Raw genomic sequence first — 111347 nt, forward strand, 5'->3', positions numbered from 1 at the left:
TAGGGGAAAAGCGTTGAAATACCTTTTTGGGTTTCCCCCCTCCCCCTATTCCCAAGTCCGGGAAGGGGGGGCCCGGGAAACACCCCAAAGAGCGCCCCGCGAAGCCGACGGCACCCGGAAGGGGCGGACCCATGCAGGACCACCACTCCTTCGCACGCGACGCACGGGCGGACACCCCGCCCGCCGCTCCCGAACGCCCCCGGCCGTCGCCCCCGGGCGAGCCGAGCGTCGAGTCGTTGCAGAGCGAGGTCGAGGGGCTGCGCACCGCGCTGGCGTCCAGGCCCGTCATCGACACCGCGCGCGGCATTCTCATGGCGCTGGGCAACTGCACCGGCGAGCAGGCGTGGCAGGCGCTCGTCCACGCGTCCCAGCACAGCAACATCAAGCTCCGCGACCTCGCCCACCAGCTCGTCGAGAGCTATCACGGGGTGCCCCTGCCACCGGCCACACACCGCCTCCTGCACACCGCGATCAGAAACAGCAGAACGGGCTGAGGAGACGGGACCGAGGAGGCTGGACCCGGGTGGACGGGGGCCGGGTCCGCGCCGTCGCCGCCCGCGTGCCACCCGCCGGATTCCAGCGATCATGATCGCACGTTTGGTCTATAATTCGACGGGTATAGGTGTTTTCGTGCTTCGGACAAGAGGTACGCCCGTGGGAGTCCGGCTCCGGGCGCCACCTGTCCGGGCCCGTGCGCTCCCGCGGTGACCGAAAGCATCACCGTCGAGGAGTGACCATCATGGCTGACGCATCCTCCGTAAAGGAGCGTTCGTACGCCGAGACCCCGTCGACCGACTCCGCCTTCCGCCGGCTGCGTACCCTGCCGCCCGGAACCGAACGGGACCAGCTGCGCCACGAGACGATCTGCGCCTGGCTCCCGATGGCACATCGGCTGGCGACCCGGTTCCGCAACCGGGGCGAGTCGATGGACGACCTCCGCCAAGTGGCGGCGATGGGGCTCGTGAAAGCCGTCGACCGCTACGACCCCCTGCGGGGCAAGGCGTTCGAGACGTACGCCGTGCCCACGGTCGTGGGCGAACTCAAACGCCACTTCCGGGATCACACCTGGGACGTCCATGTGCCGCGACGGATCCAGGATCTGCGCAACAGGGTCCGCGTCGCGCGGCGCGACCTCACCCAGACCTGCGAGGGACGCGTACCCACCTGCGCGGAGATCGCGGCGGAGACCGGTCTGAGCGAGGAGGACGTACTGCTGGGGCTGGAGGCCCTGGACAGTTACAGCACCCTGTCGCTGGACGCCGATCTCCCGGGCGCGGACGACGGGTACTCCCTGGGGGACACGCTCGGCTGCTGGGACAAGGCGCTGGAGGTCGCCGTCGACCGCGAAGCCGTGAAGCCGGGACTGCGCCGCCTTCCGGAGCGCGAGCGGACCATTCTGTATCTGCGGTACTTCCGCGACATGACGCAGGTCAGCATCGCGGAGGCGCTGGGCATCTCCCAGATGCACGTCTCCCGGCTGCTCAGCCAGTCCTGCGAACAACTGCGCCTGCAGGCCCTCCAGGGGGCCGGGTGAACGGGGCGCGGCCCGACGAACGCATCCGACCAGCCAGGAGGACCCATGGCCGTCCGGCATCACATCATCGACCGACCGCCGTCCGCCCTGTGGGCGGTGCTGGAAGAGGAGACCCTGTACGGGAAGTGGGTGGTCGGCACCTCCGAGTCGCGCCGTGAGTCGGGCAGCTGGCCGGAGACCGGGTCGTCGATCACGTACACCGTGCGCCTGGGCCCCAAGGAGTTCACGGGCCGGACCGTGGTCCGGCGCATCGACCGGCCGCACGCCCTCGAACTGGAGGCGGAGAGCGGGCCGTTGGGCAGCGCGCGCATCGCGTTCGACATCCGCCCCTGGGGCGACAAGACCCTGGTGCTCGTCGACGAGCATCCCCTGCGAGGCCCCGGCGGGATGCTCCACAACGCGCTGCTGGACGCCGCGATCCAGATCCGGCACCGCGCCATGCTGGCGCGGCTGGCCGAGGTGGTCGAAGCCTGGCCGGCCGAACCCGGCGCACAGGTCGGCGCCGGACCGGCCGAGTGATGCCCCGGCCCGAGCCCCTCCACCGAAGGGAGCCGCGATGGTCGACGCGGTGGTGATCGGAAGCGGCCCCAACGGCCTGGTCGCGGCCAACCTGCTGGCCGACGCCGGCTGGGGGGTCGAGGTGCTGGAGGCCGAGAGCGTGCCGGGCGGTGCGGTACGCAGCGATCAGGGCGTCCACCCCGACTACGTCAACGACGTGTTCAGCTCCTTCTATCCCCTCGCCGCCGCCTCCCCCGTCCTGGCACGGCTGGATCTGGGGCGGGAGGGGCTGCGCTGGACGCATGCTCCGCGGGTGCTCGCCCATCCGTTGCTGGACGGCAGATGCGCCGTACTGGACCGCGACCGGGCGGTGACCGCCGCCGGGCTCGACGGCTTCGCGCCCGGCGACGGGCAGAGCTGGCTGGACCTCTGCCACATCTGGGACCGGCTGGGCGACGACGTGCTCAACGCCCTGTTCTCCCCCTTCCCGCCGATCCGCTCCACAGCGGTGCTGGCGGCGAGGCTCCGGGGAACGGGCGGCCTGAGGCTGGCCCGGAGCCTGATTCTTCCCGTACGCCGGCTCGGTGAGGAGGAGTTCGGCGGGGAAGGCGGCCGGCTCCTGCTCGCCGGCAACGCGCTGCACGCCGACCTGGCTCCCGAGGCGGCCGGAAGCGGGGGCTACGGCTGGCTCATGTCCATGCTGGGGCAGTTCTTCGGCTTTCCCGTGCCCGTCGGCGGCGCGGGCGCGCTCACCGCGGCCCTGGTGAGGCGTCTGCGGGCGCGCGGTGGACACGTCCGGTGCGGGCAGCGCGTGAGCGAGATCGTCGTACAGCGGGGCCGCGCCGTGGGAGTCCGCACGGCGTCCCGGGAGGCCATTCCCGTACGCAGGGCCGTTCTCGCCGATGTGTCGGCGCCCTCCCTGTACGGGGAGCTGATCGCCCCGGAGCATCTGCCGTCGCGCGTCCTCGACGACCTGCGACGGTTCCAGTGGGACTTCGCCACCTTCAAGGTCGACTGGGCGCTGGACGGGCCGATTCCGTGGAGCTGTGCCGATGCCGCGACGGCCGGCACGGTTCATCTGGCCGACGGCGTCGACGAGTTGACCCGGTTCGCCTCGCAGGTGGCCCGGGGCCTGATCCCCGACCGCCCGTTCCTGCTGGTGGGCCAGATGACCACGGCGGACGCCACGCGTTCACCGCTGGGTACGGAATCGGCGTGGGCCTACACCCACGTGCCCCACCGGGTGAAGGGTGACGCGGGTCCGGACGGTCTCTCCGGGGCGTGGGGCCCCCGGGAGCGGGAGGTCATGGCGGACCGGGTGGAGCAGCAGGTGGAGCGGTACGCCCCAGGGTTCCGCGACCGTGTCCGCAACCGGCGCATCCTGACACCGCCGGAGCTCCAGGCGGCCGACAGCAATCTGCGCGACGGGGCGATCAACGGTGGCACCGCGGCCCTGCACCAGCAGTTGTTCTTCCGGCCGCTGCCCGGGACGGGCCGGCCCGAGACCCCCGTGAAGGGGCTGTATCTGGCCTCGGCCTCGGCGCATCCGGGCGGCGGGGTCCACGGCGCTCCCGGCGCCAACGCCGCACGCGCCGCGATCCGTGCCACCCGGAGCACCGCGGCGGTACTGACCGGGGCACAGCGGCTGCTCGCCCGGCGCGGCAGGACGGGCGAGACCGCCTCCGGCTGAACGCGGCCGGCCGTGCCCACGGTTCCGCCGAGCTCGCCGTTCACCCGACCGGGGTGATTGGTCCGCCGCGTCCTGGGAACTCGGGCGGGACGCCACCTGTGCGCCGCCGGCCACCGAGGGAGAAGGACATCTCATGAGTGACAGCGAACAGCCCCAGGACCCGACGCAGCGGTTCCCCCAGCCGGAATTCCCGCAGCAGGACCAGGAGCACCCGGGCTGGACCGGGCCCATGGACCCGCCGCCGGACCACGGCGAGGACTCCTACCAGGGCCATGAGCTCCTCCTCGACCGCAAGACGGTCATCACCGGGGGTGACTCCGGTATCGGCCGCGCGGTCGCCCTGGCCTTCGCGCGGGAGGGTGCCGACGTCCTGTTCACGTACCTGCCCGCCGAGGAGGACGAGGCCCGGGAGACCGTCCGCCTGGTCGAGCAGGCGGGCCGCAAAGCGGTGTCCGTCGTCTGTGACATCCGGGACGAGAAGCAGTGCCGGTCCCTCATCGAGCGGGCCGTCTCCGAGTTCGGACGCATCGACGTCCTGGTGAACAACGCCGCATACCAGATGTCGCAGCCCGAGGGCATCGCCGCCATCTCGACCGAGCAGTTCGACCGTGTGGTGCGCACCAATCTGTACGGGATGTTCTGGCTGTGCAAGACGGCCCTGCCGCACATCCCCGCCGGTGGTTCGATCATCAACACCACCTCGGTGCAGGGGTACAAGCCGAGCCCGCACCTGCTCGACTACGCGATGACGAAGGGCGCCATCGTGACGTTCACGCAGGGGCTCGCCCAGATGCTGGCCTCCTCCGGTATCCGCGTCAACGCGGTGGCCCCGGGCCCCGTCTGGACGCCGCTGATCCCGGCGACGATGCCCGACACCACGAAGTTCGGGAAGCAGAGCCCGCTGGGCCGCCCGGCGCAGCCGGCCGAGATGGCGCCCGCCTATGTCTTCCTCGCCTCGGCGAACGCCTCGTTCATCACCGGCGAGATCATGAACGCCACCGGCGGCACCCCGCTCCCGTGACCGTGATTGACCTGAGGGAAGGCGGGAAGGCGTCCCGTATGCCAGCACACCATCATGAAGCTCCGGTTCTCGATGCTCTGGCCGCTTACAAGGAGAACGGAGAGCTGGGCTTCTCCCCTCCCGGGCACAAACAGGCGCGGGGCGCCGCACCTGCCGTACGGGCGGTGCTCGGCGACGCGGTCTTCTTCGGCGACGTACTCGCCACGGGCGGTCTCGACGACCGGCGCGGGAAGTCCCGGGTACTCCAGCGCGCCGAGGAACTGATGGCCGACGCCGTCCACGCGGAGCACACGTTCTTCTCCACCTGCGGCAGTTCCCTCTCGGTCAAGGCGGCCATGCTCAGCGTCGCCGTGCCGGGTCAGCGGCTCCTGGTGGGCCGGGACGCCCACAAGTCGGTCGTCGCCGGGCTGATCCTGTCCGGTGTCGAGCCGGTGTGGGTGGAGCCGCAGTGGGACACGGAGCGGCACCTGGCCCACCCGCCCTCGGCGGAGGCCTTCGAGCGGGCGTTCGCCGAGTACCCGGACGCCCGCGGCGCTCTGGTCACCAGCCCCACCCCGTACGGTTCGGCGGCCGATCTGCGGGCCATCGCGGAGGTGTGCCACCGGCGGGCCAGGCCCCTGATCGTCGACGAGGCGTGGGGTGCGCATCTGCCGTTCCACCCGGACCTGCCGTCCTGGGCCATGGACGCCGGCGCCGATGTCTGCGTCACGAGCATCCACAAGATGGGCAGCGGCCTCGAACAGGGGTCGGTGTTCCATCTTCAGGGCGATCTCGTCGACCACGACACGCTGGCCTCGCGCGCCGACCTGCTCGGCACGACCAGCCCGTCCGTCCTGCTGTACGCGGGCATCGACGGCTGGCGGCGGCAGATGATGCTGGAGGGGCACGCTCTGTTGTCCCGGGCGCTCGAACTGACCGCCGAGGTCCGGCAGCGGATCGAGGAGATCGACGGGATGCACGTCAACGGGCCCGCGGACTTCTGCGGGCCGGGCAGGGCGGCGGAGTTCGATCCGCTTCCCGTGATCATCGACATCAGCGGGCTCGACACCAACGGGTACCGCGCGGCCGACTGGCTGCGCACCCACCATCACGTCGACATGCACCTGGCCGATCACCGCCGGATCAGCGCGCAGTTCACCCACGCCGACGACGAGACCACCGCCGGCCGGCTGCTGGAAGCCCTGCGCGACCTGTCCGCGCACGCCCCCACCCTGCCTCCGGCACCCGAGGTACAGATCCCCGACGCCGATGAGCTGCGGCCGGACCAGGTGTGCCTGCCCCGCGACGCCTACTTCTCCGCCACCGAGGACGTACCGGTGGAGAAGGCCGTGGGCCGCGTCGCCGCGGAGATGATGACGCCGTATCCCCCGGGCATCCCGACCGTCCTGCCCGGCGAGCGGATCACGGAACCCCTGCTGCGCTATCTGCGCTCGGGGATCGAGGCGGGGATGAACGTCCCCGACCCCGCCGACCCCGCCCTGGACACCGTCCGCGTCTGCGCGGACGGTGAAGGCCCCTGAGCCAGTCCCTCTCCACACCTGCGTACAGAAGGAACGGACATGCCCATCGCCACCTACACCCTCGTCGCACTCGACTGCCCCGACCCGAAGGCGCTCGCGGACTTCTACCAGGCGGTGCTGGGGGGTGAGGTCAAGCACGACCACGAGGACTGGTACGAGCTCCACGTCCCCGAGGGGGCCCGGATCGCGTTCCAGCGGGCGCCCGACCACCGGCCGCCCGAGTGGCCGCGCGGGGACCGCAACTCCCAGCAGGAACACCTGGACTTCGAGGTGGCGGACATCGACCGGGCCCAGGAGGAGGTGCTCGCGCTCGGCGCGACACCGCTGGACGTGGACGACCGGGGCGGCGAGCGCGGTTTCCGGGTGTACGCGGACCCGGCGGGGCATCCGTTCTGTCTGTGCCGTCAGTAGGTCCCCGCACAGGACAGAGGGCCCGTGGCGACAGGCGCCACGGGCCCTCTCCCCCGTCTCAGCCCGGCCAGGTCCCCGTCAGCCGACGGACGAACGCCGCACCGCTCCTGTCGGTGGCCGCCTTGACCGCCGCGAAGATCGCGCCCTGCACCGCGGCCGCGAGCAGGATCTCGCGCCATCCCCGGTTCTCGTCGGTCGCGTCCGGTGCGTCCTCCTCGCTCTTCAGGTGCTTCCACACGGTCTTGAACAGGGCGCCGGCCACCACCCCGCTCACGGAACCGAGAATCAGGCCGACCGGCTTGTACGCCACTTTCGCCTTGTCCATCGCTACTCCCTTTCCGTCACACCACCCGGTCGGTCATCCCACTCGCTTGCCGGCCAGCGGAGCGGTGTCCTCGCCGGCCCCCTGACGTACACCGCGCAGGAAGGCGCTCAACGCCTCGGCGGCCGTGTGGGCGGGGCGCCACCCCAGTACCTGGTGGGCCCGTGTGCAGTCGAGTACCGGCAGCCGCAGCACTGCGTCGAACAGATGCGGGGACGCCGGTACGGCATGTGCCTGCCACGCGGCTGCCAGCGCGGTCCGCACCACGGCCCGGGGTACGCGGACGACGCGGGCGTCGAGCAGCTCGGCCAGCTCCCGGGCATCGGTCACCGTGTCGGCCGCCAGGTTGAACGGGCCGCGCACGTCCTGGAGCACGGCCAGCCGGTACGCCTCCGCCGCGTCGTCGGTATGCAGCACCTGGAAGCGCAGACCCTCCAGATCGGGCACGAAGGGCAGCAGATCGGGCCTGAGCAGGCTCCCGGGAACGTACCGGCCGGCGAAGATGCGGCGCTGTTCGCTCGCCGAAGTCTCCTTGAACAGGAAACCGGGCCGCATCCTGACCACCCTGATCTGCGGATGCCGCAGTTCGAAGGTGTCGAGTACGCGTTCCAGGTACGCCTTCTCCCGGCAGTAGGCCGCGTCCGGCCAGCCGTGGGTGGGCCACTGCTCGTCGACGCCGGGTTCCTCCTTCGGGCCGGGCGAGTAGGCGCCCACGGACGAGGCGTGTACCAGGGCCGGGACGCCGGCCTCCGCCACCGCATCGAAGACCCGCATGGACCCGAGCACGTTGCTCTGCCATGTGACCACGGGGTCGTGCGTCGGCTGGAAGCGCCAGGCGAGGTGGACGACCGCGTCGGCGCCGCGCACCAGATCCTCCAGCGGACCGGCGCTCTCGGGCTGCGAGAGGTCGACGGTCTCCCATTCCACCCCTTCGGTCCACAGCTTCGGCCTTCTGCGCGCCAGGCCCAGGACGGACCCGACCTCGGGGTCCCGGGCCAGCGCGGCAACCACACTGGTCCCCACATTGCCGGTGGCCCCCGTGACCACGACGCGTTTGCCGGGGGACGGATCGGTGACCATGAATCGCTCGCTCACTGCCGTCTGCCGGGCCGACGTCCCCGCAGCCCCGGTGGCTGCGGCTCCCCCGCCGGCACGGTCGTTTCGTGTCGGGTAACCAGTGATCAGAGGAAATAACCTGAAATCAGGCGGAAAAGGCGAAACGCGGCAACGCGAGGAGTGTGCCGACGACCGGACCGGGCACTCGCAGGGTTCGCCGTCCCGACCCGACACCGACCTGGGAGAACACGCCATGAAGAACCCGAGCCGACTGCCCGGACAGGACGAGTCCTTCTGGATGGAAAGCACCGGCAGCCCCGCCCATGCGCCGCTGACCGAGGACATCGAGGTGGACGTGGCCGTGGTGGGCGGCGGCATCGCCGGTCTGAGCACCGCGTGGGAACTGACCCGGGCCGGCCGGAGCGTCGCCGTCCTGGAAGCCGACCGCATCGCCGCCGGCGTCACCGGATACACGACCGCGAAGGTGTCCGCGCTGCACTCCCTGGTGTACGACCGGCTGCGCCGGACCCGGAACACGGAAGCGGCCCGCCTGTACGCGCTGTCGCAGAAGGACGCGGTGGAACGGGTGGCGGACATCGTGCGCGAGCTGGGGATCGCCTGTGACCTCGAACGGGTGAGCGCCTACTCGTACGCCGCCGATCCCTCGTCCCGTGCCGCGGTCGAGGCGGAGGCCGAAGCGGCCGCCGAGGCCGGTCTGCCGGTCTCGTACGTCACCGAGACCGAGCTGCCCTTCGACGTCAGCGGCGCGGTCCGGCTGGACGGGCAGATCCAGTTCCACCCGCGCAAATACCTGCTGGCACTGGCCGAGGACCTGCGGGAGCGGGGCGGTCTCGTCTTCGAACGCACTCGGGTCACCGGACTGTCCGAGGGGACCCCGTGCCGGGTCACCACCGAGTCGGGACGGACGGTGACCGCGCACGACGTGGTCGTGGCGACGCATTACCCCGTCTTCGACCGGGCGATGCTCTTCGCCCGGCTCTCCCCGCGCCGGGAGCTGGTGGTGGCCGCGCCCATCGATGCCGACCGGGCGCCCACGGGCATGTACATCACGGAGGACGAGGGCAAGCGTTCGGTGCGCTCCACGCCGCTGGGTGACGGGCAGCGGCTCCTGATCGTCACCGGTGAGAGCTTCACGCCGGGCACCGGCGACGCGCGCGAGGCGTTCCTCCGGCTGGACGCCTGGATGCACGCACGCTTCCCGGTGGGTCCCACCGCCTTCCGATGGGCGGCGCAGGACAACGATCCGAGCGATACGGTGCCGCTGGTCGGCCCGTTCCACGTCGGCGCCCGTCATACGTATGTGGCCACCGGGTTCGGCGGCTGGGGAATGACGGGCGGCGTGCTCTCCGGCCGCCTCCTGAGCGCGCTCGTCACGGGCACGGGTGACCGGTTGCCGTGGGCGGGCCTCTACGACCCGCGACGCCTGGGGAGCGCTCTGCGCGAGGCGCCCGCGCTGCTCGGCCAGCAGGCCGAGGTGGCCAAGCACTTCGCCGGTGACCGCCTGAAGGTCACCCACGTCGATTCGGTCGACGCCATCCGCCCGGGCACGGGTGCGGTGGTGCGTGTCAACGGCCGCCGCTGCGCGGTCTACCGCGACGAGGACGGCACGCCCCAGGTGGTGTCCGCCCGCTGTACGCATCTCGGGTGCCTGGTGGCCTTCAACGAGGCGGAGACCTCCTGGGAGTGCCCCTGCCACGGCTCGCGCTTCGCTGTGGACGGGGCGGTCCTCCAGGGCCCGGCGGTCCGGCCCCTGGAGAAGCTGGACATGGGCGAGGACGAGGTGCTCGACGACTGACGCGCCGGGGTGTGCGGCGCTCGTGCCTGCCGCGTCATGGCACGAGCAGGGTCTTGATCATGCCGTCGGCCTTCTTCTGGAACGTCTCGTACGCCTGCGGGCCCTCTTCGAGCGGCAGGTGATGCGTGGCGAAGGTGTCCACACCCAGCGGGTCCTCGTCGGTGAGCAGCGGCAGGATGTCGTCGACCCAGCGCTTGACGTTGGCCTGCCCCATGCGGAACTGGATCTGCTTGTCGAACATGGTCAGCAGAGGCATCGGGTCGGCGGCCCCGCCGTACACACCGGAGACGGAGATCGTGCCGCCCCTGCGCACCACGTCGATCGCCATGTGGAGTGCGGCGAGCCGGTCCACGCCCACCGTCTCCATCAGGCGCGTGGCGAGGGCGTCGGGCAGCATCCCGACTGCCGCGTGCGCCGCCTTGGCGACGGGTGCGCCGTGCGCCTCCATCCCGACCGCGTCGATCACCGCGTCGGTGCCCCGGCCGTCGGTGAGGTCCCGGATGGCGTCTCCGAGGTGTTTGCCGTGCCTGCGCAGGTCGAGGCAGGTGACTCCATACTCGCTCGCCCGGCTCAGCCGGTCGGGCACGAGGTCCACGCCCACGACCAGTTCCGCGCCCCGGTGGAGTGCGATCCGCGCGGCCATCGCGCCGATCGGGCCGAGGCCGAGCACGGTGAGCGAACCTCCGGGCGGGACGGCGGCGTACTCCACGGCCTGCCACGCGGTGGGCAGCACGTCCGAGAGGTAGACGAACCGGTCGTCCGGCGGCCCGTGCGGGACCTTGACGGGCAGGCTGTTGCCGAAGGGGACGCGCAGGAACTCCGCCTGGCCGCCCGGCACCTGGCCGTAGAGCTTGGTGTAGCCGAAGAGGGATGCGCCCGTGCCGTACTTGCGCACCTGGGTGGTCTCGCACTGGGAGTGCAGCCCCTGGGCGCACATGAAGCAGTGGCCGCACGAGATGTTGAAGGGGATCACCACCCTGTCCCCCGGCACCAGGGCGGTCACCTCCGGGCCGACCTCCTCCACCACGCCCATCGGCTCATGACCGAGGATGTCGCCGGGATCGAGATAGGGCCCGAGCACCTCGTAGAGATGCAGATCCGAGCCGCAGATTCCGGTGGAGGTGATTTTGACGATGACATCGGTCGGGTCCTGGATCCGAGGGTCGGGAACGGTCTCGACCCGGACGTCCCGCTTCCCCTGATAGGTCAATGCGCGCATGGTGCAGCTCGCTTTCCACGCTGTGTCGCCATTTCCTCCGCTACGGACGCGTGCTGGGTTCCCCCGAGGGTCTTCCCGAAACGTGGGCCCGGCGGACCGGGTGCCGACCGGAAAGGGGGACGGCGCGGTGGGAGCATGAAGCCATGGGAAACAGCGCTCTCATCGTCATCGACATGATCAACACATACGGCCATCCGGACGCGGAACTCCTGATCCCCTCCGTCCGTACCGCGCTGCCGCACCTGGCCCGCGTTCTCGAACGCGCCCGCGGGGAAAGCGTTCCCGTCATCTACGTCAACGACAATTTCGGCGAATGGCGGTCCCACCACGGTGAGATCGTCGAAACCGCGCTGGCGGGGACGTACGCGGAGCTGGTCGAGCCCGTCCTGCCGGACGACAACTCCTTGTTCGTCGTGAAGGCCAGACACTCCATCTTCTACGAAACACCGCTCACCTATCTGCTCTCGCAGCTGGACGTGGACCATGTCGTTCTCTGCGGCCAGGTCACCGAGCAGTGCGTGCTGTATTCCGCCCTCGACGCACACATCCGTCATCTGCGGGTCAGCGTTCCGGAGGATGCGGTGGCACATATCCACAAAGACCTGGCGGAGGCCTCGCTGCGCATGATGGAGCGCAATATGGGCGCCGCCATCCGGACCGCGGAGACGGTCGAATTCTAGGTGGGGGACGAGACCGTGCGGGCCGCCGAGCGCGTCCGCGCCGGCCCTCTCCGCCCGTGCGTGCGGGCCGCCCGGAATGCGCGTGGCCACGACCGCTGAAACCATGGGGGAGGGCGGGCGCCGGACCGAAGGGCAGACCGCGACCGGTCGGCCCACGCGCTCGACAGCGAGGAGTTCCGTTGACCGCTGGACAGCACGTTCTGAGGGGCCGTACTGCCGTCGTGACCGGCGCCGCACGCGGCGTGGGCGCGGCCGTCGCCGGAGCACTGGCCCAGCGGGGTGCCCGGGTGGCCCTGCTCGGACTGGAGGAGGAAGCCCTGGCCGCGGTGGCCTCCACGCTTCCCACTCCGTCGCTGTACCGGCACGTCGACGTCACGGACGACGGGGCGATGGCCGAGGCCGCGGAAGAGGTACGCCGCAGGCTGGGTGAGGCGTCCGTCGTGGTGGCCAACGCCGGGGTGGCCGAGGGCGGCCCCTTCATCGACTCCGACCCGGCCACCTGGCGCCGCGTGATCGAGGTCAACCTCGTGGGAAGCTCCGTCACTGCGCGCTCGTTCCTGCCCCACCTGCTCGACACCCGGGGCTACTACCTCCAGATCGCCTCCCTGGCGTCGATCGGGGCGGCGCCGATGATGAGCGCCTACTGCGCCTCGAAGGCCGGTGTGGAGTCCTTCGCGCACTCCCTGCGGGCCGAACTCGACCCGCGTGGGGTAGGTGTGGGCACGGCCTACATCAACTGGACCGACACGGACATGATCCGGGACGCCGACCAGTACGCGGTGCTGCGGGAACTGCGCGCCCACATGCCCCCGCCCGCCAGGAAGGTCTATCCCGTCCGGTACGTGGCCGACGCCCTGGTGAAGGGCGTGGAGCGGCGCGCGACCACCGTCTACGTACCCCGGTGGCTGCGTGGCGTGCAGGTGGTGCGCGCGGCCCTGCCCGGGCTGGTCGTCCGCTACTCGCGGCAGGAGCTGACGCGCTCGGAGTTCTCCCCGACGGGCCTGCTGGGGGCGGGCGGACGCGCGGCGACCGAGGAGCGCTGAAGGCTCAGCGCAGGAGGGTCAGCGCAGGGGCGCGCGAAGCGCCGTACGTCCGTCGCGCCAGCTCGCCAGAAGGTGGTCGGCCAGCCGGTCCTCCAGCAGCCCGGTGGCCTCGATGCCCAGGACGATGTCCGGGGCGAGCTCCGGCTCGTCCTCCAGCAGCCCCCCGATCACGTCCCGGCGGACCACCTGTTCGTGGACGGCGTCGGCTTCCACGTGCTCGTCGTAGAACCGCTGCGCGGCCGCTCCCGCCCCCGCCCGGCGCAGGGCCTTCGCCATGCGGCGGGAGCCCGGCGACGAGGTGATCTCCACGGCGGCGAAATGGCCCACCAGCGCACCGCGCAGCCGGCGGTGCAGTCCGAACAGGGACATCGAGTTCACCGTCGCCAGGGCGGCTGCGGGAGCGGCGTCCAGATAGCCGCCGTACGTCGTGTCCAGGCCGAGGTCGGCCATCAGATCGGCGAACAGCTGGGCGTGGATGTCCTCGGCCCGGCCGGCTCCGAACTCGTCGTACTCGACGGCCACCATGGCCGCCTTCGCCCGGCCCCGGAGCCTGGGCACCACCCAGAGGTGCGGGTCCGCTTCCTTGAGGTGGTACAGCGAGCGCAACGCCGCGTACTCACGGAGCTGTTCGAGCGTCCCCTCGCGCTGGAGGTGGTGGCTGACGCTGTGCCCGTCGTCGCCGACGGGTTCCAGCAGCAGGGCGCCGACGGCCTCCTCCACGTCCTTGCCGCCCGACGTGCCTTCACGCAGCGCACGCAGGAAGACGTCCTCGGCGGCGGCGCGGACGGCCAGCAGCGCGGGGTCCCACTCCAGCATCTCGTCCGACCCCGCGAAGCCCCGGTAGTGGAGTTCGTAGAGGACGTAGAGCAGGAGGTGCAGATCCTCGCCGTACGGGTCGGCGCGGCCGGTCTCGTCGCCGGAGGGCAGCACGCCTCGCCGCCCCGCCAACGCGGCGATGACCCGCTCCGAGAGGTCGCCCCGTGGCTGAGGAAGCGCGGGAGCCGCTGCGGAGCGGTGGGGGTCCGTGGGGGGCAACGGCGTCACGAGGGCTTGTCCTCACCTTCGGCTGCGGGTGTGCGAAGACGGTGGCTGGTGTCGCACCAGGGGTGGATACGGCTGCGTCGGCACGTGCAGAGGGCGACGACGAAGCGGTCGGAGACGACCGTCCGGCCGTCTCCGGTCGTCACTTCGACCGGTCCTTCCACGAGGATCGGACCGTCTCGTTCCGCCACCACGCGACGCGGCCGTTCACTGCTTTCGCGCACGGATGACCACCAGCTCTTCCCGGTTCGTGTGCGTCGGCAGCAGCCCTCGGGCGCGCAGCCAGGCGAGCCGCCCGCGCGTCACCGGCCCGAACGGAATGGCCACGCGGTCACAGACCGAGGCCTCCAGTCCGGCGCGGGAGAGCCGCCGTATGGTCTCGTCCGGACGGCTGAGGGCGGAATGGACCATCAGCATCAGTCCGCCGGGCCGCAGCGCGGCGGGGGCCGCGTCACAGATCCGGTCCACGAGTATCCGGCCGTCGAGCCCCGCGTCCCAGGCCCGGCTGACGCCCCGCCTCGGGAGCGACGCGTTCGGGGCGGGCACGTACGGGGGGTTGCTGATGAGCGCGTCGAACGTGCGGCCCCGCAGCCCCGTCAGCAGGTCTCCCCGGTGCACCGAGATGTCCAGCCGGGCGAGGGCGGCGTTCAGGCGCGCCGATGCCACGGCCCGGCGGCTGATGTCCACGGCGGTGACCCGCGCGCCCAGCCGGGCGGCGTGGAGCGCCAGCAGGCCGCTGCCGGTGCACAGGTCGAGCACCTCCATGCCCGGACGGATGCCCTCGCGGCGCATCGCGGCGGCGAGCAGCAGACTGTCGGCCTGCGGGCTGTACACACCGGGCAGCCGCACGATCCTGCCCGGCCACGGAGTGTCATGGACGGCCTTCACACCGGCGTCTGGAATGCTCACGGCGCCTCCCGAACTGGACGAATACCATTCCAGGCTCGGCCATGCGGCACACCACTGCCACTCGTGCGGCCCTGGGGCCGCCGTGATGGCCTTGGCTTTCCGAGCCCGGACAACTCAACCGATCTGATCGTTTCGGTATCCCCAACGGTCTCGGGCAAACCTGTGAGCATCCCTGCGCGGGCTGTCAGCCCGTGTACTCCATGGCCATGACCCCCCAGCTGAACCCGAGCGCACTCGTGGCGTGCAGGACCAGGTCGCCGGGCGCGAGCTTCTGTGCGTCGATGAGTTCCTGCATGGCGATGAAGGTGTCCGCGGAGCCCATGTGACCGAGCCGGTGGTAGTTCAGGACGCTCCTGCTCTCGGGCAGGCCGAGGTCCGTCAGCAGCCGTTCGTGGATGGGCCTGCTGCCGTGGGTGACCAGCAGATAGGCGACGTCGCCGAGGTCCTTTCCGATCGAGGCGAGGAGGTCCGTGGTGAGGGTGGTGAAGTTCTGCGCGTACGCCTCGGCCAGGCCGTCGCGGTCGCCGTGGCGCCGGATGATCATCCGGCCGTCCTCACGGACGCCGGTGTAGTAGTCGCACCAGCTCGGATCGGTGCGCAGTCGCGAGCCCAGGACCTCGACCGAGGCACCGGACGACGACAACAGGAACGCGCCGCCCGCGTCCCCCTGGTTGAACATCTCCTTGGCGGTGGGATCGCCGTAGTCGAGCAGTGTGCTCACCCGGTCGCCGATGAGCACGAGCACGTACTCGCCCTCCCGCCCGGCCAGCGTGTCGCTGCCGATCTGGAGCGCGGCGGTCACGGCGTTGCAGTAGTTCGCCAGTTCGAAGCAGTACGCGCCGGTGATACCCAGTTCGTGCGCCACTTTCGCCGCCGGCGACCAGAAGGCGTTGTCCCACTCGCCCGTACCGGCGTAGATCACGGTCCGTACGGACGAGGGCGGCACCTGGGTCCGCTTCATCACCTGCTGCGCGGCGCGCAGGGCGAGTTCCCACTCCGTCTCCCCCTCTCCGAGCACCGGGTAGCTGTCGCACGTCGTGATGACGCGCACGTCCGCCTCGGAGAGGCCCGATTGCGCCGCCATCTCACGGACGCTTCTGCGCGCCGAGGGGAAGGTGATCTCGAAGTCGGTTATTCCGGCCATGTTCTGCTCCGTCCGGTCGGTGTGACGATCTGCTGTCTAGGAGAAGAAGAGGGGCTTGCCCGTGTAGTAGGCGTCGATGGCCTCGCTCATGCTGGACCGCGAGGGCGGATGGAAGACCAGTGCCTGGGCGGCGGACGCGAGGTAGGCGATCTCCGGCGAGCGGATGTAGGCCATGCCGCCCAGGGTCTCGACCGCCAGGCCGACGACCTTGGTCAGCAGGTCCTGCACGGAGTACCGGGTGAACAGGGAGGCGGCCGCGCAGTCGTTGCCGAGGTCGCCGTCCATGATCCGGCGTGCGAGTCCCTCGACGAGCGAGGCGGCGGTCTCGACGAGGAGACACAGCTGAGCGCGTTCGGCGGCCGTGCCGCGCCGCCCTTCCATGGCCCGGGCCACCAGGGAGCTGGCGACGCCGGTGTAGGCGGCGGCGATGATCATCTGGAACCAGATGACGCCGGTCTCGTTGAGTTCGTCGAGCTTCTCGGCGGCGGCCGGGGGCGCCCGGAGCAGATCCTCGTCCGTGACGAACACATCGTCCAGACGGACTTCGTGACTCTCGGCCGCCACCAGCGGGAACGTCGACCAGAAGGGGTGGACGGAGATGCCCGGGGTGTCGGCGGGCAGCACCAGCAGCGCCATCTCGGGACTTCCGTCCCTGCCGCTCACGCCCACGCTGGCGGTGAGCAGGTCCATGGAGCGCGACAGGCTGCACGGCTTCTTCGAGCCGCTGACGAGGTAGCCGCCGGAGGTCTCACGGGCCTGGACGGCAGGGCTCAGGATGCCGCGGCCCGAGCGCCCCTCCGCGAAACCGGAGGCCAGGAGGGACCTCTTCTCCGCCATGACGTCGAGAACGGTCTTCCGGAGCTTGGAGTCGTCGCCGTAGAGAGGCGAGAGGGAGTAGAGCATGCCGACCGAGAAGTGGTGCATCGCGGTCGCCACCGCGAGGGAGGGGGCGAGCGACCCCAGAGCCCGGACGACCCGGACCGCGTCGAGAGCGGAGGCGCCGATGCCGTCGGCCTCCCCCGGGATCAGGAGGTTGGGGCCCCCGTACTGCTTGAACAGGGCGAGCGCGGGGCTCTCCGTGGACTCCAGCTCGTCGAACGGTACGTCGGCCAGCCGTCCGGCGAGACCCGGTAAGAGGGTCTCGCAGGCGGCGAGATCGTGGTGCAGGAACTTCACGCTTCCAAACCTTCCCGTAGGGGACGTGTGCGGGGTGACGCGGCGGCCGACGCACCGTGTACGGCGGTCAGTTGCCGACCAGCCCCATGAGGAACGGGGAGTACCGGTCGCCGTGGACGGCGTGCGCCGGCACGGCCGCCGCCACGGCGGCGAGCTCGTCGGCGGAGAGCTCGACCGAGGCTGCGGCGAGGTTCTCCGCCAGGTGGTCCCGTCGTGCGGTGCCCGGGATGGGGACGACGTCGTCGCCCTGCTGGTGGACCCACGCCAGGGCGAGTTGGGCGACGGTGATCCCGCGCGCCGCGGCCAGGGGCCGGAGCGCGTCCAGCACCGCGACGTTGCGGCGCAGGTGGGGCGGGGCGAACCTGGGCAGCGTGCGCCGGAAGTCCGTCGCGGGTCCGAGATCGGCGTCCGAGCGGATGTGCCCGGTCAGGAATCCCCGGCCCAGCGGACTGGACGCGATCAGGCCCACGCCGAGCTCCCGGCAGACCGGAAGGATGTCGTCCTCGACGTCCCGGCTCCAGAGCGACCACTCGCTCTGGACCGCGGTGACGGGGTGGACCGCGTGCGCACGGCGGAGGGTGGCGGCGGAGACCTCCGAAAGGCACACATGACGCACCGTGCCCTCGGCGACGAGCTCCGCCATCGCACCCATCGCCTCCTCGATGTCCTCGCCGGGAGCGGCCCAGTGCTTGACGTAGAGGTCGAGGTGGTCCACTCCGAGGCGGCGCAGCGAGGCGTGACAGCGCGCCCGGATGTAGTCCCGGTCACCGCGTACGCCCAGGAACGCCCCTTCCGCGTCACGTTCCAGACCGACCTTCGTGGACAGGAGCACCCGGTCCCGCCGCCCCGCGACGGCCCGGCCGAGCAGCCGTTCCCCCTCGCCGAGGCCCTGCACGTCGGCGGTGTCCAGCAGCGCGACACCGCGGTCGATCGCCTCGTGCACCGTGGCCAGTGCCTCGGCGGGGTCGGCGAGCCCGTAGAACGAGGTGGTGCTGAGGCAGCCCAGGCCCTGGGCGGGCAGCTTCAACGTGCCGAGGCGGCGGGCGGGGAGCGGCGGTGCGGTCGTCATCGGTGTCCTGTCCGTACGAGGAGGGGAGGGTCCCATCGGACCCGGGCGGCCATCCTTCACCAGGTGTCGAGGTGCATCACCGAGGCGAGCGGCTGACGGGCGGCGGGCCGGAAGTCCGTGCCGATGGAGAACGCGGTGGGGATCAGAGCCGCCTGCACGATGCCGTCCGGCATCCCGAGCAGCTCGGCGATCTCCTTCTCGTACATCAGGTGCAGGGTGGTCCAGGCGGTACCGAGACGGCGGGCGCGGGCGGCGAGCATGTAGCTCCACGCGGCCTGGATGACCGAGCCCCACATACCGGCCTGGTTGTACTCCGGCGCCTCCTTGGCGTCCAGGCACGGGATGACGAGGACGGGTACCTCCGCCATGTGCTCACCCAGGTAGGCGACGCTGTCGCCGACGCGCTGCTGCTCCGGATGGCGCACGGGGTGGTCCGCGTAGAGCGAGGCGCACGAACCCTCGGACGTCAGGTAGGTCTGCACCGCCCGCCGGTAGTACTCGCCGATGGCGGCCCGCTGGTCCTTGTCGGTGACGACCATCCAGTGCCAGGTCTGCCGGTTGCTGCCCGACGGTGCCTGCAACGCGATCTCCAGGCATTCCTTGACCAGGTCGAGCGGGACGGGGCGGGACAGATCGAGCCGTTTGCGCACGGAGCGCGTGGTGGTCAGCAGTTCGTCAGGAGTCAGGTCCAAGAGAGACACGGGGGTCCTTTTTTCGATGCGGACACGGAGACGAGCGGTGGTGCCTGCGCGGCCCGAGGGGGTGCGGGCCGTGCGGGGATCAGGTCCGCACGCTGCCGTCGGCGTTCACGCGCTGCAGCACCGCGTACAGCCCGTCGGCCAGCTCGTCGGCGTCCTCGCGGCTCAGCACCAGGGGCGGGTTGATGAGCAGCGCACGGGGGTTGCCGCGCAGGATGATCCCCGCGTCCTCGCGCAGGGCCGTCGCGACGGGCGCCGTCCCGGTGGGCAGCGGGGTCCGCGCCTGCTTGTCCGCCACCAGCTCGATGCCGAGCATCAGACCGAGTTGGCGGACTTCGCCGACCACGGGCAGATCCTGCAGGCCCTCCAGCCGCTGGGCCAGGTACGCCCCGGTCTTGGTCGCGTTCTCCAGCAGGTTCTCGCGGTCGATGAGGTCGATGTTGGCCAGGGCGACCGCGCAGGCCGTGGGGTGACCGGTGTAGGTGAAGCCGATGGGGAAGCCGTTCCGGCTGATCATCTCGGTCACCTCGTCGCTGACCAGCACGGCTCCGTGGGGTACGTACCCCGAGGTCAGACCCTTCGCGGTGACCATGAGGTCGGGGGTCACACCGAAGTGCTCCGCCGCGAACCAGTGCCCGGTGCGGCCGTATCCCGTCACCACTTCGTCGAAGATCAGCAGGATGCCGTGCTGCCGCAGCAGTTCGGCCACCCGCGGCCAGTAGTCCGCGGGAGGAATGACGGCGCCGCCGACGCTCATGACCGGTTCAGCGATCATCGCCGCGATCCGGCCCGGCCCGATCCGTTCGATCGTCTCGCGCAGCTCCCGCAGGCAGAAGTCCGTGACAGCCTCCTCCCCGTACTCCTGGAGCTGGTACGGGTCGGGCGCCGTGAGGTGGTGGACGTCGGGCAGGGTCGGGCCGAACCCCTCGTGGTAGACGGGGAGTCCGGACACGCTGCCACTGCCGTAGCCGATGCCGTGGTAGGCGGACTTGCGGGAGAGTATCCAGGTGCGTTCGGGCTGCCCGGCGCGGTAGTGGAAGTACCGCGCCATGCGCAGGGCGATCTCGTTGCCCTCGGCCCCACCGCTCGTGAAGAAGACGCGTTCGAGGCCAGGCGGCGCCAACTCGGCGAGGCGCACGGCAAGTTCGATCGCCTTGTCGTTGCTCATGAGCTCCCAGGTGTGGAAGCACTCCAGCGCGTTCATCTGCGCGGCGGCGACGTCGGCCAGTTCACTGCGCCCGTGGCCCACCTGCATCATGCCCAGCACCGCGGCGGCGTCGAGGTAGCTGCGTCCGGTGCTGTCGCGGACGTGGCAGCCGCTCCCCTCGACCATGACGATGCGGTCCCGCCTGTCGGCCGGCAGGTTCGGGTGGATCAGCCGGTCGCGGTCGGCCTGAATCCAGTCGGCCGTCCTGGACGCGGCGGATGCGGCGGATGCGGCGACCGGCGCGGTGGGGGACACGGACATGGGCGGGCTCCTTTGGACAGGCAGGCACGAGGGTGCCGCGGACTCGGGAGGGACGCGTGGGCGGCGGATGGGAACTGCCGCCGACCGGACGGGAGTCTGGCAGCGGACGCATGCGGTCGGCATGATCACGACGCACGCCGTTCGTCCAGTGATCCACAAGCACGGGACAAGGCAGGAGTGCCCCCACCCTCCCGCGACGGGGATTCCCGCGTCCTCCCGGAGCTGCCGACTTCCGCGCGTTCCCCGGAGTTTCCCGCCCGGACCCCTGATCACCCACCCCCGGCCGCCCTGCGCCCGGTTGCGATTGGCCGAACACACCCTGTGTTCGACGCATACCGCTTGGTACGTTATGACCGGTTCAGCGTCGGGTCGAAGTTCTCACCGCAGTCGGCACAGGCCTCCCGCCGACCGCATCCGCCGTCCCGCCCACGAGCCGTCCGCTTCGGAAACACAGAGGCAAGGGGCTTATGACAGAGGGATTGGTCCAGAGCGTCGACGGGGGCCTCCGGTCCGTGCACGCGCCGGAAAGCGCCGCCGCCCCCGCGGTGATCTCCGCGTTCGGCAGGATGACCGTGCGCACGCCCGAAGGGCCGGTGGAACTGGGGCCACCGCGCCGTCGTGCCGTACTGGCCCTCCTGCTGGTCAACGCCGGCCAGGTGGTGTCGCTCTCGTCCCTCGTCAACAACATCTGGGGTGCCAGACCTCCCGGTCAGGCGGTCACCACCCTCCAGTCGTACATCTCCCGGCTGCGGAAACTGGTGGCTGACCGGCCGCTGAGCGGCGGGGTGGAGCTCCAGCTCAGACACCGCTCGCCCGGCTACGTGCTGACGGTGCCCCCGGAACACGTGGACGTGATGCGGTTCGAGCAGGCGGTACGCCGGGGCATCGCCACCCGTCACCGGGGCGATGCGCGGCACGCCTACGATCTATTGTCCGAGGCCTTGCACGGCTGGGACGCACCGCCCTTCGAGGACCTGACGGACTACGAGTTCGCCTCCCAGGAGGCGTCCCGGCTGGGCGACCTGCGGCTGACCGCCCTGGAGGAGTGCGCCGACTGCGCCTTCGCGCTGGACCGCAGCCGGGAACTGCTTCCCGTACTGGAGCGGGAGGTCTACCTCCACCCGCTGCGCGAGCGCCTGGTGCACCAGCTGATGCGTGCCCAGTACCAGTGCGGCCGGCAGGCCGACGCGCTGTTCACCTTCGAGCGCACCCGGCAGTTCCTCGCGAAGGAGCTCGGGGTCGACGTCAGTCCCGAGTTACGGCAGGTGCACGAGAGCATCCTGCGGCACGACCCCGCGCTCCGGCATCCCCACCCCGCGCCCACTCCCCCCACCATCCTGCGCCCCGCGCCCCCGGCTCCCTCCCGGCACACACCCGGCTCCGCACCGGCCGGCCACATCGTCGTCGAAGGCCCAGGCCGGGCGGCGAAGCCGGCCTCCGTGCCGGTGTTCCCGCCGGCCGGCGCGGCAGCGGCGGCGGCTCGCGAGCCGAGGACGCCGTCGGCGCGGCGCCATGAGCTGGGGAAACTCTCGGCCGCACTGGACGCGGTGCACCGCGGCAGCGGGCGCGGCGTTCTGCTGGTGGGTGAGGCGGGCGTGGGGAAGACGTGGCTGCTCCAGCGGTTCGGGGAGCAATGCCGCGCGTCTGACATCGATGTCTTCACGGTCTACTGCCCTCCGGACGACGACATGCCGGCGTACTGGCCGTGGCTCCAGGTGCTGCGCCAGGCGGCCGCCCGGCGGCCCGAGGCGATCCGGGCGCTGCCGCCGGCCGTACGCCGGCACCTCGACCCTCTCCTGCCCGCCCCGGACAGCGACCCGGCTGCCGAACCGTCTTCCGTCCCGCACGCCGCCGGGACGTTCGCCTTCCAGGAAGCGGTGAGCCGGCTCCTGCTCGCCCTGGCCGACCGCCCGCTGGTCGTCGTCCTGGAGAACTTCCAGCGGGCCGACTTCCCCTCCCTCGCGCTGACGCGCTTCCTCATGGAGCAGACGGCCGAGTCCTCGCTGCTGCTCGTCGTCACCTCGCGTGCCTTCCGTATCTCCGACGATCCGGGCTGGCGGGCCACCCGCGCGCGCCTGCTGCAGATGCCGCACGCCGAGGAGATCCGGCTGGAGGGGCTGCCGCCCGAGGAGAGCCACAGCATCATGGCCGCCGCCCTCGGGGCTCGCGCCGATCCCGCCCTGTGCGCCGCACTGCAGAAGCGGTCCGGCGGCAACCCCTTCCTGCTGCTGGGGCTCCTCGACGCGGTGCGCGAGGGTACGACGCCCCGCCAGGTCAGCGAGCTGCTGCCGCCGCGACTGGCCGAAGTGATCACGGAAAGGCTGTCCGGCATTCCGGCCGGCGTACTCACCGTCCTGAACGCCTGTGCCGTACTGGGTCCGGAGAGCACCACGGACACCCTGCGCGAACTGGCCGTCGCCGCCGGGGCGTCCGCGCACGACGTGGCACGGGCGCTGCGCGCCGGACTGCTGCGCGCGAGACCGGACGGTTCCTCGCACATCGACTTCCTGCAACCGCTGGTACGCGACGCCGTGCGCCAGGAGATGCCCGGCGGGACCTGCGCGGAACCGCCCCTCCGCGCCACGGGCCCGCACCGGCTCCAGCCACGCGGCGGACCGGCCTCGCGGAAGCCGCTCGACTGGGTGTTCACCCAGCCCTCCGGCCGGTTGCAGCAGGCCGCAGCCCGGGTGTTGCAGTGGTATCTGACAGCCCTGTTCGACAGAGCACCGATATCGATGCCCGAGCTCGCCCGGGAAGCCGGCCTCCCGGACGACGCGGTCGCCCTGAGCCTGGGCGGCGAACGGGTCGCCTCGTGGCCGACGACCCATCTGCTCGTCACCATCCTGGGCGGGCACCCCCAGGCCCTGCGCCCTGTCTGGGACGCCGCCTCCGGCGAAACACCCCCGGACGCCCACTCCGAGGCGGAGGCGGGGCGCTTTCTGCGGCAGGTGCTGCACGTACTGCACCTGGCGGCGGGCGCACCCGCCGCGGGAGAACTGAGCGCGGAGGCACTCCTGACCTCCGGCGCCACCACCTCCTCGGTGCCGGACTGGCGCACGACCAAGCGGATCACCATCCTGCTCGGTGCCGACCCGAGCGTGACGAAGCCCTTCTGGGACGCCTGGTCCCACGCCCGCCACGAGGGCGCCGACCCCGCGGAGGGAGCGGCATGAGCTCGGACGGGCGCGAGCGCGGCCCAGGAACCTCAGGCGGACCTGGCGGTCCGTCCGGCGGCGTCGCGGAGGAGGTCCCGCAGCTTCAGCGCCGCCGGCAGTGGGGCGTCGGGCAGGGCTATGTGGACGGTCCGGTGCGGAGGGAGGTCGCCGAGGCGGCACAGGACGAGTTCGGCCGGGACCGCCTGGGTGGCCAGTGAGGGGACCAGGGCGACCCCCAGCCCGGCGGCGGCATAGCCGAATTTCCCCGCCCACTCCGCGATCCTGATGACCTTCCTGGGTTTGAAGCCCGCCCGTGCCCATGCGTCGGCGAGCATGGTGGGACTGTCCGCGGGCGCGTCCTGGAGCCAGACCTCGTCGCGCAGGTCACGCAGGTCGACAGTCCCGGCGCCTGCCAAAGAGTGCTCGCGGTGGAGCGCCACGAGCAACTCGTCCCCGAGAAGAGCCGTCGTCGTGACGCCTTCGGCGGGCGGGAGACCGGACGGGTAGTCGCTCACCACGGCGACGTCGAGCGCCCCTTCCGTGAGGCGTCGCATCAACGTGCTGCTCCGGCCCTCGACCGCGGTGACCTCCACATCCGGCCTGTCCTGCTTGAACGCCCGCAGAGCCGCGGGAACCAGGGAGATGTTGGCGGTGGCGAAGGCCCCGACGCGCAGCATCCCGCCACGGCCCGCGTGCAGCGCGGCGAGTTCGTGTTCGGCCCTGGCCAGACACTCCAGTACGTCCACGGCGTGGCGGTGCAGCGCGCGTCCGGCGGGGTTCAGCCGCACGCCCCGGGGGAGCCGCTCGAACAACGGTCCGCCCGCCTGCTGCTCCAACGACGCGATCCGCCGCGACACCGCGGACTGCGTGTAACTGAGCTGCCCGGCAGCCTTGGTGAACGACCCGGTGTCGGCCACGGCCACCAGCAGGCGCAGCGTTTCGGTCTCGAACACATTCCCTCCGGTCATGGCTGCGATGCAATCTAGTCGCTAGTGGAATGTCTGGCCACGCCATAGCGTCGTTCCGTCATCGCGTTTCCACATCGAGGGACAGCGGGGAAAGCATGCTGGAGTTACCGAACAGCGGTGCGGAGCAGGGCCGGTGACGGCGGGACACACGCTCACGCTCGCGGCGATGGTGGCCGATCTGGAGCAGCTCGTGGTCCGTGAGTCCTTCTCGGCCGACCACGCGGCGCTGGCCCGCAGCGCCGAGGCGGTCGGCGCCCTGGGCACGCGACTGCTCGGCGCGAGGCCGGAGGTGATCGTGATCGGCGGTGTCAGCCATCTGCGGTGGTCCTTCGGCATCCCACGGGTGCTCCTGCTGGGGCACCACGACACGGTGTGGCCGGTGGGTTCGCTGGAGACCCGTCCCTGGTCCGTGGCCGACGGCGTCGCCCGGGGACCGGGGGTGCTGGACATGAAGGCGGGGCTGGTCCAGATGTTCCACGCCCTGGCCTCCCAGCCGTCCCTGGACGGAGTGTGCGTGCTGGTCAACGGGGACGAGGAGGTCGGCTCCCCCACCTCGCGGACGTTGATCGAGGAGTCCGCGCGTGGTTGCGTGGCCGCCTTCGTACTCGAACCATCGGCGAACGGGCAGGGCGCGCTCAAGACGGCACGCAAGGGCACCTCGCGGTACGAGGTCGTGGTCCACGGCAGGGCCGCCCATGCCGGCCTGGAGCCGGAGAAAGGCGTCAACGCCGCGGTCGAGGCCGCCCATCAGGTGCTGGCCATCGCCGAACTCGCCACCTCGCTCGGCTTCACCGGAGCCGTTCCGGGAGCACCGACCGTCACACCCACCCTGCTGTCGGCAGGCAGCACCCTCAACACGGTGCCCGCGCTGGCCAAGGTCTCGGTGGACGTGCGCGTACCGAGCCTGGCGGCGCAGGACCGGATCGACGGCCTCCTCCGCGCACTGACCCCCCGGACGAGCGGAGCGCGTCTGAGCGTACGGGGAGGCATGCGGCGGCCACCCATGGAACCGGAGTCCTCCGCCGGGCTGTTCGCCCTGGCCACGGACATCGCTTCGGAGCTGGGCCATGCGCCCCTGCACGGCATGGCCGTCGGCGGCGCCTCCGACGGCAACTTCACCGCGGGCACCGGCTGCCCCACCCTGGACGGCTTGGGCGCCGTCGGCAGCGGTGCCCACACGGACACCGAGCATGTCGAACTCTCCCAGCTGATTCCGCGCACCCGCCTGCTGGCTCAGCTGATCGCGCGGACACGGCCGTGACCCGATCCCCCTCCCCCAGAGCGAAGAAGAGGCTCATGACCACGCAGAGACCCGCAGAGACACCGTCACCCCTGTCGCCCGAGGCCGCCGAACTGGCCGCCCGTCATCAGCTCGGCGAGCTCAGGGGCGTCTTCCGCCCGAAACGCCTCGGCTTCATGACGGTCGCCTTCCACCTCTTCACGCTCACGTATCTCCTGGTGCTCGTCATACCACCGGTGCTGTTCTTCCTGTGGCTGCGCCGGTATCCGAACTACAGCAGGAAAACGGCCTCCAAGCGCCTCTACCTGTTCGACGAGGGCATGATCGTGCACCCGCAGTCGGCGGACGGCATGGTCGCCCTGCGCTGGGATTCCGTGAAGGTCTTCCAGGACATCACCCAGAACATCATCAACGGGATTCCCGGCCCCGTCACCTACGTCTACACACTCATCTCCTCTCCGCTCGGAGGAAGCACCGCGACGCTCACGGAGTTCTACGAGCACCCCGCTACGTGGGGGCCGTGGATCCAGGAAGCCGTCGTCCAGGCGCAGGGCCCGGCGGTCCTGCGCGCGGTCCTGGAGGGCGAGACGGTCAGGTTCGGTGACTTCAAGGTGTCCCGGACCGGCGTGGCCGCCGACGGGAAGGAACACCTGCGCTGGACCGACCTCCAGAGGATCGACGTCCGCAACGGCCGGGTCCACATCATGAAGACCGGCGAAACGGTCCCCTGGGGCGGGGGCGACGTCAAGAACATCGCGAGTCTCCCGCTCCTTCTCACCGTCGCCGAGAGCCTTCGCGGGCATCCGCCGATCGAGTAGGTCGCACTCCGGTCGTGGAAACGGCTTCGGAGCCGGAGCCCGGCCGTGCCCCTGTGGACATCAGTCGAGGTAGGGGAACGAGTTCACCTGGGACGCGGTGAGGGCTCCGTCGAAGACGCGGACGGTGTCCGCGCCGCCGTGGAAGTACTCGCCCCAGTTGCCGCCGAGGGTGTGGGCGCGGCCGATCTGGAGCGGGCCGGGGGCGCTCCACAAGGCGTTGAACTCCGCGGTGGCGACGGCCTGGCCCTCAACGTACAGGGTGATGTGGCCCTCGGAGTCGTCGTACACGACGACTACTTCGTCGGAGTAGGACGTGGGAGCGCCGGGTCCGGCGACAACGGTCTCCGCGGCGCCCGGGCCGCTGCCCCCGGTGACGACCAGCTGCCACTCGGAGACGGCCGGGTCGTAACGGACCTTGAAGGCGTCGCTGTCGGCATCACCCTGGGACAGCACGGTCATCGGCCGGCCGGGGGTGGTGTCGGCGAAGCGGACCCGCAGGCCGACGCTGAAGCTGTCGGCGGTGTCGACGACGGGGCCGCTGGTGGCGGCGTAGTCGTCCGTGCCGTCCAGGGCCAGGTGGTCGTTGCCGTCGAGCGCGCCCGCCGGGAACTCGGAGCACTCCGGGTCTTCGAGGCATGCCTCGTAGTCGGGGGTGTAGAAGGCGGCGCCACCGTGCAGGGTGAGCGGCTTGTCACCCTCCCTGTCGGGGATCACACCGTCATCGGTGCGCTCGATGTCCCAGGCCGCGACCCGTTCGGCGGGGCGGAACCCGAGCCCCTCGATCTCCTCACGGGACACGACCCGGTCCCAGACACGGACGTCGCCGATCTCACCCTGCCAGCGCGCGCCGGAGTCACCGCGGGCCCGGCCGATCTGGAAGGCGCCCGGGGCTGCCACCGAGGCGACGCCGTTCTCGGAGGCGACCTGCTTGCCGTTGACGTACAGGCGCAGGGTGTTTGCCTCGGTGTCGTACAGGCCGGTCAGGTGGGCCCAGCCGCCGACGGAGGCACGGCCGCCGGTGAGGGTGGCGGCTCCGTAACGGAAGGCCCAGGTGGCCGGGCCTTCCGCGCTCGGGCGCAGGCCAAGGGTGAAGGCGGAGGTGCCGTCGGCGGCGTCCTGGCTGGCCACCGTCATCGGGTTGCCGGTGGCGGCAGGGCGGACCCAGGCGGAGAGGGCGAAGGTCCTGGCGGTGTCCGTCGCGGGGGCGTCCGGGGTGAGGTAGCTGTTGCCCCGGCCGTCGAGGGTCACGGTCGAGTTAAGGCCGGTGCGGGAGGGAGCGGGTGCTCCGAAGAGGACGCCGTCCTCGGCGCGGGCCACGAGGCCGGCCTCGGCTGCGGCATGGTCGGCTCCGGCCGGATCGGCGAGCGTCCAGTGGGCGACGGGGCTGCGTCCGGCGGCGACGCGCATCCAGTGCGTCGTCTCGGAGCTGGGCCGCCCGGCCCGGTCGACGGCGCGGACCTGGACGTAGTAGGGCCCGCTGTGCTCCGGCATCCACCGGATGGTGGCGGGCCCGCCCGGCTCCTCGGGCCGGACCCGCTCAGGTGCGGAGCCGAGGAAGGAGTAGACGTACTCGACGACGTCCTCGGAGGGAGAGTCGAACGTGAAGCTGCCGTAGACGCCGACGCCGTCGTGCCAGCCGCTGTCGTCATCCGGGTACTGCTCCGAGACAACCGTGGCCGGCTCGGGGCTGACCGTGTCGATGACGAACCGGCAGGTGATGCCGGGTGCTTCGTCGCTCCAGGCGGAGCTCGCGCCCTCGGCGTCGACGGCCCGGACGCGCCAGGAGACGACGGTGTCGGCCGGGAGGTCGGAGGGAGTCCGCCACAACTGGACGACGGGGGACTGCACCGTCCTGGACGTGTAGGTGCGGCGCTCCTGGACTCCGTCGGCGTCGGTCCACCAGGCCTCGAACTCGGCAGCGGCCCCGTTGCTCTCCCACTCCTCGTTGTCCTCCGTCGTGTCCTCGACGGTGGCCCGGAGTTCGGGCGCGCGGGGGACGTAAACAGGCTCGTCGGAGCAGGACTTGGACCAGTCGACGGTGAGGGTGTCGGCGCTCGGCCGAAGCGGAGGCAGATTCTCCCCGGCCGCCGTGGCGGTGCCGGGCGTGGCGGCGAGCAGCGCAGCTACCAGTCCGGTGACCGCGGCGGCCGTTCTGGTGCGCCGTGCGGAATGCGTGTTCATGCGGCGGAGTCCCCCTGATTCGGTCCTGCGCGGGGGCGGTTCGCCGCCTTCGGCGCGCGCAGGATGCCACACAGAGACCAACAGCTGTCATGTTCACCGTCAGTCTCGGGTCGCATGACTATAGAGCGCCCTTCGAACGCATTCAAAAGGGTTTCCGGCACCGCCAGAAGCGTGACGATCCCGGGCCACAACGCGCCCAGTGCCGCAGTTCATTGCGCACGGCCGGGCCCGGCGGGACAGGCCTGAGGAGGGGCGCTGTGGGCGGGCGTGATGGACGTACCAGGTGAGGTCGGCGAAACCCGGGGAATAAGGGGCCACAGACGATGGGAGGTTGCCATGGATGGCAGAGATCTGGAACTGGGCGAGCTTCTGGCCGCCGCGGAGTCCGCGCCGCCAGGGGAGTCCGTCGACGTACTCGCGCACGACCTGCGCAAGCGCTTCGGGGCGGAGCGTGTGTCGTTCCTGTTCGTCGACCTCATGGGGCAGCGGCTGCTGCGGCTGACCGCGCCCGCAGAGGGGGGAAGGGCGGACGCCGCGGAGCGGATCGACTTGCAAGGCACCGTCTACGACACGGTTCTCCGCAACCAGCGCCAGCATGTGGAATCGGATGGTCAGGGCGGACGTCGCGTGATCTCGCCGGTGACCAATCGCGGCGACTGCATCGGGGTGCTGGAGGTGACGTTGCAGTACGCCGACGACGCCGTGCTCCGACAAATCAGCGACGCGGCCCACGCGCTGGCTTACATCATCGTCACGGACCGCCGCTTCACCGACCTCTACCACGCGGGCAGACGCACCACCCGCACCAGCCTGGCCGCCGAGATCCAGCACCAGTTGCTCCCTTCGGCGTCCTGCTGCGAGGCCCCCCAGTTCACCCTCGCCGCAGGCCTTGTCCCTGCCGACGACATCGGTGGCGACACCTACGACTACACGCTCGACCGGGACACGCTGCACCTGTCCATCACCGATGCCATGGGCCACGACACCGACTCCGCGCTGCTGGCCACCTTGGTCACGGCTGCGCTGCGAGGCGCGCGCCGCACTGGTTGCGACGCGCTTCATCAGGCCCATCGTGCCCACGAGGCACTGCTGACCCACAGTCGTGGATTGGCCACCGGACAACTGCTGTGCGTCCGTCTTGAGACGGGGACCTGCGAACTGGTCAACGCGGGACACCCCTGGCCCCTGCGTCTGCGGGACGGCGCTGCCGAGGTCGAGGAGGTGGGGCTCGCGGTCAACCTGCCGTTCGGCGTGGCCGCGCCCACCTCCTACCACCTCCAGGAGCTTCAGCTGAGCCCCGGCGACCGTCTGGTCCTGCTCACCGACGGGATGCAGGAACGCGGTGCCGCGGCCGTCGATCTGGCGTCGCTGGTGCGCGACACCCGCAGCTCGCATCCCAGGGAGGCCGTCCGCACCCTGACCACAGCGGTACTGGATGCCTGCCGGGGCAACCTCAAGGACGACGCCACCGTCCTCATCCTGGACTGGCACGGTTCCGGTCCCGGTCGGCGCGATGACGGGCGTGAATCCGAACCACGCTGAAGTCACCGACCGCGGCCCGGACAGCAGACGGAAGCAACCGCCGCGCCGCCGAGCGGCCCCCGACCGCATCAGGCCGACACCCGCGGATGACGCGGGCAGTCCGCGCCGCGGGGCGGTGGGACGGTGGCCGGCAGGCCGCCGGTCGGCCCTTCCGGCAGCCGCCACGCGGTGCGGATCGAGCCGATCAAATGCCGCGCGCTGTACGGCGACACTTCCAGCTCCTGCCGGGCGCGGCCCAACAGGTCCAGGGCTCCGGCGGGGCCGCGCGCCGCCGCCTCGTCCCGGCGGCGGGCGAGGTCGCTCCTGCCGAAGATGTCGAGCAGGGTCATGGAGAACAGGGCGTAGGCCGAGGCCTCGTCGAGGAGCTCCCGCGCCTCGTCCGGGACCTCCGCGGCGGCCTCCTCGCCCAGATGGCCGCCGAGGTCGTGGAAGGCCACGTACTCCAGAGCCCACCGGAGCTCGACCGAGCCGCAGGGGCAGGCCGGGCGCAGATGGTCCATCAGGTTCCGGAAGGCGACGAGGATCGTGCTGGTCCGCGGCGTCCACCGCTGCTTGCCCAGGAGCGTGCGGAATCCGGCGAGCGTGTCGGCGAGCTCCTCGAGGATCAGTTGCCCCGCGATGTCGGTGAGTTCGACGAACCGGGTCCTGGCCTCGATCTCGTCCAGCCGCAGGCCATAGCGGATGAGGTCCCTGGGTACGCCGCCCGAGAGGGCGTGCGTGAGCGCCTTGTAGGGCTCGGAGAGGCCGGAGGCCCGGCGCTCCAAGATCTCCTCGGACTCCCGCAGCGTGCAGGGCGGAACGTGCACGATGTCGTCCAACGAGCTGTCGGTGACCCCGCGGTGGGGCAGCCCCCGGCGGACGAAGGAGGCGCCGACGTCCTCCGCGACCGAGATCAGGTAATGGACGTGGGGTACGCCGAGAATGGCCTTGATCTCGCTGAGGAAGGAAAGCGCCGCGGTGTCGGAGCCCAACCGGTCCACCTCGTCGATCGCGATCACGACCCGCTGCTCCAGCCGGTGCTGCTCAGCGGCGATCCCCGTCAGCAGCGTGCGGAAGTCGGAGACCAGTTCAGGGAAGTTCGGCGGCACGGTCGACAACGAGGTCGTCTGCCCGGTGAGCAGCTGCGGCGGTCCGGCGGTGACGGTGGAGGAGGCCGTCTGCACGGTCTGCAGCCGGTACAGCTCGTCGCGGCAGGCGGTGACGAGGGGCGGAACCGGGCTCGCCGGGCTCCATGTGGCCACCTTGATCAGCAGCAGGCCCGTGAGCGCGAGGGCGAGCCGAAGCGGGTTCTCCGGGTCGGCCGCCAGCGCCTGCGGTACGGGCTTGGTGAAGAGGAGCGCGAACGAGGTGAGGAAGACGGCGAGCCCGATCCGGCCCCGCAGACGGAGGGTGAGGAGGACGCGCCCCCCGACTTCCAATGCTCGTTCGGGAGCCAGGTTGGCGAGGCCGACGAACGAGACGAGCAGCAGGAGGAGGCCCGCCCCGTTGCCCCTGCCGTCGACCTTTCCCACGAGGGCGCGCATGTCGTCGTCGACGAACAGCGAGACGAAGGCAACGGCGATCAGCCCCGCGCCCGTGGCGACGAAGGCGTACCGGGCACCGCGGCGGACGGCAGGCCACCGCTTCCACCGCCGCAGGCTCCACACCAGGACCCCGGCGACCACGACGAGGACGGCCGCGCCGATCCGCTCGCCCTGCCAGATGTCCAGCACCACGTCCGTCACCCGGTGCCGTAGGTCCGCCGCCCGCGCCCCCAGGGACGGCCCATGCCGGGCCGTGAGGGAGCGCGCGGTCGCGGCCAGACCGAGGACGACGAGCGAGCCCGCCGCCAGCCCGAAGGCCAGCAGCGTCAGCCCCTTCCACAGAGCGGGCAGCAGTCGGCGCGCCGCTCTGCGGAAGGGCGAGAGCCGGAGGAAAGCGGGAGGCACGTGGCCCATGTGGACGAGGTAGCTCTCGCAGGTCCGGACGTAGAGCGACAACAGGAAGTCATACGGCGAATACGTGGCCGGGGCCTGCACGACGACCGCGAAACCGGCCTCCTCCGCGCACGTCTCCAGCAGGGTCGACTTACCCGCGCCCCGGGCACCGCTGACCGCGATCGTCCCGCCGCTTTCGAGCTGGGCGACCTTGCGGGCAAGACTCCGGGCGGCCAGGCTGTCGACCACGTACCGCGGATTGCGAGGCGAGCGCAGGCCGTCGTAGCTGTCCGCGAGGAGCAGCGAGTCGTGATCCTCGCCGAGCAGCGCCTCGACCACCCGGTCGACCAGGGGACGGACGCCGTTCTCCTGGAGGTCGCGGCTCCAGGCGGCCGCCGCCCACACGGTCCTCCTGTCCAGCAGGAGGACGCGCGGTCGCAGGGCCCACTCCCGCAGATTGAGCAGGACGTGCATGCGCCACACCGGGTGCCGCCAGATCGCGGCGGCGGTCAGTGGCGGGGCCAGGGCGACGGCGAGCGCCGTCGGCCAGGAGGCGAAGACCGCGACCAGCAGGGCCAGCACCGTGATCCCGCAGAGGACCGCGGTCGCGGGATGCGTGCGGTTGCGGAGGTATTGGAGCTGCCGACGCGGCCGCTCGCTCTGCTCCAGCAACGAGCGGAAGCGCTCCTGGGTGTTCCGGCAGGGCGCGACGGCCCGTTCGACGTTGGCTTCTGTGAGCAGGGCCGCACGGGCGTTCTCGGCGGTCGCCTGGGGGCGCATGCCGAGGCGCCGTGCCACGGCCGGCACGGCCAGGCAGGCGTCGACCGCCGCGAGGTACTCCTCCGCCTCTCGCTCCAGGGCGAAGAAGTCGGCGACCTGCCAGGCGGGGCGCGGGCGGCGTCGGGACATGGACGAGGGGCCTTTCGGGAGGGGCGGCGGGGTGCGGCACGGACCGGGACGCGGAGTCACGAGGCCGTGCGATCACTTCATGAGGTGGTGCCATCCGATCACTTCACGAGGTGGTGCGGTCAGGAGCGGTGCGGTCGTGCGGTCACGCGCCGGTGCGCGCGCGGACGAGGTCCCGGCGCGACAGGCGCGTGCCCCGCTTGTGCTTGATCCGGAAGTACGCCCCGAGCCCCGGCTCATCCTTCCGGTCGTCGCCGAAGGTGACCGCGTGGGCGCCCCCGTCGTCGAGCAGCCGTCCGACGCACTGGGCGAGCGTGCGGGGCCCCGACCCGCCGTAGCCCCAGGACAGGCCCGGCGCGTCCATGGCAGGAGCCGGGTAGAGCACGCCGTCGTCGGTGCGCACCCAGACCGGGTCGTCCAGGACGACCTCCTTGAGGACGGACCCCGCGGGCAGGCGCTTGGGTGCCCGGCCCATGTAGGTGATCTCGTGGTCGGCTCGGGAGATGAACTTCCCCTTCACCGCGACGACCGGGCTGCCGGTCACCGGATCGACGAAGGTGCCCACGGTGTCGTACGCCTCCTCCCACACACGGTGCAAAGCGGTCGGCGGGACGGCACGCAGCCGGTTGATCCACTCGGCCGCGGCCCGGGTGACGTCCGTGCGCGTCACGTCGAACGTGCCGCCGTACGGGAGGTCCTCGGCGCCGCTCCACCCGCTGACCTGTTCCAGGCACTCCACGGCCAGGTCGTCGGTGCGCCCGCAGAGTTCGGCGAGTCCGGCGCCGACGACGTCGTCCGTCGCGAGCTCCCCGCCGCCGGGTCCGGCCGTGTCCGGAACGGCCGGGAACGCCATCGAGTCCCCCGGCCCCGCCGGCCAGGAGCGGAGGTTCTCCATCTCCCACAACGCGTTGTCCGCGGCACCGGTCCGGATGCGGTGGGCGATCGTGAAGCAGGCGCGTCGGACCGGAGAGCCCTCGGGTTCCTGCCGTGCCAGCGCGTGGAGAGGCTCCCAGGAGGGCAAGGTGACCACTTCGACGGGGACGGGAGCGTCTCCGGGCCGCCACGCGGTGAGGTGTGCCTCGCGGCGCAACGCACTCGGCCACCACGGGGCGGGGCCTCCCAGATGCGCGGCCAGCTCCGCCCATGACGGGTGGTAGACGACTTCGGGCCGCTCCCGGTCCACCGCTTCCAGTTCGGGCCCGTCATACCCGTAGGCGTGTCCGACGACGACGAGGCCGACGATGTCCGTGTGCAGGTCGAGGAGGCTTCTCCCGTCCGGCATGCCGTCGCACGGGAAGACGACGGCGACCACGCCTCCGCAGGCGTCCCACCGCCCGGCGAAGTACTCGGCGTCGGCCTCCGTCCCGTCGTCCGCGCGGTGGTACTCGCCCCCGAGGTAGCGGGGCTCGGCCGGGGAGGCCGGACGCAGCAGGAGGGGCCCCACGCCCGCCAGTTCGGGATGTTCGGCGGCGAGCCACCGCGCGAACGCGTGACCGGACCAGACGGTCGGACCGTCGTCGAAGGAGCCGTCGAGAGGCTCGATCATGCCCTCCGCGAGACGCGACCACGTCTCCTCCGACAAACCGAACACGTCCTTGAGCTGTGCGGCGGTCAGCTTCTCCAACTCGTCTTCCCCCTCAGGTTCCCTTGCGTCATCCATCATGAGGGGCGGGTCTGACAACGCGCACCCGAACCCGGCCCGGTGGCCTTCGACAGCGAGCGCCCTGAAGGATCTGGGCGAAGTCGGAGCACCGTCACGCCTCGCCGTCTCCGGGGCTGACGATCTGCACGTCCGCACGACAGGCTCAAGTAGCGGTGTCAGCAAGGGACTTCGGGGTACCCGAGGAGTTGGCTGGCCAATAGCGGACCAGTCGTCACGTTGATCACGAAGGAGTGGCAGATGACGACGCGGTACGGCAATCAACCGACCGGACAGCAGCCCCACGGCGCACCGCAGCGCACGGCGACCGGCAACGTACTGAGCATCATCGCGATGGTGCTGGGTGTGGTCGCACTCATCTTCCTGCCGATCGTCTTCGGCGTGGTCGGCCTGGTGCTGGCCATCGTCGCCAAGACCGTCCGGCACGAGCGGCTCGCTGTGCCCGCCATCGTGGTCAGCGCCTTAGGCCTGGTCGGCGGCATGATCCTCGGCGCTGTGGTGGCCGGCGCGTGAACTGAACCCGCGCCGGTTCCACCTCGACCGGTTGCTGTGCCCCACCACACCGGTGGGGCACAGCAACCGGTCGAGACGTTTGTGTGGGCGCGGCGGCCCCGGACGTCAGCCTCAGGCTGCACGCGTCCGCCGACAGCAATGGATGAGCCGTTGCCACGCCAGTGTGCCGTCGTCGCTCCCCGGCCTCCTCAGCCCATGCCCTCACATCCCGCCACCCAGCCCGGGTGCGTTGCAGCATTGTTGGCCCGTGTTGAGATCTTGCCGGGTCCCTGGTGCGCGGGTTGGCGGCCGGACAGGCTAGTTTTCTCGGATGAGTCTCCTTGATGATGTGGCCGAGCGCGACGGCTGGCGGTGCTGGGTGTGTGACGAAGCGGTCGACCCCGACGAGTCGGTGAACGACCCGCGGGGGCCCAGCGTCGACAGCAGGACTGCCGACCGGAAGGCCAAGGTCGCCGAGCGGCTCGCGCACCGCGGATGCAACACCCGCAAGGGCGCGGTCAAGGTGGTCATCGCCTGGCCGGACCACCTGTACGTGGTCGAACCCGCGCCGCTGATCACCGTCGCCGGAAGGCTGGAGCGCAAGGGGGGCCGCGAGATGGTGGGCCGTTGTCCGACCAAGCGGGACGCCCAAGAGGCGGCGGATTGGCTGGTGGACCGGTTCTCCCGGCTGGTACCGGGGCTGCCGGTGACCGCGGACGTCGAGCCGGGCGGCGGCCAGTTCCTCGTCACCCTGTCCGCTGGTCGCCGCTGACCAGGGACCACCAGCGCGCACTCAGGTGGGTCGGCTCGTGCCAGGAGAGGTCGGTGTGGGCCGACTGGTCAGCTTTACGTGCCCCCAAGGCCCACGCCCCCCCAGCGTCACAGGGCCGCCCGGTCCCTCTCTCAGGAGCGCCAGGTTCAGGCCGAGCCGGCCGAGCCGGGCCTCGCTCCGGCGGGGCCGCCCACCACAGTGAGCAGGTCCACGACGAAGATCAGCGTCGAGCCCGCCGGGATCAACGGAGAGGGTGACTGCCTGCCGTAACCGAGACGCGGGGGAACGATGATCTCGCGCCGGCCGCCGACCTTCATTCCCCTTACCCCCCGGTCCCAGCCCTTGATGACCTTGCCACCGCCCACGGCGAACTTGAACGGCCGGCCCCGCTCCCAGGAGGAGTCGAACTCCCTCCCGGACGCGAACGTGACCCCTACATAGTGAACCTGGACGACCGTGCCCGGCCGTGCCTCGGGTCCATCTCCCACCACGATGTCCCGGATCGTCAACTCGGTGGTCGCGACACCCTCCGGAACTTCGATGCTGGGCTTCGTCAGTTCACTCATCACGGTCCCTCGTTCGCCACCGGAATCCCTCGCACGGGCCGACCGGACACATGGACATTCCATGCGGCAGGCGATCAACGCTACGGCAATGCCCGTACTCCAAGGTGCACCGCACACTGCTCCTGCGGCTGTTGTCGTCGAGCCTCGCGGACCGCTCCGCGACCGCCGCGCACCCCACGTGGTGCGTCATCGGGAACAGGTGGTCCCTCCGCAGTCCCACCGAGGCGACGCGCTATCCGAAGAAGCTCAACCGAACCCTCCGGTTGGCATTATCAACATTTGTGTCGACCAGGCACACCGACTGCCAGGTCCCGAGTTCCAGCCGGCCCCCGAGCACCGGCAGCGTCGCGTGCGGGGGCACCAGGGCGGGGAGTACGTGGTCGCGGCCGTGGCCCGGGCTGCCGTGGCGGTGTTGCCAGCGGTCGTCGGCCGGGAGCAGCGTGTGGAGCGCGGCGAGCAGGTCGTCGTCGCTGCCGGCCCCGGTCTCCAGGATGGCGATGCCGGCCGTCGCGTGCGGCACGAAGATGTTGAGGAGGCCGTCCCGTCCCGGGGCGGCGGAGGCGAGGAACTGTTCACAGTCCGCCGTCAGGTCGGTGACGGTCTCTGTCGCTCCCGTGGTGATGTTCAGGACGCGGGTGATGAAGGTTTCCGACATGGTGCCCATTCTCGCGCCTGTGGGATGGGATCGCGCGTCCACGGAACGAGACACCATTGACCGGCTCTGTTCCGCGTCGCTACGTTCTGGGCCATGTTCCGTTCAGCTCTGCTCACTTCGCGCGGTCACATCGACCTGCTGCGGGTGGCCTCCGCCGCGTGTTGCCGCGGCTGCTGACGTTCTCTCAGCACTACTTCCCAGGGTGACCGGGCGCGCGACGCGCCCGCTCCTGCCGTACGCGTCCGCGTACCACCTCACCGGCCTCTCCCCCTTCTTGCGCCTGCCGTAGCGCCACGCGTCCGCCTGTCCTGGCGGGCCCGCGCCGCGGCACGGTACGGCGGGGCGTACGGGGTGTGAGGCGTGCGTCGTCCGCGTTCCCCGCGTCCCGCGCGTTCACCTGCTCATGGAGTCCTCATGACCGTTGACCATGCCCCGCCGGATATATCGCCGGTATCCGGAAAGTCCTCCCCGCTCTCCCCGTCGTCCCCGCCGTCCGTCGACTCGTCGTCCGCGCCGGTCGACCTGGAACCGGTCGTCCCCGTCCCGGCTTCGGGTTTCCGGCTCGGTTCCGTGCCCCGGTGGGTGCGGCGCACGATCGGTCCCCTGCTGCTTCTCTCGCTGTGGCAGGTGTGCAGTGCCACCGGCGTCCTGCATTCGGACGTGCTCGCCTCCCCCGGCACCATCGCCCGTGCCGGAGCGGATCTGGTCGCGGACGGGACCCTGCCGTCCGCCATGGGCGTGTCGCTCCGGCGGGTGGCCGTGGGGCTGCTGCTGGGCGGGGTCATCGGCACGGCGCTCGCCCTGATCTCCGGGCTCTCCCGGCTCGGCGAGGACCTGGTGGACGCGAGCGTGCAGATGCTGCGGACCGTGCCCTGGGTCGGCCTGATCCCGCTGTTCATCATCTGGCTCGGGATCGGGGAGGCCCCGAAGGTGGCACTGATCGCACTCGGCGTCGCCTTCCATCTGTATCTGAACGTGTACGCCGGAATCCGTGGTGTGGACTCCCAGCTCATCGAGGCGGGACAGTCGTTGGGCCTCGGCCGGTGGGGCCTGGTCCGGCACGTGGTGCTGCCGGGCGCGCTGCCCGGTGCCATGACCGGACTGCGCTACTCCCTCGCGACCGCCTGGCTGGCGCTCGTCTTCGGCGAGTCGATCAACGCCGACTCCGGAATCGGCTTCCTGATGAACCAGGCCCGTGAGTTCTTCCGTACCGACGTCATCGTCGTCTGCCTGGTCGTCTACGCCTTCCTCGGCCTCACCGCCGATGTCATCGTCCGCGTTCTCGAAAGGCTGCTGCTGCAATGGCGACCGACCTTCACGGGCCAGTGACCGCCCCGGCCCCTGCCCCCGGCGCACAGCCGGAGGCCGCTGTACGGATCGAGGGGCTGACCCGCTCCTTCGACGGCACGCCCGTGATCGACGGGCTCGATCTGACGTTGCGGGCAGGCGAGTTCACCGCTCTGCTCGGGCGCAGCGGCTGCGGGAAGTCCACCCTGCTGCGGGTTCTGGCGGGCCTGGACCGTGAGATCGAGGGCACGGTGCTCGTGCCCCGGCGGCGGGCGGTCGCCTTCCAGGCGCCGCGGTTGATGCCGTGGAAGCGGGTCTGGCGCAATGTGCTGCTCGGTCTGCCGGGCCACCCCGAACGGGCGCTCGCCGAACGGGCCTTGGAGGAGGTCGGGCTCTCGGAGCGTTCGGGGGCCTGGCCCAAGACGCTGTCCGGCGGCGAGGCGCAGCGCGTGTCGCTGGCCCGGGCCCTCGTACGCGAACCCGATCTGCTGCTGCTCGACGAACCGTTCGGCGCGCTCGACGCCCTGACCAGGATCAAGGCGCAGCAGTTGGTCGCCGAGCTCTGGCAACGGCGTGGATGCGCCGTGCTGTTGGTCACCCATGACGTGGACGAGGCCCTGCTGCTGGCCGACCGGGCCCTGGTGATGCGGGACGGCCGGATCGCCTACGACACACCCGTGACGCTGGACCGGCCGCGCGGTGTGGGAAGTCCCGGGTTCGCCGCACTGCGTTCGCGGCTGCTGTCCGAACTGGGCGTCGATGACCGGGCCGAAGCCGCCTGAACCCGGCCCGGCCCTTCTCTCCGTACCACTCTCCCCGAATCAGGAAACAGAGATCATGAGACACCGCACCCTGCCCGCTCTGCTGCTGCCGTTCACCCTGCTGCTCGCCGCCTGCGGCGGGACATCCTCCGCCGAGTCCGCGAACACCACCGATGGATCAGGCGCTGTCACGCTGAACGTCGGTGACCAGAAAGGCGGTTACGAGGCCATCCTGCGGGCGTCCGGGGAGCTCGACGACCTCGACTACCGCATCACATGGTCGACGTTCACCTCCGGGCCACCCCTGCTGGAAGCGGTCAACGCCAAGGCCGTCGATATCGGAGGGGTCGGCAACACCCCGCCGGTCTTCGCCGCGGGCGCCGACTCGAAGATCGTCGTCGTGGGCGCCACCCATGGCTCATCGGCCGGCGAGGTGATCGTCGTCCCCGAGGGCTCACCGCTGAAGAGCCCCGCACAGCTCAAGGGCAAGTCGATCGCGGTGGCGCAGGGCAGCTCCGCCCACTACCAGTTGGTCGCCTCCCTGAAGAAGTCCGGTCTGTCCGTCTCCGACGTCGAGCTGAACTATCTGCAGCCCGCCGACGCGCTGGCCGCCTTCAGCCGGGGCAAGGTCGATGCCTGGGCGATCTGGGACCCGTACACCTCGCAGATCCTGCGGAGCACGAAGGCCCGGATTCTGACCACCGGCGAGGGTGTGGTCAACGGGCTCGGCTTCCAGGTGGCCTCGCCCTCCGCCCTGAAGGACAAGGGGAAGTCGAAGGCCATCGGTGATCTGCTGACCCGGCTGAAGCGGGCGCAGAGCTGGGTCTTCAAGCATCCGGAGGCCTGGGCGAAGGTCTGGGCGAAGGAGACCGGACTGCCGTACGAGGTGGCGCTCGACGCGGTGAAGCGCAGTTACGGCACCCGCGTCCCGGTCGCGATCGATCCGGCCGCGATCGCCTCCGAGCAGGCGATCGCCGACACTTTCGCCGAGCTGAAGCTGATCCCTCGCCGCTTCGACTTCGAGGAGTACGTCGACACCCGCTACAACCGTGATCTTCCCCCGTCCTCCACCGCTCCCCGTTCCTACGGAAAGGCATCCTCATGACCGTCTCCCTGCACTGGTTCCTGCCGACCGGCGGGGACGGCCGGACACTGGTCGACCGGCACGCGTACACCGACGGCGGGATCAAGCGCGACCGGATCACCCCGGTGAGCGGGGTACGCGCTCCCGATATCGAGTATCTGACCCAAATAGCCAAAGCAGCGGAGCAGTTGGGCTTTGAAGCGGTACTGACTCCGACCGGCACCTGGTGCGAGGACGCCTGGCTGACGACGGTCGCGCTGGCCCAGCACACCGAGCGGCTGAAGTTCCTCGTGGCGTTCCGTCCCGGGGTCATCTCCCCGGTGCTCGCCGCCCAGATGGCCGCCACCTACCAGCGGATCACACGGGGGCGGCTGCTGCTCAACGTGGTGACGGGTGGCGATTCCACGGAGCAGCGGCGTTTTGGTGACCACCTGGACCACGACCGGCGTTATGCCCGGACCGCCGAGTTCCTGTCCGTGGTGAAGGGCGCGTGGAGCGGGCGGCCGTACGACTTCGCGGGTGAGCACTATCAGGTCGACGGCGCGCTCACGGCGCTGCCGCCCGATCCCCTGCCGGAGATCTTCTTCGGCGGCTCCTCGGCCGCGGCCGGGCCGGTGGCGGCCGCGCACGCCGATGTCTATCTGACCTGGGGCGAGCCTCCGGCCGCGGTCAAGGAGAAGATCGACTGGATCAGGCGGCTGGCGGAGGAGCAGGGCCGTACCGTGCGCTTCGGAATACGGCTGCACACCATCTCGCGCGACTCCTCCCGCGAGGCATGGGCGACGGCCGACCGGCTGCTCGGCGATCTCGACCCCGAGACGATCGCCGCCGCACAGCAGGCGCTGGGGCGGAGCGAGTCGGTGGGTCAGCAGCGGATGCTGGCGCTGCACGGCGGTTCCCGCGACAAGCTGGAGATCTCACCGAATCTCTGGGCAGGTGTGGGACTGGTGCGGGGCGGTGCGGGAACGGCCCTGGTGGGCAGCCACGCGGAGGTGGCCGACCGCATCGAGGAGTACCACGCCCTGGGTGTGGAGCACTTCGTGCTGTCCGGCTATCCGCATCTGGAGGAGGCGTACTGGTTCGGTGAGGGCGTCACTCCGCAGCTCGCGGCGCGCGGGCTGCTCTCCACGGTCCCGGCTTCGCCGCTGCTCTCGGTGCCCGCGGCCCATGGCCGCCCGGCCTCCGCACCGGGCGGCGCTCCGCTCCTCCTCGCCGGGGGCCGCTGAGCAGGCGCTCTGCCGGCGGGTCCTGGATCCTCCCGGGCGCGGGAAGATCCAGGACCCGGACGCAGTTGGTGGAAGTGTGAACAACTTCGGGACGCGAGAGCTGGATGTCGTCGTGGTGGGTGCCGGGCAGGCCGGCCTGTCCAGCGCCTATCACCTGCGGCGGACCGGTCTGGAGCCGGACCGCGACTTCGTCGTCCTCGATCACGCTCCCCGTGCGGGCGGCGCCTGGCAGTTCCGCTGGCCCTCGCTGACGTACGGGAAGGTCCACGGCATGCACGCCCTGCCCGGCATGGAACTGACCGGCGCCGATCCCGGCCGGCCCTCGTCCGAGGTGATCGGCGCCTATTTCGACGCGTACGAACACCGCTTCGACCTGCGGGTCCACCGGCCGGTGGAGGTGAGCGCCGTCCGTGAGGGGGACGGCGGACGGCTGCTCGTGGAGACCTCCGAGGGTACGTACGCCACACGCACCCTGATCAGCGCCACGGGCACCTGGGACCGGCCCTTCTGGCCGCGCTACCCGGGCCAGGAGACCTTCCGAGGGCGTCAGCTGCACACGGCCGACTATCCGGGGCCCGCCGAGTTCGCCGGGCAGCGGGTGGTCGTCGTCGGCGGTGGCGCCTCGGGCACCCAGCATCTGATGGAGATCGCGGACGTGGCGGCCGAGACGTTCTGGGTGACGCGCCGGCCGCCGGTGTTCCGGGAAGGGCCGTTCGGCGAGGACGAGGGACGCGCCGCCGTGGCCCTCGTCGAGGACCGCGTACGCCGGGGGCTGCCACCCCGGAGCGTGGTGAGCGTGACCGGGCTGCCGCTCAGCGAGGCCGTCCGGGACGCACGCGAGCGGGGAGTCCTCGACCGGATCGAGATGTTCGACCGGATCACTCCGACCGGCGTGGCCTGGGACGACGGGCGGACCGTCGAGGCAGACGTGATCGTGTGGGCCACCGGATTCCGGGCGGCCGTGGACCATCTGACGCCACTGAAGCTGCGGGAGCCCGGCGGCGGCATCAAGCTCGACGGCACTCAGGTGGTACGGGACGAACGCATCCATCTCGTCGGGTACGGCCCGTCGGCCAGCACGATCGGCGCCAACCGCGCGGGCCGGGCCGCGGTCCGTTCGGTGAAGCGGCTGCTGGACCGGGCCGGTCGCCCCGACCCCGCTCCGGTCCCGGCCTGAAGGGTGGCGGGCGGGTTCAGCCCGTGGCGGCGGAACGGCGGTTGCGGTTGAATTCCTCGACGTTCGCACGCTGTTCGTCGTAGCTGTCGGTGAAGCGCGTGTCCCCCGGCCCGACCGTGACGAAGTACAGCCACGGCCCCGGCGGCGGGCTGATGGCCGCTTGCATGGCCTGCTCCCCCGGGTTGCCGATGGGGGTGGGCGGCAGACCCTTGAGCTCGTAGCTGTTGTACGGGCTGTCGATCTTCGTGTCCCCTGTGGTGGTGTCCAGAGTGGACCGCTTCAGGGCGTAGTTGAGCGTCGAGTCCATCTGCAACGCCATGTCCTGGGCCAGCCTGTTGTAGATCACCCTGGCCACCTTGCCCATGTCGGAGACGGTGTCGGCCTCTGCCTGCACGATCGACGCGATGGTGACCGTCTGATAGACGGAGACGCTGTTGCGCTGCGCGCCGGCCGTGATGTGCTCCGCGCCGAACCGCTTGGCCGCCGTCTCCACCATGTACCGGAGCAGGCTCCCGGGAGTCGTCTCGTCATCGACGGGATACGTCGCGGGGAAGAGGTAGCCCTCCGGGTTGCCGCCGGCCGCCGCCGGGAGGGGACGTCCGGCCGTGGGCACTGCCTTGGCGGTGCTGCCCGGTGCCAGACCGAGCGCCTTGTCGGCCGCCCCGTACACCTGCGAGGCCCGCCATCCCTCGGGGATCACCAGGGAACGGGGCGCTTCCCGCTTCTCCTGCGATCCGATGACCAGCAACGGCACCAGCACCGCTGCCGCCACGACGAGCGCGGCGCCGAGGATCAGCACCACCCGTCCGCGCCGGGTGGGGCGGAGTCTGCGGCGGGGCGGGACGTCCGGGGACTGGTTGGCCATGCGGGCACGTTAACCCGGACATATGCATCGATTCGACACCTGGCCGCAGACGACACGAACCGCACACCCACACAAAGGGACACACGAAGCGGCGGCGCCGCCGATTCGGGCAAGCAGCCCACTGCTGGTCGGGGAACTCCTGCGGGCTCGCGCGTCAGGGGGCGACCGGCGCCGGTTGGGTGTCGCGGCGAATCAGTGCCGCGTACCGGCCGTCACGGCGGAGCAGTTCGTCGTGGGTGCCACGCTCCGCCGCGCGGCCACCGTCCAGGACGACGATCTGGTCCGCGCCACGGATCGTGGAGAGGCGGTGCGCGATGGTCAGCGTGGTGCGCCCTGCGGAGAGCGCGTCGATCGCGGACTGCACGGCGTATTCCGTACGCGTGTCGAGAGCGCTCGTCGCCTCGTCGAGGATCAGCACAGGAGGGTCACGCAGAATCGTGCGGGCGATCGCCAGCCGCTGCTTCTCGCCGCCGGAGAAGCGGTAACCGCGTTCGCCGACCAAGGTGTCGTATCCGTCGGGCAGTGAGGCGATGTGGTCGTGGATCTGCGCGGCGCGGGCCGCCGCCTCGATCTCCGCGTCGGTGGCCTCCGGTTTGGCGAAGCGGAGGTTGTCGGCGACGGAGGCGTGGAAGAGATAGGTCTCCTGGGAGACCACACCGACGGCCCTGGCCAGCGTGTCGAAGTCCAGGTCCCGCACGTCCACGCCGTCGATCGTGACCCGTCCGCCGGTGACGTCGTACAGCCTCGGGACGAGGTAGCTGAGGGTCGACTTGCCGGAACCGGTGGGTCCGACGACGGCCAGACTGCTGCCCGCGGGCACCGTGACGTCGATGCCGCTGAGCGTGGGGCCGCTCTTCTCGTCGTAACTGAAGTCGACGTCCTCGAAGGCGACCTCGCCGCGGATCTTCTCCAGCCGCACCGGCTTCTCGGGCTCGGTGATGTCCACCTTGAGGTCGAGATACTCGAAGATCCGCTGGAAGAGGGCGAGGGAGGTCTGCATCTGCACTCCGGTGGAGAGCAGGCTCACGGCGGGCCGGAACAGGCCCTGCTGGAGCGAGACGAAGGCGACGAGGGTGCCGATGGAGACGGCGGTGGCGCCCGACTGGAGCGTCAGACCGGCCGCCCAGTAGATGACGGCGGGCATGGCGGCCATCACGATGCCGATCGTCGACATCCGCCAGCGCCCCGCCATGCTGGAGCGCACTTCGAGGTCCACGAGACGCTCGGACTCCTCGGCGAAGCCCTTGGTGAGCGATTCCGAGCGGCCCATGGTGCGGCCGAGGAGGATGCCGCTGACCGAGAGGGACTCGGTGACCGTGGCCGCCATGGCCGCCATCTGCTTCTGGCGCTGCGTCGTGATCCTCTTGCGCTCCCGGCCCACCCGACGGCTGATCCACACGAAGACCGGCAGGAGAAGCAGCGAGACCACGGTGAGCCGCCAGTCGAGCGCCAGCATGGCGACGACCGTCGCGATGACCGCGGTGAGGTTGGAGACCAGCGAGGTCGCCGTCGAGGTGACGGTCGCCTGCATGCCGCCGATGTCACTGGCGATGCGGGACTGCACCTCACCGGTGCGGGTCTTGGTGAAGAAGGCCAGCGGCATCCGCTGGAGCTGGGTGTAGACGGCGGTGCGCAGATCGTGCATGACGCGCTGGCCGACCGTCGTGGAGATCAGGGTCTGCACCACCCCCAGGACGCTGTTCATCACGGCGGTCAGGATCATGCCGAGGGCGAGCAGCGAGAGCAGGCCCGTGCGGCCCTGCGGGATGGCGGTGTCCAGGATCTCGCGCAGCAGGAACGGGGAGGCCACCGACACCAGGGACGAGGCGCCGACCAGCAGACCGACCAGCGCGAGGCGGCCGCGGTAGGGGCGGAAGAGACGGAAGATGCGGCGCAGCTCGGCGGGCGGCTGTCCGTCATCCCTGGGCGGGGGCGTCCACGCGGGTTCGTCGGGTTTCATGAGCTCCTTCGGCAGACGTGCGGCAAGGGGACTTTGGAGAGCATAGCTCATTGTTACCTATACTCACAATGAACCAGGTCCTGATATTGTTCCCTCATGGACTCCCCCGATTCCGACGGCCTGCTGGCCGAGCAACTGCTGCGGCTCACCCGCAGGCTCCACCGCATCCAGAGCCGCCAGCTGGAGCCGATCGGCATCACGCCCGCCCAGTTCCGGCTGCTGCGCACCGTCGCGCACTACGACGGCCCGCCCCGGATGGCCGATCTGGCGCAGCGCCTGGACGTCGTCCCGCGCGCCGTGACCAGTCTGGTCGACGGCCTGGAGGCGAGCGGCCGGGTGCGCCGCGCACCCGACCCGGCCAGCCGCCGGGTGGTGCGGGTCGAGATCACCGACGAGGGCCGCGCCACTCTCCGGTCCCTGCGCAGCGCGCGCCGCGCGGCCGCGGAGGAGATCCTTGCTCCATTGACCACCGATCAGCGCGAGGTGCTCGGCGGGCTGCTGTCCGCTCTGGTCGACGGGATGCCGGAGCGCCGCTGCTGATCCGGCGGGGAGCGCCGCACCTCCGAGGGGACCTGCCATGCCGCTGCTGGAGCCGAAGCCGCAAGCCCTCCGTCCTGGTACGGATCGCCCGCCGTCCCACGACCGTGTCCCCGACCGCATGGCACACGGCACCCCCGAGCCGCTGCGCTCCGAGCTGGTGGCGCTGCTCGGAGCCGACAAGGTGCTGTGGCACATCTCCGACCTCGTGCGGTACGCCTCCGACGCCAGCCCCTACCGCTTCCTCCCCCAGGTGGTGGTCGTCCCGGAGGACATCGACGACCTCTCCGCGATCCTGTCGTACGCCCACGGAAAGGGCCGCGAGGTGGTCTTCCGGGCGGCGGGCACCAGCCTCAACGGCCAGGCCCAGGGCGAGGACATCCTCGTCGACGTACGCCGTCACTGGTCGGGGATCGAGGTCCTGGACGACGGGGCGCGGGCCAGGATCGGCCCCGGGACCACCGTCATGCGGGCCAACGCCACCCTCGCAAGGCACGGCAGACTCCTGGGCCCCGACCCGGCCAGCGCCATCGCCTGCACGGTCGGGGGCGTCGTCGCCAACAACGCTTCGGGGATGACGGCGGGGACGGCCCGGAACGCCTACCGCACCCTCGCCTCGCTCACCTTCGTCCTGCCCAGCGGCACCGTCGTCGATACGGCGGACCCGGCGGCGGACGATCTGCTGGCCCATGCCGAGCCGCGCCTGTGCGAAGGGCTGCTCGCGCTGAAGGCGGAGATCGAGGCGGACCCCGAGCTGACCGCCAGAATCCGTGCGAAGTACACGATCAAGAACACCAACGGATACCGCCTCGACGCGTTTCTCGACGGTTCGACGCCCGTGGAGATCCTCCGCGGGCTCATGGTCGGTTCCGAGGGCACGTTCGGTTTCATCTCCGAGGTCGTCTTCGACACCCTGCCTCTGGACCGCAGGCTCTCCTCGGCGCTGCTGTTCTTCCCCTCGCTGTCGGCCGCCGCGGCGGCCGTGCCCCGCTTCAACCAGGCGGGGGCGATCGCGGTGGAGCTCATGGACGGCAACACCTTGCGCGCCTCGGTCAGTGTGCGTGGTGTCCCCGCGGACTGGGCGACGCTGCCCAAGGAGACGACGGCGCTCCTGGTGGAGTTCCGCGCGCCCGACGAGGCCGGACAGGAGGCGTACGAGAGGGCGGCGGACGAGGCCCTCGCCGGTCTGGAGCTGGTCGCACCCGCCCTGTCGATCACCAACGCGTTCACCCGGGACACCGCGGCCATCTCCGGCTACTGGAAGGCGCGCAAGGCCTTCGTCACCGCGGTCGGCGGCTCCCGCCCAGCCGGTACGACGCTCATCACGGAGGACTTCGCCGTGCCGCCCGCACGCCTCGCCGAAGCCTGCCGGGCGCTCCTGGAGCTCCAGGCGGAGCACGGCTTCGACGCGGCTGTCGCAGGCCATGCGGCCCACGGCAATCTGCACTTCCTGCTCGCGTTCGACGCCGCGCGGCCCTCCGACGTCGACCGGTACGCCGCCTTCATGGACGACTTCTGCCGGCTCGTCGTCGACCGGTTCGACGGCTCGCTCAAGGCCGAGCACGCCACGGGACGCAATATCGCGCCGTTCCTGGAGCTGGAGTGGGGCCCGAAGGCGACGGAACTGATGTGGCGTACGAAGCAGGTCATCGATCCCGACGGGGTGCTGGCGCCGCGCATCGTCCTCGACCGCGACCCGAAGGCCCATATGCGCGGGCTCAAGACGATTCCGGAGGTGGAGGCGGTCGCCGACCCGTGCATCGAGTGCGGCTTCTGCGAACCGACCTGCCCCAGCCAGGACCTCACCACCACACCGCGCCAACGGATCGTGCTGCGGCGGGAGATGATGCGGCAGAGTGACGGCGCCCCGGTGGAAGCCGCTCTGCTCGACGCGTACGGGTACGACGCGGTGGACACCTGCGCCGGCGACTCCACCTGCAAGACGGCCTGCCCGGTCGGCATCGACACGGGGGCGATGATGAGGGGCTTCCGCCGTCGGCGGCACTCACCGCGCGAGGAGCGGATCGCGGCGCTGACCGCGAAGAACTTCAAGGCGGTGGAAGCCGCGGCACGGCTGGCGGTGGCCGCGGCCGACAGGGTCAGGGACCGGGCAGGCGACCGGCTGCTGGAGACCGTCACCGTGCTGGCCCGCAAGGCCGTACGCCCCGATCTGGTGCCCGAGTGGCTGCCGGAGATTCCCGGCGCGGCCGCCAGGAAGCTGCCGCGCACATCGAAGGCCGGCGCCCACGCCGTGTACTACCCGGCCTGTGTCAACCGCATCTTCGCCGGTCCCGGGCCGGGGCGGGGGCCCTCGCTCGCCGAGGCCGTCGTCGCCGTCTCCGCCCGCGCCGGAAAGCCGGTGTGGATCCCGGACGATGTCGCGGGCACCTGCTGCGCGACCATCTGGCACTCCAAGGGCTACGACGAGGGCAACGAGGTGATGGCCAATCGCATGGTGGAGGCCGCCTGGGGCTGGACCGCGGGCGGCAGGCTTCCCCTGGTCGTCGACGCCTCCTCGTGCACGCTGGGCATCGCGCACGAGGTCACGCCCTGTCTCACCGACGACAACCGGGACCTGCACCGGGAGCTGACGGTCGTGGACTCTCTCGTATGGGCGGCGGACGAGCTGCTGCCGGAGCTCACCGTGCTCCGCAGAACCGGTTCGGCGGTCCTGCACCCGACGTGTTCGATGGAGCATCTGGGGGATGCGGGGCATCTGCGCAGGATCGCCGAGGCGTGCGCCGACGAGGTGGTCGTGCCCGACGACGCCGGATGCTGCGCCTTCGCGGGCGACCGGGGCATGCTGCACAAGGAACTGACGGCATCGGCCACCGCGAAGGAGGCGGCGGAGGTCAACAGCCGTGCGTACGACGTGTATCTGTCGGCGAACCGGATGTGCGAGATCGGCATGGACCGGGCGACCGGTCACCGGTACCACTCGGTGCTGATCGAGCTGGAGCGGGCTACCCGCCCGTAGGAGCGGAGGCCGCGTATACGCCCCGAGCGGCCCGGACGCGAAAAACCGTTTGCCTCGGACCCGGGCAGGACGCGAACCTTGCACGGTTTGGTCCCCCCACCCGTTCAACGATTCCGCGAGGTCCACGGACCTCCGCCCTTCCGAGCCCTGGGACGTCATGCAGATTCGCGATCTTCCGTATTCAGATCCTGGCGATCCGGATGTCCGGTCAGGTCCACGGTTCCTGTTCTGGCTCGGGCGCAGTCAGATCGCCGGACAGCTCAAGTCCCTTTCCTGGGGCCTCCTTCACCAGTGCGGTATCGCCGGCCTCCCGCTCACCGTCGGTCTCGCCGTCCAGGCCGTCATCGACCGCTCGGGCCGCGGCCTCCTGCTGGCCGGCGCGCTGATCGTGGCCCTCGGGGCCCTCATCGCGGTGGGCGACACCATGCTCCACCGGACCGCCGTCACCAACTGGATCACCGCCGCGGCACGCGTACAGCAACTGCTGGCCCGCAAGACCGCCGAGCTGGGCTCCGCGCTCACCCGGCGGGTCGCCGCCGGCGAGGTCGTCGCCGTCTCCACCGGCGATGTCGAGAAGATCGGCTGGTTCGTCGAAGCGCTCTCCCGCTTCGCCGCCGCCGCCACCGCCCTCGTACTGATCTGTATCGGGCTCGTCCTCTATCTCCCCACGCTGGGTGTGCTGGTGGCGATCGCCATGCCGGTTCTGGCCCTGGCCGTCCTGCCCCTGCTCCCCCGGGCCACCTCGCGCGCCGACATCCAGCGCGAGAAGGCCGGAAAGGCGACGGAGCTGGCATCCGACACGGTCGCCGGTCTGCGGGTGCTGCGCGGTATCGGCGGTGAGGAGCTCTTCCTCGGCCGCTACCGGCGCGCCTCCCAGGAGGTGCGCAAGGCCGCCGTCCGCAGTGCGCGGATGTGGGCACTGATCTCGGCGATCCAGGTGCTGCTGCCGGGCGTTCTGCTGATCTCCCTGGTCGTGTACGGGGCGACGCTCGCCCGGGACGGCCGGATCGAGGTGGGGCAGCTGGTCACCGTGTACAGCGCGGCGACACTGATGCTGTTCCCTCTGCGGCACGTGGAAGAGATCGCCATGGCGTACTCCTTCTCCCGGCCCTCCGCGAAGCGCGCCGTCCGGGTGCTGTCCCTGCACCGCAGCGAGCAGCCGTCGACGATCGAGGGCACGGCTCCGGTCGGAGACCTCTACGACCCGGCCACCGGCCTGCTGGCCCCCCAGGGGCTGTTCACCGCCGTGGTCTGCGGCGATCCGGACGAGGCCGGCCGGCTGGCCGAACGGCTCGGCGGGCACGTCCAGACCGAGGACGACGCGGCAGGCACCGACGGCGCCGCGCCGAAGCCGAAGCCGAAGGCACCGTCCGTACTGCTCGGCGGTGTGGCGCTGGACGAGCTGCCGCTGGACTTCGCGCGCGCGGCGGTGCTGGTCCAGGACAAGGACCCGGTGCTGCTCTCGGGCACGCTGCGCGAACTGCTCGATGTGCCGTCCTCCGGACTCGTGACCGCCGAGGACGCCCTGTCGGCGGCCCAGTGCGGTGATGTGCTGGACGCGCTGGCGCAGGCTTCGCCCGACACGGACGGCGACCCGATGGGGACCCGGATCACGGAACGCGGCCGTTCGCTCTCCGGTGGCCAGCGCCAGCGGCTCGCCCTGGCCCGTTCCCTGGTGACGGACCCGGAGGCGCTGGTGCTCGACGAGCCGACGTCCGCCGTCGACTCCCACACGGAGGCCCGGGTGGCCGCCGGTATCAAGCGGACGCGCGAGGGGCGTACGACGGTGGCGTTCGCCTCGTCGCCGCTGCTGCTCGACCTCGCCGACCGCGTGGTGCTGGTGCACGACGGTTCCGTCGTGGCCGTCGGCTCGCACCGCGAGCTGCTGCGCGGCGACCGCCGGTACCGGGCGGTCGTCACCCGCGAGACCGAGGACGAAATCGCGGCCCTGGCCGCACAGGACGGGATCACGGACTCCGAACAGGCCGACGCGATCGAAGCGATCGAGGAAATCGAGGAGAGGGCATGATCGGCGTCGCACCACCGACGTACGACCCCGCCGCCCCGGAGTCGGCGACGACCCTGCCGGTCGGCACACCGACGACGGTACGCGGATATGTGCGCGACCTGCTGCGGCGTCACCGCAAGGCGTTCGCCGTACTCATCACGGTGAACGCGGTCGCGGTGATCGCCTCGATCACCGGGCCGTACCTGCTGGGCGGGCTGGTCGAGGACCTGTCGAACGGGGCGACGGACCTCCACCTGGAGCGCACCGCCGCGGTGTTCGCCCTCGCGCTCGTCGTGCAGACCGTGTTCACGCGGACCATGCGGCTGCGTGGGGCGATGCTCGGTGAGGAGATGCTCGCCGATCTGCGCGAGGACTTCCTCGTACGGTCGGTCGGGCTGCCTCCGGGGGTCCTGGAGCGGGCCGGGACGGGTGATCTGCTGTCCAGGATCACCACGGACATCGACCGGCTGGCGAACGCGATGCGCGAGGCGGTGCCGCAGCTGGCGATCGGTGTCGTGTGGGCGGGGCTGCTGCTCGGCGCGCTCACGGTGACGGCGCCGCCGCTGGCGCTGGCCGTACTGCTCGCCCTGCCGGTCCTCATCACCGGCTGCCGCTGGTACTTCCGGCGGGCGCCTTCGGCGTACCGCTCGGAGGCCGCCGGGTACGCCTCCGTCGCGGCGATGCTCGCCGAGACCGTCGACGCCGGCCGGACCGTGGAGGCACACCGCCTGGGAGCCCGCCGGGTCGCGCTGTCGGACCGGCGGATCAAGGAGTGGACCGCGTGGGAGCGGTACACGCTGTTCCTGCGCTCGGTGCTCTTCCCCGTCATCAACGCCACGTACGTGACGATCCTCGGCGCGGTGCTGATGCTCGGCGGCTGGTTCGTCCTGGAGGGCTGGCTCACCGTCGGTCAGCTGACGACCGGTGCGCTGCTGGCGCAGATGATGGTCGATCCGCTCGGTCTGATCCTGCGCTGGTACGACGAGTTGCAGGTCGCCCAGGTCTCGCTGGCCCGGCTGGTCGGCGTACGGGACATCGAGCCGGACGCGGGGGACGACGAGGTCGGCCCGGACGGGCGCACGGTCCGGGCGGACGAGGTGCACTTCGGTTACCGGGCCGGGGTCGATGTCCTGCACAAGGTGACCCTGGACGTGGCTCCGGGTACGCGGCTGGCGCTGGTCGGCCCCTCGGGGGCGGGCAAGTCCACGCTGGGCCGGCTGCTGGCCGGCATCTACGCACCGCGCACGGGTGAAGTGACACTGGGCGGTGCGGAGTTGTCGCGGATGACGGCGGAGCGGGTACGTCAGCACGTCGCCCTGGTCAATCAGGAGCACCACGTCTTCGTGGGTTCACTGCGTGACAACCTGCTGCTGGCCCGCACCGGCGCCGATGACGCCGAGCTGTGGGCTTCGCTCGCCGCGGTCGACGCGGACGGCTGGGCGAGGGCCCTGGACAAGGGGCTGGACACCGAGGTCGGCTCGGGCGGTCTCGCCCTCACTCCGGCACAGGCGCAGCAGATCGCGCTGGCCCGGCTGGTGCTCGCCGATCCGCACACGCTGGTGCTGGACGAGGCGACCTCCCTGCTGGACCCGCGGGCGGCCAGGCATCTGGAGCGTTCGCTGGCCAAGGTGCTGGACGGCCGTACGGTGGTGGCCATCGCGCACCGGCTGCACACCGCTCACGACGCGGATGTGATCGCGGTGGTGGAGAGCGGCCGCATCAGCGAACTGGGCAGCCACGACGAACTGGTGGCCGCGGACGGCGCGTACGCGGCGCTGTGGCGGTCCTGGCACGGCTGAGCCGGGTGACCGGCCCCCGAAGGATGCGCACGTGCCGAGCCGCGCTCCCTAACATGTGGCGGGTGAACGTATCGAACGTGCCTTCGGCTGAGCCGGATTACCGCAGCGCCGGGCGGTACCTGTGGTGGCTGATCACCAGTCAGCGCCGCAGGGTCGCTGCCGGCGCGCTGCTCGGCAGCGCCTGGATGGTGTGTCTGACTCTGCCCCCGTACCTGCTGTCACGCGCCATCGACGACGGTCTGGAACCGGGGCAGGGGTCCGTGCTGGCCGGCTGGGTCGCGGCGTTGTTCGGTGTGGGCGTGCTGAACGCGTGGCTGGGCATCATGCGGCACCGCACGATGACCAGGGTGCGCATGGACGCCGCCTTCCGGTCCGTACAGGTGGTGGTCAGGCAGGCGACCCGGCTGGGCGGGGCGCTGCCGCGCAGGGCCACGGCCGGGGAAGTGGTCACGATCGGCTTCGGCGATGTCGCAGTGATCGCCGCCACGCTGACCATCACCGGTCCCGGCGTCGGCGCGGTCCTCGCCTATGTCGTCGTGGCCGCGCTGCTGCTGACCGTCTCACCGCTGCTCGCCGTCGTGGTGCTGCTCGGGGTGCCGCTGCTCGCGGTGCTGGTCGGCCCCCTGCTGGGCCGGTTGCAGCACGTCGAAGCGACGTACCGGGAGCAGCAGGGCGGCCTCGCCGCCCGGTTCGGGGACATCGTCGGGGGCCTGCGCGTCCTCAACGGCATCGGCGGCAAGGAGGTGTACGCCGAGCGCTACCGCAGCGGCTCGCGGGCCCTGCGGGCGGAGGGTTACCGGGTCGGCACGGTGACCAGCTGGATCCAGGCCCTCGGCGTGGGCCTTCCCACCCTGTTCCTCGGGGCGGTGACCTGGCTGGCGGCCCGGATGGCCGTCCAGGGCGACATCACCGTGGGCGAGCTGGTCGCGGTCTACGGGTACGCCGCGGTGCTCGTGGTGCCGGTCTCGTTCTTCATCGAGGGTGGCTACGATCTCAGCCGGGGTCTCGTCGCCGCCCGCAGAGTCGTACGGTTCCTGGCCCTGGAGCCCGATTCCGTAGGCGGGGACTCGGCTTCGGACGGGCCCGGGGCGCCGTCCGCGCTGCATGATCCGGAATCCGGCGTCGAGGTGGCACCGGGCGGACTGACCGCGCTGGTCAGTGGTCGGCCGGCGGAGTCCGCGGCGGTCGTCGACCGCCTCGGCCGTTTCACCAGGTCGGCCGCGACCTGGGGTGCGATACGCCTCGACGAGATCGACCTGACGCAGGTGCGCCGGCGGATTCTCGTCGCCGACAACGAGGCCGATCTCTTCGCCGGCCCGCTGCGCGACGTGGTCGGCGGCGCACGGGAGCGGGACGAGGAGGCCATCGGCCGCGGTGTCCACGCGGCCATGGCGCGCGACATCGTCCGCGGTCTGCCGGACGGACTCGACTCGCGCGTCGACGCGCAGGGCCGCAACCTCTCCGGGGGTCAGCGTCAGCGCATCCGTCTGGTCCGGGCCCTGCTGGCCGATCCCGAGGTGCTCCTGGCCGTCGAGCCCACCTCGGCGGTCGACGCACACACCGAGGCGGCCATCGCCACCCGGTTGCGCGCCGCACGCTCCGGCCGTACCACGGTCGTCACCACCACCTCTCCGCTCCTCCTGGACCAGGCGGACACCGTGCACTACCTGGTCGACGGCTCGGTCGCGGACACCGGCAGCCATCGCGAACTCCTGGACCGGCAGTCCGGCTACCGTCTCCTCGTGTCACGCGGCGTGGACGACGAGGACCACGGCCGGCCGGACGAAGGAACCGTCCCGCCGCTCCAGGAGGCCGTCCGATGACCGCGGAATCCCTGGCGACCGCCCGGTCCCTGCCCGTGGCCGGACCGTCCGGGGTACGCCGGGCGGCGCTCCGGCTGATCCGGCTGGACGGCCGCGCCTTCACCGTCATGATCGGCCTCAACGCGCTGGCCGCCGGTGCCGGGCTCGTCGGCCCGTGGCTCCTCGGCCGCATCATCGACGAGGTCAGGGCCGGGGGCGATGTGGCCTCGGTGGACCGGCTCGCGCTCACCATGCTCGTCTTCGCGCTGGCGCAGCTCCTCCTGGCCCGATACGCGAGCTACGACGGACACCGCTTCGGGGAGCGGACGCTGGCCCGCATCCGTGAGCAATTCACCGACCGGGCGCTCGCGCTGCCCGCCGCGGCGGTCGAGCGGGCCGGGACCGGCGATCTGATGACCCGGGGCACCACCGATGTCGCCGCGGTCGGCGCCACCCTCCGGGATGCCGGGCCCGAGATCCTCATCGCCGCGGTCCAGGCCCTGTTCATCGTCGGCGCGGTCTTCGTGCTCGACCCGCTGCTCGGTGCGTGCGGGGTGCTCGGCCTGCTCGGCATCTGGTTCGCCGCCCGCTGGTATCTGCGCCGGGCGCTCACCGCGTACCTCGCCGAGGGGGCCGCCAACTCGGCTCTCGCCGAGCAGCTGGCGGCCACGGCTGCCGGAGCCCGTACCGTCGAGGCCCTCGGACTGCAGGAGCGCCGCATCGCGGCGTGCCAGGAGGACATCGAAAGGTGCCGTGGCACCCGGACCCGCACACTGTTCCTCCGCAGTGTGCTCTTCCCGGCCGTGGACATCTCGTACGTCATTCCCGTGGCCGGCGTCCTGCTGATCGGCGGTGTGCTGCACGGGCACGGCGCGATGAGTCTCGGCGCGGTGATCGCCTCGGCGCTGTATCTCCGTCAGCTCTCGCAGCCCCTGGACACCATCCTTCAGCAACTGGAGCAGGTGCAGAGCAGCAGCGCCTCGTTCGCCAGGGTCGAGGGCCTCGGCCTGGCCGCGCAAGCGCCGCAAGGCGCTTCGCCCGCGCCGGCCGACGACCTGATCGAGGTGACCGGTGCGCGCTACGCCTACGACGACGGGGGCGACGTCCTGCACGGTGTGGACCTGACGGTCCGGCCGGGAGAGCGGCTGGTGATCGTCGGCCCCTCCGGAGCGGGCAAGACCACCCTGGGCAGGCTGCTGGCGGGCATGGACACACCGCACACCGGCTCGGTGACGGTGGGACAGGTCCCGGTCGCCGGTCTGGACCCCGCCCAGCTGCGCCGGCACGTCGTTCTCGTCACCCAGGAGCACCACGTGTTCCTCGGCACGGTCCGGGACAACCTGCGGATCGCCTCCGCCCACGCAACCGACGCCGAGCTGCGCGCCGCACTCGTCGCTGTGGGCGCCGAGTGGGCCGTCGAGCTTCCGGACGGCCTGGACACCGATCTGGGCCACGGGGCCCATAGGCCGGACGGCGCCCAGGCACAGCAGCTCGCCCTGGCGCGCGTGGTGCTGGCCGATCCGCACACGCTCATACTCGACGAGGCCACGGCGCTCCTGGACCCGAGGACCGCCCGGCACGCGGAGCGGGCACTGGCCGCCGTCCTCGAAGGCCGGACCGTCGTCGCCATCGCCCACCGGCTGCAGTCGGCCCACGACGCCGACCGAGTGGCCGTGATGGAGGACGGCCGCATCACCGAACTGGGCAGCCACGACGCACTCGTCGCGGCCGACGGCGCCTACGCCGCTCTCTGGCGCTCATGGCACGGCGAGGGGCCGTCCTCCTCCTGAGCCGCCGCGCGCCGGGGTGCCGTCAGGAGGCGAACTCGGATGCGGCCGGTAAGGATGAGGGGTGAGCCGGCCGGAATCAGGGGCAGGCGAGAACAGGACCGCGTAAGCCCGAGAAGGGACGCACACCGTGGCACGACCCAGGATCCTCGTTGTCGGCGCCGGCTTTGCCGGGGTCGGGTGCGTACGCCGACTGGAACGCAGGCTCACGCCAGGCGAAGCGGAGATCACGCTCGTCACACCGTTCTCGTATCAGCTGTACCTGCCGCTCCTGCCGCAGGTCGCCTCCGGCGTGCTGACTCCCCAGTCGGTCGCCGTCTCGCTGCGCCGCAGCCGGCGCCACCGCACCCGGATCGTGCCGGGCGGAGCCATCGGAGTGGACACCGACGCGAAGGTCTGCGTCGTCCGCAAGATCACTGGTGAGATCGTCAACGAGCCGTACGACTACATCGTGCTCGCCGCCGGAAGCGTGACCCGGACCTTCGACATCCCCGGTCTCGTCGAGCACGCCCGGGGCATGAAGACCCTCGCCGAGGCCGCCTACATCCGCGATCACGTGATCGCGCAGCTCGACCTGGCCGACGCCAGCCAGGACGAGGAGGAGCGGGCCTCCCGGCTCCAGTTCGTCGTGGTCGGCGGCGGGTACGCGGGTACCGAGACCGCGGCCTGTCTGCAACGGCTCACCAGCAGCGCCGTGAAGCACTACCCGAGGCTCGATCCGAAGCTCATCAAGTGGCATCTGATCGACATCGCCCCCAAGCTCATGCCCGAACTCGGGGACAAACTCGGTTTGGACGCCATGGAGATCCTGCGCAAGCGGGGGATCGAGGTCTCGCTCGGCGTCTCGATCGCCGAGGCGACCGAGGACCGGGTGACCTTCACCGACGGCCGGGTCCTGCCCTGCCGCACGCTGATCTGGACGGCGGGCGTCGCCGCCAGCCCGCTGATCGCCACGCTGGGCGCGGAGACGGTACGCGGCCGGCTGGCGGTGACGCCCGAACTGGCCCTGCGCGGCTCGGACGGAGTCTTCGCGCTGGGTGACGCCGCGGCGGTGCCCGACCTGGCCAAGGGCGACGGGGCCATCTGCCCGCCCACCGCCCAGCACGCCATGCGCCAGGGCCGCACCGTCGCCGACAACCTCATCGCGACGCTGCGCGGCATGCCGATGTCGCCGTACGAGCACAAGGACCTCGGCCTGGTCGTCGACCTCGGCGGCCGGGACGCCGTCTCCAAACCGCTCGGCATCGAGCTGAAGGGCCTCCCGGCCCAGGTGGTGGCCCGGGGCTACCACTGGTCGGCGCTGCGGACGAACGTCGCCAAGACCCGGGTCCTGACGAACTGGATGCTGAACGCGATCGCCGGTGACGACTTCGTACGGACCGGTTTCCAGCTCCGCACCCCGGCGACGCTCAAGGACTTCGAGTACACCGACGCCTATCTCACCCCGGAGCAGGTGCGCGCGCACACGGCCGCGACGGTGATCCGCCACTGACCCCGCCCTCTCCCGGCGGGCCCGGTCCGCTCAGGTCCGCCGGGAGAGAACCGTTTCGACGGTGTCCGCCTCCTCCGGCCGCTTGTCCTCGCGGTAGCGCAGCACCCGGGCGAACCGCAGGGTGACGCCGGCCGGGTAGCGGGTGGAGCGCTGGAGGCCGTCGTAGGCGATCTCGACGACGAGTTCGGGGCGCACGGTCACCACGTGACCGTCGTCGCCGGTGGATAGCTCGCCCAGCCGTTCGGTCTGCCAGGTGAGCATGGCGTCGGTGAGTCCTTTGAAGGTCTTGCCGAGCATGACGTACGAACCGTCGGCCGCCCGCGCCCCCAGATGCAGGTTGGACAGCTTCCCGGTCCGCCGCCCGTGCCCCCGTTCGGCCGCGAGCACCACGAGGTCCAGGGTGTGCACCGGCTTCACCTTCAGCCAGGAGGCGCCGCGCCGGCCCGCGCTGTAGGGCGCGTCGAGGCTCTTGACCACCACGCCCTCGTGCCCCCGGGCCAGCGTGGTGGCCAGGAACGCCTCGGCGGCCTCGCGCCCGCCCGCCCCGGCCGCCTCGTCGACGAGGAAGCGCCGGACACGCATCCGCTCCGGAACGAGCCCGGCCAGCGCCGCGTGCCGCTCGGTGAACGGCAGGTCGAGCAGGTCCCGGCCGTCGACCGACAGTGCGTCGAAGAAGACGGGCACGACGGGGACGGTGGCAGCCGCCCCGGCCACGTCGCGCCGGGAGCCCACCCGCGCGGCGGTCTCCTGGAAGGGCCGGGGGCGGCCGTCGGCGCCGAGCGCGATCACCTCGCCGTCGAGAACGAACCGTTCACCGGGGAAGTCGCGTACGGCCGCCGCGATTTCCGGCAGGCGCTCGGTCATGTCGTCGAGCGTGCGGGTGAAGAGGCGGACCTCGTCGCCGTCCTTGTGCGCCTGGACGCGGATGCCGTCCAGCTTCTCCTCGACGACGCAGGTCCCGAGCTTGTCGATCGCTTCGGTGACCGAGCGGGCGGTGTGCGCGAGCATCGGCAGGACGGAGCGTCCCACGGTGAGCCTGAACGCGCCGAGCGCCTCCGGCCCCCGCGCCAGCAGTTCCCCGGCGACCGCCTGGAGCGACCCGGCGAGCATCACGGCCCGTCGTACGTCCTCCGGCGGCGCCCCGGCGGCCTGCGCGAGGGCGTCGGCGGCGACGGCGTCCAGGGCCCCCTGGCGCACCTCACCGGTGAGCAGGGCGCGCAGGAAGTGCTGCTCACCGGCGGTGGCGCGGCCGAGGAGCCGTTGGAGGCGGGCACGGCGGCCCGCCTGGGAACCGGCGCCCGACAGTGCCCCGACGGCCGTCAGCTCGGCGTCCACCTCCCCGACCGTGAGGGCGGGCTCGGCAGCGGGCGGCACCGGGTCTCCCAGCGTGCTCCAGCCGATGCCGAGCCGCCCCTGCGGAAGGCGGCCGGAGAGATACGGGATGACGATCGGGACGTCGTCCGGCGCGGTGTCCCGGAACAGGCCCGCCAGCAGGGCGACCTTCCGGGACCGGGCCGACGTGGCGGCGACATCCAGGGACACATGGGCGAGCCGGGCAAGCAGCATGCAGTCATGGTGCTACGGCTCCGGGCCCGCCGCCCGGGGAGACGGCGGAAATCAGATGACGTTGAGGGCGGCGGCCGCGCCCACTCCCCCGAGCAGCATGAAGGCCGGCATCAGCACCTTCAGCTCCACCCAGCTGCCGGCCCGGAAGCGCAGCATCTTCGGCGGACCGATCGGGTACCAGCGCTTGCGCCCCAGCGGGATCGGCCACAGGATCGGGCAGCCCGAGACGGTGAGCGCGTCGCCGATGTCGTGGACGAGCGCCCCCAGCACGATGGGCAGCCCCAGCCACAGGTACTCCTGGCCCGGAGCGGTGAAGAGCCAGTCGGAGCCGTTGCCCGCCTTGTCCAGGACGCCTGCCAGGATCCAGGCGCTGGTCGCCCCCAGGAGCCAGACCAGGACGTCGCTGGACATCCGGGCGGCCCGCCACAGCAGTCCTTCGACGGCGAGCACCAGATGGACGAAGAGGATCGCGAGGACCGCCCACCGGCCGCCGGTGACCGCGGCGACGGAGGCACCCGCACCGGTCAGCACGGCCCACAGCCAGGTGTGGGTCAGGGTCCGGTGGCCGCCGCTCCTGCGCGGGTCGCCGGGTCCCCTGGTCGCCTTGTAGACGGCGTACGAGAGCTTGTCGACGATCTCGCAGAGGCCCTTGGAGACGGGGCCGAAGGCCCGAGAGATGGTCGCCGACTTGTGGTCGAGGTCGGGGGCGAGCGCGGCGCCCGCGCAGATCAGACTCCCCACGACCAGCACGGGCCAGGGCATCGAATGCCCGGCGGCGGCCGCCGCCGCGCCCACCCCGAGCCAGGCCGCTGCCCCCGACAGAGAGTGCGCCGGTCCCATCATGGTCGTTCCCGCCCCCGTAGATCTTGCATGGCCATGGCCGGTGCGGCGCAGCCGAGTTGAGTGGGCAGCGTATCGTCCGTGATCTTCGGCTGATCGTCCGGTTCCCTCATCCGGGCGGAAGACAGGCAAGATGGGGGTGTGACCCTTATCGATCAGCTGCCCCCGACCGACGACCCGGACGCCCTCTTCGAGGCCTTCTCGTCATGGACCGAGACCCAGGGCATCACCCTCTATCCCGCTCAGGAAGAGGCGCTGATCGAGGTGGTCTCCGGGGCGAACGTGATCCTTTCCACGCCCACGGGCTCCGGAAAGAGCCTGGTCGCCGCCGGTGCGCACTTCACGGCGCTGGCCCAGGACAAGGTCACCTTCTACACCGCGCCGATCAAGGCGCTGGTCTCGGAGAAGTTCTTCGATCTGTGCAAGCTCTTCGGCACGGAGAACGTCGGCATGCTGACCGGTGACGCCTCGGTCAACGCCGACGCCCCGGTGATCTGCTGCACCGCCGAGGTGCTGGCCTCGATCGCGCTGCGCGACGGCAAGTACGCCGATGTCGGCCAGGTCGTGATGGACGAGTTCCACTTCTACGCGGAGCAGGACCGCGGCTGGGCCTGGCAGATCCCGATCCTGGAACTGCCGCAGGCCCAGTTCGTCCTGATGTCGGCGACGCTCGGCGATGTCGCGATGTTCGAGAAGGACCTCACCCGCCGCACGGGCCGGCCCACCTCGGTGGTGCGCTCGGCGACCCGGCCGGTCCCGCTCAGCTACGAGTACCGGCTGACGCCGATCACCGAGACGCTCACCGAGCTGCTGGACACCCGGCAGTCCCCCGTCTACATCGTGCACTTCACCCAGGCCGCGGCCGTCGAGCGGGCGCAGTCGCTGATGAGCATCAACATGTGCACGAAGGAGGAGAAGGAGAAGATCGCCGACCTGATCGGCAACTTCCGCTTCACCACCAAGTTCGGCCAGAACCTCTCGCGCTACGTGCGCCACGGCATCGGGGTGCACCACGCGGGGATGCTGCCCAAGTACCGGCGTCTGGTGGAGAAGCTCGCTCAGGCGGGTCTGCTGAAGGTGATCTGCGGTACGGACACCCTCGGCGTGGGCGTCAACGTCCCCATCCGCACGGTGCTGTTCACCGCGCTCACCAAGTACGACGGCACGCGGGTCCGTACGCTGCGCGCCCGGGAGTTCCACCAGATCGCCGGCCGTGCCGGGCGGGCCGGGTTCGACACGGCGGGCTTCGTCGTCGCCCAGGCGCCCGAGCACGTCATCGAGAACGAGAAGGCCGTCAAGAAGGCGGGCGACGACCCCAAGAAGAAGCGCAAGGTGGTCCGCAAGAAGGCCCCCGAGGGCTTCGTCGCCTGGTCGGAGACCACCTTCGACAAGCTGATCCAGTCCGATCCGGAGCCGCTGACCTCCCGCTTCCGGGTCACGCACACGATGCTGCTGTCCGTGATCGCCCGCCCCGGCAACGCCTTCGAGGCGATGCGGCATCTGCTGGAGGACAACCACGAGCCGCGCAAGGCGCAGCTGCGTCACATCAGGCGGGCCATCGCCATCTACCGCTCGCTGCTCGACGGCGGTGTGGTGGAACAGCTGGACACACCCGATGCCGAGGGCCGGATCGTACGGCTCACCGTCGACCTCCAGCAGGACTTCGCGCTGAACCAGCCGCTGTCCACCTTCGCGCTGGCCTCGTTCGATCTGCTGGACGTCGAATCCCCCTCGTACGCCCTGGACATGGTCTCCGTCGTCGAGTCCACCCTGGACGACCCCCGGCAGATCCTCGCCGCCCAGCAGAACAAGGCGCGGGGCGAGGCGGTCGGACAGATGAAGGCGGACGGGATCGAGTACGAGGAGCGCATGGAGCTGCTCCAGGACGTCACGTACCCGAAGCCGCTGAGCGAGCTGCTGTGGCACGCGTACGACGTGTACCGCAAGAGCCACCCGTGGGTCGGTGACCATCCGGTGTCGCCGAAGTCGGTGATCCGGGACATGTACGAACGGGCCATGACGTTCACGGAGTTCACCTCGAACTACGAGCTGGCGCGTACGGAGGGCATCGTCCTGCGCTACCTCGCGGGCGCGTACAAGGCGCTTGAGCACACGATTCCCGACGACCTGAAGTCGGAGGACCTGGAGGATCTGATCGCCTGGCTCGGCGAGATGGTCCGTCAGGTGGACTCCAGTCTCCTGGACGAGTGGGAGCAGCTCGCCAACCCGGAGGTGGAGACCGCCGAGCAGGCGCAGGAGCGGGCGGACGAGGTCAAGCCGGTCACGTCGAACGCGCGCGCCTTCCGGGTCCTGGTCCGCAACGCGATGTTCCGCCGTGTGGAGCTGGCGGCCCTGGACCGGGTCCGTGAACTCGGTGAGATGGACGGCGAGTCGGGCTGGGACGAGGACGCCTGGGGCGAGGCGATGGACGGCTACTGGGACGCGCACGAGGAACTGGGAACCGGCCCCGACGCCCGCGGACCGAAGCTGCTGAAGATCGACGAGGACCGGGAGCACGGCCTGTGGCGGGTCTGGCAGGCTTTCGCCGACCCGGCCGGGGACCACGACTGGGGCATCAGCGCCGAGGTCGATCTGGCCGCTTCCGACGAAGAGGGCCGGGCGGTCGTCCGGGTCACGTCCGTGGGCCAGCTGTGACGAGCAACCGGCTTCGAGAGTGGAGACGAACCGTATGACGAACCCCGCCGAGCGCCTGGTCGACCTTCTCGATCTGGAGCGGATCGAGGTCAACATCTTCCGTGGCCGCAGCCCGCAGGAGTCCCTTCAGCGGGTCTTCGGCGGCCAGGTCGCCGGGCAGGCGCTGGTGGCGGCGGGCCGCACCACCGACGGCGACCGTCCGGTCCACTCGCTGCACGCCTACTTCCTGCGCCCGGGGCGTCCGGGCGTGCCGATCGTCTACGAGGTCGAGCGGGTGCGGGACGGCCGGTCCTTCACCACCCGCCGGGTCACGGCGGTGCAGGAGGGCCGGACGATCTTCAACCTGACGGCCTCGTTCCACCGTCCGGAGGAGGGCGGCTTCGAGCATCAGCTGCCGCCGGCCCGCGAGGTCCCCGACCCCGACGATCTGCCGACCGTCGCCGACGAGGTGCGTGAGCACCTGGGCGCCCTGCCCGAGGCGCTGGAGCGGATGGCCAGGCGCCAGCCCTTCGACATCCGTTACGTGGACCGGCTGCGCTGGACGCACGAGGAGATCAAGGACGCCGATCCGCGCAGTGCCGTGTGGATGCGGGCGGTCGGTCCGCTGGGCGACGACCCGCTCGTCCACACCTGCGCGCTGACGTACGCGAGCGACATGACGCTGCTCGACGCGGTCCGGATTCCGGTGGAGCCCCTGTGGGGGCCGCGCGGCTTCGACATGGCGTCGCTGGACCACGCGATGTGGTTCCACCGGCCGTTCCGGGCGGACGAGTGGTTCCTGTACGACCAGGAGTCGCCGATCGCGACGGGCGGGCGCGGGCTGGCCCGCGGCCGTATCTACAACCGCGAGGGCCAGCTGCTGGTGTCGGTGGTGCAGGAGGGGCTGTTCCGGCGGCTCGAAGCGTAGGGCCGCCCTTCTCCGCCGTACGGCTCAGACGCCGGGCAGCGTGTCCTGGTCGACCTCGTGACGGCGGGTACGGATGTCCGGGGCGGCGGGGTGCAGCTTGGCGTCGCAGGCGGGGCCGAGGCCGGTGCGGCGCGACGCCGTACCGGTGAGGGGGCGTCCGCACATCCGGCAGCGCACCAGGCGGCGGCCGGTGGCCGCGGTCCCGGGCAGCGGTTCGGCCCCTGGGCCGGTCGGGGGTGCGGGGAAGTACGCGGGAAGAGGCTCTGGTTCCGTTGACGGCACGGGCTGATCCTCTCAGGACCCTCCCGTCCCCCACCGCCCGGCGCACCCCCTCACATCGCATCCCGAATCAGGGATATCCTCTCAGATATGAGAGAGGCAGAGGGTCCGGAACCCGGCTCCGTCGATGCCCGGCTGGCCGCCCGTCTGGGCGAGCTCCGCACCGAGCACGGCTGGCCGCTCGACGAGCTGTCCCGGCGGAGCGGGGTGAGCCGCTCAACGCTGTCGCGGCTGGAGCGCGGCGAGCTGAGCCCGACCGCCGCACTGCTGGGGCGGCTGTGCACGGTGTACGGACGGACCATGTCGCGCCTGCTCATGGAGGTCGAGACGGAGCCTCCACTCCTTGTGCCCGCCGGGCAGCAGCCCGTGTGGAGGGACGAGGCTTCCGGCTTCGTCCGCCGTTCGGTCTCACCGCCGCACGCCGGACTGCGCGGCGAGGTGATCGAGGGCAGGCTCGACGCGGGCGCCACCGTCGCGTACGAGGGCCCGCCCGTACCCGGCCTCGAACAGCACCTCTGGGTCCTGGAGGGCGCACTGGAGATCACGGTCCACGGCAGCGTCCACACGGTGGACACCGGTGACTGCCTGCGCTTCCGCCTGCACGGCCCCTCCCGCTTCCACTGCCCCGGTCCGGACCCGGTCCGTTACGCCCTTCTGATCGTCCTCCCGTGACCCAGTCCCCTCCCCCGCCGAGAAAGGCATCTGCGACATGACCGAGATCGTCCCCGTGACCGGCCCCGGACTGGTCACGTACGCCGACGAGCTGGCGGCGCTCCTGGTGGAGACCGTCGAGGGCGGGTCCTCGGTGGGCTTCCTCGCTCCGCTCGACCGCGGTGAGGCCGCCGCGTGGTGGCGGGAGCGAGCGGCGTCCGTCGACGCGGGCCACCACCTGGTGTGGCTCGCCCTCGACGGGGAACGGGTGGCCGGCACCATCGGCCTGATCCGGCCGCCGCTCCCCAACGCCCGCCACCGCGCCGAAGTGGCGAAGCTGATGGTCCGGCCCTCGGCCCAGGGGCGCGGCCTCGGCCGGCGCCTGCTCACGGCCGCCGAGGAGGCGGCCGCCGGGGCAGGCGTGACGCTGCTGGTCCTGGACACCGAGTCGGGCAGCGCCGCGGAACATCTCTACCGCTCGGCGGGCTGGACGGAGTGCGGGTCCATTCCGGATTACGCGGCCGACCCGGCCGGCGTACTCAGGCCGACCACCTTCTACTACAGGACACTGGGCGCCGCCGACGCGCCCGTGGCAGCACAATGAAGACCGACACCACGCGACCGAGGAGTAGCTCCATGACGCTGTACGACATCCCGCTCCACACGCTCACCGGCGAGCCGACGACGCTCGGCGCCTACCGGGGCCAGGTGCTCCTGGTGGTGAACGTGGCCTCCAAGTGCGGGCTCACCCCGCAGTACGAAGGCCTGGAGCGGCTCCAGAAGCAGTACGGCGACCGCGGCCTCACCGTCCTCGGTGTTCCCTGCAACCAGTTCGCGGGCCAGGAGCCGGGCAGCGCCGAGGAGATCCAGAACTTCTGCTCGGCCACGTACGGCGTCAGCTTCCCGCTCCTGGAGAAGCTCGACGTCAACGGTGACGGCCGGCACCCGCTGTACACGGAGCTGACGAAGCTCGCGGACGCCGACGGCTCCGCCGGTGACGTCCAGTGGAACTTCGAGAAGTTCCTGATCTCCCGGGCGGGCGAGCCGGTCGCCCGTATCCGCCCCCGCACCGAGCCGGAGGACTCCGAGGTCGTCGCGGCCATCGAGGCCCAGCTCACGGCAGGGCCGTCCGGCGTCTGAGGACACCCGGAGTCGCGGGCCGCGCGCACGAAGAACCGCGCGGCCCGCAGCCGATCCGCACCGCGCTAGCGGATCTGCATACCGGAGAGCGTGCGCGCGATCACGAGGCGCTGGATCTCGCTGGTGCCCTCGAAGATGGTGTAGATCGCGGCGTCCCGGTGCATCCGCTCCACCGGGTACTCACGGGTGAAGCCGTTGCCGCCGAGGATCTGGACGGCCTGGCCGGTGACCTTCTTCGCCGTCTCGCTCGCGTAGAGCTTCGACATGGAGCCCTCCGCCGACGTGAACGGCTTGCCCGTGGTCGCCATCCAGGAGGCGCGCCAGACCAGCAGGCGGGCCGCGTCGATCTGCGTACGCATGTCGGCTAGCTGGAAGGCGATGCCCTGGTTGTCGATGATCGGGCGGCCGAACTGCGTACGGGTCTTGGCGTAGTCGAGCGCGACCTCGTACGCGGCGCGGGCCGTACCGACGGCCATGGCGCCGACGGCGGGGCGGGAGGCCTCGAAGGTGGCCATCGCGGCGTTCTTGACGCGCTCGCCGCCGCCGGACCTGGCCCGCTCACGCGCCCGGGCCATGCGCTCGTCGAGCTTCTCCTTGCCGCCCAGCAGGCAGCTGCCCGGTACCCGTACGTCCTCCAGAACGACCTCGGCGGTGTGCGAGGCCCGGATGCCGTGCTTCTTGAACTTCTGCCCCTGGGAGAGCCCGGCGGTGTCCGGCGGGACGATGAAGGAGGCGTGCCCCTTGGAGCCGAGCTCCGCGTCGACGACCGCGACGACGACGTGGACGTTGGCGATGCCGCCGTTGGTCGCCCAGGTCTTCGTGCCGTTGAGGACCCATTCGTCCTTGGCCTCGTCGTAGACCGCCCGGGTGCGCATCGCGCCCACGTCGGAGCCCGCGTCCGGCTCGGACGAGCAGAAGGCGGCGACCTTCACGTCGTTCGCGTCGCCGTACATCTGCGGGATCCAGGTGCCGATCTGCTCCTCGGTGCCGTTGGCGAGGACGCCCACGGCCGCCAGGCCCGTACCGACGATGGAGAGGGCGATGCCCGCGTCGCCCCAGAAGAGCTCCTCCATGGCCATCGGGATACCGAGGCCCGTGGGGTCGAAGAACTGCTGGGCGTAGAAGTCCAGGGAGTAGATGCCTACCTTGGCGGCCTCTTGGATGACGGGCCAGGGCGTCTCCTCACGCTCGTCCCACTCCGAAGCGGCCGGCCGGATGACATCCGCCGCGAAGCCGTGGAGCCAGTCCCGGACCTCCTTCTGGTCGTCGTTGAGATCGAGTGTGAACTCGGCCATGTTCCCCTCCATGCGCTGCCGTAAAAAACGTACGTTACTTGCGGTAACTACAGTCTGTTACCGACAAGTAAGCACTGTCAACCACCGCGACTCCGATCCGCGTCATCGCGGAGCAGGGTGTTACGTTGCCCAGGCGTGAAGAAAAGGCATGGCCAGGGGTGGGGAGACACGACATGGAGACCGCACGACAGGCCGAGCGTCAGCGGAGCGCGGCCGAGCGCCGCCGCCGCGAACTGCTCGAGGCCGCGGACCGGGTGGTGCTCAGAGACGGGCCCAAGGCATCGATGAACGCGATCGCCGCGGAGGCCGGGATCACCAAGCCCATCCTCTACCGCCACTTCGGCGACAAGGGCGGGCTCTACCGCGCGCTCGCCAAACGTCACACCGATGCCCTGCTGAGCGCCTTGCGCGCGGCGCTCGACGCGCCCGCCGAGCGCCGCGAGCGGGTCGAGGCGACGCTCGACACCTATCTCGCGGCGATCGAGGCCCGCCCCCAGGTCTACCGCTTCCTGATGCACCCCTCCGACGACGCCGCGCCCTCTCCCGAGCAGGGCTTCGACGTCGGCCGGCACTCGGCCCCGCTGCTGCGCCGTCTCGGCGAGGAGCTGGGCAAGGTGATCGCCGAACGGGTGGATCTCGGTCCCGACAACGAACAGATGGCCCGCATCTGGGGCCACGGAATCGTCGGCATGATGCACGCGGCGGGTGACTGGTGGCTGGGCGACCGCCCCTGCTCACGCGCCCAGTTGGTGCGCAGCCTCGCCGACCTGCTCTGGGGCAGGCTCGCCGAGGCCGGCGACCGGCCCGGCGGCCCCGGCTTCTGAACCGCGCCCCGGCAGGCCCTCAGCCGGCCTGCCCCCACGGCGCCCGCCGGACCGCGCGCAGCGCCCTGGCGCGGCGCAGTCCGGTGAGCCGGTCCGTATAGACGGTGCCTTCGAGGTGATCGCACTCGTGCTGGAGGCACCGGGCGAACCAGCCGGTGCCGGTGATCCGGACCGGTTTCCCGTCGACATCCACCCCTTCGACGACAGCGTGGTCGAAGCGCTCGGTGCCGGACTCCAGACCCGGAAGTGAAAGACACCCTTCCGGTCCGCGTACGGTGATCCCGTCCACCTCGATCAGTTTCGGGTTCACGACATGCCCCAGGTGACGAAGATCATCGTCATCCGGACAGTCGTACACGAACACCTTCAGCGGAACGCCGATCTGGTTGGCGGCGAGCCCGACACCCTGCGCCGCGTACATCGTGGCGAACATGTCCTCGACCAGCCGGGCGAGGGACGGCCCGAATTCGGTGACGTCCTCGCAGGGGCTGTGGAGGACGGGGTCGCCGAAGAGACTCATGGCGCGAATGAGTCCGGAACTGCCGGGGATCGGGCGGTTTCGCATGGCGGCAAGCGTACGTTCCGTCGCGGCCCGCACCTTCCCGTGGTGCCGCGGTGCGGTCGTGGCACCGGACATCGATAGGCTGGGCGCGGACCGATGCAAGGAGGATCTAGGACGATGGCAGGCAACACGGAGCCGTTGTCGCCGCGGGCCAAGCTCGCCGTGACGGCGGGCAAGGCCGCGGCGGCGGTGTCGCGCGCTGCGGGGCGCGGCAGCGGATCGGTGATCGGCGGCCGGGTGGCGCTCAAGCTCGACCCCGACCTGCTGGGGCGGCTGGCGCAGCACCTGGACGTGATCCTCGTGTCGGCGACGAACGGCAAGACGACCACCACCAGGCTGATCGCCGAAGCACTGCGGGCCGCCGGTCCCGTCGTGTCGAACGCGCTGGGCGCCAACATGCCGGCGGGGATCACCTCCGCGCTGGCCGGCGGCTCGGACGCGAAGTACGGCGTGATCGAGGTCGACGAGAAGTACCTCGCCGGGGTCGCCCGCGACACGACACCCAAGGTGATCGCGCTGCTCAACCTCTCGCGCGACCAGCTGGACCGCGCCGCGGAGACCCGGATGCTGGCCGAGAAGTGGCGTGAGGGCCTTTCCGGCTCGAAGGCCGTGGTCGTCGCCAACGCCGACGACCCGCTGATCGTCTGGGCGGCGTCCTCCTCCCCCAACGTGGTGTGGGTCGCGGCCGGTCAGGCGTGGAAGGACGACGCCTGGTCCTGCCCGGCGTGCGGTGGTGTGATGCAGCGCCCCGGCGACGACTGGTTCTGCGGCGAGTGCGGTTTCCGCCGCCCCGCCCCGAGCTGGGCGCTGAACGGCGACTACGTCCTCGACCCGCACGGTTCGGCCTGGCCGATCCACCTCCAGCTGCCGGGGCGCGCGAACAAGGCCAACGCCACCAGCTCGGCAGCGGTCGCCGCCGTCTTCGGTGTGCCGCCGCAGGTCGCCCTGGAGCGCATGTACCAGGTGCAGGCCGTGGCGGGCCGCTACGACGTCGTCACCTTCCTCGGCCGCGAGCTGCGGCTCCTGCTGGCGAAGAACCCGGCGGGCTGGCTCGAAACGTTTTCCCTGATCGACCCGCCGCCCACGCCTGTGATCCTCTCCGTCAATGCCCGGGGCGCGGACGGCACGGACACCTCCTGGCTCTGGGACGTCGACTACACCCAGCTGTACGGCCACCCGATCTTCGTGCTCGGTGACCGCAAGCTGGACCTCGCGGTCCGCCTCGAAGTGGCCGGTCTGGACTTCCGGGTCTGCGAGACCCTGGACGAGGCCGTCCAGCTGGCGCCGCCCGGCCGTATCGAGGTCATCGCCAACTACACCGCCTTCCAGGATCTGCGCCGTCGTGTCGGCAACTGACCCCGGCCCCGGCCCCCTCCGGAGAGGACGAAGCATGAGCAACAACAGCCTGCGGCTGGTGTGGGTCTATCCCGACCTCCTCAGCACCTACGGCGACCAGGGCAACGCCCTCGTGGTCGAGCGCCGGGCCCGGCAGCGCGGTCTCGACGTGCAGCGCGTCGACGTCCGCAGCGACCAGCCGATCCCCACCTCCGGCGACATCTATCTGATCGGCGGCGGTGAGGACCGGCCGCAGCGGCTCGCCGCCGAGCGGCTGCGCCGCGACGGCGGCCTGAGCCGCGCCGCGTCCAACGGCGCGATCATCTTCTCGGTGTGCGCGGGCTATCAGATCCTCGGCCACGAGTTCATCAACGACCTCGGGGAGCGCGAGCCGGGTCTCGGCCTGCTCGACGTCGTCTCCACGCGTGGAGAGGGCGCCCGGTGCGTCGGCGACGTCCTCGCGGACATCGACCCGAACCTCGGTCTGCCGCCCCTGACCGGTTTCGAGAACCACCAGGGCGTCACCCATCTCGGCCCGACGGCGCGGCCGTTCGCCCGGGTCCAGTTCGGCCGGGGCAACGGCACCGGGGACGGCACCGAGGGCGCGTACAACGACACGGTGTTCGGTACGTACATGCACGGCCCCGTGATGGCACGCAATCCGCTGATCGCGGATCTGCTGCTGAAACTGGCGCTCGACGTCAACGCGCTGCCGCCCACAGACGACCGTTGGTACGAGGCGCTGCGCTCCGAGCGGATCGCCGCGGCGACGCAGCCCGCCTGAGGCCTTTTCGGCTCAACTGAGCGGCGTCCAGCAGGCGGACGCCGGGTTCGGTCCCGCCACCCTCCGCCGGTAGGGTGGCGGGGATCAAACCGGACGACGTGGTCCGGTCGTCGGCCCCACGTTGCAAAGGTTTCCCGGGCAATGCGAATTGGTGTGCTCACCTCCGGCGGCGACTGCCCCGGCCTCAATGCCGTCATCCGTTCCGTCGTGCACCGCGCGGTGGTGGACCACGGCGACGAGGTCATCGGCTTCCACGACGGCTGGAGGGGCCTGCTCGAGTGCGACTACCGCAAGCTCGACCTCGACGCGGTCGGCGGCATCCTCGCCCGCGGCGGCACCATCCTCGGCTCCTCGCGGGTCCAGCCGGCCCATCTGCGTGACGGTGTGGAGCGGGCCCGGGGACATGTCTCCGATCTCGGCCTGGACGCCATCATCCCGATCGGCGGCGAGGGCACGCTGAAGGCGGCCAATCTGCTCTCCGAGGCGGGACTGCCGATCGTCGGGGTACCGAAGACGATCGACAACGACATCGCCTCCACCGATGTGACCTTCGGTTTCGACACCGCCGTCGGGGTCGCCACCGAGGCCCTGGACCGGCTGAAGACCACGGCCGAATCGCACCAGCGGGTGCTGATCGTCGAGGTCATGGGCCGGCACACCGGCTGGATCGCCCTGCACTCGGGCATGGCCGCCGGTGCGCACGCGATCGTCGTCCCGGAGCGCCCCTTCGACATCGACGAGCTGACCGCGCTCGTCGGGCAGCGCTTCTCGGCCGGCAAGAAGTTCGCGATCGTCGTGGTCGCCGAGGGCGCGAAGCCGCGCGCGGGCTCCATGGAGTTCGCCCAGGGCACCAAGGACATCTACGGACACGAGCGGTTCGCCGGAGTGGCGACGCAGCTCTCCATCGAGCTGGAGCACCGGCTCGGCAAGGAAGCCCGCCCGGTGATCCTCGGCCACGTACAGCGCGGCGGCACCCCGACCGCGTACGACCGGGTCCTCGCCACCCGCTTCGGCTGGCACGCGGTGGAGGCGGCGCACCGGGGCGAGTTCGGCATGATGACGGCGCTGCACGGCACGGACATCACGATGGTGCCGCTGGCGGCGGCCGTGGAGACCCTGAAGACGGTTCCGGCGGAACGCTACGCCGAGGCCGAGTGCGTGCTCTGACCCGTTCGTGGTCCATGGACTGCCCCCGGCCGCAGCTGCGGCCGGGGGCAGTTCTACTCTGGACCCGGACAAGCGGCACGAATCGGGGACGTCCCCAGCGGGAGTGAACAGATGGACCACAGCGGGCACGGCATGAACATGGATCTGCCGCCGTTCACGCTGGGACGTGGGCTGGAATTCTCCGCGGACCCGTTCTTCCTGACCGGCTGCGTGCTGGCGCTCGTGCTGTACGCGTACGCCGTGCTGCGGCTGCGCAGGCGGGGGGACGGCTGGCCGGTCAACCGGATCGTCTTCTTCGTCGCCGGTGTGCTGTCCATCGCCCTGGTGATGTGCACCAAGCTCAACGACTACGGCATGGTCATGTTCAGCGTGCACATGGTGCAGCACATGGTGATCAGCATGCTGTCGCCGATCCTGCTGCTGCTCGGCGCGCCGATCACCCTGACGCTACGGGCACTGCCGGTCGCCGGACGGGACCGCACCGGACCGCGCGAAGTGCTCCTCATGCTGCTGCACAGCCGCTACATGAAGATCATCACGCATCCGGTGTTCACGATCCCCCTCTTCATCGCGAGTCTGTACGCGCTCTACTTCACCCCGATCTTCGACTTCCTGATGGGATCGAAGCCCGGCCATCTCGCGATGATGCTGCACTTCCTCGCCGTCGGCCTGGTGTTCTTCTGGCCGATCATGGGAATCGACCCGGGCCCGCACCGGCCGGGCTATGTGATGCGGATGCTGGAACTCTTCGCCGGCATGCCGTTCCACGCGTTCTTCGGTATCGCTCTGATGATGGCGAGCCAGCCGATGGTCGAGACGTACAAGAATCCCCCGGCCTCGCTGGGCATCGACGCGCTGAGTGATCAGAACTGGGCGGGCGGTATCGCCTGGGCGTTCAGCGAGATCCCCTCGGTGCTGGTGCTGATCGCCCTGGTATTCCAGTGGTACCGCTCCGAACAGCGGACCGCGAAGCGCTCGGACCGGGCGGCCGACCGGGACGGCGACAAGGAGCTGGCGGCCTACAACGCGTATCTCGCCTCTTTGCAGGCGCGCGGACAGTAGCGCGGAGCGCCCCCACGGGGCGACCATGGGCTCAACGGCCGCGCGGCCGGTGAGGAGCGTGCGCGCATGTCCGGTTCCGTGAAGACCATGGGAGTGCTCACCATCGGGGCGCTGGTTGCCGTGACGGCATACACAGTGGCCCTGGGGAGCAACGGCTGGCTCTGGTTCGGCTGGGTGGTGCTGGGCCTGGCGACGCTGGGCATGGCGGCCACACGGGAGAGCTGATCCGCTTGGGCGGGAGCGGTGCGCCACCGGGCCGAAGCCTCGCACCGGCGTGGTGACCGGTCAGTACGGGCCCGCCCCTCTCGGGGGCGCCCTAGACTGTCGGTCTCCCAGCACCACGATGACCTGGCACGACACAGCCCTGAGCCGACCGGCAGAGCGAGGTGCACCCTCCGTGTTCTATTACGTCCTGAAATACGTTGTGCTGGGGCCCGTGCTGCGCCTCTTGTTCCGGCCGCGTATCGAGGGCCTGGAGCACATCCCCGAGGACGGGGCGGCCATCGTCGCCGGCAATCACCTGTCGTTCTCCGACCATTTCCTGATGCCCGCGATCATCAAGCGGCGCATCACTTTTCTCGCGAAGGCGGAGTACTTCACGGGGCCCGGCCTCAGGGGCCGGCTGATCGCCGCGTTCTTCCGCAGCGCGGGGCAGATCCCGGTGGACCGCTCCGGCAGGAACGCGGGACAGGCAGCGCTCCGCGAAGGGCTCCGCGTACTGGCCAAGGGCGAGCTGATGGGGATCTACCCGGAAGGCACCCGGTCGCACGACGGACGGCTGTACAAGGGCAAGGTCGGGGTCGCGGTGATGGCGATCACGGCGGGGGTGCCGGTGGTCCCGTGCGCGATGGTCGGCACCTTCGAGATCCAGCCCCCCGGCCAGGCCGTCCCGCGGATCAAGCAGGTCACGATCCGGTTCGGTGAGCCGCTCGACTTCTCCAGGTACGCGGGTATGGCGGACCAGAAGGCGGCGATCCGGGCCGTCACGGACGAGATCATGTACGCGATCCTCGGTCTGTCCGGCCAGGAGTACGTCGACGAGTACGCGGTCAAGGTGAAGGCCGCGGAGGCGGACCAGCCGAAGAAGTTCCCCCGGCTGCGGCGCTGACCTCGAATCTGCGCTCAGCGAAGGTTCCTGGTCCGTCGGCGGCCCGCCCTCTAGCGTCTCCCCCATGACCAGAGGAAACGCATTCGTGCTCGGCGCGACGGGACAGATCGGGCGGGTGGCCGTCACGGCCCTCGCCGAGGACGGCTGGGAGGTGACCGCCGCCTCGCACGGCGGCGGCCGGGACGACACCTGGGCGGACGGCGTGCGCACGGTGCGCCTCGACCGGGACGAGGACGGGGCACTCGCGGCGGCACTGGGCGAGGGCTGTGACGTCCTGGTCGACATGGTGGCGTTCGGCGGGGCGCACGCCCGGCAGCTGACCGGTCTCGCGGACCGCATCGGTTCGGCGGTGGTCATCTCCAGCGGCGCGGTGTACGAGGACGAGCAGGGCCGCAGCTTCGACACCCAGGAACGTCCGGACGGCGGCCCCCACTATCCGCTGCCGATCCCGGAGTCCCTCACCACCGTGGCTCCGGGCGACGCGACGTACGCGACACGCAAGATCCGCCTGGAGCGCGAGCTGCTGGCCGCCGAGGACTCCCTTCCGGTGACGCTGCTGCGGGCCGGAGCCATTCACGGGCCCTTCTGCCGCACCCCGCGCGAGCTGTACTTCGTGAAGCGCGCGGTGGACGGCCGGGCGCGCCGGGTGCTGGCCTACGGCGGCACCAGCCGCTTCCATCCCGTCCATGTGTCCAATGTGGCGGAGCTGATCCGCCTCGCCGCGCTGCGGCCCGGCAGCCGGGTGCTGAACGCGGCGGACCCCGAGGCTCCGACGGTCGCCGAGATCGGTGCGGCGGTCGACGAGGTGCTCGGCAGGAAGTCGGAGACCGTGCTGCTGGCGGGCGCACCCGCGCCCGGCCGGGTCGGGGAGACCCCGTGGAGCGCCCCGCACGACATCGTGTACGACATGGCGGCGGCGGAGCGGGAGCTCGGCTACCGGCCGGTGACCGGCTACGTGGAGTCCCTGCCGGAGACCGTGGCCTGGCTCGCCGAGCGGCTCGACGGCCGGGACTGGACGGAGGCGTTCCCGAAGATGGCGCGGAACTACGGCGACATCTTCGACTACGCGGCGGAGGACGCCTGGCTGGAGCAGTACGACCGGGGAGTGTGAGGCCCGGGCAGGGCGAAGGGGCGGCCGGATGTGCGTCCGGCCGCCCCCTGCCCCGTAACGGGTGTGCTTACGGCTTCGGTGTGGCGTGCGGGGCGCACGTCACGTCGTGCCGGTCGGTCTCCCCGGTGAGCAGGTAGGTGTCCACCCGCTCGTTGACGCAGGGGTTGAGCAGGCCCGTGACACCGTGCGAACCGGCGTCCTTCTCGGTGATGAGACGCGAGCCCTTGAACCGCTTGTGCAGCTCGACGGCGCCCCCGTACGGGGTGGCGGCGTCACGCGTGGCCTGCACGATCAGCACGGGCGGCAGGCCCTTGCCGGTCTTGACCTCCAGCGGCGTCTGCTGCTTGGCCGACCAGGTCGAACACGGCAGGTTCATCCAGGCGTTGGCCCAGGTCATGAACGGGTAGTCCTTGTGGAGCCGGGTGTTGTCCCGGTCCCACCGCTGCCAGTTCGTGGGCCACTTGGCGTCCGCGCACTCGACGGCCGTGTAGACGGCGTTGCCGTTCTCCGAGGACGCGTTGCCCGCGAGGTCCGACATGTCGGGGCCCGCGGCGTCGACCAGTGCCTGGGTGTCGCCGCCCCGGTACGCGCTCCAGACCCGGGCGACGGGCGCCCAGCTGGAGTCGTAGTACGGAGCGCTCTGGAAGAAGCCGATGAGCTCGGCGGGGCCGACGACCCCGCCGATCGGGTCCTTCTTCGCGGCGGCGCGCAGTTCGAGCCACGCCTGCTCGACCTTCTCCGGGGTGGAGCCGATGTGGAAGGTGGCGTCGTTCTGGGCGACCCACGCCTTCCAGTCGTTCCAGCGGGTCTGGAAGGCGATGTCCTGGTTGAGGTTGGCCTCGTACCAGATGTTGTCCTTCGCCGGGTCGACCACGCTGTCGACGACCATGCGGCGCACATGGGTCGGGAAGAGCGTGCCGTAGACCGCACCGAGGTAGGTGCCGTAGGAGACGCCCAGGAAGTTGAGCTTCTTCTCACCGAGCGCGGCGCGGATGACGTCCAGGTCGCGCGCGGTGTTGGGTGTGGTCATGTGCGGCAGCATGTCGCCGCTGCGCTCGGCGCAGCCGTCCGCGTACTCGGCGGCCAGCTTGCGCTGGGCGCGCTTGTCGGCCTCGTTGTCCGGGACCGGGTCCGCCTTCGGGGCCTTGACGAACTCCTGCGGGTCGATGCAGGAGATCGGCGCCGAGTGGCCGACACCGCGCGGGTCGAAGCCCACGAAGTCGTACGCCTTCGAGGTGTTCACCCAGAGCGGGTTCTTCGTGACGACCCTGTTCGGGAACCTGAGCCCCGAACCGCCGGGACCGCCCGGGTTGTAGACGAGGGCGCCCTGGCGCTCCGCCGCGGTGCCCGTGCTGACGGCCCGGTCCACGGCCAGCTTGATCTTCTTGCCGTTCGGCTTGGCGTAGTCGAGCGGGACGGTCACCCAGCCGCACTGGATGGGCTTGGAGAGCGCCCAGTCCGCGGGACAGTCCTGCCAGTCGATACCCGCCTGTGCAGCCCGTGCCGCGGCGAGCTTGACGCCGAATGCCTCGGAGCCGCTGTGGTGGCGCCCGTCGGCGCTGGCCGCCGGTGCGGCTATCGCGCCCGCTATGAGCGTGCCCGCGATCAGAGTGCCGGCCGAACCGAGCACTGCTGTGCGTCTCAAGTGGAACCTCCCCCATATCCGATGCGCCGCGGGTGGCGGCGCGGTTCATCGGGACTTCCGGCAGATCCTTTCGTCTGTGGGGTTCCTGGCAACAGGGCGTACACGTGTTTCTTTACCGAACCAATAACCGGTGACGTGTGTCCCGCTCAGCGAACTCCCCCTCGGCCGCCGCCTTCCAGCTCGTGCAGGGCGTCGTCCAGGACTCCGCGCAGGAGCCGTGCGTCGGCCGCTACGGCGGTCACCAGCACGGCTGGTCCGGCGAGCCGGGTGAGTGCGGCGGTCGGCGAGAGCAGCCGGGACTCCGGGCACGCCTCCTCGAACTCCGGGTCCACGACCAGGAGCTGTCCGACGGCCCGGTGCCCGCCGAGCACGGCCCCGCCGTCCCAGCCGCCGGGCGCGCCCGGCCCGTAGGCGAGTTGCTGGTCCAGCAGCGGCCGGCCGGCCCGGCGCACGGTGAGCCGGGTGGTGAGGGTGCCGGTCGTCTCGCCGTGCCGGCCGAGGATCTGCTCCTCGCGCAGCACCAGACGGGCGGAGGCGGCGAGTTCCACCCGGGTGGTCATCCGCAGCTCGCTGCCGTACGCGGAGACGAGCTGCTCCGGAAGCCAGCGGAGGTCCGCCTCCTCCCCCACGGTCAGCCGCACGTCGTACGTCGCGTGCCCGGCGTCCCGCGTCGCTCCGGGCAGGGCGACGGTGGCGGCCGCCGAGTCGACGGTCAGTCGCGCGCCGTCCCCGATGTCCGCCTCGACGGCGAGCCGGTCACCGCCGAGCGGCGCGGTCATGGCGCCGACGACGGTGACACGGGCGTACGGGGCGAGGGCTGACCTGGTGCGGCGCAGGGCGAGTGGTCCGCTGCTCTCCAGCACGGGGAGAGCCGTGGCGCCCCTGCCGTCGGGGATCGCGGTGATGCGGGCCGTGGCCTGGACGCTCATGCGGTCCAGGCGGCGAGCTGTGCGCGCACCCAGTCGGCGACGGGGCGGACGCCGTCACCGGACGTCAAGGAGGTGAAGACGACGGGGAGTTCGCCGCGCTGCTCGGCGGCGTCACGGGCCATCCGGCCCAGGTCCGAGCCGACGTAGGGGGCGAGGTCGGTCTTGTTGACGACGAGGAGGTCGGCGGTGGTGACGCCGGGGCCGCCCTTGCGGGGGATGTCGTCGCCGCCCGCCACGTCGATGACGAAGACCTGTGCGTCCACCAGGCCCCTGGAGAAGGTGGCGGTGAGGTTGTCGCCGCCGGACTCGACCAGGATGAGGTCGAGCGGGCCGACCGCGTCCTCCAGGTCCTCGACGGCTTCGAGGTTGGCGGAGATGTCGTCGCGGATCGCGGTGTGCGGGCAGGCTCCGGTCTCGACGGCCTGGATGCGCTCGGGCGGGAGCACGGCGTTGCGGAGCAGGAAGGCGGCGTCCTCGCGGGTGTAGATGTCGTTGGTGACGACGGCGATGGAGAGCTGGTCGCGCAGGGTGCGGCAGAGGGCGGCGACGGTCGCGGTCTTGCCGGAGCCGACCGGGCCTCCGAGTCCGATGCGCAGGGCGCGCCGGGTGCCGTCGGGCCGTGCGGCGTCGGCGCTCACGGCTGCCGGGCCGTCGTGGGTGTGGTCGAGATGCATGGGGGCGGCTCCTGGGAGTGCGGTTACGAGGCGAAGAGGCGGACCGGCCAGGCGGCGTGCGCCTCGGCGGTGATGTCGAGCAGGGGCGCGGAGGCGGCGGGCAGGGCGTCGAGGCCGCGGCGTGCCGCGACGGCGGCCTGCTCGGCGACCCGGTCGAGCTCGGGGGCGAGGCGGGCGAGGACGGCGGTGGCCTCGAAGGGGTCGAGGGAGAGCAGCCGGACGACCGCGGTGGCCGGCCCGCTGACCGTCTCGTACGCGACGCAGTGCGCGGCGTCCTCGGGGGCGAGTCCCGCGGCCCGTGCGGTGAGGCCGAGGACGACGGGCTGGTGGGCGCCGCGTGGCCGGGCTGCGGCGAGCGCGGCCAGTTCGGGGCTGGGCCAGGTGGCCCGCGCGGCCCGCATCAGCTGACGCCCGAGCTTGCGGGCGACGGCCCGCAGGGCGGGTGAGGGAGTACGGGCATCGGCGGCCTCGTCGAGCGCGAGCGGGTCGAGGCCGTGGGCGGCCGCCGCGGCGAGTGCGGCGGAGGTGAGTCCGGTGGTGTGGAGCCGGCCCCGGCAGAAGTCGGCGAGGTCGTCGGCGTTACGGATGCGTCCTTCCTTGACGGCCGGTTCGGCTCCGCCGGAGTGGGCGTGGCCACCGGCGGGGAACCGGCCGTCGGCGAGGACGAGCAGCGCTGCGCGCGTCATGGGTGACTCTCGATCAGGGCGGCAGGAGGTATCAGAAGAGGAAGTAGCGCTGGGCCATGGGGAGTTCGGCCGCCGGTGACGGCACGACCGGCTCGCCGTCGATGGTGACGGCGAAGCTGTCCGGGTCGACCTGGACGCGCGGAAGCGCGTCGTTCTCCCGCATGTCCGCCTTGGTGACTCCCCGTGTGCTGGTGATCGGCACGAAGCGTTTGCCGAGACCGAGGCGTTCCGGCAGCCCGTCCTCGATGGCGGCGCCCGCCACGAAGTTGAACGAGTTGGCGGCCGGCGCGCGGCCGAGTGCGCCGAACATCGGCCGGGGCATCACCGGCTGCGGAGTGGGGATGGAGGCGTTGGCGTCGCCCATCTGCGCGTAGGCGATCTGACCGCCCTTGATGACCGTCTGCGGTTTGACGCCGAAGAACGCGGGGTCCCAGAGGACGAGGTCGGCGAGCTTGCCGGTCTCGACGGAGCCGATCTCCCGGTCCAGCCCCTGGGCCACCGCGGGATTGATGGTGTATTTGGCGACATAGCGACGGATACGGCGGTTGTCGGCCCGCCCGTCGCCCGGCAGGGCGCCGCGCCGCTTCTTCATCACGTGCGCCGTCTGCCAGGTGCGCATGACGACTTCGCCGATGCGGCCCATCGCCTGGGCGTCGGAGGAGATGATCGAGATCGCGCCGAGGTCGTGGAGGATGTCCTCGGCCGCGATGGTCGAGGGCCTGATCCGCGACTCGGCGAAGGCCAGGTCCTCCGGCACGGCCGGGTTGAGGTGATGGCAGACCATCAGCATGTCGAGGTGTTCCTCGATGGTGTTGACGGTGTGCGGCCGGGTGGGGTTGGTGGAGCTCGGCAGGATGTACGGCTCCGAGACGACGGTGATGATGTCGGGAGCGTGCCCTCCTCCGGCACCTTCGGTGTGGTACGCGTGGATCGAGCGTCCGGCGATGGCGGCGAGGGTGTCGGCGACGAAGCCGGCCTCGTTGAGGGTGTCCGTGTGGATGGCGAGCTGGGCGCCGCTCTCCTCGCACACCTTCAGACAGGCGTCGATGACGGCGGGCGTGGCCCCCCAGTCCTCGTGGATCTTGAACCCGAGTGCTCCGCCCCGGAGTTGGGCGCGCATCGCGTCGGCGGACATCGTGTTGCCCTTGCCGAGCAGCCCGATGTTGACCGGGTAGGCCTCCAGCGCCTCGAACATCCGGGCAAGGTGCCAGGCGCCGGGGGTGACGGTGGTGGCCTTCGTGCCCTCGGCCGGTCCGGTGCCGCCGCCCACGAGCGTGGTGACACCGGCGGACAGCGCCTGGTCGACGATGGTCGGCGAGATGAAGTGGACGTGCGCGTCGACGGCGCCCGCGGTCAACAGCTTGCCGTTGCCCGCGATGATCTCGGTCTCGGGGCCGATGACCAGATCGGGGTGCACCCCGTCCATGGTGTCGGGGTTGCCGGCCTTGCCGATCCCGGTGATCCGGCCGTCCCTGATGCCGATGTCCGCCTTGACGATGCCCCAGTGGTCGATGACAACGGCGCCGGTGATCACGGTGTCGGGAGCGCCTTCGGCCCGGCTGGTGCGAGCCTGGCCCATCGACTCGCGGATCACCTTCCCGCCGCCGAACACCGCTTCGTCACCGGCGCGCCCGGGGCCGCCCGAGCGGTCTTCCTCGATCTCGGCGAACAGATCGGTGTCGGCGAGCCGGATGCGGTCGCCGGTGGTGGGTCCGAACAGGTCGGCGTAGACCGCGCGGTCGAGCTCAGGCATCGAGGGCACCTCCGGTTTCGCCGCGCAGGCCGGGGACGACGCGCAGACCTGCGAGCGGGACGAGTTCGACGTCGACGGGAATGCCCGGCTCGAAGCGGACGGCGGTTCCGGCGGCGATGTGGAGCCGCTGCCCGCGGGCGGCGGCCCGGTCGAAGTCCAGGCCGGGGTTGGCCTCGGCGAAGTGGTAGTGCGAGCCGACCTGGACGGGCCGGTCTGCGGCGTTGAGGACGGTGAGGCGGGTGACGGCACGGCCTTCGTTGAGCGGAACGGTGCCGTCCGCGTACAGGATCTCTCCGGGAATCATCGCGGCGCTCCCCCGTCAGACGATCGGGTCGTGGACGGTGACGAGCTTGGTTCCGTCCGGGAACGTGGCCTCGACCTGGACGTCGTGGATCATCTCGGGGATGCCTTCCATGACGTCGTCACGTGTCAGCAACTTACGGCCGGAGGCCATCAGTTCGGAGACCGTACGACCGTCACGCGCACCCTCCAGCAGATGTGCGGTGATCAGCGCGACGGCCTCCGGGTGATTGAGCCGCAGCCCGCGTGCCCGGCGCTTCTCCGCCACATCGGCGGCCACATGGATGAGCAGACGCTCCTGCTCGTGCGGGGTCAGTTGCACGCTTCCACCTCTTCGTCTTCCGCCCAGTACCTGTCCTGGACGCAGCGGGACCCTATCCGCCTTCAACAAGTTGTTGATCTTGATTCGGGGTCCTGCGGCGAGGTATTGCACGTTAGGGCGGAAGTTTTTCCGGCGCGTTAACTGGCCCTTTGCACATCCATGGACATCAGGCCCCGCAGGCCGTCCTCCAGGACCTCCGACTCCATGTCCCCGAACAGCGCCAACTGGACGATGAAACCCTGGGCCGTCGCGATCAGCGTGCGGACGACGCGGTCGGTGGGCAGCTCCGTGCGAAGCATGCCGTTGGCGCGGTACGCGTCGACGAGCTCGGCCCAGGCCTCCCGGAGGCCGCCGTACGCCTCGCCGAGCGTGCGGCCGAGCCGTTCACTGCGCAGGGCCTCCGACCAGACCTGCACGATCAGACCCGCGTACGCCTGCCGGTCGAGGCCGAACTGACCGCCGGAGAAGACGCTGCGGGTGACCCGGCCGATGAGCACGTCCGGCGTGGGCGGCGGAGTGGTGCGGGCCGCCTCATCGAAAGCGTGGCGCACCCCGCCGATCGCCTCTCCGGCGATGGCCGCGATCAGGTCGTCCTTGCCGGTGAAGTAGCGGTAGACAGCCCCGGCCGAGAGCCCGACCTCCTTCAGCACGTCCTGCATCGAGGTGCCGTGGAAGCCGTCGCGGGCGAAGCAGCGGGCCGCGCCCTGGAGGATCTGGCGGCGACGGGCGTCTAGGTGTTCCTGGGATACACGAGCCATGCCCTCAACTTAAAACGAACGTTCCTTCTTGACAAGCCGCAGGTGTCGGCGTGACAGTGAGTATCTAAAACGAACGATCCTTCTCTATAACCCTCCGGTTGGAGGCCTCCTCATGCCTCACGCGCCTCTCACCGCCACCGAGCGCAACCGCCGCACCGTGGCGGTGATCCTTCTCGTCCCCATGGTGGTGGCCCTGGCCCTGTGGGCCTTCGCCTGGCCTGCCGCCCGCATCGCCCCACGCGATCTCCCCGTCGGTATCGCCGGGACCGCCCCCGCGGCCGACCAGCTCCAGGAGCGGATCGAACAGCGCGCGGGCGCGTTCGAGATCCACCGTTACGCGGACGAGGCCGCGGCCCGCGCGGCGATCGAGGACCGGGTCGTATACGGCGCCGTCGTCGCCGCACCCACCGGCCCCCGGCTGCTCACCGCTTCCGCGGCCGGCCCCGTGGTGGCCCAGCTGCTCCGCGAGGCCGTCGCCTCCTCGGCGCCGCCCGGCACCGGCCTCCAGGTCACCGATGTCGTGAAGGCCCCGGCGAACGATCCGCGCGGCAGCGCCCTCGGCGCGAGCACCCTGCCCCTGGCCCTCGCCGGGGTCTCGGCCGGAGCCGTCGTGACCCTCCTTGGCCTGCGAGGCGCCCGGGCCGCCTTCGCCCTGACCGGCGCGTCGGCGCTGGTCGGCATCACCGCCGCGGCCCTGGCGCACAGCTGGCTCGGTGTACTGACCGGCGACTGGTGGACCGAGGCCGGCGTGCTGGCGCTGACCGTACTGGCCATAGGCGCGGTCGTGGCCGGGCTCGCCGCACTCCTGGGGCCGAAGGGCATCGGCCTCGGCGCGCTCCTCATGGTGCTGCTCGGCAACTCGTTCTCCGGCGTCACCAGCGCACCCGAGATGCTTCCCGACCCCGTCGGCACGATCGGCCAGTGGCTGCCGCCGGGCGCGGGCGGATCGCTGCTGCGGTCGGTCGCGTTCTTCGACGGCAGCGCGGCCGGTGGCCCGGTGCTGACCCTCGCACTGTGGTCGGCGGCCGGCCTGACCGCCGTCGTCCTGAGCGGACGGCGCCGCGGCAGGAACGAGGCCACCCCGGCGGTCGCCGCACCCGAGCCCGCCCTGACGCACTGAGCCCTCGATGCACTGAGCCGTCAGGCTCTGGGCCGTGAGGCGCTGACGCCCTGACGCGCACGCGAAGCCGCCGTGCACCCCCGCCGTAGCGGACGGGGGTGCACGGCTCTTTCGTGTGCGCGGGGTGTACGCGAAGGGGTCAGCCGTCCCGGTCGTCGTGACCGCGGTGCTCGGCGGCGATACCGAAGCTGCGCCGTTCGCCCGGAGCGGACGTGATGGAGCGGATCGAGGACACCGAGCGGATCACCTGTTCCTCCGCAGCGGCTTCCTCTTCCTCAAGTCGCCGCAGGTCAGCGGCAGAAACGAGTGCGACGAGCGGCTTTCCGTGCCGTGTCACGACCACGCGTTCCCCGCCGTAGACGACGCGGTTGATCAGTTCGGCGAGCTCCGCCCGGGCTTGCGTCACCGGAATCTCGTAGGCCATAGTCCCCATCATAACCTTGTGTACGTCCTGTACATTTTTTACAAGGAGGACCTCGCCATGATCCGCCCCGCCGCTCGTTACGTACTGCCGGAGTTCACCGAACGCACCGCGACGGGAACCCGGACCCTCGACCCGTACTCGAAGCTGCTGTCCGAGCGGATCGTCTTCCTGGGCACGCCCGTGGACGACACCGCGACGACCGACCTCATCGCTCAGTTCATGTACCTGGAGCACGCGGAGCCCGACCGGCCGATCTCGCTGTACATCAACTCCCCCGGCGGCTCGTTCACCGCCATGGCCGCGATCTACGACACGATGCAGTACCTCACCTGCGAGGTGGAGACCTTCTGTCTCGGTCAGGCCGGTTCCTCCGCGGCCGTTCTGCTGGCGGCCGGCGCGCCCGGCCGGCGACATGCCCTGCCCGGCGCCCGGGTAGTCATTCAGCAGCCCTCCCTGCCCGAGGCCGTGCGGGGCCAGCCCTCCGATCTGGAGATCGAGGCACGGGAGTTGATGCGCGTGCACGAGATGCTCACGGGAATGCTGGTCCGGCACACCGGCCGGTCCGCGGAGCAGGTCGCCGCCGACCTCGACCGGGACACCATCCTCGACGCCGCTGCCGCCAAGGCGTACGGGCTGGTGGACCACGTCATGGAGAACCGCAGTCCGTCCCAGCCGCCGCACACCGTGAGGTGAACCGCCGATGCCGCCACCGGAGTTCCCGCCGCTCCCCGCGCTGACCCGCGCCGAGGGGGAGTTCATCGACCGCTACCTGGAAGTGCTCGACCAACTGGGCCGGATCAATCCGGCGCGCGGCAGCGACACCTACAGCGCGCTCCGCGCGGCGCAGGCACTGGCCTCCCGGGCCGGAGCGCTGCGCGACGCGCTCGCCTCCATGCACGAGCGGGGCGAAACGCAGATCCACGCCGGCACCTTGGCGCGGGCGTTGCGGGTGCTCGACGGGGAGCGGCGCGCGGAGCGGGTCACCGTACCCCCCGTCGGCGCCAGTTGACCGACCGCTCCCCCGACTCCCCTTCGCGACCGGTTCTTCGGGCGCACCCGTCCGACACGCCCGATCCTCGTACCGAATTTCCTCGCTCGTTCGGCGTAGGCCGTCCCCCTCACGAAGGACAGCTCAACTTGCGCAAAGCGAGTGGAGTGTGAGCGGAATTCAGCGCTCCGCCGCTGGTACGAGGCGGGCCGGGGAGCCGGTCTCCCGACTCAAATCCTCCCTGTCCACCCGAATGGATCAGTCGTGATGAGCCTCACATAACACCGTTTCAGCTCGGAAAACCGGCACTGAGTGAGTCAAGATCCCTGGGACGACAAGCCCCCGCCACCGCGGCGGGGCGGTCCGGGCGGACGCCGAGTCCTGCCGCTGTCCGGATGACTGGTCGACAGGAGTGGATCGGCAGGAGTGGAGGACCCGAGCACAACGGGTCGACCGGGAGACCGGCCGTCCCTCGGGGTGAAGCCGCCAAGCGCGGCCGGGCAACTTCGCCAGCCCGAACCCGACAGGTCATCCTTCACAGGCGGCTGACGAAGGGTTGCGCATGTCTGCGCAGGTTCATGTCCCGTCACTTCTCGCCCGGGCCGGTACGGCCTCGGTACTCACTCTCGCCATCGGCACCACCATGCTGGCCCCGGGCATCGTGAACGATGCCGAGGCCGCCACCCATTCGACGAAGGCGCTCAGCATCGCCGCCTCGAAGAAGGGTGCACCCTACAAGTACGGTGCCGCGGGCCCCCGCCGCTTCGACTGTTCGGGGCTGACGCTGTACTCGTTCAAGAGGGTGGGCAAGAAGCTTCCCCGCACGGCGCAGCAGCAGTACAACAAGACCCGCCACATCTCCTCGTCGCAGCGCAAACGCGGCGATCTGGTCTTCTTCCATTCCGGGCGCAGCGTCTACCACGTGGGCATCTACGCCGGCCACGGCCGGATCTGGCACTCCCCGAAGTCCGGGTCGGTCGTGCGCCTGGAGCGGATCTGGTCCAAGAGCGTCTGGTACGGACGGGTGCGCTGACCGGCGCCCCTGCTGCCTCAGTGCAGCAGGGGCCCACCCACCAGCACGAGTCCCAGCGCGGTGAGTGCCGCGCCGCTGCCGCCCTCGATCGCCCTGGCGGTACGCGGCCGGCGCAGCCACCGGCCGAGCCGGTCCACGAGCAGGGCCACGGCCGGGAACCAGATGAGCGCCAGCAGTACGACGACGGCCGCGAGCAGCAGCGTCCTCGGCAGGGGCGGTTCGCCGTCGGGCACGAACTGGGGCAGCAGGCTGAGGAAGAGCACGGGCGCCTTGGGGTTCAGGGCGTTGGTCAGGAATCCCTGCCGCAGCGAGCGCCCGAGCGCTTCGGGGCTCGCCCCCGGTGCCGTGTCCTGATCCGCCCCGGCCGTAGCCGGCCGCCGCCGTATCGCGTACAGCGCGCTCAGTCCGAGGTAGAGCACATACGCGCCGCCGAGCAGCTGGACGGTGCGGAAGAGCACGGGCATCGCCACCAGCACAGCGGCGAGGCCCGCCACGGCGAGCGCGGTGTGCACCAGCAGCCCCCCGGCGACGCCCAGCGCGGTGGCCACTCCGGCCCGGCGCGAGGCCAGGGCATTGCGTACGACCACGGTGAAGTCGGCGCCCGGCAGCGCCACCATTCCCGCGGCGACTCCGATGAAGGCCAGCAGTTGTGCGTCCATGGGTACACCATGGACCGGCCGGGCCTTTAGCGTGTACTTGCAATCTTCTGGGTCTGCCTAAAGGAACGCTTAATGTACGACCCGACACGCCTGGCGGCGCTGGTGGCGGTCGCCGAGGCCGGTTCGATCACGCGGGCCGCGGCCCGGCTGGGCTACACGGCCCCCGCGCTCTCGCAGCAGCTGGCCAAACTGGAGCGGGAGGCCGGTGCGGAGCTGTTGGTGCGCCACCACCGCGGCGCACGGCTCACCGCGGCCGGTGAGCTGCTGGCGGGTCGGGCCCGGCGGGTCCTGGACGAGATGGACCAGGCGCGCCACGAGCTGGCGCGGCTCTCCGGGCTGTCCGGCGGGCGGCTGAGGGTCGCCACGTTCACCACGGCCGGCATCCACCTGCTGCCTCCGGTGCTGAGCGCCTTCCGCCGTGCCCATCCGGACGTCGAGCTGACCGTCACGGATCTGGAGCCGCCCGGCGGGGTCGCCGCCGTGGCCTCGGGCGAGGTGGACCTCGCGCTGACGCACGCGTACGAACCGGCGGTCGCCGATCCGCCCCCCGCGGGGGTGGTTGTCGAACCGCTGCTGGTCGAGGAGCTGGTCCTGATCACCGCCGTCGGGCAGGTCCTCTCGGAGGGCACGGGGCGGCTGCCGGTCACCGAGCTCGCCGGCCGCCCCCTGATCAGCAGCGCGCCGACGCATCCGCCCCGGCGCGGTGTGGAGAGCGCCCTGGCCGAGGCGGGGGCGACGCCGGCCGTGGTCTGCGAGTCCCCCGGCTACGCGCTGGTGTGCGCTCTGGTCAGCGCGGGGCTCGGGGCGGCGGTGGTACCGGAGATGGTCGCAGCGATGTCCCCGACGCCGGTGGCGGTGCGCCGGCTCGACCCTCCGGCCTTCCGCCGGACCATTTCCGTGGTGCACCGCGGTGACCGGGCGACCGCGGCGGCGGCGACGCTGACGGCGCTGTTGCGCAGCGGCTTCGGCCGCGCGGCCGCAGCGCAGTGATGGACCGTTTCCTCCGGGGTCAGCTCTGGACCGGGACGGTCCACGGCAGCGCGATCGAGACCGTCTTGCCCCCTTCGGCCGTGGGACTGACCGTGAGCCGCCCGCCGCACTCCTTGGCCAGACAGCGGATGATGACCATGCCGCGCCCGTTGTCCTGCTGGACGGCCACGGGCAGCCGGCGGGGCCAGCGAGGGTGACTGTCCGTCACCCCCACGTACAGCTCCTCGTCCCGGTCGAGCCGGAGTTCCACGGTGAACGTGGGCGACTGGCCCAACGTGTGCTGCACGGCGTTGGTGGCCAGTTCGGAGACGATCAGGCGGATGCTGTCGGCGAACTCGGCGTCGTCCGGGAGGCCCCACTCGGTGAGTACCCGGGCCACATATCTGCGCGCCGAGGAGACCGAGACCGGATCGCTCGGCAGAGTGACGGATGCTTCTTGATGGTCTGCCATGGCGGCGCCGTCCCTTCCCGGCCCGGCCGACACGAGATCGGCCAGGGTTGTGCTTCGCGCCAGATTGACACTGATGCTGCCCTCTGTAACGACGTTGCACCAAGATATGCAGATATCTGTCGCTCAAAGCGGTGAACTCCGCCGCGGGACGGTGGCGCTTCTCCGCGGCGGCCCGGGTGGCCTCCCGTTTCAGCCGGGCTGAACCGACGCGCCATCGGGAGCGGTCCGTACGATCGTGGCCACCGCTGCCGAGATCTGCTCCGCCGTCAGATCGGCCCGGGCGGTCAGCCGCAGCCGGGAGATCCCGTCCGGCACCGACGGGGGCCGGAAGCAGCCCACCGCGATTCCGGCGGCGCGGCAGTCGGCCGCCCAGCGCACCGCGGCGTCCGCGGACGGCGCACGGACCGCCACCACCGCGGCGTCGGGACGGGCCGCCGTGAGCCCGGCGGCGGTCAGCCGTTCGTGCAGGGCCGTGGCCACCGCGCGGGCCAGGCCGGCCCTTTCCGGTTCACGCCTCAGCAGGTCCAGGGCTCCCAGGGCGCCGCCGGCAGCCGCCGGGGCGAGTCCGGTGTCGAAGATGAACGTACGGGCGGTGTTGATCAGGTGGTCGATGACCCGGGCCGGTCCGAGGACCGCCCCGCCCTGGCTGCCCAGGGACTTGGACAGGGTGAGGGTGGCGACGATCCCCTCGCCGCCCGCGAGTCCGACGGCGGCGAGCGCACCGCGCCCGCCTTCCCCGAGGACGCCCAGCCCATGTGCGTCGTCGACCAGCAGTGCGGCGTTCTCCGCCCGGCACGCGTCGGCGAGCTCCGTCAGCGGAGCGGCGTCACCGTCCACCGAGAAGACCGAGTCGGTCACGGCCAGCGCCCGTCCGTCGTGCGCGTGCAGCGCCTTGCGCACGGCGTCGGGCTCCGCGTGCGGCACGACGGACGTCGCCGCCCGGGAGAGCCGGCACCCGTCGACGATCGATGCGTGGTTGCCCGCGTCGGAGACGATCAGGGAGCCGTGGCCCGAGAGCGCGGTGAGGGCGGCGAGGTTGGCCGCGTAGCCGGAGGAGAACACCAGGGCCGCCTCGAATCCGCAGAACGCGGCGAGTTCGCGTTCGAGTGCGGCGTGCAGGGCGGTGGAACCGGTGACGAGTCGCGATCCGGTGGCGCCCGCGCCCCATCGCAGCGCCGCGTCGGCGGCCGCGGCGGTGACCTCGGGGTGCCGGGTGAGGCCCAGATAGTCGTTGCTCGCGAGGTCCAGCAGTTCCGTTTCCGCGGGTCGCGGCCGCAGCGTGCGGACGAGTCCGGCGGCGGCACGGCGACGGGCCTCGGCGTCGATCCAGTCGAACGGGGCGAAGGACATGGGGTGGTCCCTTTTGTAGGCAGCTCACAGACACTAGCCGCGGGCGCAGCAGGTCAGGGTGTGGCAATACCCACACCCTTCGCCGCCTCTTCTGTCTGGTTCCTCCTTGGCCGATGACCGTGCCGTACGTCAGGATCATCGCCATGGACCTGCTGAACACGCTGGTGGACAAGGGGTTGCGGCGCGAACTGCCGACCCGCGAAGAAGCGCTCGCCGTGCTGGCGACCTCCGACGACGAACTGCTCGACGTGGTGGCCGCCGCGGGCCGGGTACGCCGCCAGTGGTTCGGGCGGCGCGTGAAACTGAACTATCTGGTCAACCTCAAGTCCGGGCTCTGCCCCGAGGACTGCTCGTACTGCTCGCAGCGGCTCGGGTCGAAGGCGGAGATCCTCAAGTACACCTGGCTGAAGCCGGACGAGGCGTCCAAGGCGGCCGCCGCCGGGGTGGCGGGCGGCGCGAAGCGTGTCTGCCTGGTGGCGAGCGGACGCGGTCCGACGGACCGCGATGTCGACCGGGTGTCGCAGACCATCGAGGCGATCAAGGACCAGAACGAGGGCGTCGAGGTGTGCGCCTGTCTCGGCCTGCTCTCCGACGGACAGGCCGAGCGGCTGCGCTCGGCGGGCGCCGACGCGTACAACCACAATCTCAACACGTCCGAGGGGACGTACGGCGAGATCACCACCACGCACACCTACGCGGACCGGGTGGAGACCGTGCAGCAGGCGCAGGCCGCCGGGCTGTCCGCCTGCTCCGGGCTGATCGCCGGCATGGGTGAGAGCGACGCGGACCTGGTCGATGTCGTGTTCTCGCTGCGCGAGCTGGACCCGGACTCCGTGCCGGTCAACTTCCTCATCCCGTTCGAGGGCACCCCGCTCGCGAAGGAGTGGAACCTCAGCCCGCAGCGCTGTCTGCGCATTCTCGCGATGGTCCGGTTCGTCTGCCCGGATGTCGAGGTGCGGCTCGCGGGCGGGCGCGAGGTCCATCTCCGTTCGATGCAGCCGCTCGCCCTGCACCTGGTCAACTCGATCTTCCTGGGTGACTACCTGACCAGTGAGGGCCAGGCGGGCCAGGCCGATCTGGACATGATCGCGGACGCCGGTTTCGAGGTGGAGGGCGCGGGTACGACGACGCTGCCCCGGCACCGTACGCAGGCCGGCGGTGGCTGCGGCTCGCACGAGGGGGGCTGCGCACCTTGCGGCGAGCCCGTGGACGAGGGGGCCGCGGGCGAGGCTGTCGCAGACGCCGCCGAGGTGTCTGCGGCACGCACGGACCTGGTGGCGGTCCGCCGTCGCGGTGCCGGTACGGATCTCGCACCCAATGCCTGAGCCGCTCTCCCCCGCCGCGTTGCGTGCCCTGGACCGGGCCCATGTATGGCATCCCTACGGCCCGATGCCGGGCCGCCAGGAACCGCTGGTCGTGGAGTCCGCGTCCGGAGTACGGCTCCGGCTCGCCGAAGAGGCCTACGGGCAGCGCGAGTTGGTGGACGGCATGTCGTCCTGGTGGTCCGCGGTGCACGGCTACAACCACCCGGTGCTCAACGAGGCGGCGCGCGGCCAGCTGGACCGGATGAGCCATGTGATGTTCGGCGGGCTCACCCATGAGCCCGCCGTACGGCTGGCGACCCGGCTGGTGGAGATCACCCCGGAGCCGTTGCGGCACGTGTTCCTCGCCGACTCCGGTTCGGTGTCGGTCGAGGTGGCCGTGAAGATGTGCCTGCAGTTCTGGCGCTCGGCCGGACAGCCGGCCAAGCGGCGGCTGCTGACCTGGCGCGGCGGCTACCACGGGGACACCTGGCAGCCGATGTCGGTGTGTGATCCCCAGGGCGGGATGCATGAGCTGTGGTCGGGTGCGCTGCCCCGGCAGGTCTTCGCCGACGCACCGCCGGACGGCTTCGACGCGGAGCCGGACGACGCCTACGTCACGCATCTGCGAGCGCTGATCGCGGACCATGCCCACGAGCTGGCCGCCGTGATCGTGGAGCCGGTGGTGCAGGGCGCGGGCGGCATGAGGTTCCACTCGCCCGCGTATCTGCGGGTGCTGCGCGAGGCGTGCGACGCGCACGACGTGCTGCTGGTGTTCGACGAGATCGCCACGGGTTTCGGACGCACGGGGAAGCTGTTCGCGGCCGGTCATGCCGGTGTCTCGCCGGACGTCATGTGTGTCGGCAAGGCTCTGACCGGCGGTTATCTCACGATGGCGGCGACGCTGTGCACCTCCCGGGTGGCCGAGGGGATCTCCAGCGGCGAGGTGCCCGTACTCGCGCACGGTCCGACGTTCATGGGGAATCCGCTCGCCGCCGCGGTCGCCTGCGCGTCGGTGGATCTCCTGCTGGGCCAGGACTGGGAGAGGGAGGTCGCGCGGGTCGGCGCCGGGCTGCGGGCCGGTCTCGCGGAGGCGGCCGGGCTGCCCGGGGTCCAGGAGGTCCGGGTGCTGGGCGCCATCGGCGTCGTACAGCTGGATCACGAGGTGGACATGGAGGCCGCGACCCGGGCGGCGGTACGGGAAGGGGTCTGGCTGCGGCCGTTCCGCGACCTCATCTACACCATGCCGCCCTATGTGACATGTGATGACGATGTGGCACGAATCTGCCGGGCCGTGTGCGCGGCGGCGCGAGAGGGCTGAGATGACGATTCTGGTAGTGACGGGGACCGGCACCGAGATCGGCAAGACCGTGGTGACGGCGGCCGTCGCCGCGGCGGCGCGCGGCCGCAGGGTCGCCGTGCTCAAGCCCGCACAGACGGGCTTGGCCCCCGGCGAGCCCGGGGACGCGGCGGAAGTGGTGCGGCTCGCGGGCGGTCATGTCACTCCGGTCGAACTGGCCCGTTTCCCGGAGCCGTTGGCCCCCGCGACGGCGGCGCGCAGGGCCGGTCTCCCACCGGTACGTCCGTACGAGGTGGCCGAGGCGGCCGGGAAGCTGGCCGCCGAACACGACCTGGTGCTGATCGAGGGCGCGGGCGGACTGCTCGTACGGTTCGACGACGAGGGCTCCACCCTCGCGGACGCGGCGCGGCTGCTGGGCGCGCCGGTTCTGGTGGTCACGCCCGCGGGGCTCGGCACACTGAATGCCACCGCGCTGACCTCGGAGGCACTGCGGGCCCGGGGCCTGGAGTGTCTCGGGGTGGTGGTGGGCAGTATGCCGGCCGAGCCCGATCTCGCGGCCCGGTGCAATATCGACGACCTTCCGGTCGCTGCGGGCGCTCCACTGCTGGGTGCGGTTCCGGAGGGTGCGGGGTCACTCGCACCACAGGATTTCCGTGCCCGCGCGGCGGGTTGGCTGACCGCGGAGCTCGGCGGGGACCGGATGGCCGTGACGACCGGCTGAGCGGGTCTGTACAGGGGAGAAGCAGGCGCGTCCGGGGGAGAATCGAAGGAGCCGTACGTGTTCCTCGAGGAGGCCGTCATGCACCTGCGCAGCACGAAGATCCCGCGGGACGCGGTGCACCACCCCGTCTTCGCCCGGTTCTACGCCCGGATGAGCGTGACCGCCGACGACCGGGCCGGGGTCGCCGCCTTCCGCGCGGAACTGCTGACCGGCCTGTCGGGCCGGGTGATCGAGATCGGCGCGGGCAACGGCCTGAACTTCGCGCACTACCCGGCGGCCGTGTCCGAGGTGGTGGCGATCGAGCCGGAACGGAGCCTGCGGCAGCTGGCGGCCGGCGCGGCACTGCGGGCGGAGGTCCCGGTGGACGTGGTGCCCGGCACCGCCGAGGCCCTGCCGGTGAAGAGCGAGGCCTTCGACGCGGCCGTGGCCTCCCTCGTCCTGTGCACCGTACGGAATCTGCCGCGCGCCCTGGCCGAGATCAGGCGGGTCCTGCGGCCCGGTGGCGAGCTGCGCTTCTTCGAGCACGGGCTGGCTCCGGGCCGCGGCCTGGCCACGACGCAGCGGATGGTGGACCGTACGGTCTGGCCGCTGCTCTTCGGCGGGTGTCACACGGCACGGGACACGCTTGCCGCCATCGAGGCGGCCGGCTTCGAGTTGGGTACGTACCGCAGGCTGCGGATTCCGGAGAAGGGGATGCAACTCCCCTCCTCCCCGTGCGTCCTGGGTGTGGCACGCCGGCCGTTCTCGGACGACTGAGCGTCAGCCCTCGTCCTGCCCGCCGTTCTCCAGCTGGTCGGCGAAGGCCCGCAGGGCGTCGGCCAGTTCCCGCTTGGTCGGCAACTGGTCGACCTTCGCCTCGAGTTCACCGATGCGCGCGGTCAGTTCGCCGAGGTCGGCCGGGGGCGCCGTGGAGGGAGCGCCGGAGCCGCTCGGGCTGGGGTGGCCCGAGGGGTCCGGGTAGGAGGACGGTTCGCCGCCACCGCTGCTGCCCGAACCGCCGACGGTCCCGCCGGTGTCCGTGCCGCCGTCCGTACTGCCGCCCGCCGTGCCCCCGGTCGCGCCGGGACCCTCGGAGGGCGCGGGGGTCGGCTCGCCGTCCGAACCGCCCGTCACCCCCACCGTCGTACCGACCGAGGTGTCCGTGCCTCCGTCGTCCGGGGCACCGGCGGCGAGGGCCCCGCTCACGCCGAGGATCACGGCGGCCGCCGTGCCCACGAGGGTGACCGTCATCCGTCTGGTCCGTCCGATGCTTCTCAGGCGCGCCATGCGTGTCATGCGTGTCATGTTCGGGACATTAGCCTCGGGCGGGCCCGGAAGGGGGCCTTCCGATGATTGCGCCCAGGAGGGCCCACACGCTCGCGCGCCTGCCCGGCGCCGCTCCGGAGCCGGCCCGGAACCGCTCAGGCGCGGAGATGCCCCGCCCGGTCACCCACTCCACTGGCGCAGCTCGTCGGCGATGGCCCGGACGTCCGCCTTCTCCTCCTTGACCAGTCTGGCCAGGTCGCGCACCTGCTCGGGCGAGGTGATGACCTTCAGTCCGGAGGCGACGAGATAGCCGTAAGCGACGGCCGAGGCGAACATGGCGTTGGAGTGTTCGAGCGCGGGCACGTGGAGCAGGAGTTGCAGCAGCGCGGCGGCCCGGGAATGCGGGTCGCTGTAGACGGGACTGCCGAAGATCTCCGCCTCATGACGGCTGACCGCGGCGACCAGTGCGCCCCAGTCGACGACCTGCGGATCACCGGGCGTCTTGTGTTCGGCGACCATCAGCAGCCAGGAAAGGTCGATCTTCAGGTTCAACGGGCTCGTTCGCCCTCCGCGCCGAACTCCTCCGCGAAGACCGACTCGTACTGCTTCATGAAGTCGGCCGCGGCTTCGACGAAGGTGTGTCCCACTTCCCCCGCGTCCTGCTTCACGAGTTCCTCGATATAGCGGTTCACGCTCATCCCCCTCTGCAGCGCGCGCTGTCGCGCGGCCTCGGCGGTGGCCTCGTCCACTCGTACGTTCAACTGAGTCTTGGGCACCTCATCACGCTAGCGCGCCTCTGCTAGCGCCAGCAAGGGCATCCGTGCCGTGTTCCGTACACGTGTATACGGCCCGACCACGGGAAGCATCTGGTGGCGGACCGGTCACCGGAAACTCGTGTACGCGGCCCGGTCACCGGACGGGCCCGTCCTGCGCCGGGCGCCCGCCCACATGCCGGAATCCGGTCGACCGCGCAGCCCGCCCGGTGATGGGATGGCCGACATGAATGATCTTGCGATACGGGCCGCCGAAGCCACCGACCTGGACGATGTCCTCGCCTTCTGGAAGGTGGCCGCCGAGGGCACCAGCATCAGTGACGACCAGGACGGTATCCGGCGGCTGGTCGCGCGCGATCCCGGCGCTCTGATCCTCGCGGAGGTGGACGGTGCCCTCGCCGGTACCGTCATCGCCGGCTTCGACGGCTGGCGGTGCCATCTGTACCGGCTCGCGGTCCATCCCGGACAGCGCCGTCGTGGCATCGGCGCCGCACTGCTGGCAGCGGCGGAGGAGCGGTTCGCCGAACTGGGCGGGCGGCGCGGCGACGCCATGGTCCTCGACCACAACGACCTGGCGCAGCATGCCTGGCGCGCCGCCGGGTACGCGCCGGAGCCGCAGTGGAGCCGCTGGGTGAAGCACCTCACCGGCTGAGACCATGGGCAAGGGCCGCCCTCGGCCCCTTACGATGTCCTGTCATCCGACCGACCCCCACCGAAAGGTGTGAGCGTCCGCCCATGGGCGAGCCTCCCAGTAGCCGATATCGCCTCCATCGCGCGATCCCCCTGCCCCTGCCCGATCATGGGACGGAGGTGAACCGATGACCGAAGTGCTTCTGCTCCTCGTGGCAGTGCTGCTCTCGCTTGCGTGCGGCGCCTTCGTCGCCGCGGAGTTCTCCCTGACCACGGTCGAGCGCGGCGAGCTGGAACGGGCCGTCGACCGAGGAGACCGGGGGGCGGCGAGCGCGCTCAAGGCCGTACGCAGCCTCACCTTCCAGCTGTCCGGCGCGCAGCTCGGCATCACCGTCACCAATCTGGTGGTCGGCATGCTCGCCGAACCCTCCATCGCCAAACTGATCCGCGGGCCCCTCGAAGCACTGGGCGCCTCCCCGGGTGTGGCGTCGTCGGTGGCGCTGGTGCTCGGCACCGCCCTGTCCACCGTGGTCCTGATGGTGGTCGGTGAACTCGTCCCGAAGAACTGGGCGATCTCCTCACCGCTGGCGGTGGCCAGAAGGGTGGCCACGCCGCAGCGGGTGTTCACCGCTGTCTTCCGTCCCTTCATCAGCCACCTCAACAACACGGCCAACCGCATCGTGCGCCGATTCGGCCTCGAACCGGCCGAGGAGCTCGCCTCCGCCCGCAGCCCCCAGGAGCTGGTGGCTCTGGCACGGCACTCCGCGAAGGAGGGCGCGCTGGAGGCGGACACCGCCGAGCTCTTCGTCCGCACCCTCAACCTCGCGGAGCTGACCGCCGAGAACGTGATGACCCCGCGCGTCCAGGTGACCGCACTGGAGGTGCAGGCCACCGCCGAGGACGTCGCGAACGCCACGCGCGCGACCGGGCTCTCCCGCTTCCCCGTCTACCGGGGCAACCTGGACTCGGTCGTCGGAGTCGCCCACATCAAGGACGTGCTGGCGATCCCCGCCGACGAACGGCCCCGCAAACGGGTCTCGGACATGCTGCGCGAGCCGTTGCTCGTACCGGAGACGCTCACCGTGGACCGGCTGCTCGACCGGCTGTCCGGCAAGCTGGCCATGGCCGTCGTCATCGACGAGTACGGCGGCACGGCGGGCGTCGTGACGCTGGAGGACATCGTCGAGGAGGTCGTCGGCGAGGTACGCGACGAGCACGACCCCCACGAGACACCCGACCTCGCCCCGGCCGGCGAGGACGCCGACGGACGCACCCTCTGGTCCGCGGACGGCGCGGCCCGCACCGATCAGCTCAAGACCATCGGGCTGCGCGTGCCGGAAGGACCGTACGAGACCCTCGCCGGCCTGATCGCCGCCGAGATGGGACGCATCCCGGTGGTGGGCGACACCGTCGACCTGACCGGCTGGCGCATCGATGTGGTGGACGCCTCCGGGCGCCGCGCCGCGCGGGCGCTCCTGCACGCGCCGCTTGCCGGCTCCCACGAGCTGACGGAGAACGAACGATGACCGCCGTCCAGCTCTTCATCGGCCTGCTGACCCTCGTCGTCAACGCCTTCTTCGTCGGCGCGGAGTTCGCGATGATCTCCGTACGCCGCAGCCAGATCGAGCCCGAGGCCGAATCGGGCAACCGGCGCGCACACAGTGTCATCTGGGGCCTCGAACACGTGTCGGCGCTGCTCGCGGCGGCGCAGCTGGGCATCACGCTGTGCACGCTGGTGCTGGGTATCGTCGCCGAACCCGCCATCGCGCATCTGCTGGAGCCAATCTTCGACCTGGTCGGTGTGCCGCACGGATTGGTGCATCCGCTGTCGTTCGTGATCGCCCTGGCCGTGGCGACGTACTTGCACATGCTCCTGGGCGAGATGGTGCCCAAGAACATCGCGCTCGCCGAACCGGCCCGCAGCGCGCTGCTGCTGGGCCCCCCGCTGGTGGCCCTGGCCAGGGGGCTGCGTCCGGTGATCTTCACGGTCAACGCCTTCGCGAACGTGCTGCTCAAGCTGTTGCGGGTGGAGACGAGGGACGAGGTCTCCGCGACCTTCTCCGACGACGAGCTGGCCCGGCTGGTGAAGGACGCCGGCGACGCAGGCCTGGTCGACGACCGTTCGGCGGAGAGGCTTCGGCACGCGCTGGAGCTGGGGCGCCGACCGGTCCGCGACGTGGTCCTGCCGGTGGACCGGGTGGTGTCGACCCTGGTCGGGACGACACCCGAGGAACTGGAACGTCTCTCCTCGGAGACCGGTTTCTCGCGCTTCCCCGTCATGGACAGCGAGGCACGGATCCTGGGGTATCTCCACGTCAAGGACGCGCTGGACGCGACGCCGCGCAATGTGCCGTTCCCGGTGACGGCGATGCGCCCGATCGCACGGGTACGAGCCTCGACGCCGCTCGACGACGTACTCACCGCGCTGCGGCGCAGTCGTACGCACCTGGCGGCGGTCGTCGACGAGGGTGACCGGCTGGCCGGGCTCGTCACGATGGAGGACGTACTGCGCGAGCTGGTGGGACGGCCCCAGACGCGCTGAGGGCGACCCGCTCCCGGCTCCCCGGCCGGGGAAGCCGGGAGCGGAAGCGCCGGAGTCCGCGCAGCCCGGGATGCGACGGATTCCAGCGCGGTACGATCGCAGGGCCATGGAAATGAATGCCTCCTACACCAGTCTCGTCGCGGTCGGCGACTCCTTCACCGAGGGCATGTCGGACCTGCTCCCCGACGGCTCGTACCGGGGCTGGGCCGATGTCCTGGCCGGCCGTCTCGCGGCCCGCGCCCCCGGATTCCGGTACGCCAACCTCGCCGTGCGCGGGAAGCTCATCGGCCAGATCGTCGACGAGCAGGTCGATGTCGCGGCGGCGATGCGGGCGGACGTCGTCACCCTCGTGGGCGGGCTCAACGACACGCTGCGGCCGAAGTGCGACATGGGCATGGTGCGGGCACGGCTGGAAGAGGCCGTGGAACGTCTCGCGCCGTCGTGCCGACAGCTGGTGCTGATGCGCAGCCCGGGGCGCAACGGTCCGGTGATGCAACGCTTCCGGCCGCGGATGGAGGAGCTGTTCTCCCTGATCGACGACCTGGCCGCCCGGCACGGTGCGCTGGTGGTCGATCTGTACGGCGCGGCGTCCCTGGGTGACCCTCGGATGTGGGACGTCGACAGGCTGCACCTCACGGCGGAGGGTCACCGCAGGGTGGCCGAGGCCGTCTGGCAGACGCTGGGGCTGCCCGAGGAGCACGACTGGCGTACGGAGATGCCGTCGACGGTTCCGCCGCACTGGGCGGTACGGCGGGTCGACGACGTCCGGTTCGCCCGGCAGCATCTGGCGCCGTGGATCGGCCGTCGGCTGGCCGGCCGCTCCTCCGGCGACGGCCGCCCGCCGAAACGTGCCGAGCTGCTCCCGTACGAGCCGCCGCTCAGCTGACCCGCGCAGGGGCCGTGCGGCACACGCACGGGGCCCGCGTCCGCCCCCGGCGCCGGCCTGCACAGACCGCGCAGCCGAAGTGAGGCGTGGTCCGCCGCTAAGGCTGCCACGGCGTGGGCGACCAGGGGCATCATCCTGCGCTGGTGTGAAACTGCCTGGCCAGGGCGTACAGGATCGGCAGGTTCGGGATCGTTCCGACGGGCACGTGGAAGGGCGAAGCTCGTCCGCTGTACGCGGTGAAATAGATGTGCCCGTTTCCCACGCGCACATCCCGAATCTGGGACCAGGGAACAGTCCTTCCCTTGAAGTCCACTCCCCCCAGGTGCAAGGTGACCGGGCCGAAGTCGAGCGGCTGTCCGGCAAGAGCTTCCTGGACGGCACCCGGCAGTTGAGCGTTGGTCACGGCCTGCTGCAGGGCACTGCCCCATTCCTCCGGTCGGGAGAAGTTCGCTCCCCGTACCGAGGTCGTGATCCCGAGGGGCCGGGTGGCCGGCGGAATTCCATCCCCGATGGTCACGGCCGTCCCGTCGGGACTGACCAGCATGCAGGCGTGGGTAACCTGCGAGATGCCATTCTTACGATGATCGACCACATTCCTCACGACCCTGGTCGAGGCCCACGGAAAGGTGAAGACCTGTCCTCGGAAGGTGGTGATGGCGCAGCCGTGCTCGAACAAGTCGAGCCGGGCGTTCACCAGACGGCGGGACGCCCGGATCTTGATCGCCAGGGCCAGCCCGCAGACACCCACCACCAAGACGAGGAACAGAACGCCTACGTAACCTCCGGTGACGGCACCCATGACCAGGAACGGTGAGAACAGCAGGAGCGCCATGCCAGTGACCCAGGTTCCGGCCCACTTCTCCGGTTGCGTCGGGTAGTGCTTCAGGTGGGCGCCGAGCTCCCGATCCACGGGTCGTTGCGTCATGCCGCTGACCTCTCCGGGGGAAGCACGTCGCAATCCCTCTCTATCTCGTACGGTCCCCTTGCCCGCGGGCCCGGCGGAATGCGTCCTGCGCGCCGAGCCGGGGTGACAGTGTCGTGACCCGGCACCATCGCGAACCCTCTCCCAGGACACTGCAAAACAGATGAATTCCCGCTGAATCCGAGGACGCGCCGGCAGTGGGGATACGAGGGGAGCCTGTCCGGCGGACTGTGGCTGGGAGGCGGTGGTCCGGCACGCCCATCTGCGTCGTTGTCGTCCGGTGAGGGAGGAGAATGAGCGGCATGACCATGGTGAAAGACATCGATATCCACGGTATGCAGCACTGCGAGACGACGGCGCTGGGCGTGTTGCTGCGGCACGAGGGAATCGACTTGTCCGAGCCCATGCTGTTCGGGCTTGGCTCGGGGCTGTCCTTCATCTACTGGGACAGCAAAGGCATGGGCTTTCCCTTCCTGGGAGGCCGGGTCAAGCCGTTCGAGCTCACCAGGAACCTGGCCACCGTACTCGGGCTCGAGCTGCTGGTCGGGGAGACCACCTCCCCGCGCAAGGCATGGCAGAACGTGGCGGCACCCATCGACGCCGGTCGCCCGGTCGGCCTTCAACTCGACAGCTACCACCTGGACTACTTCAGCACCAAGGTGCACTTCGGCGGACACGTCGTGGCCATGTACGGCTACGACGAACTGAACGCCTACCTGGTCGACGCCGACCCGCAGGGCGGAGCCGTCTCGACCAGCCTCACCAGTCTGGCAAGGGCCAGGGCCGAGCGCGGCCCCATGACCGCCAGGCACCGCTCCTTCACCCTCACAGCGCCCACCGGCCTCACATCACCGCAGGACCGGATCATCCCCGCGATCAAGACCTGCGCCGACGCCTTCCTGAATCCGCCCATCGCGAACCTGGGCCACCGGGGCATCGAGAAGACCGCCAAGCTCGTGCCGAAGTGGCTGCAGCGCAGTGACAGTCCGCAGGAGGACCTGCCGCGGGCCGCCGTCCTCATGGAGAGGGCAGGCACCGGCGGCGCCCTGTTCCGCAATCTCTACCGGGACTTCCTCGCCGAGAGTGCCCAGCTGATCGAAAGCAGCCACCTGCGCACTGGCCACAGCCTGTACACCGAGGCCGCCACTCTCTGGACACAGGTGGCGGCACTCATCGCGGCAGCAGGCGAATCGGGCGACGCGAAGGACCTCAGGCCGGCCGGCTCGCTCCTCCACGAGCTCGCGCGCATCGAACGCGATGCGATGCGCGCACTCAGCATGCTCTAGACGCTCTTTGCCGGGTCCACGTGAATTCCACCTCCCCGTACTCCGGGCATGCACGGAGTACGAGGGTTCTGTCCAAGGACTCCGGAGGTACCGGAATCACCGCCGGGGCCGGACCGCGTCTCGCGCGCCGCGCGAGAGGCTGTGGCCCAGGAGTCTCTGACCTGGACCTTATGGACTCATTGGGCGCTCACGAACCGCTGAAAACGACAGGTAAGCTCTGGACACGTGACTGCTGTGTCTGCGAAGCCTCGCATCCCCAATGTCCTGGCCGGCCGCTACGCCTCCACGGAGCTGGCTGTCCTCTGGTCCCCCGAGCAGAAGGTGAAGCTGGAGCGTCAGCTGTGGCTGGCGGTGCTGCGCGCTCAGAAGGACCTCGGGATCGAGGTGCCTGACGCCGCCCTCACCGACTACGAACGCGTACTCGACCAGGTCGACCTGGCCTCGATCGCCGAGCGCGAGAAGATCACCCGGCACGACGTGAAGGCCCGGATCGAGGAGTTCAACGCTCTCGCCGGCCATGAGCAGGTCCACAAGGGCATGACGTCCCGCGACCTCACGGAGAACGTCGAGCAGCTCCAGATCCGGCTGTCGCTGGAACTGATGCGCGACCGCACGGTGGCGGTCCTTGCCCGGCTCGGCAAGCTGGCGGGCGAATACCGCGAGCTGGTCATCGCCGGCCGGTCCCACAACGTCGCCGCCCAGGCGACGACCCTCGGCAAGCGTTTCGCGACCGCCGCGGACGAGATGCTGGTGGCGTACGGACGGCTGGAGGACCTCCTCGGCCGCTACCCGCTGCGCGGCATCAAGGGCCCCGTCGGCACCGCGCAGGACATGCTCGACCTGCTCGGCGGAGACGCCGCGAAGCTCGCCGACCTGGAACACCGCATCGCCGGACACCTCGGCTTCGCCCAGGCATTCACCTCCGTCGGCCAGGTCTACCCCCGCTCGCTCGACTACGACGTCGTGACCGCGCTGGTTCAGCTGGCGGCGGCGCCTTCGTCCGTCGCGAAGACCGTCCGGCTGATGGCCGGCCACGAGCTGGTGACCGAGGGCTTCAAGCCCGGTCAGGTCGGCTCCTCCGCCATGCCTCACAAGATGAACACCCGCTCCTGCGAGCGTGTCAACGGTCTGATGGTGATCCTGCGCGGCTACGCCTCGATGACGGGCGAGCTGGCGGGCGACCAGTGGAACGAGGGCGACGTGTCCTGCTCGGTGGTCCGCCGCGTGGCTCTGCCCGATGCCTTCTTCGCGTTCGACGGCCTCCTTGAGACGTTCCTGACGGTGCTGGACGAGTTCGGGGCGTTCCCCGCGGTCGTAGCGCGTGAGCTGGACCGTTACCTGCCGTTCCTCGCCACCACCAAGGTCCTCATGGGCGCCGTACGCGCCGGAGTCGGCCGGGAGGTCGCGCACGAGGCGATCAAGGAGCACGCGGTCGCCTCGGCGCTGGCCATGCGCGAGCAGGGCGCGGAGCGCAACGAGCTGCTGGACAAGCTGGCCGCCGACGAGCGCATCCCACTGGACCGCGCGCAGCTGGACGCACTGATGGCCGACAAGCTGTCCTTCACGGGCGCGGCGGGCGACCAGGTCGCTGCCGTGGTTTCCCGGATCGAGGACATCACCAAGCAGCACCCCGAAGCCGCGGGTTACACCCCCGGCTCCATCCTCTGACGGCCGCGACCGACACCGGATGACACCCGAAGAACTCCTGGCCGCCCGCGACCGCATCGTCCCCGATGTGGCCGTGGGCGGTCTGCGTGTGCTCTTCTGCGGGATCAACCCCAGCCTCATGACCGCCGCCACCGGCTTCCACTTCGCCCATCCGGGCAACCGATTCTGGCCGGTGCTCCATCTGTCGGGCTTCACTCCCCGACAGCTGAAACCCTCGGAGCAGAGCGAGCTGCCGGACTACGGCCTCGGCATCACCAACGTGGTGGCGAGAGCCACGGCGCGTGCGGACGAACTCAGCACCGCCGAATTCCGCGAGGGTGGTCAGCTCCTGACGGCGAAGGTGGCGCGCCTGGAACCGCAGTGGCTCGCCGTCGTGGGGGTCACCGCATACCGCACGGCCTTCGGCGAGCGCCGGGCACAGATCGGCCCGCAGGAGCGGAGGATCGGCGGGGCGCGTGTCTGGGCCCTTCCCAACCCCAGCGGCCTGAACGCCCACTGGACCGTCCGGACGATGGCCGACGAGTACGCCCGCCTCCGCGTCGCCGCGGCCATCGACGGCCCGGACCCCGGCGACATCTGAGCCCGCCCGCGCAACGCAAGGCCATCCTGGTCCGCGCCACGCAAGGCCACCCTGGTCCGCGCAACGCAAGGCCGCCCTGGTTCGCGCCACGCAAGGCCACCCTGGCCCGCACCTCGACGCCGCCGGCCACTCTGCGGTCATCGGCGAGTCACGGCGGCTCACGCCAGGTCACGGCGGGTCGACCACCGTCACCAGCACACTCAACTCGCACCCCGGCCCGCCCTCCTCCAGGTGAAGCCCTATCGCGATCCAGCGTTCCTCGATCCGCCAGAGCTGGAGATACTCGCAGCCCGCCACCGGATCGACCCACGGCTCAGGTATCTCCTCCCCGGCCATCATCCGTTCCTGCGCACTCCACAGGCTGACGATCTCCGGCTCGCCCCAGCGGAGGGTGAGCAGCGTGAGCAAGGCGTCGTGCTCGGCGAGGCACTGTGCCCGATGCTCCAGGCCCCCTGTCTCGTCGCTCAGCCCATGCTCGTCGTCGGCGTACAGGAACGCCGTGTGGTATCCGGGCCCGCTGACTCCCGAGCCCGCCGGGGTGCGCTCCGTGGGAAAGTCCCGGGCGCGCATCCCGTCGATGAGGCGAAGGTGATGTGCGGTCGTCATGCCGTCAGTAAACCGTCCACCACTGACAAGTGACGTCCTGCACCGCATGATGGACGGCTTCGCCGGTGCGGCCTGCGCCCGGCACCACCGGACCTGATCAGCCGTGACTACGACGAGGGTGGGACAAACCGGGAGCAGGGAAGCCGGGATGTTCCCCGGCAGGGGCGGCCCCCGACCGGCACGTTTCCGGTCGACAGGGCGCGAGCCGGGGGCCGGAGCACGGGTCACAGGGCACGGGGCGCGGGGCGCGTATTAAGCGACATGCGCCCTCACGCGTCCCTCTTCCGCACCGCCCACCAACCCGCCAGCAGCGCCGCTCCCGCCCATGCCGCTGTCACGGCCAGCCCCGTCCATGGTCCGAGGCTGCCCTCCGGACTCTGGTGCAGCACCAACTGCCCGGCCCGGTCCGGCAGATATTGGGCCACTCCTCCCGCGATGTCACCGACCACGAAGGAGACGATGAGGATGAAGGGGATCAGGAGACTCAGTACCGCGACCGCGCTGCGCAGCAGTGCCGCAAGTCCTGCGGCGAACAAAGCCATCAACCCCAGATAGATGCCACCACCGAAGGCCGCACGCAGCGCGCCCGGCTCCCCCAGACCGATCGCGTACTCCCCCATGAACAGTTGACCCACCAGGAACGAGGTGAAGCTGGTCACCAGACCCACGGCGAGCGCGAGTCCGCCGACAACCGACATCTTGGCCAGGTAGAAGAGACCTCTGCGGGGCACGGCCGCGAGCGATATCCGCAGCGCACCGTTCAGATACTCGGAGGAGAGTGCCGTCGCACCGAAGCTGATGGCCGCGATCTGCCCGAAGTTGAGTGCGTAGAACGCGCCGAAGACCAGCTCGGCGCCCTCGTTGTCCGCCTCCGCCTGCCCGACGGTGGCAAAGGTGAGGATGGTGATGGCCAGCGTGGCGAGGAAGACGGCTATCAGTGAGCCCGCGACCGACCGGACTGACCTGATCTTGATCCACTCTGAGCGGAGAACTGCGGTCGTCGACATGGTCACGCCTCCTGGCGAGTGGTCGGGGACGCACCGGCGGACGCGAATTCGGTCTCTGCCGCCGTGAGGTCGAGGTATGCCTGTTCCAAGGTGGGCTGTTCGTCGAGCAGTTCGAGAATGGGGATTCCCTCAACGGCGGCTATGGCGCCGATTTCCTCCGCCCTGGCACCTTCGACGGTCCATCGGCCGTCATCGTCCTGCACCGGGTGATGTCCCTTCTTTCGCAGGACGTCACGGAGTCGCGCGGACTCCGTGGTGCGCAGCCGCACGCGGGGCTTGCTGCGGGAGTCGAGGAATTCCTGCATCGGCAGGTCGGCCAGGAGCCGGCCCCTGCCGAGAACCACCAGGTGGTCGGCGAAGGACGACGTCTCGTTCATCAGATGACTGGAGACCAGGACCGTCCGGCCTTCGCGTGCGAGCCGCTTCATCAGCTCACGTATCCACACGATGCCTTCCGGGTCCAGTCCGTTGGACGGCTCGTCCAGCAGCACCACCTCCGGGTCCCCGAGCAGGGCGGCGGCTATACCGAGGCGCTGCCGCATACCGAGGGAGAAGGTCTTGATGCGCTTTCCCCCGACCTGGCTGAGCCCGGCTTCCTCAAGAACCTCGTCGACCCTCGCGTCGGGGATGCCGTTGCTCGCGCTGAGGGCCAGCAGATGATGCCGCGCGGTACGCGAGCCGTGGGCCGCCTGGGCGTCGAGCAGCGCGCCGACTTTTCGCAACGGTCTGTCAAGCGTCGCGTACGCCTGTCCGCCGATGGTGGCCGTGCCGCTGGTGGGCCGGTCCAGGCCGAGGACGAGGCGCATGGTGGTGGACTTGCCCGCGCCGTTGGGGCCGAGGAAGCCCGTGACCCGGCCTGGCCGCACACTGAACGTGAGGCGGTCCACGGCACGGGTCGCGCCGTATTCCTTGGTGAGCTCATGGACGTCGATGCTGGTCATGTCCTCAGCCTGGCCGCCGTCCCCCTCCCCCTGCCTCCCCCTCCCGTGTAGATCATCTCCCTCGCTCGGGGGAGCCGCCGCGGCAGGCGCGCTGGCACGATGGCTCGCATGTACCGCTTCCTCGCTCCGCTGGCCAGGCAGGCCACGTACAGCCGCTGGCTGCATCTCCTCAGTCCGGCCGCCGTAGCCAGCGTGTGGCTGTTCGTTTCCCCCGACAAGCCGTGGGTGCTCCTGGTCATGGCGGTGCCGGTCGGGCTCGTTCCCGCGATGCGCCTGGCCGAGGGGATACAGGGGCAGTTGCTGCTGACACCGTGGGAGCGCGGCCACCCGGACGCCGCGATCTCGGCGGCGCCCGCGGCGACATGGGCGGACCGGTGGCGGACCGTGCTCTGGCTGGAGGTGCGCCTCCTGCTCGCGGCAGCGGCCATGTTCGCGACGGTCTGGCTGCCCGCTACTTCCGTGGATCTCGCCCTCACCGCCTTCGGGAAAGGCCCCAGTGACGAATGGCTGATACAGGGAGTCGAATCCCACTGGTGGTATGTCCTCCTGACCCCCGTGCCGATCCTCGTCCTTCTCGGCCTCGTCACGGTGGGCGGCAACGTGGCCACGGCAGCTGCGCGGTGGCTGCTCGGACCGACCACCACGGAGAAGATGACCGCCCTGGAGGAGCGCACGGAGCAACTGCTGGAACGCAATCGGATCGCCCGCGAACTCCACGACTCGATCGGGCACGCGCTGACGGTGGCCGTCGTACAGGCCGGCGCCGCACGCGCGGCGAACGATCCCGCGTTCACGGAGCGGGCGCTCGCCGCGATCGAGGAGACGGGCCGGGAGGCGCTGGACGACCTGGAGCGGGTGCTGCGGGTGCTGCGTGAGTCCGGCACCCCTGTAGGTAGGCGGCCCACGCTCGTCGAAGCCGACCGGCTCCTGGATTCCGCGCGTGGCTCCGGCGCGAAGGTCGAGGCCAACGTGTCCGGCGCGTTGGACCTGCTCCCCGCTTCGGTGTCCCGCGAGGGTTATCGCATTCTTCAGGAGTCGCTCACCAACGCACTGCGTCACGCGGGTTCCGTGCCCGTCCGGGTGCGGATCAGCGTGGTGGACGGATGGCTCGAGCTCGAAGTGGCGAATCCGCTCACGGGTTCGACGAGCATGTCCGGCGGTGGCAGCGGGCTGCGGGGCATACGGGAGCGGGCCGCCCTGCTGGGAGGAAAAGCCAAGACGGGCCCCTACGACGGCGAATGGAGAGTGCACGCGAGCCTTCCGCTGGAGCGCATACGCTGAGCGGATGCCGGTTACCGTTCTTCTGGTCGACGACGAACCTCTCGTACGCGCGGGACTGCGTGCGGTCCTTGAGGCACAGCCCGATATCGAGGTGGTGGGCGAGGCGGGCGACGGCGCCGCGGTGATTCCGCTGGTGCGTCAGCTGAGGCCCGATGTCGTCGCGATGGATGTGCGTATGCCTCTGATGGACGGCATCGAGGCGACCAGGGTGGTGCTGCGGACGGTGCCGGAGCCGCCGAAGATCCTTGTGGTGACCACGTTCGAGAACGACGAGTACGTCTACGAAGCGCTGCGGGCGGGGGCGGACGGTTTTCTGCTGAAGCGGGCCCGGCCGGCCGAGATCGTCAACGCGGTGCGGCTGGTCGCGGAGGGGGAGTCGCTGCTGTTCCCTGCCGCGGTCCGGCAGCTCGCCGCCGAGTACGGCACGAGCAAGGCCCGGGCGGCCATGGAGCTGGCGTCGCTCACCGAGCGCGAGGAAGAGGTGCTCCGGTTGATGGCCAGAGGCCTGTCCAATGCGGAGATCGCCGCCAAGCTCGTGGTCGGTGTCGAAACCGTGAAGTCGCATGTCAGTGCCGTCCTGGCCAAGTTGGGGGCCAGGGACCGCACCCAGGCGGTGATCGCCGCGTACGAGTCCGGCTTCGTCGCTCCCCGCTGACGCAGGTCACCTCTCGATACCGGCTGCGTCCAGTGGTCGCTGGGTCCCCGACCAGCGAGTACGATCCGGCAGACATGCGCGCGAGCTGGGAGGACACACTGTGGGCCGGCTGACCGGAGGGGACCCGTCTCTGTTGAGGCGGATCAATTCCGCGGTGGTGCTGCACGCTCTGAGGGGCGCGGGTTCTCCGACTCTGACGGACCTGACCCGGATCACGGGGCTCTCCCGCCCCACGGTCGAAGGTGTCGTCGAGGGCCTCTTCGAGGCCGGGCTGGTCGTCGAGGCACAGGCCGACGAGGGTGAGGCGCGGCGGCAGGGAAGGCCGGCCAGACGGTTCCGCTTCCGGGCAGAGGCCGGGCATCTGCTGGGCGTCGAGATCGGGCCCCACCGGGTCTCCGCGCTGTTGTCGGGGCTGGACGGCCGGATCATCGGGGCCGGCTCTCGCGCGGTGTCCGAGACCGCGGGTGCTGACGAACGGCTGGACCAGGTCAGGACCGTGATCGCGGATCTGCTGCGGCGTTCCGGGGTGGCTCGCAGCAGTCTGCGGGCGGTCGGCGTGGGCAGCCCGGGCATTGTGGAGGCCGATGGGACCGTCCGGCTGGGCACCGCACTGCCGGAATGGACCGGGCTCGCCCTCGGGGAGCGGCTTCGGCGGTCGTTCCGGTGCCCGGTGCTCGTGGAGAACGATGCCAATGCCGCGGCGGTGGCCGAGCATTGGAAAGGCGCCGCGACGGAGTCGGACGACATCGTCTTCGTCCTGGCCGGACTGAGCCCGGGGGCCGGTTCGCTGATCGGGGGGCGGCTGCACCGCGGGTTCGGCGGCGCGGCCGGAGAGATCGGCGCGCTGCATCTGCTGGGGCGGGGTGTGACGCCGGAGCGGTTGCTCTCGACGACCGACACGCCGCTCGACCCTCTGGACGAGCATGCGGTGGCCGCGGTCTTCGCGGAGGCCCGGCGGGGTGACGCCGGTGCGCAGGCGGCCGTCGAGCGGTTCATTCAGCGGCTGGTCCACGATGTCGCGGCTCTGGTGCTCGCGCTCGATCCGGAGCTCGTGGTCATCGGCGGCTGGGCCGCGGGGCTGGACGGGGTCCTCGATCCGCTCCGGGGGGAGCTGGCGCGCTACTGCCTGCGCCCGCCCCGGGTCACGCTCTCCCTGCTGGGCGAGGCGGCCGTCGCGACAGGCGCGCTGCGGCTGGCACTGGACCATGTCGAGGAGCAGCTTTTCGCGGTGGAGGGCACGGTAACGGCCCGTCGCTGACTGCGACGGGCCGCACGGTGTACGTGAACATGAGCGAGCGGCTCGGAAGCGGCGTCGCAGGCGGTCAGGAAGCCTGCCGCGCCTGGTCCTCGTGGCTGATCTCCAGGGCCCCCGAGTCACCGAAGGTGAGCCGGCAGGTGTCGGCCCGGTAGGTGGCCACGGAGACTGCCGCCGTACCGCCCGCCGCGAAGTAGCGTGTGGTGACCACGAGCACGGGAGCGCCCGGAAGCCTGTCGAGTTCCTTGGCGTCGTCCGCCCGGGCCGATCCCAGCTCCACCGAGCGGTCCTGGCCGTTGAGACCCAGACGGTCCAGCTCGCGCAGGACGCTCCGCGCGCGGGCGGGGCCCGAAGGGGCGTCGATCGCGGAGAGAGCGGGCACCGAGGAGGACGGGACGTAGAGGAGTTCCGCCGCGAGAGGCTGCCCGTGGCTGACCCGGATGCGGCGCACCATGTGCACGGTGTCGCCCGTGCCCGCGTCGAACATCGCGCTCACGGCTGCCGGGACGGGCCCGGTGGTGCAGTCGACGGGCTGCCACGTCTCGCCGGCGCCACCCGTCCAGTCCTGCTGCGCGGCGGCCACGGCGACTCCCACGCGGGGCGGGGCGACGGTGGTCCCCACGCCGCGGCGGCGCTGGAGCCTGCCTTCGAGTTCGAGCTGCTCCAGAGCCTGCCGGAGCGTGGCTCGGGCCACACCGAACCGGGCCGCGAGGTCACGCTCGTTGGGCAGGATCTCTCCCACCGCAAAGTCCGAGTCGAGTGCCTCACTGAGCACGGTCTTGAGGTGCCAGTACTTCGGCTCCTGTACCGATTCCAGCTGCGTGGTCCCCACCCTGTCCTCCGCAATCGCCCAGCGGCTTTCCGCGACGTTATTTATTAAAGGTTCCTGTCTTAACGTTGAGACCATAGGACGGTGCACCCCCTTGGTCAAGACCAATCCTTATCCAGTAACGGAGCGAAACGGCGACGCACCGCAGAGCGTTCACAGGACGTTCGTGATGCCGTGAGCCGCGCGCAGCACAAAGCCCCACGTCCGGGCGGGTCCGTGGGGCTCGGCACCTGAGTCGCGAGGGGCTCGCGGTGCCCATACGCAGTGGGCGGGCGGGAGTTATTCGACGGGCAATCCGGAGAGCTTGTCTGGGTTACGGATGATATAGGCGCATTGGATAACTCCGTCCCTGACGTCCACCTGGAAGAAGGTGTCCGGCACACCGTCGACGAACACCACAAGGGCCACGCCACCGTTGAGCTCGACCAGCCGGTATTCCCAGCTCTGGGTCCGGTCCTGCCCGACGGCGATGAGGAAGCGGGCCACCTTGTCCGCGGTCTCGATGATCCGCCTCGGAGCCTTCGCCTTGCCCCCGCTGTCGCTGACGAGCCTCACATCCGGCGCCAGTAGCGCGAGCAGCTGTTCGAGATCGCCGCCGGACGCCGCGGCGAGGAAGCGCTCGGTCAGGTCGCGGCGCTCGGCCGGGTCCACGTCGTAGCGCGGTTTGCGCTCCTCCACATGGCGCTTGGCACGTCCGGCGAGCTGACGTACGGCGGCCTCGGTCCGGTCCAGGGCGGTGGCGATCTCCGCGTACGGGAATCCGAAGGCTTCACGCAGCACGAAGACGGCGCGTTCCAGCGGCGAGAGGGATTCGAGGACGACCAGGACGGCGAGGGAGACGGATTCGGCGAGGACCACCCGTTCCGCGGTGTCCGGGACGGACGGACCGAAGTCGGTCACGACCGGTTCGGGCAGCCAGGGGCCGACGTATGCCTCGCGCCGCGACTGGACGTGGCGCAGCCGGTCGATGGCGAGGCGAGTGGTGATCCGTACGAGATAGGCCCTCGGCTCCCGCACGTCCTCCCGCGCCGCCGACGACCAGCGCAGCCACGCCTCCTGCACCACGTCCTCGGCGTCGGCGACGCGCCCGAGCATGCGGTAGGCGACTCCGGTGAGCACGGGCCGGTGTTCTTCGAAGAGATCGGTCACGGTATTGACAGTCACCGTGCCATCCCAGCCCACCCGCGGTGCGCTGTCCAGCGGGAATCGCCCGGGCCCTTGAACTGCGAGCTACCGGACGGTAATTGTTGCTGACACAACGTCTAAATCGCCAGAGAGCCAGGGAGCTACCGCATGGCCACCACGGCCTCGTTCACAGCCGGTTCCGCCGGAGAGCGGCACAGCGTGTCGATAGCGTACGAAAGGACCGGGTCCGGCGAGCCCCTGCTGCTCCTCCACGGCATCGGTCACCACCGTCAGGCCTGGGACCCGGTGGTGCGGATTCTCGCCACGGAACGGGACGTCATCGCCGTGGACCTGCCGGGGTTCGGCACCTCCCCCGGCCTGCCGGACGGTCTCCCGTACGACCTGACCACGGTGGCACCCCTGCTGGACGCGTTCTGCGAGGAGATCGGCGTGCGACGGCCCCATGTGGCCGGGAACT

The 111347-nt window shown here is 70.9% G+C and carries 107 protein-coding genes and 1 riboswitch (1 of these 108 only partly in view); of the genes, 62 read left to right on the plus strand and 45 right to left on the minus strand.

The features are described 5' to 3' along the window. Positions 1-131 precede the first annotated feature (131 nt). The 7 genes from AC07FA_RS29660 to AC07FA_RS29690 all read left to right on the plus strand — a co-directional run bounded on the left by AC07FA_RS29660 (position 132) and on the right by AC07FA_RS29690 (position 6674). A complete protein-coding gene (locus AC07FA_RS29660) occupies positions 132-494 on the plus strand; it encodes an ANTAR domain-containing protein (RefSeq protein WP_479079384.1) in 363 nt (120 codons plus the stop codon). A gap of 245 nt (positions 495-739) precedes the next feature. After that, positions 740-1534 (plus strand): SigB/SigF/SigG family RNA polymerase sigma factor, encoded by a 795-nt coding sequence (locus tag AC07FA_RS29665; RefSeq protein ID WP_479079385.1) that lies wholly within the window; start codon positions 740-742, stop codon positions 1532-1534. A gap of 45 nt (positions 1535-1579) precedes the next feature. Further along, on the plus strand, positions 1580-2053 hold the full coding sequence (locus AC07FA_RS29670) for an SRPBCC family protein (protein ID WP_479079386.1): 474 nt from the start codon (positions 1580-1582) through the stop codon (positions 2051-2053). A 37-nt stretch (positions 2054-2090) separates the two neighbouring features. Then, positions 2091-3722 carry a phytoene desaturase family protein gene (locus AC07FA_RS29675; protein ID WP_479079387.1) on the plus strand — a complete coding sequence of 544 codons (1632 nt, stop codon included), beginning with the start codon at positions 2091-2093 and terminating at the stop codon, positions 3720-3722. Positions 3723-3855: 133 nt separating this feature from the next. Further along, positions 3856-4743, plus strand: coding sequence for an SDR family oxidoreductase (locus AC07FA_RS29680; RefSeq protein WP_479079388.1), 888 nt, complete (start codon positions 3856-3858; stop codon positions 4741-4743). A 38-nt stretch (positions 4744-4781) separates the two neighbouring features. Continuing rightward, the gene (locus AC07FA_RS29685; RefSeq protein ID WP_479079389.1) at positions 4782-6263 is read left to right on the plus strand and encodes an aminotransferase class I/II-fold pyridoxal phosphate-dependent enzyme; all 1482 of its coding nucleotides are present in this window, start codon (positions 4782-4784) and stop codon (positions 6261-6263) included. 39 nt (positions 6264-6302) lie between these two features. Then, positions 6303-6674 (plus strand): VOC family protein, encoded by a 372-nt coding sequence (locus AC07FA_RS29690; protein WP_479079390.1) that lies wholly within the window; start codon positions 6303-6305, stop codon positions 6672-6674. 58 nt (positions 6675-6732) lie between these two features. On the opposite strand, the gene AC07FA_RS29695 is transcribed toward AC07FA_RS29690, so the two are convergent. Together AC07FA_RS29695 and AC07FA_RS29700 are read right to left on the minus strand one after the other, a co-directional pair. After that, complete coding sequence (locus AC07FA_RS29695) at positions 6733-6999, minus strand: DUF4235 domain-containing protein (RefSeq protein WP_479079391.1); 267 nt, start codon at positions 6997-6999, stop codon at positions 6733-6735. A gap of 33 nt (positions 7000-7032) precedes the next feature. Further along, a complete protein-coding gene (locus AC07FA_RS29700; protein WP_479079569.1) occupies positions 7033-8076 on the minus strand; it encodes an NAD-dependent epimerase/dehydratase family protein in 1044 nt (347 codons plus the stop codon). Between the two features lie 229 nt (positions 8077-8305). On the opposite strand from AC07FA_RS29700, the gene AC07FA_RS29705 reads away from it, so the two are divergent. Continuing rightward, positions 8306-9868 (plus strand): FAD-dependent oxidoreductase, encoded by a 1563-nt coding sequence (locus AC07FA_RS29705; RefSeq protein ID WP_479079392.1) that lies wholly within the window; start codon positions 8306-8308, stop codon positions 9866-9868. 34 nt (positions 9869-9902) lie between these two features. On the opposite strand, the gene AC07FA_RS29710 is transcribed toward AC07FA_RS29705, so the two are convergent. Next, positions 9903-11087 (minus strand): alcohol dehydrogenase catalytic domain-containing protein, encoded by a 1185-nt coding sequence (locus AC07FA_RS29710; RefSeq protein ID WP_479079393.1) that lies wholly within the window; start codon positions 11085-11087, stop codon positions 9903-9905. Positions 11088-11230: 143 nt separating this feature from the next. Between AC07FA_RS29710 and AC07FA_RS29715 the strand changes: the two genes are divergently transcribed. Together AC07FA_RS29715 and AC07FA_RS29720 are read left to right on the plus strand one after the other, a co-directional pair. After that, a complete protein-coding gene (locus tag AC07FA_RS29715; RefSeq protein WP_479079394.1) occupies positions 11231-11767 on the plus strand; it encodes a cysteine hydrolase family protein in 537 nt (178 codons plus the stop codon). A gap of 179 nt (positions 11768-11946) precedes the next feature. Then, on the plus strand, positions 11947-12810 hold the full coding sequence (locus AC07FA_RS29720) for an SDR family oxidoreductase (RefSeq protein WP_479079395.1): 864 nt from the start codon (positions 11947-11949) through the stop codon (positions 12808-12810). A gap of 18 nt (positions 12811-12828) precedes the next feature. On the opposite strand, the gene AC07FA_RS29725 is transcribed toward AC07FA_RS29720, so the two are convergent. The 8 genes from AC07FA_RS29725 to AC07FA_RS29760 all read right to left on the minus strand — a co-directional run bounded on the left by AC07FA_RS29725 (position 12829) and on the right by AC07FA_RS29760 (position 20315). Then, entirely contained in the window at positions 12829-13854 is a 1026-nt protein-coding gene (locus tag AC07FA_RS29725; RefSeq protein WP_479079396.1) for an iron-containing redox enzyme family protein, read from the minus strand. After that, positions 13851-14075: a CDGSH iron-sulfur domain-containing protein gene (locus tag AC07FA_RS29730; RefSeq protein WP_479079397.1), complete on the minus strand. Its 225-nt coding sequence runs from the start codon at positions 14073-14075 to the stop codon at positions 13851-13853. The genes AC07FA_RS29725 and AC07FA_RS29730 overlap by 4 nt, the downstream gene beginning before the upstream one ends. Then, entirely contained in the window at positions 14059-14760 is a 702-nt protein-coding gene (locus tag AC07FA_RS29735) for a HemK2/MTQ2 family protein methyltransferase (protein WP_479079398.1), read from the minus strand. Before AC07FA_RS29735 ends, AC07FA_RS29730 begins: the two co-directional genes overlap by 17 nt. 184 nt (positions 14761-14944) lie before the next feature. Further along, entirely contained in the window at positions 14945-15904 is a 960-nt protein-coding gene (locus AC07FA_RS29740; protein ID WP_479079399.1) for a 3-oxoacyl-ACP synthase III family protein, read from the minus strand. A 36-nt stretch (positions 15905-15940) separates the two neighbouring features. After that, positions 15941-17080 (minus strand): acyl-CoA dehydrogenase, encoded by a 1140-nt coding sequence (locus AC07FA_RS29745; RefSeq protein WP_479079400.1) that lies wholly within the window; start codon positions 17078-17080, stop codon positions 15941-15943. Positions 17081-17147: 67 nt separating this feature from the next. Continuing rightward, on the minus strand, positions 17148-18149 hold the full coding sequence (locus tag AC07FA_RS29750; protein WP_479079401.1) for an aldo/keto reductase: 1002 nt from the start codon (positions 18147-18149) through the stop codon (positions 17148-17150). A gap of 56 nt (positions 18150-18205) precedes the next feature. Next, the gene (locus tag AC07FA_RS29755) at positions 18206-18850 is read right to left on the minus strand and encodes a nitroreductase family protein (RefSeq protein ID WP_479079402.1); all 645 of its coding nucleotides are present in this window, start codon (positions 18848-18850) and stop codon (positions 18206-18208) included. Positions 18851-18929: 79 nt separating this feature from the next. Beyond that, the gene (locus AC07FA_RS29760) at positions 18930-20315 is read right to left on the minus strand and encodes an aminotransferase family protein (RefSeq protein ID WP_479079403.1); all 1386 of its coding nucleotides are present in this window, start codon (positions 20313-20315) and stop codon (positions 18930-18932) included. A gap of 467 nt (positions 20316-20782) precedes the next feature. Between AC07FA_RS29760 and AC07FA_RS29765 the strand changes: the two genes are divergently transcribed. Continuing rightward, positions 20783-23488, plus strand: coding sequence for a BTAD domain-containing putative transcriptional regulator (locus AC07FA_RS29765; protein WP_479079404.1), 2706 nt, complete (start codon positions 20783-20785; stop codon positions 23486-23488). A gap of 32 nt (positions 23489-23520) precedes the next feature. Here the strand turns inward: AC07FA_RS29765 and AC07FA_RS29770 are convergent, their stop codons facing one another. Beyond that, on the minus strand, positions 23521-24438 hold the full coding sequence (locus AC07FA_RS29770) for a LysR family transcriptional regulator (protein WP_479079405.1): 918 nt from the start codon (positions 24436-24438) through the stop codon (positions 23521-23523). A gap of 166 nt (positions 24439-24604) precedes the next feature. Here AC07FA_RS29770 and AC07FA_RS29775 point away from each other — a divergent pair, with 166 nt between their 5' ends. Continuing rightward, a complete protein-coding gene (locus AC07FA_RS29775) occupies positions 24605-25699 on the plus strand; it encodes a M20 family metallopeptidase (RefSeq protein WP_479079570.1) in 1095 nt (364 codons plus the stop codon). 35 nt (positions 25700-25734) lie between these two features. Further along, the gene (locus AC07FA_RS29780; RefSeq protein WP_479079406.1) at positions 25735-26496 is read left to right on the plus strand and encodes a DUF6585 family protein; all 762 of its coding nucleotides are present in this window, start codon (positions 25735-25737) and stop codon (positions 26494-26496) included. A gap of 60 nt (positions 26497-26556) precedes the next feature. Here AC07FA_RS29780 and AC07FA_RS29785 read toward each other — a convergent pair whose 3' ends face one another. Then, positions 26557-28677, minus strand: coding sequence for a LamG domain-containing protein (locus AC07FA_RS29785; protein WP_479079407.1), 2121 nt, complete (start codon positions 28675-28677; stop codon positions 26557-26559). Positions 28678-29013: 336 nt separating this feature from the next. Here AC07FA_RS29785 and AC07FA_RS29790 point away from each other — a divergent pair, with 336 nt between their 5' ends. Beyond that, on the plus strand, positions 29014-30219 hold the full coding sequence (locus tag AC07FA_RS29790; RefSeq protein ID WP_479079408.1) for a PP2C family protein-serine/threonine phosphatase: 1206 nt from the start codon (positions 29014-29016) through the stop codon (positions 30217-30219). Between the two features lie 68 nt (positions 30220-30287). Here the strand turns inward: AC07FA_RS29790 and AC07FA_RS29795 are convergent, their stop codons facing one another. Together AC07FA_RS29795 and AC07FA_RS29800 are read right to left on the minus strand one after the other, a co-directional pair. Next, a complete protein-coding gene (locus AC07FA_RS29795; RefSeq protein ID WP_479079409.1) occupies positions 30288-33044 on the minus strand; it encodes a P-loop NTPase fold protein in 2757 nt (918 codons plus the stop codon). 142 nt (positions 33045-33186) lie between these two features. Continuing rightward, complete coding sequence (locus tag AC07FA_RS29800; protein WP_479079410.1) at positions 33187-34665, minus strand: hypothetical protein; 1479 nt, start codon at positions 34663-34665, stop codon at positions 33187-33189. 276 nt (positions 34666-34941) lie between these two features. Here AC07FA_RS29800 and AC07FA_RS29805 point away from each other — a divergent pair, with 276 nt between their 5' ends. Continuing rightward, positions 34942-35214 (plus strand): hypothetical protein, encoded by a 273-nt coding sequence (locus tag AC07FA_RS29805; protein WP_479079411.1) that lies wholly within the window; start codon positions 34942-34944, stop codon positions 35212-35214. A gap of 310 nt (positions 35215-35524) precedes the next feature. After that, positions 35525-35965, plus strand: coding sequence for a hypothetical protein (locus AC07FA_RS29810; RefSeq protein ID WP_479079412.1), 441 nt, complete (start codon positions 35525-35527; stop codon positions 35963-35965). 146 nt (positions 35966-36111) lie between these two features. Here the strand turns inward: AC07FA_RS29810 and AC07FA_RS29815 are convergent, their stop codons facing one another. Then, entirely contained in the window at positions 36112-36531 is a 420-nt protein-coding gene (locus AC07FA_RS29815) for an FKBP-type peptidyl-prolyl cis-trans isomerase (RefSeq protein ID WP_479079413.1), read from the minus strand. 232 nt (positions 36532-36763) lie between these two features. Then, entirely contained in the window at positions 36764-37186 is a 423-nt protein-coding gene (locus tag AC07FA_RS29820) for a YjbQ family protein (RefSeq protein WP_479079414.1), read from the minus strand. Positions 37187-37279: 93 nt separating this feature from the next. Here AC07FA_RS29820 and AC07FA_RS29825 point away from each other — a divergent pair, with 93 nt between their 5' ends. From AC07FA_RS29825 to AC07FA_RS29850, 6 genes are all read left to right on the plus strand, one after another. Continuing rightward, positions 37280-37363: a putative leader peptide gene (locus AC07FA_RS29825; RefSeq protein WP_311307964.1), complete on the plus strand. Its 84-nt coding sequence runs from the start codon at positions 37280-37282 to the stop codon at positions 37361-37363. Positions 37364-37600: 237 nt separating this feature from the next. Continuing rightward, complete coding sequence (locus AC07FA_RS29830) at positions 37601-38515, plus strand: ABC transporter permease (protein ID WP_479079415.1); 915 nt, start codon at positions 37601-37603, stop codon at positions 38513-38515. Beyond that, positions 38488-39255: an ABC transporter ATP-binding protein gene (locus AC07FA_RS29835; protein ID WP_479079416.1), complete on the plus strand. Its 768-nt coding sequence runs from the start codon at positions 38488-38490 to the stop codon at positions 39253-39255. Before AC07FA_RS29830 ends, AC07FA_RS29835 begins: the two co-directional genes overlap by 28 nt. Positions 39256-39310: 55 nt before the next feature. After that, positions 39311-40339 (plus strand): ABC transporter substrate-binding protein, encoded by a 1029-nt coding sequence (locus AC07FA_RS29840; protein ID WP_479079417.1) that lies wholly within the window; start codon positions 39311-39313, stop codon positions 40337-40339. After that, entirely contained in the window at positions 40336-41544 is a 1209-nt protein-coding gene (locus tag AC07FA_RS29845) for an LLM class flavin-dependent oxidoreductase (RefSeq protein ID WP_479079418.1), read from the plus strand. The genes AC07FA_RS29840 and AC07FA_RS29845 overlap by 4 nt, the downstream gene beginning before the upstream one ends. Before the next feature lie 76 nt (positions 41545-41620). After that, on the plus strand, positions 41621-42721 hold the full coding sequence (locus AC07FA_RS29850) for an NAD(P)-binding domain-containing protein (RefSeq protein WP_479079419.1): 1101 nt from the start codon (positions 41621-41623) through the stop codon (positions 42719-42721). Positions 42722-42737: 16 nt separating this feature from the next. Here AC07FA_RS29850 and mltG read toward each other — a convergent pair whose 3' ends face one another. Together mltG and AC07FA_RS29860 are read right to left on the minus strand one after the other, a co-directional pair. Further along, positions 42738-43586, minus strand: coding sequence for an endolytic transglycosylase MltG (gene mltG, locus AC07FA_RS29855; RefSeq protein WP_479079420.1), 849 nt, complete (start codon positions 43584-43586; stop codon positions 42738-42740). A 154-nt stretch (positions 43587-43740) separates the two neighbouring features. Further along, complete coding sequence (locus tag AC07FA_RS29860; protein ID WP_479079421.1) at positions 43741-45546, minus strand: ABC transporter ATP-binding protein; 1806 nt, start codon at positions 45544-45546, stop codon at positions 43741-43743. A 96-nt stretch (positions 45547-45642) separates the two neighbouring features. Between AC07FA_RS29860 and AC07FA_RS29865 the strand changes: the two genes are divergently transcribed. From AC07FA_RS29865 to AC07FA_RS29895, 7 genes are all read left to right on the plus strand, one after another. After that, complete coding sequence (locus AC07FA_RS29865; protein WP_479079422.1) at positions 45643-46086, plus strand: MarR family winged helix-turn-helix transcriptional regulator; 444 nt, start codon at positions 45643-45645, stop codon at positions 46084-46086. A 37-nt stretch (positions 46087-46123) separates the two neighbouring features. Next, entirely contained in the window at positions 46124-49060 is a 2937-nt protein-coding gene (locus tag AC07FA_RS29870; protein ID WP_479079423.1) for an FAD-binding and (Fe-S)-binding domain-containing protein, read from the plus strand. Positions 49061-49217: 157 nt separating this feature from the next. Beyond that, complete coding sequence (locus AC07FA_RS29875) at positions 49218-51089, plus strand: ABC transporter transmembrane domain-containing protein (protein WP_479079424.1); 1872 nt, start codon at positions 49218-49220, stop codon at positions 51087-51089. Continuing rightward, on the plus strand, positions 51086-52867 hold the full coding sequence (locus AC07FA_RS29880; RefSeq protein ID WP_479079425.1) for an ABC transporter ATP-binding protein: 1782 nt from the start codon (positions 51086-51088) through the stop codon (positions 52865-52867). The genes AC07FA_RS29875 and AC07FA_RS29880 overlap by 4 nt, the downstream gene beginning before the upstream one ends. A gap of 185 nt (positions 52868-53052) precedes the next feature. After that, positions 53053-54690, plus strand: coding sequence for an ABC transporter transmembrane domain-containing protein (locus AC07FA_RS29885; RefSeq protein ID WP_479079571.1), 1638 nt, complete (start codon positions 53053-53055; stop codon positions 54688-54690). Continuing rightward, on the plus strand, positions 54687-56459 hold the full coding sequence (locus AC07FA_RS29890) for an ABC transporter ATP-binding protein (protein WP_479079426.1): 1773 nt from the start codon (positions 54687-54689) through the stop codon (positions 56457-56459). Before AC07FA_RS29885 ends, AC07FA_RS29890 begins: the two co-directional genes overlap by 4 nt. A gap of 127 nt (positions 56460-56586) precedes the next feature. Beyond that, on the plus strand, positions 56587-57948 hold the full coding sequence (locus AC07FA_RS29895) for an NAD(P)/FAD-dependent oxidoreductase (RefSeq protein ID WP_479079427.1): 1362 nt from the start codon (positions 56587-56589) through the stop codon (positions 57946-57948). A 30-nt stretch (positions 57949-57978) separates the two neighbouring features. On the opposite strand, the gene AC07FA_RS29900 is transcribed toward AC07FA_RS29895, so the two are convergent. Next, entirely contained in the window at positions 57979-59514 is a 1536-nt protein-coding gene (locus AC07FA_RS29900; protein ID WP_479079428.1) for an ATP-dependent DNA ligase, read from the minus strand. Positions 59515-59565: 51 nt separating this feature from the next. After that, complete coding sequence (locus AC07FA_RS29905) at positions 59566-60357, minus strand: metal-dependent hydrolase (protein WP_479079429.1); 792 nt, start codon at positions 60355-60357, stop codon at positions 59566-59568. A gap of 138 nt (positions 60358-60495) precedes the next feature. On the opposite strand from AC07FA_RS29905, the gene AC07FA_RS29910 reads away from it, so the two are divergent. Both AC07FA_RS29910 and AC07FA_RS29915 read left to right on the plus strand, forming a co-directional pair. Continuing rightward, complete coding sequence (locus tag AC07FA_RS29910; protein WP_479079430.1) at positions 60496-63009, plus strand: DEAD/DEAH box helicase; 2514 nt, start codon at positions 60496-60498, stop codon at positions 63007-63009. 34 nt (positions 63010-63043) lie between these two features. After that, on the plus strand, positions 63044-63916 hold the full coding sequence (locus tag AC07FA_RS29915) for an acyl-CoA thioesterase (protein WP_479079431.1): 873 nt from the start codon (positions 63044-63046) through the stop codon (positions 63914-63916). Positions 63917-63940: 24 nt separating this feature from the next. On the opposite strand, the gene AC07FA_RS29920 is transcribed toward AC07FA_RS29915, so the two are convergent. Then, on the minus strand, positions 63941-64198 hold the full coding sequence (locus tag AC07FA_RS29920; protein ID WP_479079432.1) for a DUF6011 domain-containing protein: 258 nt from the start codon (positions 64196-64198) through the stop codon (positions 63941-63943). Between the two features lie 87 nt (positions 64199-64285). Here AC07FA_RS29920 and AC07FA_RS29925 point away from each other — a divergent pair, with 87 nt between their 5' ends. From AC07FA_RS29925 to AC07FA_RS29935, 3 genes are read left to right on the plus strand one after another with little or no spacing between them, the layout of a single operon-like run. Beyond that, positions 64286-64867, plus strand: coding sequence for a helix-turn-helix domain-containing protein (locus AC07FA_RS29925; protein ID WP_479079433.1), 582 nt, complete (start codon positions 64286-64288; stop codon positions 64865-64867). A gap of 37 nt (positions 64868-64904) precedes the next feature. Further along, entirely contained in the window at positions 64905-65450 is a 546-nt protein-coding gene (locus tag AC07FA_RS29930; RefSeq protein WP_479079434.1) for a GNAT family N-acetyltransferase, read from the plus strand. A gap of 32 nt (positions 65451-65482) precedes the next feature. After that, complete coding sequence (locus AC07FA_RS29935; RefSeq protein WP_479079435.1) at positions 65483-65986, plus strand: glutathione peroxidase; 504 nt, start codon at positions 65483-65485, stop codon at positions 65984-65986. Between the two features lie 65 nt (positions 65987-66051). Here the strand turns inward: AC07FA_RS29935 and AC07FA_RS29940 are convergent, their stop codons facing one another. Then, positions 66052-67281: an acyl-CoA dehydrogenase family protein gene (locus AC07FA_RS29940; RefSeq protein ID WP_479079436.1), complete on the minus strand. Its 1230-nt coding sequence runs from the start codon at positions 67279-67281 to the stop codon at positions 66052-66054. Positions 67282-67454: 173 nt separating this feature from the next. Here AC07FA_RS29940 and AC07FA_RS29945 point away from each other — a divergent pair, with 173 nt between their 5' ends. Then, positions 67455-68105: a TetR/AcrR family transcriptional regulator gene (locus tag AC07FA_RS29945; protein WP_479079437.1), complete on the plus strand. Its 651-nt coding sequence runs from the start codon at positions 67455-67457 to the stop codon at positions 68103-68105. A gap of 19 nt (positions 68106-68124) precedes the next feature. Here AC07FA_RS29945 and def read toward each other — a convergent pair whose 3' ends face one another. Continuing rightward, complete coding sequence (def, locus tag AC07FA_RS29950; RefSeq protein WP_479079438.1) at positions 68125-68670, minus strand: peptide deformylase; 546 nt, start codon at positions 68668-68670, stop codon at positions 68125-68127. A gap of 114 nt (positions 68671-68784) precedes the next feature. Between def and AC07FA_RS29955 the strand changes: the two genes are divergently transcribed. From AC07FA_RS29955 to AC07FA_RS29985, 7 genes are all read left to right on the plus strand, one after another. Further along, a complete protein-coding gene (locus tag AC07FA_RS29955; RefSeq protein ID WP_479079439.1) occupies positions 68785-70023 on the plus strand; it encodes a MurT ligase domain-containing protein in 1239 nt (412 codons plus the stop codon). A gap of 34 nt (positions 70024-70057) precedes the next feature. Then, on the plus strand, positions 70058-70786 hold the full coding sequence (locus tag AC07FA_RS29960; RefSeq protein WP_479079440.1) for a type 1 glutamine amidotransferase: 729 nt from the start codon (positions 70058-70060) through the stop codon (positions 70784-70786). 141 nt (positions 70787-70927) lie between these two features. Then, complete coding sequence (locus tag AC07FA_RS29965) at positions 70928-71953, plus strand: 6-phosphofructokinase (RefSeq protein WP_479079441.1); 1026 nt, start codon at positions 70928-70930, stop codon at positions 71951-71953. A gap of 111 nt (positions 71954-72064) precedes the next feature. Then, the gene (locus AC07FA_RS29970; protein WP_479079442.1) at positions 72065-73015 is read left to right on the plus strand and encodes a cytochrome c oxidase assembly protein; all 951 of its coding nucleotides are present in this window, start codon (positions 72065-72067) and stop codon (positions 73013-73015) included. Positions 73016-73081: 66 nt separating this feature from the next. After that, positions 73082-73240, plus strand: coding sequence for a hypothetical protein (locus AC07FA_RS29975; RefSeq protein ID WP_479079443.1), 159 nt, complete (start codon positions 73082-73084; stop codon positions 73238-73240). Between the two features lie 172 nt (positions 73241-73412). Then, positions 73413-74123: a lysophospholipid acyltransferase family protein gene (locus tag AC07FA_RS29980; RefSeq protein ID WP_479079444.1), complete on the plus strand. Its 711-nt coding sequence runs from the start codon at positions 73413-73415 to the stop codon at positions 74121-74123. A 64-nt stretch (positions 74124-74187) separates the two neighbouring features. Further along, on the plus strand, positions 74188-75234 hold the full coding sequence (locus AC07FA_RS29985) for an NAD-dependent epimerase/dehydratase family protein (protein WP_479079445.1): 1047 nt from the start codon (positions 74188-74190) through the stop codon (positions 75232-75234). Positions 75235-75301: 67 nt separating this feature from the next. Here the strand turns inward: AC07FA_RS29985 and AC07FA_RS29990 are convergent, their stop codons facing one another. From AC07FA_RS29990 to AC07FA_RS30025, 8 genes are all read right to left on the minus strand, one after another. After that, entirely contained in the window at positions 75302-76879 is a 1578-nt protein-coding gene (locus AC07FA_RS29990) for an alpha/beta hydrolase (RefSeq protein ID WP_479079446.1), read from the minus strand. Positions 76880-77025: 146 nt separating this feature from the next. Then, positions 77026-77808, minus strand: coding sequence for an urease accessory protein UreD (locus AC07FA_RS29995; protein ID WP_479079447.1), 783 nt, complete (start codon positions 77806-77808; stop codon positions 77026-77028). Further along, positions 77805-78482: an urease accessory protein UreG gene (gene ureG / locus AC07FA_RS30000; protein WP_479079448.1), complete on the minus strand. Its 678-nt coding sequence runs from the start codon at positions 78480-78482 to the stop codon at positions 77805-77807. Before ureG ends, AC07FA_RS29995 begins: the two co-directional genes overlap by 4 nt. Positions 78483-78505: 23 nt before the next feature. Beyond that, positions 78506-79168: an urease accessory protein UreF gene (locus tag AC07FA_RS30005; protein WP_479079449.1), complete on the minus strand. Its 663-nt coding sequence runs from the start codon at positions 79166-79168 to the stop codon at positions 78506-78508. A 31-nt stretch (positions 79169-79199) separates the two neighbouring features. Beyond that, positions 79200-80921 (minus strand): urease subunit alpha, encoded by a 1722-nt coding sequence (locus tag AC07FA_RS30010; RefSeq protein WP_479079450.1) that lies wholly within the window; start codon positions 80919-80921, stop codon positions 79200-79202. Further along, positions 80914-81225 (minus strand): urease subunit beta, encoded by a 312-nt coding sequence (locus tag AC07FA_RS30015; protein WP_479079451.1) that lies wholly within the window; start codon positions 81223-81225, stop codon positions 80914-80916. Before AC07FA_RS30015 ends, AC07FA_RS30010 begins: the two co-directional genes overlap by 8 nt. Before the next feature lie 15 nt (positions 81226-81240). Next, on the minus strand, positions 81241-81543 hold the full coding sequence (locus AC07FA_RS30020) for an urease subunit gamma (RefSeq protein WP_328908833.1): 303 nt from the start codon (positions 81541-81543) through the stop codon (positions 81241-81243). A 137-nt stretch (positions 81544-81680) separates the two neighbouring features. After that, complete coding sequence (locus AC07FA_RS30025; RefSeq protein WP_479079452.1) at positions 81681-82301, minus strand: TetR/AcrR family transcriptional regulator; 621 nt, start codon at positions 82299-82301, stop codon at positions 81681-81683. A 112-nt stretch (positions 82302-82413) separates the two neighbouring features. Between AC07FA_RS30025 and AC07FA_RS30030 the strand changes: the two genes are divergently transcribed. Further along, entirely contained in the window at positions 82414-83421 is a 1008-nt protein-coding gene (locus AC07FA_RS30030) for an ABC transporter permease (RefSeq protein ID WP_479079453.1), read from the plus strand. A 139-nt stretch (positions 83422-83560) separates the two neighbouring features. Here AC07FA_RS30030 and AC07FA_RS30035 read toward each other — a convergent pair whose 3' ends face one another. Then, positions 83561-83845 (minus strand): type II toxin-antitoxin system Phd/YefM family antitoxin, encoded by a 285-nt coding sequence (locus AC07FA_RS30035; RefSeq protein ID WP_479079454.1) that lies wholly within the window; start codon positions 83843-83845, stop codon positions 83561-83563. Positions 83846-83902: 57 nt separating this feature from the next. On the opposite strand from AC07FA_RS30035, the gene AC07FA_RS30040 reads away from it, so the two are divergent. The 3 genes from AC07FA_RS30040 (at position 83903) to AC07FA_RS30050 (ending at position 85866) form a co-directional block, all read left to right on the plus strand. Beyond that, a complete protein-coding gene (locus AC07FA_RS30040) occupies positions 83903-84538 on the plus strand; it encodes an ATP-dependent Clp protease proteolytic subunit (protein ID WP_479079572.1) in 636 nt (211 codons plus the stop codon). A gap of 7 nt (positions 84539-84545) precedes the next feature. Further along, on the plus strand, positions 84546-84854 hold the full coding sequence (locus AC07FA_RS30045; RefSeq protein ID WP_479079455.1) for a hypothetical protein: 309 nt from the start codon (positions 84546-84548) through the stop codon (positions 84852-84854). Positions 84855-85227: 373 nt separating this feature from the next. Continuing rightward, positions 85228-85392: riboswitch (cyclic di-AMP (ydaO/yuaA leader) on the plus strand. A gap of 3 nt (positions 85393-85395) precedes the next feature. Then, positions 85396-85866, plus strand: a complete 471-nt coding sequence (locus AC07FA_RS30050; protein ID WP_479079456.1) for a C40 family peptidase — start codon at positions 85396-85398, stop codon at positions 85864-85866. A gap of 17 nt (positions 85867-85883) precedes the next feature. Here the strand turns inward: AC07FA_RS30050 and AC07FA_RS30055 are convergent, their stop codons facing one another. Then, the gene (locus AC07FA_RS30055) at positions 85884-86525 is read right to left on the minus strand and encodes a LysE family translocator (RefSeq protein ID WP_479079457.1); all 642 of its coding nucleotides are present in this window, start codon (positions 86523-86525) and stop codon (positions 85884-85886) included. Between the two features lie 72 nt (positions 86526-86597). Between AC07FA_RS30055 and AC07FA_RS30060 the strand changes: the two genes are divergently transcribed. Beyond that, a complete protein-coding gene (locus tag AC07FA_RS30060; RefSeq protein ID WP_479079458.1) occupies positions 86598-87515 on the plus strand; it encodes a LysR family transcriptional regulator in 918 nt (305 codons plus the stop codon). 19 nt (positions 87516-87534) lie between these two features. On the opposite strand, the gene AC07FA_RS30065 is transcribed toward AC07FA_RS30060, so the two are convergent. Together AC07FA_RS30065 and AC07FA_RS30070 are read right to left on the minus strand one after the other, a co-directional pair. Beyond that, a complete protein-coding gene (locus AC07FA_RS30065) occupies positions 87535-87966 on the minus strand; it encodes an ATP-binding protein (protein ID WP_479079459.1) in 432 nt (143 codons plus the stop codon). 189 nt (positions 87967-88155) lie between these two features. Continuing rightward, complete coding sequence (locus tag AC07FA_RS30070; protein ID WP_479079460.1) at positions 88156-89316, minus strand: 8-amino-7-oxononanoate synthase; 1161 nt, start codon at positions 89314-89316, stop codon at positions 88156-88158. 143 nt (positions 89317-89459) lie between these two features. Here AC07FA_RS30070 and bioB point away from each other — a divergent pair, with 143 nt between their 5' ends. The 4 genes from bioB (at position 89460) to AC07FA_RS30090 (ending at position 93394) form a co-directional block, all read left to right on the plus strand. Next, positions 89460-90641, plus strand: a complete 1182-nt coding sequence (bioB, locus tag AC07FA_RS30075) for a biotin synthase BioB (protein WP_479079573.1) — start codon at positions 89460-89462, stop codon at positions 90639-90641. Beyond that, positions 90634-91938, plus strand: coding sequence for an adenosylmethionine--8-amino-7-oxononanoate transaminase (locus AC07FA_RS30080; RefSeq protein WP_479079461.1), 1305 nt, complete (start codon positions 90634-90636; stop codon positions 91936-91938). The genes bioB and AC07FA_RS30080 overlap by 8 nt, the downstream gene beginning before the upstream one ends. 1 nt (position 91939) lies before the next feature. Then, positions 91940-92638: a dethiobiotin synthase gene (bioD, locus tag AC07FA_RS30085; protein WP_479079462.1), complete on the plus strand. Its 699-nt coding sequence runs from the start codon at positions 91940-91942 to the stop codon at positions 92636-92638. 78 nt (positions 92639-92716) lie between these two features. Continuing rightward, positions 92717-93394: a class I SAM-dependent methyltransferase gene (locus AC07FA_RS30090; RefSeq protein ID WP_479079574.1), complete on the plus strand. Its 678-nt coding sequence runs from the start codon at positions 92717-92719 to the stop codon at positions 93392-93394. A gap of 3 nt (positions 93395-93397) precedes the next feature. On the opposite strand, the gene AC07FA_RS30095 is transcribed toward AC07FA_RS30090, so the two are convergent. The 3 genes from AC07FA_RS30095 to AC07FA_RS30105 form a co-directional block, all read right to left on the minus strand. Continuing rightward, a complete protein-coding gene (locus AC07FA_RS30095; RefSeq protein ID WP_479079463.1) occupies positions 93398-93922 on the minus strand; it encodes a hypothetical protein in 525 nt (174 codons plus the stop codon). 141 nt (positions 93923-94063) lie between these two features. After that, positions 94064-94435 (minus strand): fic family toxin-antitoxin system, toxin component, encoded by a 372-nt coding sequence (locus AC07FA_RS30100; RefSeq protein WP_479079464.1) that lies wholly within the window; start codon positions 94433-94435, stop codon positions 94064-94066. Then, complete coding sequence (locus AC07FA_RS30105) at positions 94432-94659, minus strand: antitoxin (protein WP_383785992.1); 228 nt, start codon at positions 94657-94659, stop codon at positions 94432-94434. The genes AC07FA_RS30100 and AC07FA_RS30105 overlap by 4 nt, the downstream gene beginning before the upstream one ends. Before the next feature lie 214 nt (positions 94660-94873). Between AC07FA_RS30105 and AC07FA_RS30110 the strand changes: the two genes are divergently transcribed. The 4 genes from AC07FA_RS30110 (at position 94874) to AC07FA_RS30125 (ending at position 98714) form a co-directional block, all read left to right on the plus strand. Beyond that, positions 94874-95308 (plus strand): GNAT family N-acetyltransferase, encoded by a 435-nt coding sequence (locus tag AC07FA_RS30110; RefSeq protein WP_479079465.1) that lies wholly within the window; start codon positions 94874-94876, stop codon positions 95306-95308. 166 nt (positions 95309-95474) lie between these two features. Further along, complete coding sequence (locus AC07FA_RS30115; protein WP_479079466.1) at positions 95475-96812, plus strand: hemolysin family protein; 1338 nt, start codon at positions 95475-95477, stop codon at positions 96810-96812. Continuing rightward, positions 96809-97828, plus strand: a complete 1020-nt coding sequence (locus AC07FA_RS30120; protein WP_479079467.1) for a hemolysin family protein — start codon at positions 96809-96811, stop codon at positions 97826-97828. The genes AC07FA_RS30115 and AC07FA_RS30120 overlap by 4 nt, the downstream gene beginning before the upstream one ends. A 106-nt stretch (positions 97829-97934) precedes the next feature. Further along, a complete protein-coding gene (locus AC07FA_RS30125) occupies positions 97935-98714 on the plus strand; it encodes an SGNH/GDSL hydrolase family protein (RefSeq protein ID WP_479079468.1) in 780 nt (259 codons plus the stop codon). Positions 98715-98844: 130 nt separating this feature from the next. Here AC07FA_RS30125 and AC07FA_RS30130 read toward each other — a convergent pair whose 3' ends face one another. Further along, positions 98845-99639, minus strand: a complete 795-nt coding sequence (locus AC07FA_RS30130) for a DUF6585 family protein (RefSeq protein WP_479079469.1) — start codon at positions 99637-99639, stop codon at positions 98845-98847. Positions 99640-99938: 299 nt separating this feature from the next. Here AC07FA_RS30130 and AC07FA_RS30135 point away from each other — a divergent pair, with 299 nt between their 5' ends. From AC07FA_RS30135 to mug, 3 genes are all read left to right on the plus strand, one after another. Continuing rightward, positions 99939-100922: a BtrH N-terminal domain-containing protein gene (locus AC07FA_RS30135; RefSeq protein WP_479079470.1), complete on the plus strand. Its 984-nt coding sequence runs from the start codon at positions 99939-99941 to the stop codon at positions 100920-100922. A gap of 225 nt (positions 100923-101147) precedes the next feature. Next, positions 101148-102590: an adenylosuccinate lyase gene (purB, locus tag AC07FA_RS30140; RefSeq protein WP_479079471.1), complete on the plus strand. Its 1443-nt coding sequence runs from the start codon at positions 101148-101150 to the stop codon at positions 102588-102590. Positions 102591-102609: 19 nt separating this feature from the next. After that, entirely contained in the window at positions 102610-103170 is a 561-nt protein-coding gene (gene mug, locus AC07FA_RS30145; protein WP_479079472.1) for a G/U mismatch-specific DNA glycosylase, read from the plus strand. 168 nt (positions 103171-103338) lie between these two features. Here the strand turns inward: mug and AC07FA_RS30150 are convergent, their stop codons facing one another. The 3 genes from AC07FA_RS30150 to AC07FA_RS30160 all read right to left on the minus strand — a co-directional run bounded on the left by AC07FA_RS30150 (position 103339) and on the right by AC07FA_RS30160 (position 105724). Next, positions 103339-103776: a hypothetical protein gene (locus AC07FA_RS30150; RefSeq protein WP_479079473.1), complete on the minus strand. Its 438-nt coding sequence runs from the start codon at positions 103774-103776 to the stop codon at positions 103339-103341. Positions 103777-104045: 269 nt separating this feature from the next. Beyond that, complete coding sequence (locus AC07FA_RS30155; RefSeq protein WP_479079474.1) at positions 104046-104789, minus strand: ABC transporter permease; 744 nt, start codon at positions 104787-104789, stop codon at positions 104046-104048. Next, complete coding sequence (locus tag AC07FA_RS30160) at positions 104786-105724, minus strand: ATP-binding cassette domain-containing protein (protein ID WP_479079475.1); 939 nt, start codon at positions 105722-105724, stop codon at positions 104786-104788. Before AC07FA_RS30160 ends, AC07FA_RS30155 begins: the two co-directional genes overlap by 4 nt. A gap of 108 nt (positions 105725-105832) precedes the next feature. Here AC07FA_RS30160 and AC07FA_RS30165 point away from each other — a divergent pair, with 108 nt between their 5' ends. The 3 genes from AC07FA_RS30165 to AC07FA_RS30175 all read left to right on the plus strand — a co-directional run bounded on the left by AC07FA_RS30165 (position 105833) and on the right by AC07FA_RS30175 (position 108918). After that, positions 105833-107005 carry a sensor histidine kinase gene (locus tag AC07FA_RS30165; protein WP_479079476.1) on the plus strand — a complete coding sequence of 391 codons (1173 nt, stop codon included), beginning with the start codon at positions 105833-105835 and terminating at the stop codon, positions 107003-107005. A gap of 4 nt (positions 107006-107009) precedes the next feature. Further along, positions 107010-107660 carry a response regulator gene (locus tag AC07FA_RS30170; protein WP_479079477.1) on the plus strand — a complete coding sequence of 217 codons (651 nt, stop codon included), beginning with the start codon at positions 107010-107012 and terminating at the stop codon, positions 107658-107660. A gap of 100 nt (positions 107661-107760) precedes the next feature. Beyond that, complete coding sequence (locus AC07FA_RS30175) at positions 107761-108918, plus strand: ROK family transcriptional regulator (RefSeq protein WP_479079478.1); 1158 nt, start codon at positions 107761-107763, stop codon at positions 108916-108918. A gap of 64 nt (positions 108919-108982) precedes the next feature. Here the strand turns inward: AC07FA_RS30175 and AC07FA_RS30180 are convergent, their stop codons facing one another. Beyond that, a complete protein-coding gene (locus AC07FA_RS30180; protein WP_479079479.1) occupies positions 108983-109747 on the minus strand; it encodes a GntR family transcriptional regulator in 765 nt (254 codons plus the stop codon). A gap of 276 nt (positions 109748-110023) precedes the next feature. Continuing rightward, on the minus strand, positions 110024-110908 hold the full coding sequence (locus AC07FA_RS30185) for an RNA polymerase sigma-70 factor (RefSeq protein WP_479079480.1): 885 nt from the start codon (positions 110906-110908) through the stop codon (positions 110024-110026). A 129-nt stretch (positions 110909-111037) separates the two neighbouring features. Here AC07FA_RS30185 and AC07FA_RS30190 point away from each other — a divergent pair, with 129 nt between their 5' ends. Then, positions 111038-111347, plus strand: the start of a protein-coding gene (locus AC07FA_RS30190; protein WP_479079481.1) for an alpha/beta fold hydrolase. The gene runs 521 nt beyond the window's last position; 310 of the gene's 831 nt are visible here — the first part of the coding sequence; it begins with the start codon at positions 111038-111040; its stop codon lies off the right edge, out of view.

Source organism: Streptomyces sp. NPDC045968, from assembly GCF_056430475.1.

Bases quoted from the DNA above. Each gene is read 5' to 3' on its own strand.
- AC07FA_RS29970 (WP_479079442.1), top strand. From the start codon at position 72,065: ATGGACCACAGCGGGCACGGCATGAACATGGATCTGCCGCCGTTCACG.
- AC07FA_RS29905 (WP_479079429.1), bottom strand. From the start codon at position 60,357: ATGATGGGACCGGCGCACTCTCTGTCGGGGGCAGCGGCCTGGCTCGGG.
- AC07FA_RS29890 (WP_479079426.1), top strand. From the start codon at position 54,687: ATGACCGCGGAATCCCTGGCGACCGCCCGGTCCCTGCCCGTGGCCGGA.
- AC07FA_RS30115 (WP_479079466.1), top strand. From the start codon at position 95,475: ATGACCGAAGTGCTTCTGCTCCTCGTGGCAGTGCTGCTCTCGCTTGCG.
- AC07FA_RS30025 (WP_479079452.1), bottom strand. From the start codon at position 82,301: ATGGCTCGTGTATCCCAGGAACACCTAGACGCCCGTCGCCGCCAGATC.
- ureG (WP_479079448.1), bottom strand. From the start codon at position 78,482: ATGCATCTCGACCACACCCACGACGGCCCGGCAGCCGTGAGCGCCGAC.
- AC07FA_RS29870 (WP_479079423.1), top strand. From the start codon at position 46,124: ATGCCGCTGCTGGAGCCGAAGCCGCAAGCCCTCCGTCCTGGTACGGAT.
- AC07FA_RS30095 (WP_479079463.1), bottom strand. From the start codon at position 93,922: ATGACACGCATGACACGCATGGCGCGCCTGAGAAGCATCGGACGGACC.
- AC07FA_RS29705 (WP_479079392.1), top strand. From the start codon at position 8,306: ATGAAGAACCCGAGCCGACTGCCCGGACAGGACGAGTCCTTCTGGATG.
- AC07FA_RS30040 (WP_479079572.1), top strand. From the start codon at position 83,903: ATGATCCGCCCCGCCGCTCGTTACGTACTGCCGGAGTTCACCGAACGC.
- bioB (WP_479079573.1), top strand. From the start codon at position 89,460: ATGGACCTGCTGAACACGCTGGTGGACAAGGGGTTGCGGCGCGAACTG.
- AC07FA_RS29670 (WP_479079386.1), top strand. From the start codon at position 1,580: ATGGCCGTCCGGCATCACATCATCGACCGACCGCCGTCCGCCCTGTGG.
- AC07FA_RS29690 (WP_479079390.1), top strand. From the start codon at position 6,303: ATGCCCATCGCCACCTACACCCTCGTCGCACTCGACTGCCCCGACCCG.
- AC07FA_RS30090 (WP_479079574.1), top strand. From the start codon at position 92,717: ATGCACCTGCGCAGCACGAAGATCCCGCGGGACGCGGTGCACCACCCC.
- AC07FA_RS30070 (WP_479079460.1), bottom strand. From the start codon at position 89,316: ATGTCCTTCGCCCCGTTCGACTGGATCGACGCCGAGGCCCGTCGCCGT.
- AC07FA_RS29715 (WP_479079394.1), top strand. From the start codon at position 11,231: ATGGGAAACAGCGCTCTCATCGTCATCGACATGATCAACACATACGGC.
- AC07FA_RS29965 (WP_479079441.1), top strand. From the start codon at position 70,928: ATGCGAATTGGTGTGCTCACCTCCGGCGGCGACTGCCCCGGCCTCAAT.
- AC07FA_RS29750 (WP_479079401.1), bottom strand. From the start codon at position 18,149: ATGACGACCGCACCGCCGCTCCCCGCCCGCCGCCTCGGCACGTTGAAG.
- AC07FA_RS29995 (WP_479079447.1), bottom strand. From the start codon at position 77,808: ATGAGCGTCCAGGCCACGGCCCGCATCACCGCGATCCCCGACGGCAGG.
- AC07FA_RS29810 (WP_479079412.1), top strand. From the start codon at position 35,525: ATGAGTCTCCTTGATGATGTGGCCGAGCGCGACGGCTGGCGGTGCTGG.
- AC07FA_RS29825 (WP_311307964.1), top strand. From the start codon at position 37,280: ATGTTCCGTTCAGCTCTGCTCACTTCGCGCGGTCACATCGACCTGCTG.
- AC07FA_RS29880 (WP_479079425.1), top strand. From the start codon at position 51,086: ATGATCGGCGTCGCACCACCGACGTACGACCCCGCCGCCCCGGAGTCG.
- AC07FA_RS29845 (WP_479079418.1), top strand. From the start codon at position 40,336: ATGACCGTCTCCCTGCACTGGTTCCTGCCGACCGGCGGGGACGGCCGG.
- AC07FA_RS29830 (WP_479079415.1), top strand. From the start codon at position 37,601: ATGACCGTTGACCATGCCCCGCCGGATATATCGCCGGTATCCGGAAAG.
- AC07FA_RS29680 (WP_479079388.1), top strand. From the start codon at position 3,856: ATGAGTGACAGCGAACAGCCCCAGGACCCGACGCAGCGGTTCCCCCAG.
- bioD (WP_479079462.1), top strand. From the start codon at position 91,940: ATGACGATTCTGGTAGTGACGGGGACCGGCACCGAGATCGGCAAGACC.
- AC07FA_RS30080 (WP_479079461.1), top strand. From the start codon at position 90,634: ATGCCTGAGCCGCTCTCCCCCGCCGCGTTGCGTGCCCTGGACCGGGCC.
- AC07FA_RS29785 (WP_479079407.1), bottom strand. From the start codon at position 28,677: ATGAACACGCATTCCGCACGGCGCACCAGAACGGCCGCCGCGGTCACC.
- AC07FA_RS29775 (WP_479079570.1), top strand. From the start codon at position 24,605: ATGGTGGCCGATCTGGAGCAGCTCGTGGTCCGTGAGTCCTTCTCGGCC.
- AC07FA_RS29675 (WP_479079387.1), top strand. From the start codon at position 2,091: ATGGTCGACGCGGTGGTGATCGGAAGCGGCCCCAACGGCCTGGTCGCG.
- AC07FA_RS29975 (WP_479079443.1), top strand. From the start codon at position 73,082: ATGTCCGGTTCCGTGAAGACCATGGGAGTGCTCACCATCGGGGCGCTG.
- AC07FA_RS29945 (WP_479079437.1), top strand. From the start codon at position 67,455: ATGGAGACCGCACGACAGGCCGAGCGTCAGCGGAGCGCGGCCGAGCGC.
- AC07FA_RS30050 (WP_479079456.1), top strand. From the start codon at position 85,396: ATGTCTGCGCAGGTTCATGTCCCGTCACTTCTCGCCCGGGCCGGTACG.
- AC07FA_RS30130 (WP_479079469.1), bottom strand. From the start codon at position 99,639: ATGACGCAACGACCCGTGGATCGGGAGCTCGGCGCCCACCTGAAGCAC.
- AC07FA_RS29865 (WP_479079422.1), top strand. From the start codon at position 45,643: ATGGACTCCCCCGATTCCGACGGCCTGCTGGCCGAGCAACTGCTGCGG.
- AC07FA_RS29955 (WP_479079439.1), top strand. From the start codon at position 68,785: ATGGCAGGCAACACGGAGCCGTTGTCGCCGCGGGCCAAGCTCGCCGTG.
- AC07FA_RS30035 (WP_479079454.1), bottom strand. From the start codon at position 83,845: ATGGCCTACGAGATTCCGGTGACGCAAGCCCGGGCGGAGCTCGCCGAA.
- AC07FA_RS29985 (WP_479079445.1), top strand. From the start codon at position 74,188: ATGACCAGAGGAAACGCATTCGTGCTCGGCGCGACGGGACAGATCGGG.
- AC07FA_RS29820 (WP_479079414.1), bottom strand. From the start codon at position 37,186: ATGTCGGAAACCTTCATCACCCGCGTCCTGAACATCACCACGGGAGCG.
- AC07FA_RS30015 (WP_479079451.1), bottom strand. From the start codon at position 81,225: ATGATTCCCGGAGAGATCCTGTACGCGGACGGCACCGTTCCGCTCAAC.
- AC07FA_RS30135 (WP_479079470.1), top strand. From the start codon at position 99,939: ATGACCATGGTGAAAGACATCGATATCCACGGTATGCAGCACTGCGAG.
- AC07FA_RS29915 (WP_479079431.1), top strand. From the start codon at position 63,044: ATGACGAACCCCGCCGAGCGCCTGGTCGACCTTCTCGATCTGGAGCGG.
- AC07FA_RS30165 (WP_479079476.1), top strand. From the start codon at position 105,833: ATGTACCGCTTCCTCGCTCCGCTGGCCAGGCAGGCCACGTACAGCCGC.
- AC07FA_RS29940 (WP_479079436.1), bottom strand. From the start codon at position 67,281: ATGGCCGAGTTCACACTCGATCTCAACGACGACCAGAAGGAGGTCCGG.
- AC07FA_RS29770 (WP_479079405.1), bottom strand. From the start codon at position 24,438: ATGACCGGAGGGAATGTGTTCGAGACCGAAACGCTGCGCCTGCTGGTG.
- def (WP_479079438.1), bottom strand. From the start codon at position 68,670: ATGCGAAACCGCCCGATCCCCGGCAGTTCCGGACTCATTCGCGCCATG.
- AC07FA_RS29700 (WP_479079569.1), bottom strand. From the start codon at position 8,076: ATGGTCACCGATCCGTCCCCCGGCAAACGCGTCGTGGTCACGGGGGCC.
- AC07FA_RS30010 (WP_479079450.1), bottom strand. From the start codon at position 80,921: ATGCCTGAGCTCGACCGCGCGGTCTACGCCGACCTGTTCGGACCCACC.
- AC07FA_RS29860 (WP_479079421.1), bottom strand. From the start codon at position 45,546: ATGAAACCCGACGAACCCGCGTGGACGCCCCCGCCCAGGGATGACGGA.
- AC07FA_RS29815 (WP_479079413.1), bottom strand. From the start codon at position 36,531: ATGAGTGAACTGACGAAGCCCAGCATCGAAGTTCCGGAGGGTGTCGCG.
- AC07FA_RS30150 (WP_479079473.1), bottom strand. From the start codon at position 103,776: ATGACGACCGCACATCACCTTCGCCTCATCGACGGGATGCGCGCCCGG.
- AC07FA_RS29935 (WP_479079435.1), top strand. From the start codon at position 65,483: ATGACGCTGTACGACATCCCGCTCCACACGCTCACCGGCGAGCCGACG.
- AC07FA_RS29665 (WP_479079385.1), top strand. From the start codon at position 740: ATGGCTGACGCATCCTCCGTAAAGGAGCGTTCGTACGCCGAGACCCCG.
- AC07FA_RS29960 (WP_479079440.1), top strand. From the start codon at position 70,058: ATGAGCAACAACAGCCTGCGGCTGGTGTGGGTCTATCCCGACCTCCTC.
- mug (WP_479079472.1), top strand. From the start codon at position 102,610: ATGACACCCGAAGAACTCCTGGCCGCCCGCGACCGCATCGTCCCCGAT.
- AC07FA_RS30125 (WP_479079468.1), top strand. From the start codon at position 97,935: ATGGAAATGAATGCCTCCTACACCAGTCTCGTCGCGGTCGGCGACTCC.
- AC07FA_RS30030 (WP_479079453.1), top strand. From the start codon at position 82,414: ATGCCTCACGCGCCTCTCACCGCCACCGAGCGCAACCGCCGCACCGTG.
- AC07FA_RS29695 (WP_479079391.1), bottom strand. From the start codon at position 6,999: ATGGACAAGGCGAAAGTGGCGTACAAGCCGGTCGGCCTGATTCTCGGT.
- AC07FA_RS29710 (WP_479079393.1), bottom strand. From the start codon at position 11,087: ATGCGCGCATTGACCTATCAGGGGAAGCGGGACGTCCGGGTCGAGACC.
- mltG (WP_479079420.1), bottom strand. From the start codon at position 43,586: ATGGCCAACCAGTCCCCGGACGTCCCGCCCCGCCGCAGACTCCGCCCC.
- AC07FA_RS29765 (WP_479079404.1), top strand. From the start codon at position 20,783: ATGACAGAGGGATTGGTCCAGAGCGTCGACGGGGGCCTCCGGTCCGTG.
- AC07FA_RS29840 (WP_479079417.1), top strand. From the start codon at position 39,311: ATGAGACACCGCACCCTGCCCGCTCTGCTGCTGCCGTTCACCCTGCTG.
- AC07FA_RS29930 (WP_479079434.1), top strand. From the start codon at position 64,905: ATGACCGAGATCGTCCCCGTGACCGGCCCCGGACTGGTCACGTACGCC.
- AC07FA_RS29795 (WP_479079409.1), bottom strand. From the start codon at position 33,044: ATGTCCCGACGCCGCCCGCGCCCCGCCTGGCAGGTCGCCGACTTCTTC.
- AC07FA_RS29875 (WP_479079424.1), top strand. From the start codon at position 49,218: ATGCAGATTCGCGATCTTCCGTATTCAGATCCTGGCGATCCGGATGTC.
- AC07FA_RS29660 (WP_479079384.1), top strand. From the start codon at position 132: ATGCAGGACCACCACTCCTTCGCACGCGACGCACGGGCGGACACCCCG.
- AC07FA_RS29885 (WP_479079571.1), top strand. From the start codon at position 53,053: ATGGTGTGTCTGACTCTGCCCCCGTACCTGCTGTCACGCGCCATCGAC.
- AC07FA_RS29760 (WP_479079403.1), bottom strand. From the start codon at position 20,315: ATGTCCGTGTCCCCCACCGCGCCGGTCGCCGCATCCGCCGCATCCGCC.
- AC07FA_RS30065 (WP_479079459.1), bottom strand. From the start codon at position 87,966: ATGGCAGACCATCAAGAAGCATCCGTCACTCTGCCGAGCGATCCGGTC.
- AC07FA_RS29835 (WP_479079416.1), top strand. From the start codon at position 38,488: ATGGCGACCGACCTTCACGGGCCAGTGACCGCCCCGGCCCCTGCCCCC.
- AC07FA_RS29740 (WP_479079399.1), bottom strand. From the start codon at position 15,904: ATGGCCGGAATAACCGACTTCGAGATCACCTTCCCCTCGGCGCGCAGA.
- AC07FA_RS29685 (WP_479079389.1), top strand. From the start codon at position 4,782: ATGCCAGCACACCATCATGAAGCTCCGGTTCTCGATGCTCTGGCCGCT.
- AC07FA_RS30160 (WP_479079475.1), bottom strand. From the start codon at position 105,724: ATGACCAGCATCGACGTCCATGAGCTCACCAAGGAATACGGCGCGACC.
- AC07FA_RS30005 (WP_479079449.1), bottom strand. From the start codon at position 79,168: ATGACGCGCGCAGCGCTGCTCGTCCTCGCCGACGGCCGGTTCCCCGCC.
- AC07FA_RS30120 (WP_479079467.1), top strand. From the start codon at position 96,809: ATGACCGCCGTCCAGCTCTTCATCGGCCTGCTGACCCTCGTCGTCAAC.
- AC07FA_RS29805 (WP_479079411.1), top strand. From the start codon at position 34,942: ATGACGACGCGGTACGGCAATCAACCGACCGGACAGCAGCCCCACGGC.
- AC07FA_RS30045 (WP_479079455.1), top strand. From the start codon at position 84,546: ATGCCGCCACCGGAGTTCCCGCCGCTCCCCGCGCTGACCCGCGCCGAG.
- AC07FA_RS29900 (WP_479079428.1), bottom strand. From the start codon at position 59,514: ATGCTGCTTGCCCGGCTCGCCCATGTGTCCCTGGATGTCGCCGCCACG.
- AC07FA_RS30110 (WP_479079465.1), top strand. From the start codon at position 94,874: ATGGCCGACATGAATGATCTTGCGATACGGGCCGCCGAAGCCACCGAC.
- AC07FA_RS30055 (WP_479079457.1), bottom strand. From the start codon at position 86,525: ATGGACGCACAACTGCTGGCCTTCATCGGAGTCGCCGCGGGAATGGTG.
- AC07FA_RS29780 (WP_479079406.1), top strand. From the start codon at position 25,735: ATGACCACGCAGAGACCCGCAGAGACACCGTCACCCCTGTCGCCCGAG.
- AC07FA_RS29925 (WP_479079433.1), top strand. From the start codon at position 64,286: ATGAGAGAGGCAGAGGGTCCGGAACCCGGCTCCGTCGATGCCCGGCTG.
- AC07FA_RS29790 (WP_479079408.1), top strand. From the start codon at position 29,014: ATGGATGGCAGAGATCTGGAACTGGGCGAGCTTCTGGCCGCCGCGGAG.
- AC07FA_RS30060 (WP_479079458.1), top strand. From the start codon at position 86,598: ATGTACGACCCGACACGCCTGGCGGCGCTGGTGGCGGTCGCCGAGGCC.
- AC07FA_RS30170 (WP_479079477.1), top strand. From the start codon at position 107,010: ATGCCGGTTACCGTTCTTCTGGTCGACGACGAACCTCTCGTACGCGCG.